Source organism: Bradyrhizobium sp. CCBAU 45389 (assembly GCF_028128625.1).
Lineage (GTDB): Bacteria > Pseudomonadota > Alphaproteobacteria > Rhizobiales > Xanthobacteraceae > Bradyrhizobium > Bradyrhizobium liaoningense_B.
In genome coordinates this window covers 52,292-141,390 of sequence record NZ_LBIY01000005.1, presented here as the reverse complement: position 1 = coordinate 141,390, position 89,099 = coordinate 52,292, and the positions used below count along the sequence as shown (strand labels likewise).

75 protein-coding genes and 1 pseudogene are annotated in these 89,099 nt (G+C 64.9%); 39 read left to right on the top strand and 37 right to left on the bottom strand.

Annotated features, from left to right (window positions below; all coding sequences use genetic code 11):
- The 6 genes from XH79_RS04675 to XH79_RS04650 form a co-directional block, all read left to right on the top strand.
- Positions 1-1,436: ATP-binding response regulator (locus XH79_RS04675; RefSeq protein WP_271580870.1), on the top strand; the 1,436-nt coding region annotated here is incomplete at its 5' end.
- A gap of 27 nt (positions 1,437-1,463) precedes the next feature.
- The gene (locus tag XH79_RS04670; protein ID WP_271580869.1) at positions 1,464-1,937 is read left to right on the top strand and encodes a chemotaxis protein CheW; all 474 of its coding nucleotides are present in this window, start codon (positions 1,464-1,466) and stop codon (positions 1,935-1,937) included.
- Between the two features lie 32 nt (positions 1,938-1,969).
- Entirely contained in the window at positions 1,970-2,356 is a 387-nt protein-coding gene (locus XH79_RS04665) for a response regulator (RefSeq protein ID WP_018321619.1), read from the top strand.
- Positions 2,357-2,418: 62 nt separating this feature from the next.
- A complete protein-coding gene (locus tag XH79_RS04660) occupies positions 2,419-3,297 on the top strand; it encodes a CheR family methyltransferase (protein ID WP_212347118.1) in 879 nt (292 codons plus the stop codon).
- A gap of 2 nt (positions 3,298-3,299) precedes the next feature.
- Positions 3,300-3,617: a PilZ domain-containing protein gene (locus tag XH79_RS04655; protein WP_212347121.1), complete on the top strand. Its 318-nt coding sequence runs from the start codon at positions 3,300-3,302 to the stop codon at positions 3,615-3,617.
- Positions 3,618-3,758: 141 nt separating this feature from the next.
- Positions 3,759-4,262: a response regulator gene (locus XH79_RS04650; RefSeq protein WP_271580868.1), complete on the top strand. Its 504-nt coding sequence runs from the start codon at positions 3,759-3,761 to the stop codon at positions 4,260-4,262.
- 152 nt (positions 4,263-4,414) lie between these two features.
- Here XH79_RS04650 and XH79_RS04645 read toward each other — a convergent pair whose 3' ends face one another.
- On the bottom strand, positions 4,415-4,720 hold the full coding sequence (locus tag XH79_RS04645; RefSeq protein ID WP_271580867.1) for a hypothetical protein: 306 nt from the start codon (positions 4,718-4,720) through the stop codon (positions 4,415-4,417).
- Positions 4,721-4,870: 150 nt separating this feature from the next.
- Between XH79_RS04645 and XH79_RS04640 the strand changes: the two genes are divergently transcribed.
- Positions 4,871-5,506 carry a response regulator transcription factor gene (locus XH79_RS04640; protein ID WP_020608024.1) on the top strand — a complete coding sequence of 212 codons (636 nt, stop codon included), beginning with the start codon at positions 4,871-4,873 and terminating at the stop codon, positions 5,504-5,506.
- 151 nt (positions 5,507-5,657) lie between these two features.
- Here XH79_RS04640 and XH79_RS04635 read toward each other — a convergent pair whose 3' ends face one another.
- Together XH79_RS04635 and XH79_RS04630 are read right to left on the bottom strand one after the other, a co-directional pair.
- On the bottom strand, positions 5,658-9,158 hold the full coding sequence (locus tag XH79_RS04635; protein WP_271580866.1) for a PAS domain S-box protein: 3,501 nt from the start codon (positions 9,156-9,158) through the stop codon (positions 5,658-5,660).
- A gap of 67 nt (positions 9,159-9,225) precedes the next feature.
- The gene (locus XH79_RS04630) at positions 9,226-9,654 is read right to left on the bottom strand and encodes a response regulator (protein ID WP_212347130.1); all 429 of its coding nucleotides are present in this window, start codon (positions 9,652-9,654) and stop codon (positions 9,226-9,228) included.
- 394 nt (positions 9,655-10,048) lie between these two features.
- On the opposite strand from XH79_RS04630, the gene XH79_RS04625 reads away from it, so the two are divergent.
- The gene (locus tag XH79_RS04625; protein WP_271580865.1) at positions 10,049-12,229 is read left to right on the top strand and encodes a HAMP domain-containing methyl-accepting chemotaxis protein; all 2,181 of its coding nucleotides are present in this window, start codon (positions 10,049-10,051) and stop codon (positions 12,227-12,229) included.
- On the opposite strand, the gene XH79_RS04620 is transcribed toward XH79_RS04625, so the two are convergent.
- Complete coding sequence (locus XH79_RS04620) at positions 12,230-12,943, bottom strand: GntR family transcriptional regulator (protein ID WP_271580864.1); 714 nt, start codon at positions 12,941-12,943, stop codon at positions 12,230-12,232.
- A gap of 96 nt (positions 12,944-13,039) precedes the next feature.
- Between XH79_RS04620 and XH79_RS04615 the strand changes: the two genes are divergently transcribed.
- From XH79_RS04615 to XH79_RS04590, 6 genes are all read left to right on the top strand, one after another.
- On the top strand, positions 13,040-14,056 hold the full coding sequence (locus XH79_RS04615) for an ABC transporter substrate-binding protein (protein WP_271580863.1): 1,017 nt from the start codon (positions 13,040-13,042) through the stop codon (positions 14,054-14,056).
- The gene (locus XH79_RS04610) at positions 14,056-14,817 is read left to right on the top strand and encodes an ABC transporter ATP-binding protein (protein ID WP_271580862.1); all 762 of its coding nucleotides are present in this window, start codon (positions 14,056-14,058) and stop codon (positions 14,815-14,817) included. Before XH79_RS04615 ends, XH79_RS04610 begins: the two co-directional genes overlap by 1 nt.
- Before the next feature lie 11 nt (positions 14,818-14,828).
- Positions 14,829-15,692: an ABC transporter permease gene (locus XH79_RS04605; RefSeq protein ID WP_212347145.1), complete on the top strand. Its 864-nt coding sequence runs from the start codon at positions 14,829-14,831 to the stop codon at positions 15,690-15,692.
- On the top strand, positions 15,689-17,428 hold the full coding sequence (gene araD / locus XH79_RS04600) for an L-arabinonate dehydratase (protein ID WP_271580861.1): 1,740 nt from the start codon (positions 15,689-15,691) through the stop codon (positions 17,426-17,428). Before XH79_RS04605 ends, araD begins: the two co-directional genes overlap by 4 nt.
- Before the next feature lie 104 nt (positions 17,429-17,532).
- Positions 17,533-18,252: a ribonuclease activity regulator RraA gene (locus XH79_RS04595; RefSeq protein ID WP_212031075.1), complete on the top strand. Its 720-nt coding sequence runs from the start codon at positions 17,533-17,535 to the stop codon at positions 18,250-18,252.
- A gap of 75 nt (positions 18,253-18,327) precedes the next feature.
- Positions 18,328-19,419 (top strand): SMP-30/gluconolactonase/LRE family protein, encoded by a 1,092-nt coding sequence (locus XH79_RS04590; protein WP_212347151.1) that lies wholly within the window; start codon positions 18,328-18,330, stop codon positions 19,417-19,419.
- A gap of 225 nt (positions 19,420-19,644) precedes the next feature.
- Here the strand turns inward: XH79_RS04590 and XH79_RS04585 are convergent, their stop codons facing one another.
- Positions 19,645-21,750 (bottom strand): S9 family peptidase, encoded by a 2,106-nt coding sequence (locus tag XH79_RS04585; protein ID WP_271580860.1) that lies wholly within the window; start codon positions 21,748-21,750, stop codon positions 19,645-19,647.
- A gap of 343 nt (positions 21,751-22,093) precedes the next feature.
- Here XH79_RS04585 and XH79_RS04580 point away from each other — a divergent pair, with 343 nt between their 5' ends.
- On the top strand, positions 22,094-23,530 hold the full coding sequence (locus tag XH79_RS04580) for an MBOAT family O-acyltransferase (RefSeq protein ID WP_271580859.1): 1,437 nt from the start codon (positions 22,094-22,096) through the stop codon (positions 23,528-23,530).
- Positions 23,530-24,636 carry a hypothetical protein gene (locus XH79_RS04575; RefSeq protein ID WP_271580858.1) on the top strand — a complete coding sequence of 369 codons (1,107 nt, stop codon included), beginning with the start codon at positions 23,530-23,532 and terminating at the stop codon, positions 24,634-24,636. Before XH79_RS04580 ends, XH79_RS04575 begins: the two co-directional genes overlap by 1 nt.
- Positions 24,637-24,811: 175 nt before the next feature.
- Here the strand turns inward: XH79_RS04575 and XH79_RS04570 are convergent, their stop codons facing one another.
- The 3 genes from XH79_RS04570 to XH79_RS04560 all read right to left on the bottom strand — a co-directional run bounded on the left by XH79_RS04570 (position 24,812) and on the right by XH79_RS04560 (position 28,778).
- Positions 24,812-25,999: a pyridoxal-phosphate-dependent aminotransferase family protein gene (locus tag XH79_RS04570; RefSeq protein WP_271580857.1), complete on the bottom strand. Its 1,188-nt coding sequence runs from the start codon at positions 25,997-25,999 to the stop codon at positions 24,812-24,814.
- Between the two features lie 106 nt (positions 26,000-26,105).
- Positions 26,106-26,828, bottom strand: a complete 723-nt coding sequence (locus XH79_RS04565) for a thermonuclease family protein (RefSeq protein WP_271580856.1) — start codon at positions 26,826-26,828, stop codon at positions 26,106-26,108.
- A gap of 219 nt (positions 26,829-27,047) precedes the next feature.
- Positions 27,048-28,778 (bottom strand): hypothetical protein, encoded by a 1,731-nt coding sequence (locus XH79_RS04560; protein ID WP_271580855.1) that lies wholly within the window; start codon positions 28,776-28,778, stop codon positions 27,048-27,050.
- Between the two features lie 422 nt (positions 28,779-29,200).
- On the opposite strand from XH79_RS04560, the gene XH79_RS04555 reads away from it, so the two are divergent.
- Positions 29,201-30,052 (top strand): caspase family protein, encoded by an 852-nt coding sequence (locus XH79_RS04555; RefSeq protein WP_271580854.1) that lies wholly within the window; start codon positions 29,201-29,203, stop codon positions 30,050-30,052.
- Between the two features lie 133 nt (positions 30,053-30,185).
- Here XH79_RS04555 and XH79_RS04550 read toward each other — a convergent pair whose 3' ends face one another.
- The 4 genes from XH79_RS04550 to XH79_RS04535 form a co-directional block, all read right to left on the bottom strand.
- Positions 30,186-31,079 carry an efflux RND transporter periplasmic adaptor subunit gene (locus XH79_RS04550; RefSeq protein WP_271580853.1) on the bottom strand — a complete coding sequence of 298 codons (894 nt, stop codon included), beginning with the start codon at positions 31,077-31,079 and terminating at the stop codon, positions 30,186-30,188.
- A gap of 177 nt (positions 31,080-31,256) precedes the next feature.
- Positions 31,257-31,436, bottom strand: a complete 180-nt coding sequence (locus XH79_RS04545) for a hypothetical protein (protein ID WP_271580874.1) — start codon at positions 31,434-31,436, stop codon at positions 31,257-31,259.
- 59 nt (positions 31,437-31,495) lie between these two features.
- Positions 31,496-32,620 carry a lactonase family protein gene (locus tag XH79_RS04540; RefSeq protein ID WP_271580852.1) on the bottom strand — a complete coding sequence of 375 codons (1,125 nt, stop codon included), beginning with the start codon at positions 32,618-32,620 and terminating at the stop codon, positions 31,496-31,498.
- A 126-nt stretch (positions 32,621-32,746) separates the two neighbouring features.
- On the bottom strand, positions 32,747-32,884 hold the full coding sequence (locus XH79_RS04535; protein ID WP_212347184.1) for a hypothetical protein: 138 nt from the start codon (positions 32,882-32,884) through the stop codon (positions 32,747-32,749).
- A 90-nt stretch (positions 32,885-32,974) separates the two neighbouring features.
- Here XH79_RS04535 and XH79_RS04530 point away from each other — a divergent pair, with 90 nt between their 5' ends.
- The 3 genes from XH79_RS04530 (at position 32,975) to XH79_RS04520 (ending at position 35,663) form a co-directional block, all read left to right on the top strand.
- Positions 32,975-33,208: a hypothetical protein gene (locus tag XH79_RS04530; protein ID WP_271580851.1), complete on the top strand. Its 234-nt coding sequence runs from the start codon at positions 32,975-32,977 to the stop codon at positions 33,206-33,208.
- Between the two features lie 96 nt (positions 33,209-33,304).
- Positions 33,305-33,427, top strand: coding sequence for a hypothetical protein (locus tag XH79_RS04525; RefSeq protein WP_271580850.1), 123 nt, complete (start codon positions 33,305-33,307; stop codon positions 33,425-33,427).
- 136 nt (positions 33,428-33,563) lie between these two features.
- Positions 33,564-35,663: a methyl-accepting chemotaxis protein gene (locus XH79_RS04520; RefSeq protein WP_271580849.1), complete on the top strand. Its 2,100-nt coding sequence runs from the start codon at positions 33,564-33,566 to the stop codon at positions 35,661-35,663.
- Between the two features lie 164 nt (positions 35,664-35,827).
- Here XH79_RS04520 and XH79_RS04515 read toward each other — a convergent pair whose 3' ends face one another.
- Together XH79_RS04515 and XH79_RS04510 are read right to left on the bottom strand one after the other, a co-directional pair.
- Entirely contained in the window at positions 35,828-37,525 is a 1,698-nt protein-coding gene (locus XH79_RS04515; protein WP_271580848.1) for a GMC family oxidoreductase, read from the bottom strand.
- 123 nt (positions 37,526-37,648) lie between these two features.
- Entirely contained in the window at positions 37,649-38,008 is a 360-nt protein-coding gene (locus tag XH79_RS04510) for a hypothetical protein (protein ID WP_212347192.1), read from the bottom strand.
- Positions 38,009-38,352: 344 nt separating this feature from the next.
- On the opposite strand from XH79_RS04510, the gene XH79_RS04505 reads away from it, so the two are divergent.
- Positions 38,353-38,871, top strand: coding sequence for a Spy/CpxP family protein refolding chaperone (locus tag XH79_RS04505; RefSeq protein ID WP_271580847.1), 519 nt, complete (start codon positions 38,353-38,355; stop codon positions 38,869-38,871).
- 272 nt (positions 38,872-39,143) lie between these two features.
- On the opposite strand, the gene XH79_RS04500 is transcribed toward XH79_RS04505, so the two are convergent.
- The 4 genes from XH79_RS04500 to XH79_RS04485 all read right to left on the bottom strand — a co-directional run bounded on the left by XH79_RS04500 (position 39,144) and on the right by XH79_RS04485 (position 44,597).
- Positions 39,144-39,314, bottom strand: a complete 171-nt coding sequence (locus XH79_RS04500; RefSeq protein WP_271580846.1) for a hypothetical protein — start codon at positions 39,312-39,314, stop codon at positions 39,144-39,146.
- 1,014 nt (positions 39,315-40,328) lie between these two features.
- Positions 40,329-40,721, bottom strand: coding sequence for a hypothetical protein (locus XH79_RS04495; protein WP_271580845.1), 393 nt, complete (start codon positions 40,719-40,721; stop codon positions 40,329-40,331).
- Between the two features lie 282 nt (positions 40,722-41,003).
- Entirely contained in the window at positions 41,004-43,667 is a 2,664-nt protein-coding gene (locus XH79_RS04490) for a bifunctional diguanylate cyclase/phosphodiesterase (RefSeq protein ID WP_271580844.1), read from the bottom strand.
- A 234-nt stretch (positions 43,668-43,901) separates the two neighbouring features.
- Positions 43,902-44,597, bottom strand: a complete 696-nt coding sequence (locus XH79_RS04485; RefSeq protein WP_271580843.1) for a hypothetical protein — start codon at positions 44,595-44,597, stop codon at positions 43,902-43,904.
- Positions 44,598-44,780: 183 nt separating this feature from the next.
- Between XH79_RS04485 and XH79_RS04480 the strand changes: the two genes are divergently transcribed.
- Complete coding sequence (locus XH79_RS04480; RefSeq protein ID WP_271580842.1) at positions 44,781-45,812, top strand: LysM peptidoglycan-binding domain-containing protein; 1,032 nt, start codon at positions 44,781-44,783, stop codon at positions 45,810-45,812.
- Between the two features lie 130 nt (positions 45,813-45,942).
- Positions 45,943-47,211: a Spy/CpxP family protein refolding chaperone gene (locus tag XH79_RS04475; protein ID WP_271580873.1), complete on the top strand. Its 1,269-nt coding sequence runs from the start codon at positions 45,943-45,945 to the stop codon at positions 47,209-47,211.
- Here XH79_RS04475 and XH79_RS04470 read toward each other — a convergent pair whose 3' ends face one another.
- The 3 genes from XH79_RS04470 to XH79_RS04460 form a co-directional block, all read right to left on the bottom strand.
- On the bottom strand, positions 47,212-48,078 hold the full coding sequence (locus XH79_RS04470; RefSeq protein ID WP_333938789.1) for a hypothetical protein: 867 nt from the start codon (positions 48,076-48,078) through the stop codon (positions 47,212-47,214).
- A 261-nt stretch (positions 48,079-48,339) separates the two neighbouring features.
- On the bottom strand, positions 48,340-50,790 hold the full coding sequence (locus tag XH79_RS04465) for an adenylate/guanylate cyclase domain-containing protein (protein WP_271580840.1): 2,451 nt from the start codon (positions 50,788-50,790) through the stop codon (positions 48,340-48,342).
- A gap of 210 nt (positions 50,791-51,000) precedes the next feature.
- Positions 51,001-53,064 (bottom strand): AsmA family protein, encoded by a 2,064-nt coding sequence (locus XH79_RS04460; protein WP_271580839.1) that lies wholly within the window; start codon positions 53,062-53,064, stop codon positions 51,001-51,003.
- Positions 53,065-53,299: 235 nt separating this feature from the next.
- Here XH79_RS04460 and XH79_RS04455 point away from each other — a divergent pair, with 235 nt between their 5' ends.
- Positions 53,300-53,974, top strand: a complete 675-nt coding sequence (locus tag XH79_RS04455) for a Crp/Fnr family transcriptional regulator (protein ID WP_212347221.1) — start codon at positions 53,300-53,302, stop codon at positions 53,972-53,974.
- 86 nt (positions 53,975-54,060) lie between these two features.
- Here XH79_RS04455 and XH79_RS04450 read toward each other — a convergent pair whose 3' ends face one another.
- From XH79_RS04450 to XH79_RS04435, 4 genes are all read right to left on the bottom strand, one after another.
- The gene (locus XH79_RS04450) at positions 54,061-57,204 is read right to left on the bottom strand and encodes an efflux RND transporter permease subunit (protein WP_212347224.1); all 3,144 of its coding nucleotides are present in this window, start codon (positions 57,202-57,204) and stop codon (positions 54,061-54,063) included.
- Positions 57,204-58,133: an efflux RND transporter periplasmic adaptor subunit gene (locus XH79_RS04445; protein ID WP_212347227.1), complete on the bottom strand. Its 930-nt coding sequence runs from the start codon at positions 58,131-58,133 to the stop codon at positions 57,204-57,206. The genes XH79_RS04450 and XH79_RS04445 overlap by 1 nt, the downstream gene beginning before the upstream one ends.
- Before the next feature lie 158 nt (positions 58,134-58,291).
- Complete coding sequence (locus XH79_RS04440) at positions 58,292-58,963, bottom strand: OmpA family protein (RefSeq protein ID WP_212347230.1); 672 nt, start codon at positions 58,961-58,963, stop codon at positions 58,292-58,294.
- Between the two features lie 147 nt (positions 58,964-59,110).
- Positions 59,111-60,649 (bottom strand): caspase family protein, encoded by a 1,539-nt coding sequence (locus tag XH79_RS04435; protein WP_271580838.1) that lies wholly within the window; start codon positions 60,647-60,649, stop codon positions 59,111-59,113.
- Positions 60,650-61,023: 374 nt separating this feature from the next.
- Between XH79_RS04435 and XH79_RS04430 the strand changes: the two genes are divergently transcribed.
- The 3 genes from XH79_RS04430 to XH79_RS04420 all read left to right on the top strand — a co-directional run bounded on the left by XH79_RS04430 (position 61,024) and on the right by XH79_RS04420 (position 62,926).
- Positions 61,024-61,830 carry an N-acyl homoserine lactonase family protein gene (locus tag XH79_RS04430; protein ID WP_271580837.1) on the top strand — a complete coding sequence of 269 codons (807 nt, stop codon included), beginning with the start codon at positions 61,024-61,026 and terminating at the stop codon, positions 61,828-61,830.
- Between the two features lie 184 nt (positions 61,831-62,014).
- Entirely contained in the window at positions 62,015-62,359 is a 345-nt protein-coding gene (locus XH79_RS04425) for a YciI family protein (RefSeq protein ID WP_271580836.1), read from the top strand.
- A gap of 294 nt (positions 62,360-62,653) precedes the next feature.
- A complete protein-coding gene (locus XH79_RS04420; protein ID WP_212347241.1) occupies positions 62,654-62,926 on the top strand; it encodes a hypothetical protein in 273 nt (90 codons plus the stop codon).
- A gap of 172 nt (positions 62,927-63,098) precedes the next feature.
- On the opposite strand, the gene XH79_RS04415 is transcribed toward XH79_RS04420, so the two are convergent.
- The 4 genes and pseudogenes from XH79_RS04415 to XH79_RS04400 form a co-directional block, all read right to left on the bottom strand.
- Positions 63,099-63,356 (bottom strand): hypothetical protein, encoded by a 258-nt coding sequence (locus tag XH79_RS04415; protein WP_145832006.1) that lies wholly within the window; start codon positions 63,354-63,356, stop codon positions 63,099-63,101.
- Between the two features lie 115 nt (positions 63,357-63,471).
- Positions 63,472-63,702: pseudogene (locus tag XH79_RS43075) on the bottom strand (hypothetical protein); the annotation flags it as partial.
- Positions 63,703-63,731: 29 nt separating this feature from the next.
- Positions 63,732-64,451 (bottom strand): class I SAM-dependent methyltransferase, encoded by a 720-nt coding sequence (locus tag XH79_RS04405; RefSeq protein ID WP_442869908.1) that lies wholly within the window; start codon positions 64,449-64,451, stop codon positions 63,732-63,734.
- A gap of 85 nt (positions 64,452-64,536) precedes the next feature.
- Complete coding sequence (locus XH79_RS04400) at positions 64,537-65,079, bottom strand: MarR family winged helix-turn-helix transcriptional regulator (protein WP_271580833.1); 543 nt, start codon at positions 65,077-65,079, stop codon at positions 64,537-64,539.
- A 110-nt stretch (positions 65,080-65,189) separates the two neighbouring features.
- Here XH79_RS04400 and XH79_RS04395 point away from each other — a divergent pair, with 110 nt between their 5' ends.
- The 5 genes from XH79_RS04395 to fahA all read left to right on the top strand — a co-directional run bounded on the left by XH79_RS04395 (position 65,190) and on the right by fahA (position 70,845).
- Positions 65,190-66,806 (top strand): FAD-dependent oxidoreductase, encoded by a 1,617-nt coding sequence (locus XH79_RS04395; protein WP_271580832.1) that lies wholly within the window; start codon positions 65,190-65,192, stop codon positions 66,804-66,806.
- 8 nt (positions 66,807-66,814) lie between these two features.
- Positions 66,815-67,039: a DUF2783 domain-containing protein gene (locus XH79_RS04390; protein WP_271580831.1), complete on the top strand. Its 225-nt coding sequence runs from the start codon at positions 66,815-66,817 to the stop codon at positions 67,037-67,039.
- Between the two features lie 18 nt (positions 67,040-67,057).
- Positions 67,058-68,014 (top strand): MBL fold metallo-hydrolase, encoded by a 957-nt coding sequence (locus XH79_RS04385; RefSeq protein ID WP_271580830.1) that lies wholly within the window; start codon positions 67,058-67,060, stop codon positions 68,012-68,014.
- Positions 68,015-68,016: 2 nt separating this feature from the next.
- Positions 68,017-69,363 (top strand): homogentisate 1,2-dioxygenase, encoded by a 1,347-nt coding sequence (gene hmgA, locus XH79_RS04380; protein ID WP_271580829.1) that lies wholly within the window; start codon positions 68,017-68,019, stop codon positions 69,361-69,363.
- Positions 69,364-69,573: 210 nt separating this feature from the next.
- Positions 69,574-70,845 (top strand): fumarylacetoacetase, encoded by a 1,272-nt coding sequence (gene fahA, locus XH79_RS04375; protein WP_271580828.1) that lies wholly within the window; start codon positions 69,574-69,576, stop codon positions 70,843-70,845.
- Between the two features lie 191 nt (positions 70,846-71,036).
- On the opposite strand, the gene XH79_RS04370 is transcribed toward fahA, so the two are convergent.
- Together XH79_RS04370 and XH79_RS04365 are read right to left on the bottom strand one after the other, a co-directional pair.
- Positions 71,037-71,348, bottom strand: a complete 312-nt coding sequence (locus XH79_RS04370) for a DUF1272 domain-containing protein (RefSeq protein ID WP_271580827.1) — start codon at positions 71,346-71,348, stop codon at positions 71,037-71,039.
- A 74-nt stretch (positions 71,349-71,422) separates the two neighbouring features.
- Entirely contained in the window at positions 71,423-71,902 is a 480-nt protein-coding gene (locus XH79_RS04365) for an Lrp/AsnC family transcriptional regulator (RefSeq protein ID WP_212347265.1), read from the bottom strand.
- A 122-nt stretch (positions 71,903-72,024) separates the two neighbouring features.
- Between XH79_RS04365 and hppD the strand changes: the two genes are divergently transcribed.
- On the top strand, positions 72,025-73,143 hold the full coding sequence (hppD, locus tag XH79_RS04360) for a 4-hydroxyphenylpyruvate dioxygenase (RefSeq protein WP_271580826.1): 1,119 nt from the start codon (positions 72,025-72,027) through the stop codon (positions 73,141-73,143).
- A gap of 137 nt (positions 73,144-73,280) precedes the next feature.
- On the opposite strand, the gene XH79_RS04355 is transcribed toward hppD, so the two are convergent.
- From XH79_RS04355 to XH79_RS04340, 4 genes are all read right to left on the bottom strand, one after another.
- Positions 73,281-74,387 carry a CaiB/BaiF CoA transferase family protein gene (locus XH79_RS04355; RefSeq protein WP_271580825.1) on the bottom strand — a complete coding sequence of 369 codons (1,107 nt, stop codon included), beginning with the start codon at positions 74,385-74,387 and terminating at the stop codon, positions 73,281-73,283.
- A 206-nt stretch (positions 74,388-74,593) separates the two neighbouring features.
- Entirely contained in the window at positions 74,594-75,394 is an 801-nt protein-coding gene (locus tag XH79_RS04350) for an FAD binding domain-containing protein (protein WP_271580824.1), read from the bottom strand.
- A 15-nt stretch (positions 75,395-75,409) separates the two neighbouring features.
- Positions 75,410-77,752 (bottom strand): xanthine dehydrogenase family protein molybdopterin-binding subunit, encoded by a 2,343-nt coding sequence (locus XH79_RS04345; protein ID WP_271580823.1) that lies wholly within the window; start codon positions 77,750-77,752, stop codon positions 75,410-75,412.
- A gap of 84 nt (positions 77,753-77,836) precedes the next feature.
- Positions 77,837-78,322, bottom strand: a complete 486-nt coding sequence (locus tag XH79_RS04340) for a (2Fe-2S)-binding protein (protein ID WP_209969521.1) — start codon at positions 78,320-78,322, stop codon at positions 77,837-77,839.
- 714 nt (positions 78,323-79,036) lie between these two features.
- On the opposite strand from XH79_RS04340, the gene XH79_RS04335 reads away from it, so the two are divergent.
- The 5 genes from XH79_RS04335 to XH79_RS04315 all read left to right on the top strand — a co-directional run bounded on the left by XH79_RS04335 (position 79,037) and on the right by XH79_RS04315 (position 84,586).
- Positions 79,037-79,486, top strand: coding sequence for an SRPBCC family protein (locus XH79_RS04335; RefSeq protein WP_211414326.1), 450 nt, complete (start codon positions 79,037-79,039; stop codon positions 79,484-79,486).
- 406 nt (positions 79,487-79,892) lie between these two features.
- Positions 79,893-81,608: a PQQ-dependent methanol/ethanol family dehydrogenase gene (locus tag XH79_RS04330; RefSeq protein ID WP_271580822.1), complete on the top strand. Its 1,716-nt coding sequence runs from the start codon at positions 79,893-79,895 to the stop codon at positions 81,606-81,608.
- 139 nt (positions 81,609-81,747) lie between these two features.
- Positions 81,748-82,926, top strand: a complete 1,179-nt coding sequence (locus tag XH79_RS04325) for a c-type cytochrome (RefSeq protein ID WP_271580821.1) — start codon at positions 81,748-81,750, stop codon at positions 82,924-82,926.
- A 153-nt stretch (positions 82,927-83,079) separates the two neighbouring features.
- Positions 83,080-83,769: a response regulator gene (locus tag XH79_RS04320; protein ID WP_271580872.1), complete on the top strand. Its 690-nt coding sequence runs from the start codon at positions 83,080-83,082 to the stop codon at positions 83,767-83,769.
- Between the two features lie 127 nt (positions 83,770-83,896).
- Positions 83,897-84,586, top strand: a complete 690-nt coding sequence (locus XH79_RS04315; protein WP_271580820.1) for a response regulator — start codon at positions 83,897-83,899, stop codon at positions 84,584-84,586.
- A gap of 144 nt (positions 84,587-84,730) precedes the next feature.
- On the opposite strand, the gene XH79_RS04310 is transcribed toward XH79_RS04315, so the two are convergent.
- Positions 84,731-86,086, bottom strand: coding sequence for a hybrid sensor histidine kinase/response regulator (locus tag XH79_RS04310; protein ID WP_271580871.1), 1,356 nt, complete (start codon positions 86,084-86,086; stop codon positions 84,731-84,733).
- A gap of 5 nt (positions 86,087-86,091) precedes the next feature.
- Positions 86,092-87,258, bottom strand: a complete 1,167-nt coding sequence (locus XH79_RS04305; RefSeq protein WP_212347286.1) for an FIST N-terminal domain-containing protein — start codon at positions 87,256-87,258, stop codon at positions 86,092-86,094.
- Positions 87,259-87,520: 262 nt separating this feature from the next.
- Here XH79_RS04305 and XH79_RS04300 point away from each other — a divergent pair.
- On the top strand, positions 87,521-89,099 hold a 1,579-nt coding region (locus XH79_RS04300; RefSeq protein ID WP_271580819.1), incomplete at its 3' end, for a HAMP domain-containing protein.

Here is an 89,099-nt window from a genome sequence, read left to right as displayed (position 1 = left end):
CGGTCTCGGGCCGCGGCGTCGGCATGGACGTGGTGCGCACCAATATCGACCAGATCGGCGGCACCATCGACATCAAGTCAGTGGCGGGTGAAGGCTCTTCCGTCACCATCAAGATCCCGCTGACGCTCGCCATCGTCTCCGCCCTGATCGTCGAGGCCGCCGGCGACCGCTTCGCGATCCCGCAGCTCTCGGTGGTCGAGCTGGTCCGCGCCCGCGCCAACAGCGAGCACCGCATCGAGCGCATCAAGGACACGGCTGTTCTGCGCCTGCGCAACAAGCTGCTGCCGCTGATCCACCTGAAGAAGCTCCTGAAGATCGACGATGGCGCCGCCTCCGATCCCGAGAACGGCTTCATCGTGGTGACCCAGGTCGGCAGCCAGACCTTTGGCATCGTCGTCGACGGCGTCTTCCATACGGAAGAGATCGTCGTGAAGCCGATGTCCACAAAACTGCGTCACATCGACATGTTCTCCGGCAACACCATTTTGGGCGATGGCGCCGTGATCATGATCATCGACCCCAACGGCATTGCCAAAGCGCTCGGCGCCGCCGGCTCCTCGGCCCATGACATGGGTGACGAGAACGGCGCGCACCACATCGGCTCGGGCGAGCAGACCACCTCGCTGCTCGTCTTCCGCGCCGGCTCGTCGCAGCCCAAGGCGGTTCCGCTCGGCCTCGTCACGCGCCTCGAAGAGCTGCCCGCCGACAAGATCGAGTTCTCGAACGGCCGCTACATGGTGCAGTACCGTGAGCAGCTGATGCCGCTGGTGGCCATGGAAGGCGTCACCATTGCCAGCCAGGGCGCCCAGCCGATCCTGGTGTTCGCCGATGACGGCCGCTCCATGGGCCTCGTCGTCGACGAGATCATCGACATCGTCGAGGAACGCCTCAACATCGAGGTCGGCGGCTCCAGCCAGGGCATCCTGGGCTCGGCCGTGATCAAGGGCCAGGCCACCGAGGTGATCGACGTCGGCCACTTCCTCCCGATGGCGTTCGCCGACTGGTTCACCCGCAAGGAGATGAAGCCGTCGATGCACTCGCAGTCGGTGCTGCTGGTCGACGACAGCGCGTTCTTCCGCAACATGCTGGCGCCGGTGCTGAAGGCGGCCGGCTACCGCGTCCGCACCGCGCCGACCGCGCAGGAGGGCCTGGCTGCGCTGCGCGCCCAGAGCTTCGACGTGATCCTGACCGACATCGAGATGCCCGACATGAACGGCTTCGAGTTCGCCGAGACCATTCGCTCCGACAACAACCTCGCCGCGACGCCGATCATCGGCCTCTCGGCGCTGGTGTCGCCGGCGGCGATCGAGCGCGGCCGTCAGGCCGGCTTCCACGACTATGTTGCCAAGTTCGACCGTCCCGGTCTGATCGCGGCGCTGAAGGAGCAGACCGCGGGCGCCGCCGGCGCCTCCGAGCTGAGCCGGGCGGCGGCGTAAGCAGGACAGGGATCAGGAGATACGCTTATGACCAAGAAGACCCAGTCCAGCGAAGGCGCCATGGTCGAGTACGTCACCGCGATGATCGGCGGCCAGCTGTTCGGCCTGCCGATCTCCCGCGTCCAGGACGTGTTCATGCCCGAGCGCGTCACCCGCGTGCCCTTGTCCTCGCGCGAGATCGCGGGCGTCTTGAACCTGCGCGGCCGCATCGTCACCGTGGTCGACATGCGCGCCCGTCTCGGCCTGCCCAGGGCCGAGGACGGCAAGACCCCGATGGCGGTCGGCGTCGATTTGCGCGGTGAATCCTATGGCCTGCTGATCGACCAGATCGGCGAGGTGCTGCGCCTGCCCGAGGCCGGCATGGAAGAGAACCCCGTCAACCTCGATCCCCGCATGGCCAAGCTCGCCGGCGGCGTTCACCGTCTCGACGGCCGGCTCATGGTCGTGCTCGACGTCGATCGCGTCCTCGATCTCGAAACCAAAGTGCAGATGGCAGCGTAAGCCAACGAAAACATCGAAGCCGGAGAACCAAAATGAAAACGTGTTTGGTGGTCGATGATTCCAGCGTCGTACGCAAGATCGCGCGCCGGATCCTGGAAGGCCTCGAGTTCGAGGTCACCGAGGCCGAGGACGGCTCGAAGGCGCTGGAGATCTGCCAGCGGCAGCTGCCCGATGCGGTGCTGCTCGACTGGAACATGCCGGTCATGGACGGCTTCGAGTTCATGGGCCACATGCGCCGCCTGCCCGGCGGCGACCAGCCGAAGGTGGTGTTCTGCACCACCGAGAACAACGTGGCTCATATCGCTCAGGCGCTCAGCGGCGGCGCCAACGAGTACATCATGAAGCCCTTCGACAAAGACATTATCGCCGACAAGTTCGCTGAAGTTGGTTTGATCCCGGTCGGACAAGCCATGGTCTGAGTGTGTCTGGCCTAAAGTGTTTGGGCCAGAGTGTTCCAGTACAGCTTTCTGAGAGGCCATCCGTGACCCCGACCGAGTACGAGTATCTGCGTAAGTTTCTGAAGGATAATTCCGGTCTCGATCTGTCCGCAGACAAGCAATATCTGATCGAAAGCCGCCTGCTGCCGCTCGCCCGCAAGGCCGGGCTCTCCGGCATCGCCGAGCTCGTGCAGAAGCTGCAGGCCGGCTCGCGCCAGCTGATCACCGACGTGGTCGAAGCCATGACCACCAACGAGACCTTCTTCTTCCGCGACAAGGTCCCGTTCGATCATTTCCGCGACCACATCATGCCGGAGATCATCAAGGCCCGCGCCGGCAAGCGCAGCGTGCGGATCTGGTGCGCCGCGGGCTCGACCGGGCAGGAGCCCTATTCGCTGGCGATGTGCCTGAAGGAGATGGGTGCGGCCCTCACCGGCTGGCGCGTCGAGATCATCGCGACCGATCTGTCGCAGGAGGTGCTGGAGAAGGCCAAGGCCGGCATCTACAGCCAGTTCGAGGTGCAGCGCGGCCTGCCGATCCAGATGCTGGTGAAGTATTTCAAGCAGACCGGCGAGACCTGGCAGATCAATCCCGAATTGCGGGCGATGATCCAGCACCGGCAGCTCAACCTGCTGCACGATTTTGCTCAGCTCGGGACGTTCGACGTCATCTTCTGTCGCAACGTGCTGATCTATTTTGACCAGGACACCAAGATCAACATCTTCAACCGCTTGGCGCGCCAGATCGAGCCCGACGGCTTCCTGGTGCTTGGCGCGGCGGAAACCGTGGTCGGATTGACCGATACGTTCCGGCCGATTCCGGACCGGCGCGGCCTCTACAAGCCGAACGATCCGCGTGCGGCGGCTGCCAAGCCGGCTCTCGCCGGCGCGGCGCCGCGCATCGCGGTGATGGCAGGACGATAGGCATGGCCGAGGATGGCAAGGGCGCCGAACGCGTGACGTTCAGCCGCGGCTATGATGTCTGCATCATGGCCATCGACGGCACTTGGCGTCGCGACTGCAAGCTCAACGCCATTTCCGACACCGATGCCATCCTGACGGTCGAAGGCTCGATCCAGGGGTTGAACCTGAAGGAGTTCTTCCTGCTGCTGTCGTCGACCGGCCTTGCCTACCGCCGCTGCGAGCTGGTGCGGGTCAACGGCGCCGAAATGGACATCCAGTTCCTGCGCGGCAAGAACCGCAAGAAGCGCGGCGCATCCGGCGGTCACGACGCGGCAGCCTGACCGGCACGCGGCGCGGCCCGGCGCTTTCCGCCACGTTGCTTTATATTTGCTGAAACATCCGAACGAATTTGCCGCAGCGGCTTTACGTCACCTAAGCGCGCGCCGTGTATCCATTGCCTGTCTCAATCTCAGGATCCGGCAATGCCCAGAAGTTCCCTCTCCCCCGTCACATCGAACCTGCCCGACGTCGCCGAGCGGCGTGCGCTTCAGCTCCTGGTCGTCGATGACGACGCCACGCAGCGCAGCCTGATCACCGTCGCCGCCAAGCAGGCCGGCCACGAGGTCACCGTGGCGCCGTCGGTGGCGGAGGCAATCGAAAAGCTCCGCGCCGCGCGCTTCGACTGCGTGACGCTGGATCTCGTGCTGGAGGATGGCGACGGCATCGACGTGCTGCGCGAGATGGCCGAGGCGAAGTTCGCCGGTGCGGTGATCGTCATCAGCGGCATGGACGGCAAGCGCCGCAGCGCCGCCCGCAGCATCGCCCGTTCGGTCGGGATCGAGCTCCAGAGCCTGCCGAAGCCGCTCGACCTCGCAGCCCTGCGCATCAGCCTCGCCAATCTCGGCAAGACCGCGATGGGCCTGCCGGCGATCCATACCTGGGGTGGTGTCGCGACCGACGCGATCGTGGAGCGGCATCGCGCCTGAAGCATGACCCGGAAAAGTGCGACGCGGTTTTCCGGAAAGATCATGCGTAAACAACAACCTAAAGCGCGACGACGATCCATCCAAATCTCACCGCGCTTTAGGCTGCGGAGCTGTCATGCAGAGGGTCGCGGCAGGCAGCGCGCGGTTGCGGCTTACGCGGGATTGTCCGATTCCGACAGTTGCTGCAGGGCGTGATCGAGCTCGGCCCGGCAGGCGTTGAGGGCGGCGCCTGCCGTGGCAAAACGCGGCGTGACGTCGTCGAGCACGAAGATCCTGTTGGAACCCGCGGTAGCGCTGTCGTCCTCCGGCTCCATGTCGTCCGCGGTCATGGCCGCGTCGATGAGACGCATACTGAGGTCGATGCGCGCGATCAGAGAGCGAAGTTCAGCTGCGATCAACTGACGGCTGTCGGCGTCAGCCATCGCGGCGAGCGGGGGTGTGCCTGCGTAATTTAGCATGGATATTCTCCGTCTCCCGCAATAAGGCACCTCCCCGCTACTTGTGCGTTAAGTCCATGTCCCGTACAAATACGGGTGGGCCGAATCCGCGCCGAACGCCATAACGGGAGGGCGCGGACGCGAGTCCTTCATGCCAACTGGATGTGGCACATGGCCGAACAAAGCTCTCGCGGTGAAATCTTCGTAGTCGACGACGACCCTGCCGTTCGCGACACCTTGTCGATGGTGCTCAAGGCGGCGGGCTATGAGGTGATCTGTTTTGCGGACGGTGCAGCGCTGCTGTCCGTTGCGCGAAACCGCACACCGGCTGCGATCCTGCTCGACGTGCACATTCCCGGAAAGTCGGGTCTCGACATTCTGAAGGAGCTGCACGGCGAGGATTATCCTGCGCCGATCTTCATGATCTCCGGGCAGGGCGACATCACGATGGCGGTGAGCGCCATCAAGAACGGCGCGCTCGACTTCATCGAGAAGCCGTTCCGCGGCAGCGAGATCGTCGGCCGGCTCGACGAGGCGATCGGCGCCTATGCGCGCCGGCAGGCAGAGAACGCGTCGCCGAAATTCGGCTCGCTGCATTTCCCCGGCCGCGAGCCGTTGACGCGCAGGGAGCGCGAGGTGCTCGAGCAGTTCGCCTCCGGTGCCTCCAACAAGGAGGCCGGCCGCACTCTCGGCATCAGCCCGCGCACCATCGAGGACCACCGCGCCAACATCATGAAGAAGCTCGGTGCGCGCAATGCCGCCGACCTGATCCGCATCGTGATGACTGCGGCCCAGCGCGCGTCGTAAAATGGTCTCGTGCCCCGGACGCGGTGCATCATGAAATGATGCGCCGCTGAGTCGGGGCCCATCCTCCAACTCCACGGCTGACAGCTCTGGGTCCCGGCTCTGCGTCGCAGCGTTTACACGCTGCGCCTTGTTCGGGACACGAGATCGCGGCTCACCCGTTCAGCGCCTTGCGGATGATCCGCGCCAGATCCGACTTGCGATAGGGCTTTGCCAGCAGCAGGACGCCGTAATCCAGCCGGCCGTGATGGATGATCGCGTTCTCGGTATAGCCTGACGTGTAGACCACCTTGAGATCGGGGCGGGTCTTCATCAGCTCGTCGGCGAGCTGCCGCCCGTTCATCTTGCCGGGCATGATGACGTCGGTGAACAGCAGGTCGAACGGCTTTCCGGCGGCGACGATTGCGAGCGCCTCCGCGGCGTTCGCAGCCTGCAGGGTGACGTAGCCCAGCGAATGCAGTTGCGCGAGCACGTAGTCGCGCACCAGCCGATCGTCCTCGACCACCAGGATCGTCTCGTGTCCACCCTCGATCGTCGCGGGCGTCACGCCGTCGCCGACCGCCGTCGCGGTCTTGCCCGGCGGCAGATACATCTTGATCGTGGTGCCGTGGCCTTCCTCGCTGTAGATCTTGATGTGGCCGGCGGACTGCTTGATGAAGCCGTAGACCATGGACAGCCCGAGCCCGGTGCCCTTGCCCGGTCCCTTCGAGGTGAAGAAGGGGTCGAACACCCGCGCCAGCATGTGGGATGGAATGCCGGTGCCGGTATCGCTCACGGCGATCAGCACGTAGTGGCCGGGCCTGATATCGTTGACGCTGGCATAGACCTCGTCGAGATAGGCGGTGCCCGTCTCGACGATCAGCTTGCCGCCGCCGGGCATGGCATCGCGGGCATTGAGCGCGAGGTTGAGGATCGCGGTGGTGAGCTGGTTGGGATCGACGATCGCGACGCAGCTCTCGTCCTCGAACACCGATTCGATCTGGATCTGCTCGCCCAGCGTCGGCCGCAGCAGCTTTGCAGTGTCGATGATCAGCGAGTTGATGTCGATCTCGCGTGGCTGCAGCGGCTGCTTGCGCGCAAACGCGAGCAGGTGCTGGGTCAGCTCGGCGCCGCGTCCGGCCGCCTCGTCGATCATCCGGGTGATCGCTGCGAGCTCGGGTTCCTTGGCCACGGCGTCGCCGAGGATTTCGATCGTCCCGGTGATCACGGTGAGGATGTTGTTGAAGTCGTGCGCCACGCCGCCGGTGAGCTGGCCGACGGCCTCCATCTTCTCGGCGTGGCGGATGCGCTCCTCGGAGGCGATCTTGTCGGTGAGGTCGCGGTAGAAGACGTTGAACAGGATGCCTTCGCGACGCTTCAGCGCCGTGACGCTCAGCTCGGCCCTGAAGTCCTTGCCGTCGCGGCGGCAGCACATCAGCTCGCGGCGGCGGTTGAGTATCTGGCCGTCCCTGGAATCGAGGAAGCGCGCGAGGCCTTCCCTGACCCTGTCACGCTCACCGGGCGCGACGATGAGGTCGATTGAACTGCGGCCCAGCGCTTCGTCGCGGCGCCAGCCGAACAGCTCTTCGGCCCGCGAGCTCCAGTTCAGGATGATGCTGCGCTCGTCGGTCTGGACGAAGGCGTCGAGCGCAGTCTCGACAATGTTGCGCGCGAGCTGCTCGCTGTCGCGCAGGGATTCTTCCGCGAGCCTCGCCTCGGTCATGTCGCGCCCGACGAAGAAGAAGCGCTTGGCCTGGTCGGACCAGTTGCCGAGCCAGGACAGCCAGACCTCACGCCTGTCCTTGTGGAAGCAGCGGGTGTCGGCGAGCTTCGGGTGCTCGCCGCGCCTGAGCGCGCGCATGTCCTCGCGGGATCGTTCGAGATGCGAGGGATGGACGAAATCCGCGCCGCTGCGACCGATCATCTCGTCGGGCCGGTAGCCGAGAATGGCCTCGCAGCTCGGGCTGATCTGCACGATATGGCCCCGCGAGTTCATGATCATGATCAGGTCCTGCGAGGCGTCGAAAAGCTGTCGCCGCTCCTCGAGCTGCTGCTGCAGCGCCCGCTCGGTTCGTCGCGCGTCAGTGAGGCGGCGCGCCGAGCCGGAGGCGCCGATGATCTCGCCCGACGGCCCCCTGATCGGCGAAAGGCTCACCGAGATCTCCACCGGCGTGCCGTCCTTGCGCAGGCGCACGGTCTCGAAATGCTCGATCCGCTCGCCCCGTGCGATCCGCCGCAGATAGTCCTTGCCCTCCTCGCGACGATCAGGCGGCAACAGGATCGAGGTCGGCTGTCCGACCGCTTCCCCGGCCGAATAGCCGTAGAGGCGTTCGGCCGCAGCGTTCCAGCCGATGATGTTGCCTTCGAGCGTCTGCATGACGATCGAATCGTCGGAGGATTGCACCGCCGCGCTGAACAGGCGCTCGCGCACGGCGAGGTCGTCGCGGGCAGCCTCGGTGCGCCGCCGCTCCTCGATCTCATGTTCCAGCGCCGATGTCTTTGCCTTCGTCTCCTCGACCATGCGGGCAAAGGCGCGCGCCAGCATTCCCGTCTCGCCCGACGCGTCGATCGGAATCTCCGCAGGCTTGCCGTGCCCGATCGCCTCGACCGCGGCGGTGAGCCGCCCGATCGGCCGGGTCAGGGATCGGGCCAGCAGCACGGCCAGCACGGCGGCGACCAGCACCGCGACGAGGCCGATCGTGAGGGTTGTCTGTCCGATGGCGACGGCCGGCGCCATGAACGAGGCGTTGGGGACGACGCGGATGATGCCGACCCACTGGTCCTCGGCCAGGATCGCGGGCGCGATCGCCGAGCCGCCCGGCTTGCCATCGCTGCCCGGCACGACCTGGCTGGCGCTCTGCGTCGATCCGGTAAGCTTCGCGAAATAGGGGAAGTCATTCTGCCAACGGGTCGGCGTCCCCAATTGCGAGCCGAACTCGCGGGTGCGATCCGGATTCACGAGATAGTCGCCGTTGCGGCCGACGACATAGACCTGCTCGCCCGGCCGGATCGATATGCGAATGCGGTCGAACACCTGACGCATATCGACATTGATGATGGCGATCCCGAACAGGCGCTGACCGGGCCCGAACAGCGGCGCCGCGACGCGCAATGTCGGAACATGGGGCATCTGGATGGCGCCATCGTCCATGTTCAGGTCGACCGGCGAGACGTAGACTTGGCCTTCGGACAGCTTGATCGCTTCCTGGAAGAAGAAGCGCTCCTCCTTGTGTTGCAATTGATCGTCGGGAACGGCCAGCACCGATCCGTTCGGGCCGGAACGGTCGACGCGCAGATACTCGGCGCCGTCGGTGCCGATGATGCGGTATTTCGCGTAGGCCGGGTTGGCGCCGACATCGGCGACGAGGCGCGTCAGCAGGCGGTCGCGCCAAGTCTTTTCGGAGAGGTGATCGACCGGATCGACCCCGCCGTTGAAATGGGCATCGATCATGCCCCGCGCCGCGGCGCGGGAGCGGAACGTCGCGACGTCGGCGCGCGCGCCGTTCGCATGGGCCTCGAGCTGGGAGACGAGCAGCCGCGAATGGCTTTCAATGCGGTCGAGCACGCGCGGCAGCAGGGCCCGTTCCAGGCTGTAATGGCTCAGCCAGCCGACCGCGGCGACCGCAGCCGCGACCAGCAGAATCATTGCGATGGCCAGCCGGGTCGCGAGGGTCATGTCGGCCTTCGTGCCGCGTCGCGCACGGTCCCCAATGTCCTGTGACTGCGCCCCATGGATGGCTCTGTCATCGGCGGCCGGAGCCGGTACCGGATTGCTGCGTGGATGATGACGGCGCCGGTTTCAGGCAACCGTCGACCGCGGCGAGGAGCGCATCGGGTCGGAACGGCTTCTGAAGGCTCGCCACCGCGCCGAGCTTGGTCGCCATTTTCAGGAAATCCGGCTCCGCATAGGCCTCCGGCGTGATCGAGCGCCCGGAAATGACGATGATCGGGATGGCCGGGGCCAGCGCCCGGATGTGGCGCATGGTCTCCAGCCCGTCCATGCCGGGCATGAAGATGTCGAGAAACAGCAGGTCGAATGGGCTGGCCTCGAACAGTGCAAGTCCCTTGTGGCCATCGCCGGCGACGGTGACGTGATGGCCGGCTCTTTCCAGAAGCAGCCGGATCGTGATCTGCACGGCCGGGTCGTCATCCACGATCAGGATGTTGGCCACGTCTGAAATCCTCCTGATCGCATGGGACGTTCCAGCGACCTCAAATCAAAGCAACAAATGCGAAATTGTTGCGCGGATTCTGTCCGGGCCGCAAGCGCCTCGCGTTTGCCGGGATTGCCTTTCCTGGCGCGCCAGGAGGCAATGCCTTTGCACATCATACGCACTCTTGCGTGCATATGAGTTAGAACTTTGGTTCCGAATGCCGTAACCCGTTTCAGCAACAGGAGATATTGTTCCCGCCGTAGTTGTACGGGGCCGGGCCCTTCATTATGGATTAAAGGCCGTGAGCTACAATCTCCGATAGTTTTCGTATCCGTATTTCGCGCATTTCATTTTCGCATTCTGGCAACCGACGAAGCCGTCCCCCCCAACCGGCATCAACACGAGACCTCTCATGTTCAAATCGATCGCGAACACCGGAATTCGCACCCGGCTGCTCGGCGGCTTTGCATTGATCTGCATTCTGCTCGCGGCGACCGTGATCTACACCGTTGCCGCCGTCTCCGACATTTCGTCGCGGATCAGGGCGGTCGTGGACCAGCGGGCGCCGGTCGCGATCGCGAGCACGGAGCTCGTCGGCAATCTCTATTCCACGCTTTCGACGTTGCGCGGCTATCTGCTGACAGGCGATGCGCAGGGCAAGCGCGACCGGGCCGCAGTCTGGGCCGAGCTGGACCGCACGGCCGCCGCAGTCGACCGCATGGCGGAGGGCTTTTCCAATCCGCAGAACAAGTCCAATTGGAGTGAAGCCAAAGCGCTGATGGCGGAATTCCGCCAGGCCCAGGACAAGGCCGAGCTCGCCGCCTTCACCCCGTCGGCCTATCCGGCGAGCGAGCTGCTGGCGAAAGAGGCCGCGCCGCTGATCGCGACCATGTTCGCCGAGATCACCGCGATGATCGACGAGGAGGAGACGCTGGAGGCGACGCCGCAGCGCAAGCGCCTGCTCAAGACCTTTGCCGACGTACGCGGCAATCTTGCTGCCGCGGGATCGCAATTGCGCCTGTACGTGGCCTCGGGCGAGGCCGCCGATCGAGACAAGTTCGAAAAGCCGTTGGCGACCTTCAGGGCCGCGCTCGCATCGGTCGGCACCCAGGCGGATCTGCTCACCGAACGGCAGGCGACCGCCTACCGGGCCATCGCCAAGGCGAATGAAGCCTTCACGCCGCTGCCGCAGAAGATCTTCGCGATCCGCCAGACGCCGCAATGGAACATGCCGGTCTTCATCCTGTCCACCGAGGCCGCACCGCGCGCGGCCCGCATCCTCGATCTGCTCGACGGTCGCAAGGACGCCGAAGGCAAGCGCTCCGGCGGTCTCAAGAGCGACCAGCAGTCGAAGCTCGCCGACGACGCGCGCAGCGTCGCCGACGCGGTCGAGAGATTGCTGCTGCTGCAATGGATCCTGCTCGCCGCGGGTCTCGCGCTCGGGACGGTGATTGCGATTCTGGTCGCGCGCTCCATCACGCGCCCGATCGTCGAGCTGGTGGGCGATTCCGCGCGCCTGTCCGGCGGCGACACCAGTGTCGAATTCAGGACCGCCGAACGCGGCGACGAGATCGGCGTGGTCTCGCAGGCGGTGGCCAGATTCCGCGACAACGTGATCGCCCAGCAGCAGGCGGCGGCGTCTCTCGCGCGCGAAGCGGAAGCGCGCGAAGCGGCCAACCGCAACATGGAGGACGCGGTCGAGGACTTTCGCGCGACCTCGCGCGACCTGCTCGCGCTGGTCGGCGAGAATGCGGGCACCATGCGGCAGACCGCGGAGAGCCTCGGCGGCATCGCCAACCACGCGACGAGCCAGGCTGCGTCCGCGGCGACCGCCTCCGAACAGACCGCGGTCAACGTCCAGACCGTCGCCGCGGCGGCGGAGCAGCTCGCGAGCTCCATCGTCGAGATCGGCCGGCAGATCGAACTGTCCAACAAGACCGTGCGCTCCGCGGGCGAGGTGACCGCGCGCTCGGAGAGCGAAATCGAGGGTCTCGCGCAAGCCGCACAGAGCATCAGCTCGGTGGTCGATTTGATCCAGGCGATCGCGGCTCAGACCAACCTGCTGGCGCTCAACGCCACCATCGAGGCGGCGCGCGCCGGCGAGGCCGGCCGCGGCTTTGCCGTGGTCGCGTCCGAGGTCAAGGCGCTGGCCGACCAGACCCGCAATGCGACGCAGGAGATCGCCCAGCACATTGCCGCGATCCAGAATTCGACCGGCAGCGCGGTCGCCTCCGTCAAGGAGGTCGCAACCGCCATGCGCCGGATCGACGAGGTGACCGCGGCGATCGCCAGCGCGGTGGAAGAGCAGGGCGCGGCGACGCGGGAGATCTCGCAGAACGTCCAGATGGCGGCGTCGGGAACGCAGACGCTGGCGAGCAGCATCGGAACCGTCTCCGGCGCCATCGCGGAAACCAACCGCTCGGCCGATGACGTCTTGGGGGCCGCGAACCACGTTTCGGGCGCGGCCGAACGCCTCGCCACCGAGGTCCAGGCCTTCTTCGTCAGGCTGCGCACTGGTCCGATGGACCGCAGTGACAGCGACGATGCCGATTATCGCGAGCCGGAACGGCGAAGCGTCCGCGACGTGGCCTGATCAATCCGTCAGGTACTCCGGATGGTGGCTCCGTATCTTGTCGAGCTCGCTGAGCGTGCCCGACAGATGCTTGCGCAGATGCTGTTGCGCGGCATCGGGATCGGTCGCCTCGATCGCGCGCGTGATCAGCCTGTGGTGGCGCACGATGTTCTGGGCCTTGCCGGGTGAGGGCAGATGCAGCCGGCGCAGCCGGTCGATATGGCCGCTGCGGCTGCGCACCAGCGCCCACAGATCCTGCTTGCCGGCCGCCGCATAGAGCTGGGCATGGAAGTCGTTGTCGGCGGCCATGAAGGCCTCGAACTCGCCGGCTTTTGCGAATTGCTGCTGGAGTGCGATGGCGTGGTCGAGGCGGATGATCAGGGCGTCGTCATGCGTCTCCGCGAGCAGCCGGACGATCTCCAGTTCCAGTGCCTGGCGCAGGAAATGCGCCTGCTGGGCGCGGCTGATGTCGATCCGGCTGACCACGGTCGCGTGCTGCGGAAACACGTCGACCAGGCCCTCTTCCTCGAGCCGCATCAGGGCATCGCGCACCGGGGTCGAGCTGATTCCGAACTGGCTGGCGAGCTCGGCGCGCGACAGCGGCGCGCCCGGCGGCAGTTCCAGGGCAATGATCGCATTGCGCAGCCGCTCGAACACCTGCGGCGCGGCCTGACGGGCGCGGTCGAGCCGGGCGGGTCGTGACGCCGCGCGCGGCGCGGTATGGGCTGCTTCCATGTCGGGTCCCAGCGGGCTTGCCTTTGATGCACTAATATATTAGTGCATCAGCAGGGTCAACGCAGCGCGACGCGCACCCGGAGGAAACACACAACAATGATCAAGCATCTTCGCAGCAAGCTTGCGGCCGCCGTCCTGGCCGCCAGCGCCCTTTCTGCGCCCGCGGCGCATGCGCAGCAGAAATCCGAGGTCGCGCTGTCGCGCCAGCCCGGCATTTTCTACATGCCCAGCCACATCATGGAGAAGCTGAAGCTGATCGAAAAGCACGCGGCCTCTCTCGGCGTAGCGGGCGTCACCACCAAATGGATCACCTTCTCCGGTGGCGGCGCGCAGACCGACGCGCTGCTCGCGGGCGGCGTCGACATCCTCAACACCGGCACCGGCAATCTTCTCCTGCTGTGGGATCGCACCCGCGGCGGCGTGAAGGGCATCGTCGCCACGTCGGCCCAGCCGATGACGCTGATCAGCCGCGACGCCAACATCAAGTCGATCAAGGATTTCGGTCCGAGCGACAAGATCGCGGTGCCGACCGTCAAGGTCTCCACGCAGGCGATCGTGCTGCAGATCGCGGCCGCCGAAGCCTTCGGCGCCGATCAATGGTCGAAGCTCGATGCCAACACGGTGCAGCTCGGCCATCCCGACGCCTATGCGGCGCTCGCCAATCCCAAGCACGAGGTACACAACCACTTCTCGATCCCGCCCTTCACCTTCCTGGAGCTGAAGAACGTGCCGGGCGCGCATGTCGTGCTGAACTCGCCTGACGTGATGGGCGGTCCGCTCAGCCAGGCGCAGTTCTTCACCACGACCAAATTCGCCGACGCCAATCCGAAGATTATCCAGGCCGTGCGCGATGCCACCAAGGAGGCGCAGGATCTGATCCGCAGCGACACGAAGCAGGCCGTCGAGATCTACAAGGAGATCACCGGCGACAAGACCTCGGTGGAGGAGCTGCTCGATCTCCTCAAGGAGCCCGGCATGATGGAGTGGAATCTCGAGCCGCAGGGCACGATGAAATTCGCCGCCCATCTCTACAAGACCGGCACGCTGAAGAACCAGCCCAAGGCCTGGACCGACTATTATCTCCCTGTCGCGCACGACCTGAAGGGCAACTGATGGCACTGCTCGACGTCAGCGGGGTGACGCTGCGCTACAAGACCTCCAGCGCCGTCGTCACCGCCACGGAAAGAGTCTCCTTCACCGTCGACAAGTCCGACCGCTTCGTGCTGCTCGGACCGTCCGGCTGTGGCAAGTCCACTTTGCTCAAGGCCGTCGGCGGCTATATGAGCCCGAGCGAGGGGCGCATGACCATCGGCGATCGCGAGATCCACGGTCCGGGCGCGGATCGCATGATGATCTTCCAGGAGTTCGACCAGCTCCTGCCCTGGAAGAGCGTACTCGCCAACGTCATGTTCCCGCTGCTCACCGCGCGAAAACTGTCGCGCAGGGACGCCGAGGCGAAGGCGCGGGCCTATATCGAGAAGGTCGGTCTCACCCGCGTGGTCGACGCCTATCCGCACACGCTGTCCGGCGGCATGAAGCAGCGCGTCGCGATCGCGCGCGGCATGGCGATGGAGCCGGACATTTTGCTGATGGACGAGCCGTTCGCCGCGCTCGACGCGCTGACGCGCCGGACCTGCCAGGACGAGCTGCTCCAGCTCTGGAGCGAGACCAAATTCACCGTGCTGTTCGTGACCCATTCGATTGCGGAAGCGATCCGCATCGGCAACCGCATCCTGCTGCTGTCGCCGCATCCCGGCCGGGTCAAGGCCGAGGTGGTCGATGTCGACAAGGTCTCGAACGACGACGGCAGCGCCGGCCGGCTGGAGAAGGAGATCCACGATCTCCTGTTCGCCGGCGAAGCCACCGCGCATTGAGGGAGCCGGTCATGGGCGAAGCGAGAATATTGCTGCGTGACGCGCCGGTCGCCGCCGCCACCGGTGCGAGCGAGGTCGAGCGCAAGCTCAGCGTGGCCGAGCTGCTCTGGAACGACGGCTTTGTCCGCAAGACCGTCATCATCCTGTTCCTTGCGGCGGTATGGGAAGCCTACGGCGTCACGCTCGACAATCCGCTGCTGTTTCCGACGCTGCACGACACGATCGCCACGCTCTACGATCGCACCAGGGACGGCACCATTCCGATGCGGGCCTGGACCTCGTTGAAGGTTCTGTTCATGGGCTATTCGGCCGGCATCGTGCTGGCCGCGATCTTCACGATCCTCGCGATCTCGACGCGGATCGGCACCGACTTCCTGGAGACAGTCACGGCGATGTTCAACCCGCTGCCGGCGATTGCGCTGTTGCCGCTGGCGTTGATCTGGTTCGGCCTCGGCAATGGCAGCCTCGTCTTCGTGCTGATCCATTCGGTGCTGTGGCCGGTCGCGCTCAACACCCATTCCGGCTTCAAGAGCGTGTCCAACACGCTGCGCATGGTCGGGCGCAATTACGGCCTGCGCGGGCTGCCCTACGTGGCCAAGATCCTGATTCCCGCCGCCTTCGGCTCGATCCTCACCGGCCTCAAGATCGGCTGGGCCTTCGCCTGGCGCACGCTGATCGCGGCCGAGCTGGTGTTCGGCGTGTCCTCGGGCCAGGGCGGGCTCGGCTGGTTCATCTTCGAGAACCGCAACCTCCTCGACATACCCGCAGTGTTCGCGGGCCTCTTGACGGTGATCATCATCGGGCTCTTTGTCGAGAACCTGATCTTCCGCGCCATCGAGCGGAATACCGTCCAGAAATGGGGCACCCAATCATGACCAAGAAGAAGAAAGCACCCGATCAGCTCCGCAGCGCGCGCTGGTTCGCGCCCGACGATCTCCGCTCGTTCGGCCATCGCTCCCGCACCATGCAGATGGGCTACGCCCCGGAGGAGTGGAAGGACCGGCCGATCATCGCGATCCTCAACACCTGGTCGGACGCGCAGCCCTGCCACATGCACTTCAAGTCGCGCGTCGACGACGTCAAGCGCGGCATCCTGATGGCCGGCGGCCTGCCGCTGGAATTGCCGGCGCTGTCGCTGTCGGAATCGCTGCTGAAGCCGACGACAATGCTCTATCGCAACCTGCTGGCGATGGACGCCGAGGAGCTGCTGCGCAGCCATCCTGTCGACGGCGTGGTGCTGATGGGCGGCTGCGACAAGACCACGCCCGCGCTGCTGCTGGGCGCGACGTCGATGAACATCCCGGCGATCTATCTGCCGGCAGGTCCCATGCTGCGCGGCAACTGGAAGGGCAAGACGCTCGGCTCCGGCTCCGACGGGTGGAAATACTGGGACGAACGCCGCGCCGGAAAGATCTCCGAAAAGGACTGGCTCGACATCGAAGCCGGTATCGCCCGCAGCTATGGCACCTGCATGACCATGGGCACGGCCTCGACCATGACCGCGATCGCGGAGGCCATCGGCATGACGCTGCCCGGCGCCTCCTCAATCCCCGCGGCCGACGCCAACCACATCCGCATGGCCTCTGAGTGCGGCCGCCGCATCGTCGAGATGGTGTGGGAGGATCTGACGCCGAAGGTGATCCAGAGCCGCAAGGCGTTCGAGAACGCCATTGCTGTGGCGATGGCAATGGGCTGCTCCACGAATGCGATCATCCATCTGATCGCGCAGGCCCGCCGCGCCGGCCAGGACATCGGCCTCGACGATTTCGAGATCGCCAGCCGCAAGGTGCCCGTGATCGCCAACGTCCGGCCGAGCGGCGATGCCTATCTCATGGAAGACTTCTTCTATGCCGGCGGCCTGCCGGCGCTGATGGGCCAGATCAAGCCGCATCTGCATCTCGATTGCATCACCGTCACCGGAAAGACGCTCGGCGAGAACATCGAGGGCGCCGAGGTTCACAACGACGACGTGATCCGCGGCATCGACAATCCCATCTACAAGGAAGGCGCCCTCGCGGTGCTCAAGGGCAACCTCGCGCCCGACGGCTGCGTCATCAAGCCCTCCGCCTGCGCGCCGCGCTTCCTCAAGCACACCGGGCCGGCGCTGGTGTTCGACGATTATCCCTCGATGAAGACGGCGGTCGACGATCCCAATCTCGATGTCACCGAAGATCACATCCTGATCCTGCGCAATGCCGGGCCGCAAGGCGGTCCGGGCATGCCGGAATGGGGTATGCTGCCGATCCCCACAAAACTCGTGAAGCAGGGCGTGCGCGACATGGTGCGCATCTCGGACGCGCGCATGAGCGGCACCAGCTACGGCGCCTGCATCCTGCACGTCTCGCCGGAATCCTACATCGGCGGCCCGCTGGCGCTGGTGCAGAACGGCGACCGCATCACGCTCGACGTCGCCGCGCGCACCATCAATCTTGACGTTCCCGAAGCCGAGCTCGCCAAGCGCCGCGCCGCCTGGAAGCAGCCCGAGCGCCGCTTCGAGCGCGGCTATGGCTGGATGTTCACAAAACACATCAAGCAGGCCAATGACGGCTGCGACTTCGACTTCCTCGAGACCGATTTCGGCGCGCCGATCGGCGAGCCGTCCATCTACTAAATTCACCGTCGTTCCGGGGCGCGAAGCGAACCCGGAACCTCGAGATTCCGGGTTCACTCGCTAGCGCGAGTGCCCCGGAATGACGAACGAGAGAGAAAGCGCCAATGACAAAACTCAGCGAAGCCACCCGCAACAAGCTCAAATCCGTCTCCACCGCCACGGTCGCCACCGCCTTGTTCAAGCGCGGCCTGCGCATCCAGATGATCCAGGATGTGCATCCGCTTGGCGCAGACCAGCCGACAATGGTCGGCGAGGCCTTCACACTGCGCTACATGCCGGCGCGTGAGGACCTCAACACCATCGACGTCTTCAAGGACCGCTCCCATCCGCAGCGCAAGGCGGTCGAGGATTGCCCGCCGGGCGCCGTGCTGGTGATGGACAGCCGCAAGGATGCGCGCGCGGCCTCGGCCGGTGCGATCCTGGTGACGCGTCTGATGAAGCGCGGCGTTGCCGGCGTCGTCACCGACGGCGGCTTTCGCGATTCGGCCGAGATCGCAAAGCTCGGCATTCCCGCCTATCACCACCGTCCGAGTGCTCCAACCAATCTCACGCTGCATCAGGCCATCGAGATCAACGTCCCCATCGGCTGCGGCGACGCGCCGGTGTTTCCCGGAGACGTCATCCTCGGCGATGCCGACGGAGTCATCGTGATCCCCGCGCATCTCGCAGACGAGATCGCCAGCGAAACTTTTGAGATGACCGCGTTCGAAGACTTCGTCACCGAGGAAGTCGGCAAGGGCCGCGGCATTTTTGGTCTCTATCCCGCGACCGATCCGCAAACGCTCACCGATTTTGCGGCATGGCGGAAGAAGAACGGCCGCTAGGTCAAGTCTGCATCACGTCAAGAAACAGGCCGGCCGCATCAAGCGCCGGCCTTTTATCAAGCAGGGAGGACTTTTATGAATTTCACGCGACGTAACCTCATGGCCGGCGCCGGCGCGGCGGCGGCTTCGACGCTTCTTGCCCGCGCCGCCGGCGCCCAGTCGTTCGCGTTCACGCCCAACCAGCGCTACCCGGATCCGGCCGTCCAGATCCTCGATCCGAGCTTTGGAAAATACCGGCTCTATTCGTCGACGGTCGAGCAGGTCGCGACCGGCATGCGCTGGGCCGAAGGCCCCGCCTATTTCCCCGAAGGCGGCTATCTCCTGTTCTCGGACATTCCCAACAACAGGATCATGAAGTTCGACGAGAAGACCGGACAGACCAGCGTGTTCCGCGCCAATGCCAATTATGCCAACGGCAATGCGCGCGATCGCCAGGGCCGCCTCGTCACATGCGAGCACTCCGTCACCCGCCGCATCACCCGCACCGAGAAGGACGGCAAGATCACCGTGCTCGCCGACAAGTTCGAGGGCAAGCGGCTGAACGCGCCGAACGACATCGTGGTGAAGTCGGACGACAGCATCTGGTTCACCGATCCCTTGTTCGGCATCAACGGCGAGTGGGAAGGCAAGAAGGAAAAGGCGGAGCAGGCCACCACCAACGTCTATCGCATCGCCAAGGACGGCAAGATCAGTGCGGTGCTCACCGACCTCGTCAATCCGAACGGCCTCGCCTTCTCGCCCGACGAGAAGAAGCTCTACATCGTCGAGTGGAAGGGCACGCCCAACCGCAGCATCTGGAGCTACAATGTCGGCGACGACGGTGCCCTAAGCGGCAAGACCAAGCTGATCGACGCAGCCGACCAGGGCTCGCTCGACGGCTTTCGCGTCGACCGCGACGGCAATCTCTGGTGCGGCTGGGGCTCCAACGGCGCATTGCAAGCCGAGCCGACTGATGTCGGCGGCCGCCGGGTGTTTACGCTCAGGGGCAAGTCGGAGGACCTCGACGGCGTGATGGTCTTCAATCCCGAAGGCAAGCCGCTCGCCTTCATCAAGCTGCCCGAACGCTGCGCCAATCTCTGCTTCGGTGGGCCGAAGAATAATCGGCTCTATATGGCGAGCAGCCATTCGGTCTACGCGCTGTATGTCGAGGCGCACGGGGCGGTGTGAGGCGAGTAGTCCTAGGAGTGTTTGGCGAAATCTCGCCGAACACTCAGCTGCCGTAGGGTGGGCAAAGCGAAGCGTGCCCACCGCTCTCGTCACATCGTTGAAGGATGGTGGGCACGGCGCGATGCGCCTTTGCCCACCCTACAGGGCTTGCTTGTGGGGCGATAACTCGCCCTACAACCCCACTGTCGTCCCGGCCTTCGCCGGGACGACGGCGGTGGGTGTCGCTTACACCCCGGCCTCCGCCATTCCCGCCGCCCACAGCGCGAACGCGTAGACGATCGCGACTTCATCGAGACGGTCGAATCGCCCCGACGCGCCGCCATGGCCGGCGCCCATGTTGGTGCGCAGGAGAACCGGGCCGCCGCCGCGCATGGTGGCGCGCAGGCGTGCGATCCATTTGGCGGGCTCCCAATAGGTGACGCGCGGGTCGGTCAGGCCGCCCATCGCCAGGATCGCCGGATACTCCTTCGCGGCGACATTGTCGTAGGGCGAGTACGACAGGATGGTGCGAAAATCCTTCTCGCTCTCGATCGGATTGCCCCATTCCGGCCATTCCGGCGGCGTCAGCGGCAGCGTGTCGTCGAGCATGGTGTTGAGCACGTCGACGAACGGCACTTCCGCGACGATGCCGGCGAGCAATTCGCCGGCGCGGTTGGCGACCGCGCCCATCAGCATGCCGCCGGCCGAGCCGCCATGGCCGACGATGCGCTTTGCGCTCGTATATTTCGCATCGATCAGCGCGCGGGCGCTGGCTGAGAAGTCGTCGAACGAGTTCGTCTTCTTCTCGCGCTTGCCGTCGAGATACCAGCCCCAGCCCTTGTCGGCGCCGCCGCGGATATGGGCGATGGCGTAGACGAAGCCGCGGTCGACCAGCGACAGGCGGTTGGCGTTGAACGAGGCCGGCATCGCCATGCCATAGGAACCGTAGCCGTAGAGCAGCAGCGGCGCCGCTCCGTCGAGCTTCAGCCCGCGGCGATAGAGGATCGAGACCGGCACCTCGGCGCCGTCATGTGCCTTCGCCATGATGCGCGTGGTGACGTAGTCGGCAACGTTATGGCCTGACGGAATCTCCTGCCGCTTGCGCAGGGTGCGCGTGCGCTTGACCATGTCGTAGTCGTAGACTTCCGACGGCGTCGTCATCGACGAATAGGCAAAGCGCAAATTCGTCGTGTCGAATTCGTAGGAGCCCATCGTGTCCAGCGAATAGGCGGCCTCGTCGAAAGCGATGGCGTGCTCGCCCCCGCCAGCGAGATCGCGGATCACGGTCGACGGCAGCGCGTTGGCGCGCTCCAGCCGCACCAGGTGGCCGGCATAGAGATCGAGGTCGATGATGTAGATGCCCGGCCGATACGGGATCAGATCGCGCCAGTTCTTGCGCTCGGGCGAGCCAAGCGGCGCGGTGACGATCTTGAAGTCGATGGCATCATCGGCATTGGTGAGGATAAACAGCTCGTCGCCGCGGTCGGCCAGCGAATATTGCACGCCTTCCTCGCGCGCCGCGACCAGGCGCGGCGGCGCCTCGGGGTTGGCGAGATCGATCAGCCGCTGCTCGCTTGTCTCGTGATCGCCGCCCGCGATCACGCAGAAGCGGCCGCTGGTGCTCTCATGCAGATGGGTGAACCAGCCGGAATCCTGCTCCTCATAGACCAGCGCGTCATCGGCCTGCTTGGTGCCGAGCCTGTGCCGCCACACCTGCATCGGGCGGTGATTGTCGTCGAGCTTCACATAGAAGAAGCTTCTGCAATCCGCACTCCAGACCACGCCGCCGTCGGTCTCCTCGACGAGATCGTCGAGATCCTTGCCGCTTCCCCAGTCGCGGACGCGGATGGAAAAATATTCCGAGCCTTTGGTATCCGCGCTCCAGGCCTGCAGCTTGTGATCATAGGAGTGCCGGCTGCCGCCGAACTTGAAGTACTTGTGGTCCTTGGCGAGTGCGTCGCCGTCGAGCACGATGTGTTCGTTGCCGCCATCGCGCGGCATGCGGCCGAACAGCTCGTGCTGGCCGCCCTCGCGAAACCGGCGGAAATAGGCGAACGGACCATCCGGCGACGGCACGCTGGAATCGTCCTCCTTGATCCGTCCGCGCATCTCGCCGACCAGAGTCTTCTGCAGCGACGCGGTATGGCCGAGCAGGCTCTCGGTGTAGACGTTCTCCTCGTCCAGATATTTGCGGATGTCAGGGTCGAGCACTTTGGGGTCGCGCAGCACCTCCTGCCATTTCTCGTCCTTCAGCCAGGCATAGTCGTCGGTCACGGTGATGCCGTGCCGGGTGAATGAATGCGGCTGGCGCGGGGCGACGGGGGGCTTCGAAGGCGTCTTGGCTTGTGTCACTCGGGTCCTCGTTCAACTACGTGTCGCGGCGTCGCTGCTCTTCACCTCTCCCCGCTTGCGGGGAGAGGCCGGAATTTGCGTGAGCCAATTCCGGGTGAGGGGGACTCTCCGCGAAGCCAACTCTCACCGTCCTTGCGGAGACTCCCCCTCACCCCGACCCTCTCAGGGCGAGCGTAGCTCGTCCCAACCCCGCAAGCGGGGCGAGGGGGAAGGAAGGGGTTCGCCGCGTTCCCTTATATCGTCCTGATTCCGCGAATTGCCAGCGTGCCTGCGCCAAGTCGCCGGGTTGTTGACCGGCCCCTTGTATGCTTTAGGCTCCATATCCCGCCGCCGGTCCAGCCTGATGCTGTTCAATTCCTACCCGTTCATCCTGCTGTTCCTGCCGGTCGCACTAGCCGGCTATTTCTGGCTTGGGCGGCGCAGCAATCTCACGCCCGTGATCTGGCTGGCGCTGGCTTCGATCACCTTCTATGCGATCGGCAGCTGGCAGTTCGTCGCCCTGCTGCTGATCTCGATCGCCTTCAACTACGGCGTCGGTCACCTCCTCATCGTGGCGAAGCTCGGCCCAATGCCACGAAAGGCCGTGCTTGCTCTCGGTGTCGCCGGCGATCTCCTCGTTCTCGGCATCTTCAAATATGCGGGCTTTGCGACCGAGAACATCAATGCGCTGCTCGGCACGCATCTTGCAGTCCATATCCTGCTGCCGGTCGGCATCTCCTTCTACACCTTCACGCAGATCGCGTTCCTCGTGGATGCGTATCGCGGCCGGGTCGCGGCCTATGCGTTGCCGCATTACGCGCTGTTCGTGACCTACTTCCCGCATCTGATCGCAGGGCCGATCCTCCATCACAAGGACATGATCCCGCAATTCGAGCGGGAGGAGTCCAAGCATCCGCATGCGCATCTGATCCTGTGCGGCATCATCATCTTCGCGATCGGCCTGTTCAAGAAGACCTGCCTTGCCGACGGCATCCAGCCCCTGGTCGCACTCGCCTTCGAGGCGCGCTCGCCGAGCTTCGATCAGGCCTGGCTTGGTGCGCTCGCCTACACGTTCCAGCTCTATTTCGACTTCTCCGGCTATTCCGACATGGCGATCGGCATATCGCTGATGTTTGGCATCTTCCTGCCCGTCAACTTCAACTCGCCCTACAAGGCTTTCAGCATCGTCGAGTTCTGGCGGCGCTGGCACATGACGCTGTCGCAATTCCTGCGCGACTATCTCTACATCCCGCTCGGCGGCAACCGCAGGGGCCGCGTGCTGCGCTACGTCAATCTGATGATCACGATGCTGCTCGGCGGGCTCTGGCACGGCGCGGCCTGGACTTTTGTCGCGTGGGGCGCGCTGCACGGCGCCTATCTCTGCGTCAACCACGCCTTCAACGCGCTGGTGCCGAATGTTCCGGCGTTGCTTGCGCGCCCGGTCCGTATCGCCGGCGCCGTGCTGACGTTTCTCGCCGTCGTCATCGCCTGGGTGTTCTTCCGCGCCGAGAGCGTCGCCTGGGCGCTGCGGGTTCTGCATGCGATGGCTGATCCCGCAAATATCGTCTGCGGCCGCGAGGAGATTGCGGCTCTGGTGCAGGTCATGGTCTATGCCGCGCTGGTGTGGCTGGCGCCGAACACCCAAGACATCATGGGATACGATCACGGCAATCGCCGGGTCGGCGAAGCCTTGCTGGCAGGGCGCATGCGGCCACTGGCTCTCTATGCGGCGTCGCTGGTGCTCGCGTTCGGGGTCCTGGGCATCCAGAGCCACAGCGAATTCATCTATTTCCGGTTCTGATGCGCGCATCCTTCACCAGCCTGAAGCGTCTTCTTCTCGCCAGCGCGGTGTGCCTGCTGGGCGCAGCAGTGCTCACCTACGTCGTCGATCCCCTGCAGCTGTTTCGTCCCTCGCGTCTCATGGCGGCGTTCTACTCCGATGACACGCGCGTGCAGAATGCCGGGCTGATCCGCAGCCAGTCCTTCGACACCGCCTTCATGGGCACCTCGCTCGCGATCCATTTCCGCCAGAGCGACATCGACCGCGCGCTCGGCGTCCGCTCGCTGAAGCTGGCGATGACCGGCTCCAATTCGCGCCAGCAGGCCTTCGTGCTGGAGCAGGCGATCGACCGCGGTGCTAGAGGCGTGATCTGGGCGATGGACGATTTCAGCTTCGTCGATGCGGCCGATATCGAGGCCGATCCCTATCTGTCCGTCGATCTCTATCGCGGAACGGCCAGGGGGATTGCGTCCTATGTCTTCAGCGCAGCGATGGCCAAGGAATCGCTGTTCACGGTGATGCGGTCTGTCCCGCCGCTGCGGGAGCCGCTGACCCGAGCGGCGCCTTATCTTCCCGTCAAGTTCGCGCTGGATGATGTCGACGACATCTACGCGCTGCCGCGGAATTTCGACATTGCGCGAGACTACAATGCAACGAAGACACTCGCCGCCTTCGCCTATATCACCGCTCCCGCGCGCAGCCGTTTCCTCGGCGAGGGCTACGGCTATGAGGCCATGGTCCGGCATTTCGAGCACGACGCCTTCGGCCTGATCACGCGTCATCCGGACGTGACGTTCGACGTCTACTTGCCGCCCTATTCGATCCTGCAATTCGTCGCCATGCGCGATGCCTCACCGGAGACGCTGAAGATCGTCACCGATCTCACGGCGCACATCGCGCAGCGATTGACGCAGCTTCCGAACGTGCGCCTGCACGATTTCCGCGCGATCAAGGCGGTGACCCACGATCTCGATAATTACAGCGACGTCATCCACCATTCGCCGGTGGTGGACGCCATGGTGCTGAAGTGGCTGGCAAGCGGGGAATATCGCGTCGATCCGAAGACGCCGCTAGCGTCGCTGAATGAGCTGAAGAAGCAGGTGGAAGCGTATCGTGTCGGGGATTGATCTCCCCCTCTCCCCTTGTGGGAGAGGGTGGCTCTTTCCGCTAGCTCGGAATCGTAGGGTGGGCAAAGGCGCGTTTAGCGCCGTGCCCACCATCGATCCAACACTCCGACAGAAGCGGTGGGCACGCTTCGCTTTGCCCACCCTACGATACTGCCTTCGCAGGGACAGCGGCGCCTTACGCCGCCACTTCCTCACCCAGATACGACACCGCCGCTTCCAGCCCGCCCTTGCCGTGCGGGATCTTCAGCGCGTTCAGCGCGATCTCGACAACTCCCAGCGTGCCGAGCAGCATCGGCGCATTGACGTGACCCATATGGGCGATGCGGAAGGCTTGTCCCGAGAGATCGCCGATGCCGGTGCCGAGCACGACGCCGCACTTGTCCTTGCAATAGCGTTGCAGCACCGCGGGATCATGGCCGTTGTTCATGGTCACCGTGGTCACGGTGTTGGAGCGCTCGCTGGCTTCGGCGACGTTGAAGCCGAGCACCTGGCCTTCCGACCATGCGGAGACCGCGCGGCGCGCGGCTTCGCCGAGCAGGCTGTGGCGGCGGAAGGCGTTTTCAAGCCCTTCCTCGTGCAGCATGTCGATTGCCTTACGCAGCGCGAACAACAGATGCACCGGCGCGGTGCCGGCATATTTGCGATAATTCTCGGTGCCCTCGCGCTCGCTCCAGCTCCAATAGGGCGTCGACATGTTCGCCTTCTTGTGCACCTCGAGCGCGCGCGCGTTGGCGGAGACGAAGCCGAGGCCGGGCGGCGTCATCAGGCCCTTCTGCGAGCCGGACATCGCGACGTCCACGCTCCATTTGTCCATCTCGAACGGCATGCAGCCGAGCGAGGCCACGGTGTCGACCATGTAGAGCGCGGGATGGCCGCTCGCCTTGATCGCCTTGCCGATCGCCTCGATGTCGTTCTGCACGCCCGAGGCCGTATCGACCTGGACGACGACGACGGCCTTGATCTTGTGCTCCTTGTCGCGGCGCAGGCGTTCCTCGACCTCGTGCGGCCGCACGGCGCGGCGCCAGTCGCCCTTCAGCACCTCGACCTCGGCGCCCATCAGGGCGGCCGCATTGCCCCAGCCGATCGCGAAGCGGCCGCTCTCCAGCACCAGCACCTTGTCGCCGCGCGACAGCACGTTGCTCAGTGCGGCCTCCCAGGCGCCGTGACCGTTGGCGATGTAGATGTAGGACTTGCCCTTGGTCGCGAACAGTTTCGAGATGTCGCTGAGCAGGCTCTCGGTCAGGTCGAGCATCTCCTTGGAGTAGATGTCGATCGCCGGACGGTGCATCGCCCGCAGCACCTCGTCGGGCATCGTGGTGGGCCCGGGGATGGCCAGAAATTCCCGGCCCGCGCGAACGGTCATTGCATTGGTCCTTGTTGCTTGAGAACAGGATGGTGGGTTGCTGAGTCTCACTTTTACGCGGCGCTGGGATGCAAGAAAAGCGTCTAAAACGCAGGCCTGACGGCCCCTATCGTTTGGTCTCGCGGCAACCGGCGGCTTCGGCCTCCTCGACCGAACAGAACCAGCGGGTGCCCTTGCTGATCTTCATCTTGATCTGGGTGTACCAGCGGCTGGTCGGCTGGTGATAGATGCACTCGCCGGCGGTGTTGACGTTGCCCTTGATGGTGCAGTCGGGCGAGGGCGCGACCGGCCCTGAGGCCGAGGCTAGCAGCACGGCATGCGCGCCCTCCGGCGGCTTGGTGGCACCCAGGATGGCGGTTTTCTTGTTGCGCACGCGCCAGTCCCAGGGCGCGATGAAGGCGCCCTGCCACATGCCGGCCTTGGCCTCGCGCGCGGCGGCTTCATCGGGTTCATAGTCCTTGGAGACGCGGGTGTAGGCCAGCGCCCAGCCGTTGCGCACCAGCCATTTCTGGATGTCCTCGCCGCCGACCTCGCAGCGCGCCACGGTGCGGCCGCGCCGGTCGATCGCGCGGGTGTGGCAGACCCAGGTCTTTCCTTCCGTGTATTTGGCGAGTTCCTCGCGCGCGGCCACGCCGCAGGTCCAGCGCTCGCTCTTGGTGTTGAGACAGAGCTGGTCGGACGATGGCGCGTCGATGCCACCGAGCCGGATCCGCGTGTTGCCGATCACGACGGAATCGCCGTCGCGGACCTTTGCCGTGCCGGTGATGTCGGCGGCCTGGGCAAGCGACGGGGCGAGCAAGGCCAGCGCAATCAGGAATTTTCGCAACATGCCGGTCCGGGTGTTCAGGACAATCTCGATAAGCCGCGCAATTGTGGTCGGCTTTTGGCCTCCGGGCCAGCATATGCCTAACGGATGGGCTTTCAACTTCCTGTCATCTTGCGATGGCCCCGTAGGGTGGGCAAAGCGAAGTGTGCCCACGATGTCCAGCGTGGTGACGGGCGGTGGGCACGTCGCGCGAAGAGCGCGCCTTTGCCCACCCTACGAGACCTACCCCCGCCCCGCGATCGCCCGCTTCGCCACCGCCAGGCCCATCAGCACGAAGGCCGAGGTCACCTCGGGGCCGCCGACCAGGATCCGCGTCGGCGTCTTCATCTTGTTCCATTCGTAGGCGCGGAACGGGCCACGGCGGCCGCCTTCGCCGAGGCTTGCGATGATGACGTTCAGCGCCGGTGCAAAGGCACGCGGGTCGGCGCCGAGATGGCCGAGTGCGATCAGCGCCAGCGCGGCGTCGAACACGTTCATCTCCGCGGCCATCAGCTCACCCTTGACGTAGGAGAGCACGCGATGGCGGATGAAATCGAAATCGCCGTCGGGATCGATCGCCGCCTGCGCCGCCAGCGGCAGCGCGAGGAACGCTGCATAGCAGCGGCCGAAATACGCGCTGTAGAGCTCCGGCAGATAATAGATGTGCGAGCGCGGATTGGCGAAGGCGCCGCTGGCTGCCAGCCGTTTCTGGAAACCGATGATCCGGTGCACGGTGGCGAGCCGCGCCGGCGTCTCCAGGATCTTCCAGCGCGCAAGGTTTCGGAAGCTCACCTCGAGAATGTCGAGATTGAGCGTCGGATCGAGATCGTTGCCATAGGGGCGCTCGCCCTTGAGATTGTCGATCCAGGTCGCGACGCCGCCTTCATAGTCGATATTGTCGTTCAGCGGCACGGTGACGCGCGGCGCGTTGACACCGGCACGCACCTGATAGCCGGCGTAGAAGTCCAGCAGCGGCTGGTCGATGATCTCATCGATGCAGCCGGCCTGTGTTGCCGCCGAGATCGAGCAGGCCGTGGTGTCGCAATCCGGCACATAGACGCCGAAGCCGAGGTCCTGCTTGATCTGGGCGAAGAAGCGGGAAAAGCGCGGATGCGGCGCCGGCGCCAGCGCCGTGATGACGTTGAAGCGCGCGCCGTCCGTGCCCTCGACTTCCTCGCGGCTGATGTTGACGCAGAAATTCACCATGTCGCCGATCGCGCGCTCTGCCGCGATCTTGTCGGCCGGCGAGGCGAGCCCGGTCTCGACATAGCCGAGCAGCGCCTCGATGAAGAACGCATCGTAATAGGCCGAGCGGTGACGGATCTGCACCGGCTCCCACATCGGCTCGGCGATGCCTTTCCAGGGCGGATTGACCACGGCGCGCGCGGGCGAGCGTGCGATGAAGACGCGCGCGAGGTTGAACAGCAGCGAGGAGTTCTTGTAGCCGCGCGCGTTCAGGCCCGTCAGCGCCATGATCAGCTCGCGGCCGCGGCAATCGGGATCGCCGATCAGGTTGAAGGCGGCATAGGTCGGCAGGAAGCCGTTTCGGCGGTACGAGCCGAGCAGGTGCTGCGCGCAGTCGCGGATCACGCCGTCGATCTCAGCGGTCTGCGGCATGGTGCCGGTGAACATCGCCGGCGGCGGCTTGGGATGATCGAGCGTGATGCTGTCGACGAGATCGGCCACGGGCTGGCCGACCGCCGCCCAATCCGGCTCGGCATCATCGCGGGCGCGCGTGAGCACCTCGCGCAGCCGGGTCAGCTTCGCCTCGTCGCGCAGCTCGGGCAGCCCGGCGCGCCGCAGCAGCATCCGCAATGCGGGATTGCCGAGCGCGGTCTTGTAGAACTTTGCCAGATGGGGGTCGCCGCTGGCGCTGGCCGCCAGCACGGGATCGCAGACCTCATAAAGAGAGGGGCCGTCCTTCCGCGCCGTCAGCGCCCGGCAGGCGGCGCCGGCAAAATAATGAAAGCTCATGAAATACCTGGTCGCGGGGCCTTGCCCGGGAGTGGCGAGCGCGCACCGTCCGCCCGCCACCCCCTGCAAGTCCTTGAAAAGCTACCCGGATTCGCGGGAAAAACAAATGTGATGGTGGTCACGGAAATATCCGGCACGAGCCCTGCATGATCAGCCCCCGGAAGGCTACGGGGGATGCCATAAATCGAGAAAATCGGCTTGGAGAATTAACCAATAGCTTCAGTGACTTAGCTCAAATTTTGGGCAATCTATTGCCGGCGGGGCGATATCCGGTTAAGGGTTTGTTTGGTGCGGCGCCGCAAATTGCGCGCAATTCGGGGGCACTCCCCGGGCCAATCCCTCAAACCTAAAGACGCTATCGCGCTACTCAAACAGTGTGCGCGCGCTTGGCTGGTCTTTGGCACTGACAGGAATGAACCGAGATGAATGTAAGGCAGCTCGACATTTCCCGACGCACCATCGCGCTGGCCGCAGCCCTCATCGGCACGGTGTCGCTGGTGATCGGCGCGCATGCTGCCCTCAACATGCGTGCGCTCGATGCCGCCAAGGCCGTTACGACCGACCAGATCACCGGCTCGATCGGCCAGACCTCGCGCCTCGCCCTCGTCATCGGCAATGGACATTATCCCGACGCCAGCGCGCCGCTGACGCAGTCGATCAACGACGCCCGCGCGCTGTCCTCGTCGCTGCGCAAGAACGGCTTTGACGTCGACATGGTGGAAGACGCGACCAAGGACGACATGGTCCGCGCCGTCAATCGCCTGAAGTCCCGGATCAAGCGCGACACCGTCGTCATGCTGTTCTTCGGCGGCTTCGGCGTGCAGGCGGGACGCGAGAGCTACATGCTGCCGGTCGATGCCGTGATCTGGAAGGAAAGCGACGTCCGCCGCCACGGCGTCTCCATCGAGGGCGTGCTCGAGATGATGAAGGAGCAGGGCGCCAAGGCCAAGCTCGTCGTCGTCGACGCCTCCCGCCGTAACCCCTACGAGCGCCGCTTCCGTTCCTACAGCCACGGCCTCGCGCCGATCAGTGCGCCCGACAATGCGCTGATCCTCTCCTCGGCCTCGCCCGGCAAGGTCGTCGACGACGGCAAGGGCGAGCACAGCGTGCTGGTCGGCGAGCTGCTCGGCAATCTCAATGCGCAGAGCGGCAGCGCAGAAGGCGTCTTCAACAAGACCCGCGTCGCCATCTCCCGCGCCTCCGAGGGCGTCCAGGTCCCGACCGTGTCGTCCTCGCTGCTCGAAGACGTCCATTTCGGCGAAGCCGGCGGCTAGTTTCTCGCGGCAATCACAGCGGCCCTTGTAGGGTGGATTAGCCGAAGGCGTAATCCACCACTTCTCTCTCGCCTGCTTGGAAAGCAAAGAGATGGGTTACGCCTTCGGCTAACCCACCCTACGAAGTCATGCGCTACTTCGCCGCTTCCGCGCTGGCCATCGCCGGGCGCACGGGGTCGCCTTCGCGGAGCAGCGCGCCGGCGCGGGCGACGACGACGTCGCCTTCGTTGAGGCCGTCGCGGACCTCGATATTGCCGCCCGACATCAATCCGATCTCGACGCGCTTGGTCTCGACGCGGTTGCGGCGGATCACCTGCACCACGGTGCCGGCGGACGAATATTGCACGGCGGTGAGGGGGACTGCGACGTTGCAGCTCTGGCCGGTCTTGATCAGCGCGCGCCCGCTCGCGTTCAGCAGCAGCCGCTTCTGCGAGGAGATGCCGATATAGACCATGCCCTGCTGGATGTTCGGCTCGACGGTCGGCCCGATGCGGCGCACCTTGCCCTCGAGGTCGCCGGCGCCGGCGATACGCACCGTCGCCGGCTGACCGACGGCGAGCTTGCGCACATCGGTGGTCGCGACCAGGCCGACGAGATCGTATTCGCCGCGCGCCACGATGGTGAACAGCGCCTCGCCCTTGGCCGAGGCGAGATTGCCGATCTGGGCGGTGGAGGTCGCGATCACGCCCGCCACGGGCGCGGTGACCTGAAGCGTGCCGCCTTCGGGCAGCGCGAGGCGCGCCAGCACCTGGCCGGCCGTGGTGGTGTCGCCGGCTTCCGCCAGAACCTCCGTCACCTTCAAGCCCGGACGCTCGGGCCGCACCGAGGTTTCCTCGCGCGCGATGATAGTGCCGGTGGCCTCGACGATGTCGGAGAAGCAGGATTTTGCGACCTTGAGCACCGTGACCGCCGGCCCCTTGGGCGCATCGTCATCGGCGGCTCCGGCCGGATATTGACCGAGGACGAGCACTCCGGCGACGGCTGCGGGATACAGGCTTCGAACAACGGCACGGGACAAGGGGCGCATCGGAAATTCCACGGGGGCTATGCCTCCAATCGATAGCAGATGGCGGCAGCCCGGACTACGGCAGCGTTGTCCCAGAGCGGGATGCCATGCCGTCCGGGCTGACGCGGCAAGTCCTTGATTAGTCGCGGGATTGGACAACAGGTTCGCTGCCGGCCAGGCCGGCCCCGAGGGGACGGCTCAGCTCCGGCGATCGCCGAGCAGCCTGCCGGTGGAACGGTCGATCAGGTGCAGCCGCGTGCAGGCTGGGCACGCCACGGATACGTGCGTGCGATCGGCCGGCGCGTCGTCGAGCCGATGCTGCACGTTCATGCCGGTCTGCGGGCATTTGAAGAGGATATGGCGGTCCATGACCGCCATATGATGGCAACGCCAGGTCCGGCGAAATTACGGATGATTACGTAGGCGGTCGTGCCCCCTCACGGCAGGCTCAGGAATTCCACCCAGTTCGGCTTCTTGCCGGTGGGGTAGGATTTCAGCTTGGCCAGCGCGCCGCTACCTTGGTCGATCGCATAGACCGTCATGCCGTCGGAGAGCTCGCCGACCGCAGCGAGGTAGCGCCCGCTGGGATCGATGTTGAAGCCACGCGGCTGCTTCTCGGTCGGCACGCTGCCGATCGTGGTCAGCTTGCCGCTGACCGCGTCGACCTTGTAGGCGGCGATCGTGTTGGTGGTGCGCTCGGAGGCATAGAGGAAGCGTCCGTCCGGCGTGATGTGGATGTCGGCGGCCCAGGGTTTTCCGGAAAACCCTTCAGGCAGCGCGGTGGTGCGCTGGATCTCGTCCCATGCGCCGCTCCTGGCCTCGTAGGTGAACGCGGCGACATCGCCGTTCAGCTCGTGGAGCAGATAGACGAACTTGCCATTGGGATGGAATACGAAGTGTCGCGGCCCCGATTTTTCCGGCAACTTGTAGGTCGGCGGATCGCTCGGCGTGAGCGCACCGGTGGTGGGCTCGAACGCAAAGCTCAGCACCTGGTCGGAGCCGAGATTGGTCGCGAACACGAAGCGGTTGTCGGGCGAGGGCAGGAAGGCGTGCGCGTTCAGCCCGGTCGGGATCACCTGCGTCGGCGCGCCCACCACGCCGTTCGCTCCAAGCGGATTCACCGCGACCTTGTTGCCGCCATAGGAGGCGCTGAACAGCACCTTGCCGCCGCGGTCGGTGGCGATGTTCGCCATGCTGTCGGCGAGCGGTCCGTTGCCGATATGGCTGAGCTGGCCGGTCTTGGGGTCGATCGAAAAGCTCACCGCCTGGAACGGCTGCGAGCGCACGCCGGCAATCAGCACGCGGTGATCGGGCGTGATCGCGAGCGGCGTCGAGGACCCCGGTTTCTCCACGCCGGTAAAGGCGGCGGTCTGCACCGGTGTCATCTCGCCGTTCTCGGCCAGCTTGAACACGCTGATGTCGTTGCTGTCGGCGTTGCCGACATAGGCGAAGGTCTCGGCCATGCCGGCACGGGCTCCCAAAGTGAGGGCAAGAAAGGTGAGAGTGGTGGCGATCGCAGCGCGGGGCGCTTTGGATACGATGCAGCGGGTCGGACTCGACATGAGCGTTCTCCTCGGGGCAGTGCGGCGTTGTCGTTTTGCCGGAGAGGATAGCGGGCGGCACGTTGCCGCACCAAATTCCAATTGAGATCGATCGATGCCGAAATTGTATCGGTCTCGCTGGTGCGGCTATCGCACCGCAGCCGTCAAATTGCGGGAGGGCAGATGCGGTCCGGCCGGGCGGTTCGGCGGCCCGAGCACGGTCCACACCGCAACCGCGAGCAGGGCGCAGGTCAAGATGGTCGAGGCGACCAGTCGTTTTCGCATCAGCCCAAATCCTGTCTGTGCAAGTCCCGTTCGTCAAAGGCATGCGGCGACGCACGCTGATCATCGTGCACCGCAACCCGCAACGCTTCTATGAACTCGTTCACAGGCGAAAACAGGGCAATGCCAGCGAACCAATGCCGCGCGCAGGCATTGAACGGTATGCCCCGCGAAAACGATCTCGAAGGCAAGCCCGACATGGGCGGCAAGCATGGCGGTCAGGCCGGCCAGCCCAAGCTGCCGCCGCGCCCGCGCGACGAGGATGTCGTGGCAAAGCGCCACACCGGTGAAACCGATCGCGCATCGCCGCCGACCAAATCCAAATAGCGCCTCGCTTGCGCCGCGCTCACGTCAGGAACGGCAGCCTCGCCTTGCCGTTACCCTGATCCCGCAGGCGGAGGACGCCAGAACGGAGGGTGGCACGTGTTTTGGATTTATTGGGACACCGCCTGGTCGATCATCATCAGCGGCATCATGTTCACCACAATCGTCACGCATCCCGACGCCGAGTTCGTCGAGATCCAGGCGGCCAAGCAGGTGAAATGAGCCTGTCACGCCTTTAGATCTTCATCTCCATACCTCACTGGCCCTGCCCACGCGCCGCGGGCGGGTTTGGTGAACGGATTCTTAGGGGCCGACCGGTATTTTTCTGCATCTTTTCCGCAGAGGTCCGGCGCTCCCAATGGCATTGTTCGGCAATCCCTCCATTCGTTCCGTTCTCGGCGCCATCATCGGCGTCCTCGGCCTGTTTCTGGTCGGGCAGCTCGCGACCGGTCTGTTGGGGGCGATTGAACGCAACGGCGCCGCGCAGAAGGTCGAACGTTTCGCCAGCACCGACCAGCAGCTGTTTGCGACGCTGCTCGGCTTCCGGCTCGAGCGCGGCACCTTCCTGTCGGCGCTGGTCGCGGATGCGCCGGCCAATGCCAATGCCGATAACCGCATCGCCACCAACCGGCAGTTGTCCGAAGCCGCCTACAAAAGCGTGCTCGAGCGTCTCGACGGCGTAGCCGATCCGCGCCTCGCCGCTGCGCTCGGCAAGCTCGTCGCGATCCATGACGCGCTCGTGCCGCTGCGGCCCAAGGCGGAAGCCGCCATTCACCAGACCAAGGCGGAGCGTGATCCGAAGGTCGGCGACGAGTTTCGCAAGGCCGCGCAGGATTATCTCGATGCGATCCTGGCCCTGACCGCCGCGCTCGAGAACGCACTCAAGCTCACCGATCCCGTGGTCGATCATCTGCTCGCCGTGAAGCAGTCGGCCTGGGCCGCGCGAAATTTCGGCGGCCTCGTCGCCATTCGCCTGGAAACTGCGGCCGCGAGCGGCAAGCCCTGGAGTGCCGCCGACATGGTCGGCGCCGCCGAGGACACCGGCCGCGCCAAGCAGGCCTGGAGCCAGGTGCTCGACGCGGCCGCTCGCCCCGATGCGCCGGCAAGCCTCACCGACGTCATCGCGCGCTCGAAGCAGGGCGAGGCCGCCGCCATGACCGAACGCCAGCAGGGCTTCATCAAGGCGCTGAGCAACAACCAGACCATCGACATCAAGATCGAGGACCTCTCCAAGCTCAACACGGCGATCCTCAATTCCAGCGTCGAGGCGGGCCAGGCCGCGCTCGCCGAAATGGTCGCTCGCGCCGGACAGCAGATGATTTCGGCGAAATGGAGCCTCGCGCTGAATGGCGGGATGATGCTGGTTGCGCTCGCCATCACATTGTTCGGCTTCATCCTGGTGAACCGCCGCGTCAGCACGCCGATCCGCAAGATGACGCAGGCGATGCGTCGCCTCGCCGAACGCGACTATGCGATCGAGCTCGCCGGCATCGAGCGCGGCGACGAGATCGGCGAAATGTCGCGCGCGGTCGCCGTGTTCAGGGAGAACATGATCACCGGCGATCGTCTTGCCGAGGAGCAGGCCGCCGAGCAGGCAAAGAAGGAGCGGCGCCAGCTTGCCGTCGAACGACTGATCGAACAGTTCGAGAAGACCGTCACGGAATCGCTGCACACGCTCGCCTCCGCCTCGGGCGAGCTGAACGCCACCGCGCAGTCGATGTCGTCGACCGCCGAGCAGGGCTCGTCCAAGGCCGCTTCGGTCGCAAGCCTCTCGGGCGATGCTTCCTCCAACGTGCAGACGGTTGCCGCGGCCACGGAGCAGCTTTCGGCCTCGATCAGCGAGATCAGCCGTCAGGTCGCCGAATCCTCCAGCATTGCCGGCTCCGCCTCCGCCGAGGCCGATCGTACCAATGCCGAGGTGCAGGCGCTGGCCGATGCCGCGCAGCGCATCGGCGACGTCGTCGCGCTGATCACCGGCATTGCCGAGCAGACCAATCTGCTCGCGCTCAACGCCACCATCGAGGCCGCGCGCGCCGGCGAAGCCGGCCGCGGCTTTGCGGTGGTCGCATCGGAAGTGAAGAACCTCGCCACGCAGACCGCGAAGGCGACCGAGGAGATCACCGGCCAGGTCGCCGCGATTCAGGGCGCGACCCAATCCTCGGTGACCGCGATCCAGTCGATCGGCACCACCATCCAGCGGGTCAACGAGATTGCGGCCGCGATCGCGGCGGCCGTCGAGCAGCAGGGCGCTGCGACGCGCGAGATCGCACGCAACGTGCAGCAGGCCTCGCAGGGCACCAATGAGGTCTCGCGCCACATCTCCGGCGTGTCGCAGGCCGCCGGCCAGACCGGTGCCGCCGCCGGCGAGGTGCTGGATTCCGCAAAAATGCTGGCGCGCCTGTCGGATGATCTGAAGCGCGACGTCGACCGCTTCGTCGGCGATCTCAGGGCGGCGTAGTCCGAGTCTGTAGGGTGGGTTAGCCCTGCAGATGCGCGAAGCGCATCTGCTCGGCGTAACCCACCATGCTTCAGCGATTGCGGAACGAAGTTGGTGGGTTACGCCGAGTGATTGCGCTTCGCGCAATCACAGGGCTAACCCACCCTACAAAACCGTCGTCGCAATCACTGCACCATCGCCGCAGCGATCTTCTCCGCCGTCATCAGCACCGGAAAGTTGGTGTTGGCGCACGGCACCACCGGAAAGATCGAGGCGTCGACGACGCGCAGGCCCTGGATGCCCTTGACGCGGCCCTGGTTGTCGACCACCGCCATCGGATCGTCGGCCCGGCCCATGCGGCATGAGCAGGAGGCGTGCCAGACGCCGATGGTCGCCTTGCGCACGAAGGCCTCCAGCGCCTCGTCGTCGTTCATCACCTGGTTGAAGGTGAAGCCCTCGACCACGAAATTGTCGATCAGATAGTGACGTAGCGCCGCCGGACCGTCCATCAGGGTTGCCGCGATCCTGGTCAGGATCTTGTTCCTGGTATTGACCACGCCGATCTTGCGGACCTTGTCGGTATAGGCAGCCGGGAACGGCTTGTCCGTTACCTTCCTGACGATGTCGCTCATCTGCACCGCCGCCATCTTGCGGAAGCCGCTCATCAGGCGCTCGAGGTCGCGCCGGTCCGACAGCAGATTGAACTCGACGATCGGCTCGGCCGCGGGATCGCGCGAGGCGAGCTTGACCTGTCCGGTCTCGGAATAGGTCTTGTTGACGAAGGTCAGCAGCGAGCCGATCTGCGCGCCGACCGCGTGCCAGGCCGATTTGCTGAGAACGACGACGAACATGTCGCCCTTCGGCACGCCGGCGAGGCCCGAGGAATAGCGCAGGCCGAGCTGCATGTGGCGCCTGGTGTGCTCGTTCATGCGCGCGCCGCGGCGGACGAAGGACGACAGCGAGATCGAGGGATGATCCATCAGGCGCTGGCCGACACCCGGCAAGCCCATCAGCACGGGAATCCCCAAGTCCTTGAGGTGCCCGACCGGGCCGATGCCGGCGCGGAGCAGATGCGCCGGCGAATGGATCGCGCCGCTGGAGAGAATGATCTCGCGTCCGCGGAATTCCTGCTCGCGCCCGTCGACCACGGCCTTCACGCCGACGCATTGCGTGCCCTCGAACAGCAGCTGGCGCACTTGCGTGTTGGTGGAGATGGTGAGGTTGGCGCGCTGGCGGGTGGTGCGATCGAGATAGCCCATCGCGGCCGAGACGCGCTGCTCGGCCTGGTTGGAATGCGTCACCGGGAAATAGCCGTCGACGAACTCGCCGTTCTGGTCGGCCACGAATGGGTGCCCGGCCTGCTGGAAGGCCTGCGCGAACGCCTCCGAATGCCGCGTCCAGTGCTCCCTGGGAATTCTGCGCACCGGAATGCGGCCGTCCTTGCCGTGATAGGGCCCGTCGAAATCGAGGTCGCGCTCGACCTTCCTGAAGAAGGGCAGCACGTCTTTCCACGTCCAGCCCTCGGCGCCGCGCGCATCCCACTCGTCGTAATCGGTCGGCGCGCCGCGATTGGCCATCTGGCCGTTGATCGACGAGCCGCCGCCGAGCACGCGCGCCTGCTCGTATTTGCGCAAGGGCGGACGCGCTTCGTTCGGATTGTTGTGGCTGACGACCTGCGTCGTGACCTTGAGCTCCGTCCAGTGGAAGCGCGGATCGAAATAGGCGGTGCCCGGATAGCTGTCCCTGATCTCGGCCGGCTCGTTGCCGGGTGGTGTGTCCTGTCCGGCCTCGCAGAGCAGGACCTTGCTGGCACTCTTCGCGGAGAGCCGGTGGGCCAGCACGGACCCCGCCGAGCCGCCGCCCACGATGATGTAGTCGTACACGATTGGCGCTTCCTCTTGTTCTTGCACGAGGAGGCTAGCGTGGATTTATCGTGAGGTCACCTCACCGCAATCGTCGGTGCACCATGAACGCCACGAATGGCCCGCGGCTCGCGCGTCCGGATCTCACGTCATGCTGCCCGGGATGAAACAGCGGATCATGGCGCGGCCGTTGACGTAATAGGGCCAGACGAAGGTGCGGCCGGCGCGGTTCGGCTCCTTGATCACGGCGTCATCCGGCACGGTGATCCACTCGCCAAGAAGGCGCACACGGTAGTGTCCATCCTGCGTGTCCCAGTCGACGTCATCCAGTGCGGTGCCGTCGGCGTCGGCGCAGCACGGACCTCCAGCCTTGCTGTGCAGGCTTTCGAACCAGCCCTTGAGCGGCGAGTTCGCGTAGCGACCGTCGTCGCGGGCCTGTGCGGACAGGCCGATCATGGCGACAGCCGCCAGAAGAGGAATCATCCTGAAGGTCACGATCGCCATCTCGCCTCGCTCGATCCGCGCACGCGCGCAAGAACGCAGGCGCCAATCGCCTGCGTTGCGTGTGACGTGATGCTGGCTGACGCTCGCCGGTCACGGTTCCGGCCAGCTCGGCGGAGCGATAACTACGATCCGCAGCGTTTGATCCTATTTTGCGGAAAGGAGCCGGTCGTCGTCGCGCAATTACAGGTGGAGAATGGCGGCGCAAGAATGGACATGCCGCACGTCTTGCTCAGCCCGCGCGCCACAATTCCTTCTCCAAGTCCTTTGATTTGAATCAATATGACATCGCCCTGCCGACCATTGTTAGCGTGGTGCCTGGGGGCTGCTCACCTAGGAGGTTGCCGATGATGAAAATAGTAGTGATCGGAACAGCTGCACTCCTTCTTGCCGCGCCGTCGATCGCCAGCGCGCAAGCTCCGTCCTCCCCTGCGACGCCGGAACGGCTCAACGCGGTGGACCGGAATACACTGGTGGACATGCGGATCGATTTGACCAAGGCCGCATTGCAGCTGACACCTGACCAGGAAAAGCTCTGGCCGCCCGTCGAGAGCGCCATTCGTGCCAGAGCGGAAGATCGGAGGGCCCGTGTTGCAAAAATCTCGGAAACAGTGGGTAGACGGGCCGACCAAAATGCCGTCGAAACGATGCGAAATCGTGACCCCATCGCCTTCCTGCAACGACGCTCGGAGGCATTGGCTCAACGCTCAGCCGATTTGGATAAGCTCGCCGAGGCGTGGCAGCCACTCTACAAGACCCTCAATCCCGAACAGAGGCAGCGCATGGGGGCCCTCGCGGTCCTTGTGCTCCACGACATGAGCGATGTCGTGGAACGACGTCGTGCGCAGGCAGAGGACGAGGACTGAAACGGGATGTTGATTCATACAAGCCGCGTGATGGTCTGAACCTGCGCGGCTAATCAACTTTAAGCCTGGGGATGTCTCCTTTGCCAAGGTCGACATCCCCAGGCCGCATTCAAAGTGCTGTAGCCGACCAACGTGGCGGCAACGCGAGGCAGCGTCAGTGTTCACATCGTCAGTCTCGCCGGAAGCGCATAGCCAAAGGCGCGAGAGGCCGCGTTCGAGGCGAGCGGTTGAACAGACGAAAGCAGCTTTCGTTTATTGCACGTGCGAGTGCATCAGCGTCGTTGCTGCGTGATGAGGTCGTCCGACTGAATCGGCGCGAGTGGCATTGCCTGCGTCGATGTCGCGATGGCCAGCGCAAAACCGGCAACAGCAAATAACCTGATCATCGTCACGCTCCTCTTGAAATCATGCCGAGCAAGGTTGGCGCCCTTCGAAGGCAGCATCAGTCCGCATGCAGGAGCAGAAAGAGTTTGATCTGGAGGCGGCCGTGTGGACCGCCTCCTGGTCGCTGCGTGTTTCGTTGCCCTTGATCAGCATGCCGGGCGTGCAACCAATTCCGTTGCTTTGCGCATAATCACTTGTTTGCGCGACCCCTTAGATCAGAGTGTCATAACGTCGCTGATCCCCTGCGGGCCGAAGTCCATGTCCGCTGTACCCAATTTCGTCTGTGTCTTACGGGCAGCGGAACGGCATGCCGTTGGCGCCTGTGATCAAAGCCCCCGATGTGCAGGCCATGCCGGTGGGCGTTATGTACCAGCCAGTACTGTCGCTGGCTGTGGGATAGTAGGCATTAGCTCCCAAGCCTCCACCATAGTAGGCATTGGCTGCCAAGCCTCCACCATAGGAGGAAGGCCCACCTCTGTAGGGACTGACGCCCGTAACTCCATAGTTGCCGGCGCCTGTGTAAGGGCCGGTTCCCCATCCCCAGTTGGGGGATGTGGCCGCCACGGCAGCAGCCGTGCCCACGGCGGCCGCGCCGGCGACGCCAGCGCCGACGACTCCGGCTCGATACCCGTACGCAGCTCGGCGGTCTTGCCGGCGAGCAACACCTGCGACGCTCATTGGGGTCAGCGGCCGGCCGACCCGTGCTTGGGCACTCTCCACTGACAAAGAGATGCCGCGTTGTTCAGACCAGCTGAACGAGAACAGCGCCGCGCATGCGACAGTTGAGCTCGCGATTGCAAGTTTTGTCAGATGCAATTGTCTCATGAACTTGCTCCATGACTGGCTTGCCCCATGCTGAAAAGATGCTGCCTCCCCGCCGGGGTAGGATTGCGCTAGATCAAAGATGGACGAGGGGGCTTGCGGGCTCGGATAAGGCAGAGACTTTGACGCTACCAACGAGTTTTATTCGACGGTGCGGATCGAGCCAACCGAGCCCGTGAGGCCGAGAATGGACGGCGCTTTCAAAATGAAAGAGGCGGCGATTGCGCCGCCTCTCCTTGTGGTTCGCGCGCTTACTGGCAGACGTACATGATTCCGTCACCGCCCTTGATCAATGTGCCGGGCGTGCAGCCAATACCGTTGAGCTTCGCATAGCTATCCCAACCGTCGTAGCAGGTATAGGAAGCGCGTCCAAAGACCCCAACGGCCGTGCCGTACCCGGTCCTGCCGCCGACGCCACACCAGGGGCCGCCAGCGTAGTAGGCCCGCACTGCGTACCAGGGGAGACCGGTCTGATCGGGTATGTATTGATTATAGGGATACGGGCTGACATAGAGTCGCCTCGCCTGGGCACTCTCAACTGAGAGCGAAAGCCCGCGCTGCTCAGACCAGTCGACGGTGAACAGTGCAGCAAAAGCGATAGTCGAAGTTGCAATTGCAAAATTTCTGAAAGCTGTCTGCTTCATCGTTCTCCTCCTATGCTTGTCGTCCCCCTTTGCATAAGAAGGCCCGCCGGTTGAGGCCGACATTGACCAAGATCAAGGGCCTTGACCTGTCTCGTGACTTCGAGTTGTGGCTCTCGAGGAGCTTTGCATGTAACAGTGCGCAAGGGGGTAACCGAGGAATGCTGACGCGCCGCGCTCTCCGGTGTGTTTGCTCGGTGCCATGTCGGGCCGGGGCTGGCCGATCGCTTCAGGCGCTACAGGATTTTATTCGAGATCTTGTAGTGCCCGAACGACATGGCTGATCTAGGCTGCGGCCGCCTGCGCCGACAGCAGCTGCTTCAGCTTCGCCGCCGGCACCGCCGGGCTGAACAGCCAGCCCTGCATCTGGCTGCATCCGAGCTGCCGCAGCACCTCGCGCTGGGCCTCGGTTTCGACGCCTTCCGCCGTCGTCGCCATGTGGCGGGCGGCGGCCATGTGCACCACGGCCTGCACGATCGGAGACGAATCTTCCGACTGGCCGATGTCGCTGATGAAGCTGCGGTCGATCTTGATCTTGTCGAACGGGAAGCGGTGCAGATAGCTCAGCGACGAATAGCCGGTGCCGAAATCGTCGAGCGCGATGCGCACGCCGAGCTCGCGCAGTTGCTGCAGGATCGTCAGCGCCTCCTCGTCGTCGCGGATCAGCACGGTCTCCGTGATCTCGAGCTCGAGCCGGCCGGGCGCCAGCCCTGATTCCGCAAGCGCAGCGGCGACCTTGAGTGCCAGTGACCGCGACCGGAACTGCACCGGCGAGACGTTGACCGCGATGTGGATATTGCCGGGCCAGCTTGCGGCCTCGAGGCAGGCCTGCTTCAGCACCCATTCGCCGATCTCGCCGATCTGGCCGGTGTCCTCCGCGACCGGGATGAAATCCGCAGGCGAGACCATGCCGCGCTCGGGATGGCGCCAGCGCAAAAGCGCCTCGCAGCCGGTGACGACGTTGGCGGCGAGATCGACCAGCGGCTGATAGTGCACCTCGAACTCGCCGCGCGCGAGCGCCTGGCGTAGATCGAGCTCGAGCTGGCGGCGCTGCCGCGCCTTGGCGTCGTATTCGCTCACGAAGACGCGGAAGGTGCCGCGGCCTTCCGACTTCGCGGCGTACATCGCGAGATCGGCGCGCTTGAGCAGGTCTTCGAGATTGTCGCCGTGGTCCGGCGCGATCGCGATGCCGATGCTGGCATCGGTCGGAATCTCCTGGCCCTTGCAGTTCACCGGCACACGCAGCGTCTTGAGGATCGTATCCGCCAGCGCGGTCAGCTCGGCTTGATCACAGGTGCCGGCCTTGACGATGGCGAATTCGTCGCCGCCGAGCCGCGCGACGAGGTCGTTGCCGCTGACGCAGGCGCGCAGGCGGTTCGCGACCTGGCGCAGCAGCTCGTCGCCGACCTCGTGTCCCAGCGAATCGTTGACGCCCTTGAACTCGTCGACGTCGATATAGAGGATCGCGAACGGCTTGCCTTGGGCAAGCTCGGCGACGCGGCGTTCCAGATGGCTGCGCATCAGCACGCGGTTGGGCAAGTCGGTCAGCGCGTCGTAATGCGCCATATGCGCGATGCGTTCGGCGGCGCGGATGCGCTCGGTGACGTCGTCATGGGTGGCGAGCCAGCCGCCGGCGGCACCGGGCTGGTTCTTGATCTCGATCAGGCGGCCGTCACCCGTCTCCACGATCGCACTGTGCGTCTGCTCGACGCTGGCCAGGATACCGTCGCAATAGGCATCGACGTCGCCGTCGAAGGAGCCGGTGTCGTGGCGATGCTGGATCACGTCGCGGAAATAGGCGCCGGGCTTCACGACGTCGGCGGACAGGCGGTACATCTCGATGTAGCGCCGGTTACATACGATCAGACGCTGGTCCTGATCGAACATCAAGAGGCCCTGCGTCATTGTGTTCATCGCGGTGTCGAGCCGCTGCTTCTCGAGCGAGAGCCGGCGCGTCATCTGGCGGAAGATCAGGAACAGCGTCAGCACCAGCAGGCCGATCGACAGCACGGCGACGGCGACGAAGAATTTCGTTTGCGTGCGCCAGGTGACGAGCGTCGCGTCCAGCGATCTGGTCGCGACCACGACCAGCGGTTCGCCGGTCAGGAGGCGCGAGGCGACGATGCGGTCCTTGCCGTCGATCGGGCTCGCGAGCTGGGTCGTGACGAAGGTGCGCTCGAACACCGCCATCTGCTCCGGCGTGCCCTGGCGAAAATTCTGCCCGATCATGGCATCGGCGTGCGGGATGCGCGCGAGCAGCTGGCCGTTCTGGTGATGCATCGCGATCGAGGAATCTTCGCCGAGCCCCGCAGAGGCGAAGAAGGATTCGATCTGCCCCGGTGCGATCGCACGCGAGACGATGCCGAGGAACTCGCCGTGTGGCCCGGAGACACGTCGGGCGAACACGATGGCGGGGCCGTTGCCGAGTCGGCCGGGAACGACCTCGATCTCTTCCTGCGCAATCGGATCGTTCTTGAGCCGCTTGAAATAGCCGCGGTCGGCGACCGAGACGTCGGCGACAGGCCAGCGCCGCGACGAATTGATCAGCAGGCCCTCGGAATCGAACACATTGGCGCCGGCGACGTCGGACCAGCCGCTCGCCTTTGCGCGCAGCGCCTCGTGCATGGCGAGCGTGCTCATCTGGCTGCGGAACAGGTCGGCGGACTCGATGCCATGGCTTTCGAGCTCGGCGATGACGCTTTTCTGGAACACCGCGAAATCCGCGAACTCGCGGTCGTAATGCCGGGTGAGCAGCCGTACTGCGCTTTCAAGGCTGTCGCGGCCGCTCTCGATCGCGTTCTGCCGGAAGCGGTCGACGGTGAGCGCGGTGCCGATGGCGGTCGCAAGCATCAGCACGAAGCCGCCGGCGATCAGCCATGTCAGCGGCGCGCCGCGCCAGCGGCGCAGCAGCGCGCGCATCCGCGCGGTCCATCGAATCGATGTGCCCATCCAGCCCTCCCGTGGGATGCAAGATGCAGCAAAACCGACAAGACCCCGTTACCACAAAGGGTTAGGAAAATATGAATCGGAGTGGAATCAGTGGGTTGGTTCCATCGCGCAGTCCGTGGGGTGGATTAGCGGAGCGTAATCCACCACTTCCGTTTCCGCGGACGCGAACAGTGGTGGCTTACGCCAGCGGACTGAGCTTTGCGCAGCCGCCAGCTAACCCACCCTACAAACGCCTCACCGCCTGATCTCCCACTCCAGCGCTTCCGCGTTCTGCTTGGCGAACATCTTGGGCACGTCGAAGGTTCCGGTCTTGAGGTCGTAGCGGCAGCGCCAGTTGGCCAGTCCCTTCACCGCGACGTTCTTCGGATGCTTGTCCATCTCGCCCGACAGCGAGATCAGCAGGTAGCGGTTGTTGGGCCAGTCGACGCCGAGCCAGCGATAGCCGCCTTCCGTGCCTTTCACGAGATTGGCCGAGATGTGGTAGTCGAGCTTCATCCTCTTCGTGTCGGGCCGGCTGTGGAAATAGGCCCAGGCGAGATCGCTGAGCGATTTCTTCGTCGCATTGACGAAGGCGCCGTGCTCGAAATGGTAGAGAAAAAGATCCTGCGAGCCCGAGCCGGTCTTCTGCATCCGCACCAGCCATTGCGAGTCGCTGGTGAAGCGGAAGCCGGCGCCATAGCCCTGCTCGGGCTTGAGCTCCGTCATCTGATCGCCGCGCCGCGCCCAGACCTGCCATTTGACCTCGAAAAGGTCTTCGCTGTCCTTCATGTACTGCTCGAGCCTGGTGGCGCCGTCGGGCGAGGTGAAGGCGAGATCGGCATTGTCGGTGAGGATGTAGCCCGGCGGCGGGCCGGAGGCGGCGAGCGCGGGGGCGGCGGAAAGCGTCAAGGCGAGCGCCAGCCATCGGGCCGGGCGGATGAATGCGGTCACGGGAAAATCCTTAAAAAATAGCCGCGGTGCGGCCTCGCTGATTTGACTCGGTAAGGGCCGCGCCGGTTCATCCGCGGCGGCTGGAAACGATGGTCGATCATCCCTTCGAGCGACTTGCTGCCGTAACCAAATCGGCGCAGGCTACGGTCATCGGCTGATTTGCCAACAAGGGTTCGACTTCCGATGATGACCGCAACCAAGGCCCTCATTGCGTTCTGCCTGCTCGCGGTGGTTGGCACCGTTCTCGTGATCGGTTCCGCCGAGCTGCGCCGCCTGTTGCCGGGCGGAGCGGGCACCGAGATCGCTGTCGTCGCCAAGCCCGACGCCAAGCCCGACACCAAGGCTGAGTCCAAGCCTGAGCCCAAGGTCGAGCCCAAAGCTGCAACCAAGGCAGAGCCGAAATCCGAAGAGCCGAAGCTCGCCGCCGCACAGCCGGCGCCGGCCGCCGCGCCGAAGCCGGTCGCCGAGGCCCAGAAGCAGGTCACGGCCGCGCTCGCCGATCTCGCGCCGGTCAAGCCGCCGGCGGCCGCGACCGACGCCGGGCCGAGGTTCGACGTCGCCCGCGTCGACGATCACGGCGAGGCGGCGGTGATCGCGGGCCAGGCCGCACCGGGATCAAAGGTCGAGCTGCTGCGCGACGGCCAGCCGCTCCATTCGGTCACGGCCGATGCGTCGGGCCAGTTCGTGATGACGCCGCCGCAGCTGCCCGCCGGCAGCTACGAGCTGACGCTGCGCGCCAGGGCGCCCGATGGCACCGTCACGCAGTCCAGCCGGACCATGCCGGTGACGATCGCGGAAATCGCGCCGCCGCCCGCGCGTCCCGTGCCGGTTGCGAAGCAGGCCCAGAAGGTGGACGACAAGTCGGATGTCGTGGCGTCGCTGCCGTCGGCCGCACCGCGCCTGGCGTCAACGCCTGACGGGCCCGCGGTTCGGCCCAGAATGATGGCGGCACCGAAACCGAGGAGCATGGCACGCGTGCCGGCGGGCACGACGGTCGCATCGGCCTCGCCGGCCGACGCCCTCAGCGCCGCACCGACTGAAGCGGGCGGCAGCCGGGTGATCTCCCGCGGCGACAGCCTGTGGGCGCTCAGCCGGCGCGCCTATGGCGACGGCTCCCGCTATGCGGTGATCTTCAACGCCAACCGCGACAAGATCCACAATCCGAACCTGATCTACCCCGGCCAGACATTCGTGTTGCCGAAGAACACGCAGTGACGCGGCGCTTTGCCCTGTTCACCTCCGGAACATTTGGTTCCCCTGCGCGTCATTGTGGGTGAGACGCAATGCGCGCGTCGTGCGGGAGGAGGGCCAGGCGGTGGCCAAGTCGGCGGTCGGGTCGGGACGCATGGGACTGGCGCTTGCCGGCGCGATTCTCGTCATTGCGGGAGTGCTACTGCCGAATAGCGCGCAGGCACAGTTCGGATTGCGCGGCGGCCCGCTCGGTGTCGCCCGTTTCGCCGTCGGTCACGTGATCGGCCTGTCGCGATTGCGCCACGCCCGCATGGCGGTGCGGGGCGGCCGCTACCGCTCCGCCGCGTTGAGGTCGCAAGATCCTCGTTACGATCCGCGCGGCGCCGAGCGTGGCCAGCCGGCCAATCCTTACATCATCCGCGCGGCACTCACGGCGCAAGCCGCGCTGTCGGGCTGGCACGGTGGGCGCAGCCCGCAGGGCTGGTGGCGCCACCCCGACGGCAGCTATGGCTGGGCCGGCCCGGTGTTCTGGCCGTTCGCATATGACGATCTCGCCAATGCGGTCATCTTCGCCGATACCACCAGCATCTCGCTCTACGGCTATGGCGACATCTATGCCGCGCTGTTCTCGCCCTATGCGGCAGGCGAGCTTGCCGCCTACACCGTGCCGCAGGGCAGGCGCGCGCGAAAGGTCCCCTCGGTCGAGAGCATTTGCGACGCCAGCGACACCGCCGGCCTGCCCGTCGATCGCATCGCCGCGACTGTGGCACCCAACGAGTTGCAGCGCGCGGCGCTCGACGAGCTCACTGCTGCCTGGAATGCAGCGCGCGACACCATCCGCGCCGCCTGTCCGGCGCAGGCGCCCGCGACCGCATCGGAGCGTCTCGGCCTGATGCGCGAGCGCGTCGCGGCCATGATCAAGGCGACGGATGCGATCGAAGCGCCGCTCGCGAAGTTTGCAGGTCTCCTCAGCGACGACCAGAAAGCCAGGCTCAATGCTCTCGCCAATGATCGTCGCGCTGCGCTGGCGTCTCGCCAGCCCAAGGACGCGCAGGCCACTGCTGCTTGCCAGCCGGACTACGATCCCCGCTACGACGAAAAGGCGCAGCGCCAGTATGAGCAGCTCGTGCAGCAGCAATGGCCTGCGGACGACATTGCGTCCACGCTCCGCCTCGACGACACCGCCCGCGCCCGCTTCGAGGTGCTCCAGGACACCACGCTGCGCACCATGGAGACGCTGAGCGCCTGCCCTGCGGAGGCCGCCGCGACCCCGCTGGCCCGCCTTGCGGCCGTGAAGGCACGGCTGGCGACGATGCTGCAGGCGGTGAACGGCGTCACCGACGCGCTCGACGATTTCGAGGCGGACTTAAGCGAAGAGCAGAAGGCCGGCTTCGAGGCGATCGGGCCGAAGCGGGGGGCGTGATCAGCCGCACGCCCAGTCGAACTTCATGTCCTTGAAGTCGAGCTGCGCGTTGCCGCCGCCGAAATTGTAGCCGCCGAAATATTCCTCGAACTCGATGTAGAACGGGCTCATCTCCGGCACCGCCTGGCACGGCCGCATGGTGCCGCCGAGATGATTGTGGGCGTGGTCCTTGCTCCAGTCGTGCAGGCGGAAATTGTCGCGGCTCGGCACGCCGCCGACATAGTAGTAATAGGGCTGATAGCCGGTCGGCGGGTTTTCGCGCGTGTACTCGTCCTGCGGACCCTTGCCGGCATTGGGATCGCTCGCGCGCGGCGTCAACCCGATCGCGCGGGTCTCGGTGAGATCGGCGCGCGGTGCGCCGGCGAACATCTTCTTCGCGTAGGGCGCGGCAGCCTCGAAGAAGGCGCTGGCCCCGCCGACATCCAACCAGCGCGGCCGGTCGGCTGTCGCCAGCGCAAGCGGCGCCGGCGGCGTCGCGAACGCGCCGTCGTATTCGGTTTTGGTCAGCAGCAGCGCGGCATATTCGTAGTCGAGAATGTCGGTCATGCGCGACAGCCGCGGATGCGAGGGCCGGGCCATCACGGCCTCGCGGATCTCGGGATCATCAGGCGCGCCGCCGTCATTATGATCGGGCGCGGTGGCGAAGAACGAGACAGCGACGATGTCCTCGCCATGCACGCGATAATCCTCCGGCAGCAGAAGCGTGAAGCCGTGCATCAGCGGATAGCCGGTGACGGGATCGAGCGGCCATTGCTCGCTCGAGATGCCCGGCGGCAGGCCATAAACCCAGCCCTGGTCGCGCGCACGGTCCGCGGGCCGGTCCAGCATCTGCAAATCATACGCGCGCGAAGGCAAGGCAAACGCCACAGGTCTCTCCCACGAAATCCGCCTCGCCGTTGAGGCGATGGTTAGTCGCGGGGAGCGGAGATGTGGTTCGTTGGGCGTCGCCGATGAATCGTAGAAGCTGCGCTGCACTCTGAGGTGTCATCGCCCGATTTAATCGGGCGATCCAGTATTCCAGAGACTGCAGTGATTGATCGATAGGCTGCGGCGTACTGGATGCCCCGGTCAAGCCGGGGCATGACGGTGGAGTGTGAGGCGCGTGTCTATGGCGTTAGCCACTTGCGCTCACATCCTCCGCCGTGCCGCCGCAGCAGCATCCACCACATTCTCCACTTCCTCGCGCCAGCTCAAAATCTCCATCGCCAGCACCGGGTGATTGAATCCCTTGAGCTGGAGATCGTCGAGCGCGCGGGCCTCGACCCAGGGCTCGACCATGCCGTAGACGCGGCGACTGGCCACGATCTGATTGGGTTTGGCCTCGCTGCAGAGGCGGGAGGCGAGGTTGGTGACGCTGCCGATCGCGGCATATTCCAGCCGCTGCTCGAAGCCGACCTGGCCGAGCGTGGCATAGCCGAGCGCGATGCCGATGCCGAACCCCAGGCTATGCCCGCGGTTGCGCCAGCGCTCGGTCAGCGGGCCGATGGTGTCGCGCATCTCCACCGCCATCTTCACCGCGCGCTGGGTGTGGTCCTCGAACTGGATCGGCGCGTTGAACAGGATCATCACGCCGTCGCCGGCATATTTGTCGAGCGTGCCCTCATATTTGAAGATCAGCTTGCCGAGCGCGGCGTGGTACTCGCGCAGCACGTTCATCGCCTCTTCCGGCTCGGTCGCTTCCGTGAACGCGGTGAAGCCGCGCAGGTCGCAGAACACGACCGTGACCTCGCGGCGCTGGCTGGTGAGCAGCCCCTCGGGGCTGTCGGAGGAGGCGATCAGCTGCGCCACCTGCGGCGCCAGGAAGCGCTCGAGCTTGCGGATGCGCTCGATCTCGCCGAGTTGGGTCCTGACGCGCTCCTCCAGCGACTTGTTCCAGTCCTTGAGCTGCTCGGTCTGCACACGCAGCTTGTCGGCCTGGGCGCGCACGGTCTCGTTCGCCGTCTCCAGCGCGTGGCTCTTGTGATCGACCTCGGTGAACAGCTGCGCGTTGCGCATCGCCAGCACCGCCTGGTTGGCGAAGGTGCGCATCAGGCCGATGAGGCTGCCGGCGAACTCGCCACCGGCGCGTCGCAGCACCACCAGCGCGCCGAGCGTGCCCTGCTGGTCGACCAGCGGCACCACCAGCACCGAGCGGAAGCCGGCCGCGATCGCGGCGTCGCGCAGCGGCTGCCCGGCCGCATGCTCGAGATCGGCAAGCGCGATCGGCTCGCCGCTTCTGGCGGCATCGCTCAGGATGTTCTCGCCCTCGTCGATGGTGACATGGGCGCCCTCGGCCGATCTGTCGATGCCGCCCGCCTCGACCAGGTTGAAGCGGCGCGCCTCGGCGTCATAGCCGTAGATCAGCACTGCATCGGCATGGGTGATCTCGATCGCGCGCGCGGCGATCGTCGGCAGCACGGCGTTGAGATCGAGCGAGGAGGAGACCGCACGGCCGACCTCTTCCAGCACCTTGAGCTCGTTGTTCGACTGCGCGAGATCGCGGGTGCGCTCCTCGACCTTGGTCTCCAGGTTCGAATAGGTCTCCTGGAGCTGCGTGGCCATGCGATTGAACTGGCCGGCGAGGTCTTCCAGCTCGTCGGAGGTGTGCACGTCGATGCGGTGGCTGAAATCGCCTTCGCCGAGCTTGTGCGCGCCGTCGCGCAATGCGGTGATCGGGATGATCATGCGGCGTGCCAGCAGCGTGCCGGCGAGGATCGCGACCATCAGGCCCATGCCGATCAGAAGCGCGACGCGCACCAGCTGGTCGCGGATCGGCGTCAGGGCCTGCGTGGTCGGCTGCTCGAACATCACGTTCCAGCCGAGCTTCGGCACGGTGCTCGCAGCTGTCAGCACCGCATGACCGTTGAAGTCGGTGCCTGACGTCTCGGGCGCGCCGCCGGGCGAAATCGCGGCCGCCACCTGCGGCAGCTTCGACAAATCCTTGCCGACATCGGGACCTCTGGCGGACGCCGCCAGCACGCGGCCGCGCGGGTCGACCACATAGGCGAAGGCGGCCTTGCCGACCTGGGCGTCGGAGAGGAAGTCGGAGAGGAAGCTGAGGTCGATCTCGGCGACGGTGACGCCGGCGTTGAAGCCGGAATGCGCCACCGAGATCGACATGAACGGCGTCCGGTCGGAGAACCAGGCCGGCGCGTAGCTGACGCCGCGCGCGACGGTGTCGGTGAAGCGCATGTCGCGGGAGAGGTCGGCATTGCCGCCGGTCGTGGTCGACTGCCGCGAGACGCGCAGCACCTCGCGGCCCTCGCCGTTGAGCTGGAACAGCTGGTTGACGACCGAGACCTGGTGCAGGAGCGATGCGTAGTCGGCGCGGCGCTTCTCGAGCGTGTCCTGGCTCGCCCGCGTCACCCAGCTGATCTGGCGCTCCAGCTCGGAGATCGACTGTTCGATCCGCCGGGCGGCGCCCTGCGCCTTGTCCTCCAGCCCGCCGGTCAGCTGCGTCTTGGTGGCGCGATAGGAGATCCAGGTCTCCATCGCGCCGTTGACGGCCAGCACGAACACGACGAGGCCGACGAGGGAGACGACGTATTTGGCGAACAGGCCCTCGCGCAGAAACCGTGTCTTGTCGTTCGCCCCAGCCATCCGGATCCTCTCGCGCCATCGACGCTGGCGCTACGGGCCGTGCAGCCCATGGCCTTTCTAGCACAATTTGGGCCGGCGGACGGGTGGACCGCCGGTGTGGTTACCCGTTGTGGACGCGGGGACGGGCCGAAGGGTGGTGAATTGTCGCAGACTGATCCGTTCGGAGGAAGCAGCGGACGGGGAAGGCGATGTAAGCGGATTGGCGTGACATCATCGATTGAAGAGCTGCCGCAGAACGTCGTTCATCGGCTGGCTGTCCTGCTGCGCCACCGGCGGCTCCTCCTGGGCGGGGGGCGTGGGCGAGGCCTGCGGTGCCGGCGTCGATGGCGTTGCCGGCAGGCTGCGACTGCGCCCGGTGCCCGTCGCGGCGCTAGTGCCTGTTCCGGCGCCACTGGAAAGCCCCTGCTGGATCAGATTGCCGATCGCCTCGCCCAAGGGGCCGCCGAGCAGATTGTTCTGCCCCGGTTGCTGCGCTTGCGGATTGGTATTGCCGGTTGCATTGCCGCCCGGCGCGGTGGCGCCGCCGAGACCCAGGCTTCCCAAAATATTGCCGAGCCCGGCGCCATCAGGTCCGAACAGGCCCTTGCCCATCTCGCGCAGCTTGGCATAGGCGGCCTCGGGATTGTCGAGCATGCCGGCCATGTCGGGGTAGATCTTCGGCTGCGACCAGCTGCCCTGGATCATCACGGGGATGCCGAAGCCGACCGGGTCGGAGGTGCGGCCCTGGCCTTCGGTCGTCATCACCAGCTTGGGTTCGACGCGAAAGCCCATCATCTTGGTGTCGAGCGCGATGGTGCCGGCGCCGGTGACGCGCACCAGCGGCCCGATCAGATTGAGATCGGTCGTCACCGCCTGCCCCTTGTCGATGCGGAAGGAGGCCGAGAGCTGCGACAGATCCGTGCTCTGCTCCTGGCTGGGGTCCTGGTTTCCTTGCCAGCCGGACAGCGTGCCCGTCGTCAGCGAGCGGATCATCTGCGCGACATTGATGCCGCGGATGGCGCCGTCCTGGAAATTGACGAAGGCCGTGCCCTGCATGTTGGCCATCAGCGCGCGCTGGCTGGTGCCGGCGCTGCGCAGGGCGAGCTTGGCCTGCAGCTTGCCGTCGATCCGGTCGAATTCGGCGAGCCCCTGGAGCAGCGGCAGCGCGCGCACGCCGACGAGGTCGGAATGCATGGCAAAGCTCGGCGCGCCGGTGGTCGCATCCAGGATCACCTCGCCCGAGACTTGGCCGCCATAGGCACCGAGATTGGCGGTGCCGGCCTTCAGCACGCCTCCGGCGAGCTTTGCGTCGAGCGCCAGCGGCGCGATGCGCGCATCGCCGATCACGGCCTCGCTCGCGGAGATCCTCACTTGCGCATCGACGTAATTGAGCCCGGACACGTCGATCGGCGCATTGCTCCAGGGCTGTCCCGACGCACCGTCAGGCGTTTTTGCCAGCGGGATCGCGAGGCGCTGGAAATCGAGATCGACCTTGACCAGCGGCTTGCTTGCGATGTCGACCGAGGCCCAGCCGTTGAAGGCGCCGTCGCCGAGCTTGCCGCTCACGCCGTTGATCATCACGACGTCGCCGTTGAGCCGCATCTCGGCGTGGCCGGTGAGCTGGGACTTCAGCACGTCAGGCATGTCGATGGCGAAATCCACCGGAATGGTCGGCCGCTCGGCCGGCGGCGTCGGCGCCGTCGCCTTGATGTCGAACTTGGTCGGGTGATCGCCGACCCGCGCGGTGCCGGTGATGTCGACCTTGCGGTCGCGGCCGACGACGGCGTCGGCGTTGATGGCACTGATGCGGCCCTCGACGCGGTCGCGCACGCGCGCGAATGCGACCTCGCCGTCCGTGACCTTGATGCGGTTGATGGTCGCCCCGGCGGTGTCGAGCGCGATCGGCTTCGACGCGGCGCCGGCGTTCGGCAGGCGCTCACGCAGCAGCGGCTGATAGAGTACGGGATGGGTGACGACGAGCTCTCTGATCTCAGGGGTTCCCGACCACACGCTGGAGAGCGACATGTCGGCCTGCACGCTGTCCACCGTCAGACGCGTGATGCCGCTGCGGTCCTTGGGGTCCTGGAGCGTGAGGTCGTTCAGCGTGACGTTCAGCGTCGGCCACAGGCTGATCTTCGTGGTGCCGTCGATCGACAGGCGGTAGCCGGTCGCGCTCTCGACCCGCGAGGCAATCGTCGAGGTCAGGAAGCCCGAGGGGATTCCGACCACGAGCAGAAGCGCGATCACGATGATGATAGCGGCGACCGCGGCGCCGGCGAATTTCACTGCTCTCATGTCGACTTTCCAACGACGGACCAACGGCGCCGAATCCGGCCGCTCACCCGTCCCTTGCGCGTGAGTTTATCCCCGGACGGGAAGCGGCTCCAAGCGGTCAAAAATAGTCAGGGGGTGCTGCAAAGTTATGTGACTTATGACACACTTCTCCGGCGCGGTTTTACGCGATCCTGAAGACGATGGTTCCAAGCGATTTGCCGGTGAAATTGACACGCAAATTCACAAGGACGTTGAAATGAGCAAACAGGCCGAATTTGCGGTCATCCTGAAGATGAACCCGATGTTCGCCGATCTCGGCGCGGACGAGCTCCAGCGGCTGTCCAATCTCTGCCACACCCAGCATCTGGCGAATGGCGAGGTGCTGTTCCAGAAGGGCGATCCCGGGGACGCGCTGTTCGGGGTGCGCCGCGGCCAGGTCCGCATCGAGACCGGCGCCTCCGACGGCAGCCGGCTGACGCTGAATTTCATGGGGCCGGGCGACCTGTTCGGTGAGGTCGCGGTGCTGGACGGCCAGAACCGTACCGCGGATGCGACCGCGGGCGAGGTCAGCGAATTGTTCGTACTGCGGCGCGAAGACTTTCTCGGCTTCCTCGAGCGCGAGCCCAAGGTCGCGATCAAGATCATCGCGCTGCTGTGCCAGCGCATCCGCTGGCAAAGCGAGCGCATGGAAGAGTCCATGCTGCAGCCGCTGCCGGTGCGCCTCGCGCGGCGGCTCTGCGCGCTCGCCGCCGATTTCGGCTCCGAGGTGCACATCTCGCAGGAGCAGCTCGGCGTCTTCGTCGGCGCCGCCCGCGAGAGCGTCAACCGCCAGCTCCAGGCCTGGCGCAAGGACGCGATCCTCGATCTCCAGCGCGGCCGGATCCTGCTGCGGAACATGACCAAGCTGACCGCGATCGCGCGGAACGAGTAGGGCGGCCAGGCTGCTTCGCACGTAATGCAACGTCAGTAACTCAGACCGCGGGCACGGGCGGCACATGGCCGCCCATCGTGCGAAGCCTACTCCGCCGCTGGGTGCACGATGTTCTTCGGCGCCGGTCCCGCAGGCGCAGCTCCGTGATGGTCGCCGGTCTCCGCATCCTCGCTGTGCACGATCAGCCGCTTGCCAAAGCGCCAGATCAGGGCGCCGAGGTCGTCCATCACCATGAACATCGCGGGCACGAACACCAGCGACAGGATAGTCGAGAAGATCAGGCCGCCGATCACGGCGAGCGCCATCGGCGAGCGGAACTCGCCGCCGGCACCGACCGCGAGCGCGCTCGGCATCATGCCGGCGGCCATGGCGATCGTGGTCATCACGATCGGGCGGGCGCGCTTCATGCCGGCATCGATCATCGCTTCCTCGCGCGGCTTGCCGTCGCGGATCGCTTCGATCGCGAACTCCACCAGCATGATCGCGTTCTTGGTGACGATGCCCATCAGCATCAGGATGCCGATCCACACCGGTGTCGTAAGCTGCTTGCCGGTGATCAGCAGGGCCGCGATCGCGCCGCCGATCGAGAGCGGCAGCGAGAACAGGATGGTGATCGGCTGCAGGAAGGTGCCGAACAGCAGCACCAGCACCGCATAGACCATCATCAGGCCCGCCGTGATCGCGGTGGCGAAGCCGTCGGACAGCTCGTTCAGGCTTTCGGCGTCGCCCGAGGGTGAGACCTTCACGCTCTTGGGCAAGGTCTTCATCACGGGCAGGTCGTAGATCTTCTTGGTGGCGTCGCCGAGCGCGGCGGAGCCGACGAGATCGGCCGCGACGGTCGCCTGCCGCTCGCGGTCGTAGCGGTTGATGCTGGTCGGGCCCTGGTCGAGCTTGACGTCGGCGATCACCGAGAGCGGCACGCCGCCCTTCTCGCCGCGCTCGCCGAGCGGCACGCGCAATTGCTCGAGCGTCTTCAGATTGCCGCGCGCGGCGTCCTCGAGTTGCACGCGGATCGGCACCAGGCGGTCGCCGACGTCGAACTTCGCGAGCGCCGGCCCGACGTCGCCGATGGTGGCGACGCGGATGGTCTGCGACAGGCTTTCGGTGGAGACGCCGAGGCGCGCGGCGAGATCGGCGCGCGGCTCGATGCGCAGCTCGGGCCGCTCCAGCGTGGTCTCCGAGATCACGTTGGAGATGGTCGGAATCCGCTTCATCTGCGTCGCGAGCTCGCTGGCGACGTTGTTGACGATGTTGGCGTCGACGCCGGTCACGACCAGCGAGATCGCGCGCAGGCCGTTCTCGTCGAGGAACCAGAAACGGATGTCCGGAATGTTCTCCAGCTCCTGGCTGATCGAGAATTCCAGCTCGCGCTGGGTGATGTCGCGATCGGCCTTGGGCGTGTAGTTGATGATCAGGGCGGCGCGCCGGACTTCCTGGGTGCCGGGCGGAACGCGGCCGCCGTCGACGAAGATGCTCTTCACCTCCGGCCGCTTGCGCAGCCGCGCGACGATGTCCTCGGTGACCTTCTCGGTGTAGGCGAGCTGGGTGCCGGGCGGCAGCTCGAGCGCCAGCAGCGAGCGCGCGCTGTCCTGTGCGGGCAGGAAGCCCTGCGGCAGCAGCGTGATGCTCCAGATCGAGGCGGCGAAGATGCCGAAGCCGATCAGCACCGTGATGAAATAGTGCTTCACCGACCAGGCGACGATCCGATGATAGGATCGCAAGATGCGGCCGGGCGGCGGCTCCTCGTGATGGCCATGCTTGAGGAAGTAGGCGGCCAGCACCGGCGTGACGAAGCGCGCGGCGAGCAGCGAGAAGAACACCTGCACCGAGACGGTGATGCCGAACTGCTTGAAGAACTGTCCGGCGATACCCGACATGAAGCTCGCCGGCGCGAAGATCGCGATGATGGTGAGCGAGATCGCGATCACCGCGAGGCCGATCTCGTCGGCGGCTTCCAGCGCGGCACGGTAGGGCGATTTGCCCATGTTCATGTGCCGGACGATGTTCTCGATCTCGACGATGGCGTCGTCGACGAGAATGCCCGTCGACAGCGTGATGGCGAGGAAGCTGACGAGGTTCAGCGAGAAGCCGAGCAGGTCCATCGCCCAGAACGCTGGGAAGATCGACAGCGGCAGCGAGATCGCGGCGATGATGGTGGCGCGCAGATCGCGCAGGAACAGCAGCACGATGACGACGGCGAGGATGGCACCCTCGAACAGGGTCGAGATCGCCGCTTCGTAATTGCCGTTGGTGTATTCGACCGAGGTGTCGATCAGCTTGAGGTCGACGTCGGGATAGGCCGCCTTGAGCGCGTCGATGCGCTTCTGCACGGCGGCGGCGACCTTCACGTCGCTGGCACCCTTGGAGCGCTTGATGCCGAGCGCGACCACCGGCTCGCCATTGAAGCGGGCGAAGGTGCGGCGGTCGGCGATGGTGTCGGTGACGGTGCCGAGATCGTCCAGCCGCACCTCGCCGCCGCCGAACAGTGGAACCATGGTGCCGGCGAGATCGCTCAGCGTCTTGGCGCCGGCGAGCGTGCGGATCGCCTGGTCGTTCTTGCCGATTTCGGCGCGGCCGCCGGCGACGTCGACATTGGTGCCGCGCAGGCTCTGGCTGACATTGACCGCGGTCAGCCCCATCGCCTGCAGGCGGTCGGGATCGAGCGAGACCAGGATCTCGCGCTCGACACCGCCGATGCGCTCGACCTGGGCGACGCCGCGCACGCCCTGCAGCGCGCGCTTGACCACGTCGTCGACGAAATAGGACAGCTGCTCCGGCGTCTTGCCGGGCGAGATCGCGGCATAGGTGACGATCGGCAGGCCGATCACGTCGACGCGCTGGATCAGCGGCTCGGTGACGTTCTGCGGCAGGTTCGAGCGCACGCGCGTCACCGCGTCCTTGACGTCGTTGAGCGCGCGGTCGGTGTTGGTCTCCAGCGCGAACTGGATGGTGGTCAGCGACAGGCCGTCGGTGATCTGCGAGGTGATGTGCCTGACGCCTTCGACGCCGGACACGGCGTCTTCAATGGTCTTGGTGACCTGGGATTCAAGCTCGGCGGGCGCCGCGCCGAACTGCGACACCGCGACCGAGATCACGGGAATGTCGGCCGAGGGCAGCCGCGTCACCGCGAGCTTCACGAAGGAGGTCCAGCCGAGCACCAGAAGGATGATCGAAAAGACGACCGACGGCAGCGGATGACGGATAGACCATGCCGAAATATTGAGAGCCATCAGCGTACCCGCGTGCGATCGAGTTCATCGGCGAACATGGTCTTGATCTGGTCGCCGTCATGGAGCGAAGAGCCGGCGTCGGCCACGACGATTTCGCCGACCTCGAGCCCTTCCAGGATTTCCGTCGCGGTGTCGGACGACAGCCCGACCCGCACCTTGCGCGTCTCGACCGTGTTGCCCTTGACGACCTGCACGGTGAGATGGTCGATCGCGGTCTTGGGGACCGCGACGCCGCAGCTTCGCTTGGCGTCGATCGAGGCGCGGGCGAACACGCCGACCTTCAGCGAGGGATTGTTGGTGACGCTGATGCGGACGCGGCCGAGCTGCGTGGTGCGGTCGATCTCGGGCGCGACCAGCCGCACCCGTCCGATCAGATCGGGCGCGTCGTCGCGGCTGATGCGCACGGTCGCGCCGGGGCTGAGCTTGGTCATGTGGACCGCCGGAACCTGAGCGTCGAGCTCGATCTCGTTGTTGACGGCGATGCGGAACATCGGCCCGGCCTGCGGGGACGCGGGCGCGCCGACGATGGTGCGCACCTCGGTGACGAGACCCGGCGCAGGCGCCTTCAGCGAAATGGGGCCTTGCGGTCCCGGACGCTGCGGCTGGCCCGGAATCTGCGGCGGCGCGGTCAGGCGCGCGAGTTCCTGGTTGTCGGTGACCAGAGTACCTTCAGTGACGAAGACGTCGGTGACCCTGGAGCCTTCCTGGTCGGCAACGACCACCGCCTCGCGGCGCGGCACGAAGAAGCCGGTCACCCGGACGAGATCGGAGAAGCAGGCATTGGTCGACTTCGTCACGATGACGAGCGCCGTGCTCGGCGTCTCCTTCGCCTCGGGGCGGCGGCGATGCTCGAACAGATAATAGCCGACGCCGAGGGCCACCACGAAGGCCACGGTTCCGGCTGGCTTGAGGTATTCGGAGAGGTTCATCGCCGGATCATCCTGGCCTGGCTCACGGCCGTCCGCACGAGGCCCATGAAGAGCATTTCCCTGAAATAAAGCAGCGTCCCGCAAGGCTGCGGGACGCGCTTTGGACGCGAGACTTTACACCACATCACGACGGGTCACTGCAAAGGATTACGTCGCGCCTACTTCGAGGCCGTGGTCTTGTTTTCCATGTTGACCACCTGCACGCGGCGGTTGACCTCGGCCATGGGCTGGCTCGGATCCTTCAGCTTGCTCTTGCCATAGCCGACGGTGACGAGGTCGGTCGCCGAGATGCTGTACTTCTCGACCAGGTAGCGCTTGATCGAATCCGCGCGGCGCTCCGACAGGTCCTGGTTGTAGGCCTCGCCGCCGGCGGCGTCGGTGTGGCCGGCGACCACGAAGGTCGAGCCTTTCAGGTCGGGGCTGGTCAGCGCGCGGCCGAGCGCCTGCACCGAGGGCATCGACTTGGCGCTGATATTGGCCGAGTTGTAGTCGAAGGTGATCTCGAGATCGATGTTCGGCTTGTCCTTGGCGACTGAGGCGATCTCCTCGCGCTCGGTCGACGACAGCGAGCGCGTGGAGCGGCCGCGCACGGACTGGATCAGCTTGGTCTCCGCCGCGTTCGGCGCGGGATCGGCCTGCGGGGCCATCGACAGGCCGCGGGTCAGCGGCTTCTTCGCCGGCGGCGCCAGCGCGCGAAGGATCTCGTCCTCGGTGACGTTCTTGCTGTTGCCGTCATCGGCGGAGAAGGCGGGGGCGGCCGGCAGCGACAGTGTCGCGCCGATGGCCAAGATGGACAGGATTGCGGTCAGTCCCTTTGCAGCCAATCTCATAGCTAGTCCCTCCTGCGCAGCGTGCCCGCGCGGTTCCAAAATTCCTGCAATGGGGCCCCCCGGGAAAGGCCGCCTGCGGCATCCGACCGTTAGTCTTCCGTGGGCCGCCAAGGTTCGAGGCATCTGCTGCCTGAACTCAAAAAAATACTAGCGTACTCCGTAGCTTGCGAATTCCTGAACGATGTTCGGATCCATCGCCTTGGCATTGGCAATATCAAGCGCGCCTTCCTGGGCGGAGCCGTTGCGCTGCTTGGCGAGGCCGCGGCCGTAGAGCGAGGAGGTCAGGCGCGGGTTGATCTTCAGGGCCGCATCGAAATCGGCGATCGCGTTCTTGACCGCGCCCGACTTCAGATTGACCAGCCCGCGGCTGTCCAGCGCATCGACGAAGTTCGGCCGCAGCCGCAACGCCTCGTTGCAATCCTTCAGCGCGCCCTGGAGATCGCCGACCACGGTGCGGGTCCAGCACCGGTTGTTCAGCGCCTCGACATCCTTCGAGTTGATCCGGAGCGTGTCGTCGAAATCCTTGATGGCGAGGCTGTAGGCCCCCTTGCTGGCATAGACCTGGCCGCGCCGGTACAGCGCGTTCACATCGTCAGGATTGGCCGCGATCTTGGCCGTCAGGCCCTTGATGGTGGGATCCTCGGCCAAGGCGGCCGCGCTCGGCCCGCTATCCGCGTTCGGCGCGGGCGCGGGGTCGGCCGGTTTCGCCGGCGGTGGTGGCGGGGGCAGGGCCGCCTCGACCTGCGGCTTCGGTGACGGAGCCGGTGCGGGCGGCGGTGGCGGAGGAGGGGCAGGCGCGGCAGCCGTGTCAGCCGGCTTCGCGGGCGCCGGCGGTGACGGCGGGGCGGGTGGTGCCGGCGGCGGGTTGTTGGCGACGACCGGCGGCGCAGGCGGCGGGGTCGTTGTCGTCGTTGTTGTCGGGCGCGACCCGGCGGCGCCCGGAATGAAGGAGAAATCCTCGGCCAGCGAGGAGGAGATCCACGGTACCTGCTCGCCGCGCGAGGCGCGGGTGACGCCCATCTTGGTGCGGTTCAGCGTCTCCTCGGCCATCAGGTCGGGGACGCGGATTTCCTTGAGCAGTTCCTGCACGAACAGGCTGTGGTCGCCGCCGGCGTCCGAGACCACCGAGGCCAGCGCTGCCGAATACATCACCAGCGTGCCGTTCGGCGCGATGACGGGCGTAAGACCCGCCGAGAAGCTGCGGAACCGGCGCTCGAACGGGTTGCGCCTGGAGGCATCGATCAGCGCGATCTTGACGCCGGCGCCGCGCGTGTTGAGCTCGCCGAGCACGGTCTCCAGGCTGAAGCCGTCGCGGCGCACGTCGGATTCGGTCCAGATCTGTGCATCGACCGGCAGCATGTAGCTCTGGCGCGCCGACTGGATGCCGAAGCCGCTGAAGAATACCAGCGCCACCGAGCCCGGCTTGATCTTGCCATAGAGCTTGTCGAAGGCGCGGCGCATGCCGTCGCCGGTCAGGTTCTCGCCGATCTCGACCGAGAAGCCGTCGCGCTTGAGCTCGTCGGCCATGTCGCGCGCATCGTTGAGCGGTTCCTTCAGCGGAGCATCCGCATCCGGATATTTGGCGTTGCCGATGACCAGCGCAAAGCGGTCGCCGGCCGCCAGCGATGGCGCAGTCGGGACGAGCGAAACCAGCAAAGGGAGAAGGAAAAGGAAGCGAATTTTCATAATCAGCGCGGTCCAGCCAAAAAGGCGCCGTTCCAGCTTGCGCCGCGGCGACCTTAACTTACGCTCCAGGCATTATCAAACCGGGGGGAGGGGGCGTCAACCTCTTGGAGATTCGGCATTATCGCGACGATTGAGCGCAACGCAGACGCATGCCGGTAGTGGAATGAACGGGCTGTCATGTTTGGGTTCGACCCGACCTGGTTGGGCATGGCAAGCGGCCATGTTGCAGCAGTCATGTTAGGGGGACTCATGGCGACGAAAATGTGATTGGTCTCACATTGCAGCAAGCCCCGGCTGTTTGACCTTTGCGGCGGACGATGGCTTGGTGCGTCCGCACGTTCAGCTCCCCTCACAAAAAAGCAAAGCCAAGAGCCATGGGAAACGTCTACGAAATCTACGCGCTGCGCTATGCGACGATGTCGCCACGCACCCCCAGCATGAACTTCCTGGCGCCCGATCCGCATGACAGCGCGGCGCAGGATCTCGACTATTTCGTCTGGCTGATCCGAGGGCACGGCCGCGACATCCTGGTCGATACCGGCTTCAATGCCGAGGAGGCGAGCGCGCGGGCGCGCAAGCTGACGCTCAATCCGCTCGATGCGCTGGAGCGCTTTGGCGTCGCGGCTTCGAGCATTCGCGACGTCATCGTGACGCATCTGCATTACGACCATGCCGGCAATCTCGACCGCTTCCCGAATGCGCGCTTCCATCTGCAGGAGCGCGAGATGGCTTACGCGACGGGGCGCTGCATGTGCAACGGACTGCTGCGACATCCGTTCTCGGTCGAGCACGTCACGCAGATGGTGCGCCATGTCTATGGCGAGCGCGTCACCTTCTATTCGGGCGACGGCGAGGTCGCGCCCGGCGTCACCGTGCACCGTGTCGGCGGCCATTCCGACGGCTTGCAGGTGGTGAAGGTCGAGACCGCGCGCGGGCCCGTGGTGCTCGCATCCGATGCCGCGCATTACTACGCCAATCTCCAGCGACGCAGCCCATTCCCGATCGTCTACAATGTCGGCGACATGGCGCAGGGCTGGGAGACGATCGAGCGCCTCGCCGGCCACCCTGACAGGTTCATTCCCGGCCACGATCCGATCGTGACCGAGATCTATCCGCGCGCCAGCGACAAGGTCGACGCGTGGGCGCTCCATCTGCCGCCGACGCGATCGTTTGCGAAGTGACGGAATCCGGGCCGTGTACTTGTAAGTCCTAAGCGCGGCTCAGATCAGCCAGGCCTGATATGCGCTGTGCTCCTGAAGGCAGCGCGCAAACGAGCATCGCCGGAGGTCCGAGCCGGGCCAGAAGCTGAACATGCGAAATACCGATGATAGCGTGTTCTTCGGGCCGCAGATAACAGGAGATCACATGACGCACTACATTATCTACTTCAACCAGCAATGGGTCGGTGATCACTCCGAAGAGTGGTTTCAGTCCCGCGGGCGGTTGGTCAGGGCAGTCGTAGCGGAGATGAAGGAGGCGGGCGTGCTCATCTTCGCCGCGGGAGTAGATGAAGACCTGAGCAAGGCTTTCAGTGCCGACGAGACCAGCGGCGAACTGCACTTCGGCGAAGGTCGGTATTCCAATGTCCCCGAGTATCTCGGTGGCTTCACCGTCGTGAATGTCTCCAATCAGGAGTCCGCAAAGTTTTGGGCCGGCAAGATCGCAACGGCTTGCGGCTGGCCACAAGAGGTCCGACCACTCCATGTATGACGATTGCAGGACATGGGGCCGAACCCGAGCTCGCCTGGCTGCTCGTCGCCCATCTGAGGCTCCTAACTCGCCGCTTGGCCAGGACCTGAAAGGGTCTACGCTTTTTGAGTCAGGCTCTGAGGAGCGCGCTCTTGCGCGCGTCTCGAAGGATGAAGGCCGAGATGCGCCTTTCGACAATGGCGATTGGAACTAGGAAACCTCGGGATGTTCGCGCGTTTAAGGGGCGGGAGCAAGCCGTGGAGGAGAAGCATGCGAACAGCAGTTCTCGCGTTGATCGTAGTTGCCGGAAGCGCAATGACCTACCAAGCAGCGGCCCAGCAGCAAAAGGCCGCCCCCAGTGAGCAAACCAAGGAGGAGATGCGCCGTGATGTAGACCAAGGGCTCAAGGATGGCGAGCCCAACGAGCAGATGCAGCGTGATGCTGACAAAGGGATCAAGACCCGCAACTCCGGAGAGTCCGGATACGTGGCCGATCAAGGCAAGCCAGGCGCTTCTGCGCATCCTCCCGGCCGACCGGGAAGTGAGCAGACCACCGGTTCGGGTGGCCAGACCAGCACTCCGAAATAGAACCCTTAATAGAGCCCTTGGCGATGCGCTCCAAAGCATGATCCGGAAAGAGTGCGAAGCGGTTTTCCGGAAAGATCATGCGTAAATAGCAACCCCAAGCGCGATGACGATTCATCCCAATCTCACCGCGCTTCAGGTCGGTGGTGAGTTGCGTGGCGTCCAGAAGTTAGACTTACTTGCGTGGCTCGGTCACCACCTTGGTTGATCCGTCCGGCGCTGCCTGCATTCCCGGTGGGCTTTGACCTTGCGGGCTTTCCGGCGGCGCGCCACCCGATTTCGTGTCCAGCGGTCCGGTCCAACCTTGTGGCTGCAATTGACCTTTTTCTTCCGGTGCCGAGCGTCCAGTTGTCATGTCCTTGGGATCGGTCTGTGCTGTCGCAAATCCGCACGACAACGCCCAGCCAACCGCCGTTATCAGAATGATCCGCATTGTGAGACTCCGCTTGGCTGATCGAACCAACAGGCTGGTCCCGCTTCGGTTCCGAATCAAACTCCCCGCAAACGATGTCCGCTTCCGGTCAAAACCCGCAATGCTCCGATAAAGCCTAAGACTCCTGCTCAACCCCCAAGCAGCCGACATCGGGACCTTGCGAGCCCACGCCATAATGCTTCGCGTCGGCCTCTTCGCTGGTCTGGATCAGGTCGAGGCTTGCTTCGATCTTGGCGAGCAGGGTCGAGAGCTGCTTGCGCTCCTGCGCGGAGAGGCAGGCGAGGATCTCGTCCTCACGCCGCAGTTATTGCGGGAACAGCTCCTCGTACAGCGCGCGGCGCTTCTTCGCCTCTGAGACGGGCGGCTGGCGTGGTGTCAACGAGCGCCGGCAGGATTCCTGCAAGCAATGATATCGCGGGGAGATTTTCGAGCCACTAACTCCGGCGGAGAGAATACCGCCAAATATCCTCCGTCACCTGCGAGCTTATATGTGGCGATCTCGCGATAGCCGACGGCGGTCAATTCGCAGCGCAAGAGCTCAATCGGCGTGCCATGCTTCGACGTCGGAAGCTCGAGGTCGACAATTCCGACCCGCGCACCCTGCTTCAAGGCGGGCGCAAGGTTGTAGAGGAAGGCATAGGGTTGGGCTATCTCGTGATACATGTGCACGAGGATTGCGGCATCCAGCGAGGAAGCGGGCAGACGCGGATCGTGTGGTTCGCCGAGCGCGAATTGCACGTTCGTCAACTTCAGAAGCTCTGTTCGCCTGGCGAGTTCGATGAGGTAGTCCCGCGTGACGTCCTCGGCAACGACAGAGCCGGCGGGTCCGACGAGGCGGGAGAGCCTGACCGTGTGGTAGCCATCGCCTGCTCCAATGTCGCCGACTGTCATGCCTGGTTTCAGCTCAAGAATACGTGCGATTTGACCGGCCTCATTGAGGGCGTCGCGGAGCTCTTCGGCGGCGCGGCGTGGGCTGACGATCCGTGCAACAGGGCGCTTCGGTGAGGGAAACTCGTTTGCAGCGACTCCGGGGGGAGCCAGATAACCTATGTCAGCGGCGTATGCGCGAGTTGCGGCAAACGCCACAAGGAGCATCGCGATATAAGCCAGCGCCGTCACGGGCCTACCAAGCTCTCTCAACCGGACTCCCAAACGCCGACGTTCGCGCCTCTATGAGTCCCTAATACGCCTGCTTCGCGTCGGCCTCTTCGCTGGTCTGGATCAAATCGAGGCTCGCTTCGATCTTGCCGAGCAGGGCCGCAAGCTGCTTGCGCTCCTGTGCGGAGAGGCACGCCAAAATCTCGTCCTCACGCCGCAGCAATTGCGGGAACAGCTCTTCGTACAGCGCGCGGCCCTTCTTCGTCAGCTGCAGGCGGAATTCGCGGCGGTCGGCTTCGTTCTCGACGCGCTCGATCAGTTGCTCATTGAGCAGCGTGGTGACCGCGCGGCTGATGGTGGATTTGTGCGTGCGGGTGCATTGCGAGATGTACTGCGCGCTGCAGGCATCATTGCGGAAGCCGAGTGTGGCGATGACGCGCCAGGCCGGAATGTCGAGGCCGTGGCGCTCCTGATATTCGACCGACAGCGCGGCGCTGACTTCCGCCGCCAGCCGGTTGAGACGGAACGGCACGAACTTGAACAGATCGAGCCGTGCCTTCGGCCGCGGCGAGGCCTCGCCGGGGTCGCGTGTCTTCAGCGCGATGTCGCTGGATGTCCTCGCCAAGGAGAGCGCTCCGATTTCCAGTTGACGGCCGGCCGGCTCCGGTCCAAAATAGTTGCACGTGAGACTATCTAGCAGATCAGTCCTGTTCTGACCAGAGCCGAGGTTAGTGTATGGCGCCGGCCAATACGCATCAGGCCAAAACCCAGTTCGGCTATCGCCGCCACCCCGATCAGGACCGCCCCGGGCCAAGCCCCGCGGAGCATCCGGTCGTGATCGTCGGCGCCGGCCCGGTCGGGCTGTCGCTGGCGATCGATCTCGCCCAGCGCGGCCAGCGCGTCGTCCTGCTGGATGATGCCGACCGCATCGGCGAAGGCTCGCGCGCGATCTGCTTCTCGAAACGCTCGCTGGAATATTGGGACCGGCTCGGCGTCGGCGACCGCATGGTCGACAAGGGCGTGGTGTGGAGCGTCGGCCGGATCTTTCACGGCGAATCCCAGCTCTACCAGTTCAATCTGCTGCCGGAAGACGGCCACAAGCGGCCGGCCTTCATCAATCTCCAGCAATATTACGCCGAGGCCTATCTGGTCGATCGCATCAGCGATCTGCCCGAGATCGACCTGCGCTGGCGCAACAAGGTGACGGCGCTCGAGCAGCGTAACGATTCCGCGCTGCTGACGATCGAAACGCCCGAGGGCGCCTATCGCCTCAATGCGCAATATGTCATTGCCTGCGATGGGGCGCGGTCCTCGTTGCGGCAGATGGTCGGTGCGGAATTCGCCGGCCAGGTGTTCGAGGACCAGTTCCTGATCGCCGACGTCAAGATGACCGCGGAATTTCCGACCGAGCGCTGGTTCTGGTTCGATCCGCCGTTCCATGCCGGGCGTTCGGCGCTGCTGCACCGGCAGCCCGACGATGTCTGGCGCATCGATCTCCAGCTCAACCGCTATGCCGATCCCGTTCTCGAGAAGAAGCCGGAAAACGTGCGGCCGCGGATCGCGCGCATGCTTGGCCACGACAAGTTCGAGTTCGAGTGGATCTCGCTGTACAAATTCCAGTGCCGGCGGATGGACCGCTTCCTCCATGGCCGCGTGATCTTCGCCGGCGACTCCGCGCATCAGGTCTCGCCCTTCGGTGCGCGCGGGGCGAACTCGGGACTCGAAGACGCCGAAAATCTCTCCTGGAAGCTTGATCGCGTGCTGCGGGGCAAATCGCCCGCGAGCCTGCTGGAGAGCTACCACGTCGAACGCAGCATGGCGGCGGACGAGAACATCCGCGAATCGACGCGCTCGACCGATTTCATGGCGCCGAACTCGCATCAGGAGGCGCGATTGCGCAAGGCGGTGCTGTCGCTGGCCAAGGAGACAGAGTTCGGCAAGCGCATGGTCAATGGCGGCCGGCTCTCGGTGCCGTGCAGCTATGATACACCGCTGTCGTCACCCGACGCCGATGCATGGGCAGGTGGTCCTCGTCCCGGCTGTTCCATGCTCGACGCCCCCATTGCCGAGCGCAGCTATCTAACGGATGCCTTCCGCAAAGGTGGAACGGACTTCACCTTGCTGTCGTTCAGCAATGGCGCGGCGCTCGATGCGCCCGACGGCGTCAAAAATATCCGCGTCGGCGGAGAGGGCGGACTTGGCGACCCCTCGGGTCTCGTCGCAAAGCGCTACGACGCAGAGCCGGGCGCTGCCTATCTGCTCAGGCCCGATGGCTATGTTGCGGCGCGCTTCCGGCATCCGACGCGCGAAGCGATTGCGGCAGCGCTGTCGCGTGCCGCAGGCTTGAATTGAGGTTTCGCATGCCGCTTTCCACCAGCTCGAACTTCGCTCGCCCGGACGACGCCTTCCGCGCCATCGTCGAGGCGCATCGCGGCCTCACCGAGGAGCAGAGCGCCGATTTCGACGCGGCGCTGGTGCTGATCCTCGCCAACCATATCGGCGACATCGACGTGCTGCGCGAGGCGATCGGGCTCGCCAGGCGCCGCATGGTCGACGGTCAGCAGCAACAACAGCAACAACAATAAACTCGTAAGGATGAATTGATGGCGAAGAACTTCGCATCCACCGGCGATCTCTCCGAGAAGACAATCACCTTCTCCGAGATCGGCACCGATCTCTACGCCTTCACTGCCGAGGGCGATCCCAACACGGCCGTGATCGTCGGCGACGACGGCTGCCTCGTGTTCGACGCGCAGGCAACGCCCGCGATGGCGAACAAGGTGATCGAGCGCGTGCGCGCGGTCACCGACAAGCCGATCAAATATGTCGTGCTGTCGCACTATCACGCCGTCCGCGTGCTCGGCGCCTCCGCCTACAAGGCGCAAGGCATCGTCGCCTCGCAGGAGACCTATCGTCTCATCGAGGAGCGCGGCAAGCAGGATTGGGATTCCGAATACGGCCGCTTCCCGCGCCTGTTCCAGGATGCCCAAAGCATTCCCGGACTGACCTGGCCGACGCTCACCTTCGAAGGCGAGATGTCGATCTATCTGGGAAAACGCGAGGTGCGGCTGATGCAGCTTGGCGCGGGCCACACCTCGGGCGATATCGTCGCCTGGGTGCCGGATGCCGAGGTGATGTTCTCCGGCGACCTCATCGAATATCACTCGGCCTGCTATTGCGGCGATGCGCATTTGCGCGAATGGCCGCTGACGCTGAACGAGATCCGTAACTTCAATCCCAAGGCGATCGCGCCGGGTCGCGGCGATGCGCTGAAGGGCACGGCCACCGTGCGCGAGGCCATCGCGATGACGCGCGACTTCGTCACCTCGCTCTATGGCGCCGCCGAAATCTCGGTCGCGAAGGGGCGCACGCTGAAGGAATCGATGGCGGCGACACGTGAGGTGATGGATCCGAAATTCCACAGCTTCGCCATCTACGAGCACTGCCTGCCGTTCAACGTGTCGCGCGCCTATGACGAAGCGTCCGGAATCGATGACCCCGTGATCTGGACCGACAAGCGCGACCAGGAAATGTGGGCCGCCTTGCAAGGAGGAGGATAGTCATGAACATCAATACCTCGCCTGACCAGATCGTCCGCAGCTCGGCCCAGGTGACGCCGGGCTACATGTCCGGCTTCGGCAACAGTTTTGAGACCGAGGCGCTGCCGGGCGCGCTGCCGATCGGGCGCAACTCGCCGCAGCGCTGCGCCTATGGCCTCTATGCCGAGCAATTGTCCGGCTCGCCCTTCACCGCGCCGCGCGGCACCAATGAGCGCTCCTGGCTCTATCGCATCCGGCCCTCGGTGAAGCACTCCGGCCGGTTCGAGAAGGTCGACGCCGGGCTGTGGCGCTCGGCGCCGTGCCACGAATATGATTTGCCGATCGCGCAGCTGCGCTGGGACCCGACGCCGCTGCCGAAGGAGGACGTGACCTTCGTCCAGGGCGTGCAGACCATGACGACCGCGGGTGACGTCAGCACGCAGGCCGGCATGGCTGCGCATGTCTACCTCGTCACCAAGTCGATGGTGGACCAGCACTTCTACAATGCCGACGGCGAGCTGATGTTCGTGCTCCAGCAGGGCAATCTTCGCCTCGTCACCGAGTTCGGCCGCATCGATGCCGAGCCCGGCGAGATCGTGGTGATCCCGCGCGGCGTCAAGTTCCGGGTCGAGATTCCGAACGGTCCCGCGCGCGGCTATCTCTGCGAAAATTACGGCGGCGCTTTCACGTTGCCGGAGCGGGGCCCGATCGGCGCCAATTGCCTCGCCAATGCGCGCGACTTCCTAACGCCGGTCGCGAACTACGAGGACAAGGATACGCCGACCGAGCTGTTCGTGAAATGGGGTGGCTCGCTGTTCAAGACGACCTTGCCGCATTCGCCGATCGACGTCGTCGCCTGGCACGGCAATTACGCGCCCTACAAATACGATCTGCGCACCTTCTCACCCGTCGGCGCGATCGGCTTCGATCATCCCGATCCCTCGATCTTCACCGTGCTAACCTCGCCGTCGGAGACCGCAGGCACCGCGAATATCGACTTCGTCATCTTCCCCGAGCGCTGGATGGTCGCCGACAATACCTTTCGTCCGCCGTGGTACCACATGAACATCATGAGCGAGTTCATGGGCCTGATCTACGGCGTCTACGACGCCAAGCCGCAAGGCTTCGTGCCTGGTGGCATCTCCTTGCACAATTGCATGCTGCCGCACGGCCCGGACCGCGACGCCTTCGAGCACGCCAGCAACGGCGAGCTGAAGCCGGTGAAGCTGACCGGCACCATGGCCTTCATGTTCGAAACCCGCTACCCGCAGCGCGTCACCGCGCACGCCGCGAAGTCCTCGACGCTGCAGGACGATTACGCCGATTGCTGGAAGGGCCTCGAGAAGCGCTTCGATCCGAGCAAGCCGTAGTCTTGCTTACCCTCCCCTGGAGGGGGAGGGTCGCTACGCATGCAGCGAAGCGGAATGCGTAGCGGGGTGGGATGACGGTCTCTCCGCAAGGAACACTGCCCGTGTTGAGAGATCACCCCACCCCGTCTCATATTTCGCTGCGCTCGATATGAGCCGACCCTCCCCCTCCAGGGGAGGGTGACACCGTCACCGCTGCGCCACGGGAAACCAATGCCCCACCCCAACGACCCCAGCCTCCGCTCCTTCATCGAAGTCGATCCCGCCTCCGGCTTCCCGATCCAGAACCTGCCTTACGGCGTGTTCTCGACCGCGGCCAATCCGACGCAGCGCGTCGGTGTCGCGATCGGCAATTACGTGCTCGATCTCTGGGAGCTGGAGCAGGATTCCCGGCTCGATGTCGGTCCGCTCGGCGTGTTCTCTGGACCGTCGCTCAACCCCTTCATGTCGCTGGGACCAAAAGTCTGGACGAAGACGCGGGCGCGGATCAGCGAGCTCTTGCGGCACGATCATCCGGAGCTGCGCGACAATGAGGAGCTGCGCAGACAGGCGCTGGTGCCGATGCGCGATGCAAAACTGCATCTGCCGTTCGCGGTTTCCGGCTATACCGATTTCTATTCCTCGAAGGAGCACGCCACCAATGTCGGCGTGATGTTCCGCGGCAAGGACAACGCGCTGCAGCCGAACTGGCTGCACATGCCGATCGCCTATAACGGCCGCGCCTCCACCGTCGTGGTCTCCGGCACCAAAGTGAAGCGGCCGCGCGGGCAGCTGAAGCCGCCGAATGTGGAGCTGCCGAGCTTTGGTCCGTGCAAGCGGCTCGATTTCGAGCTGGAGATGGGCGCCGTCATCGGCCAGCCCTCAGCCATGGGCGGCATGCTCACCGAGAGCCAGGCCGAGGAGATGATCTTCGGCTTCGTGCTGCTCAACGACTGGAGCGCGCGCGACATCCAGCAATGGGAATATGTGCCGCTCGGCCCGTTCCTGGCAAAAGCGTTCGCGACCTCGATCAGCCCGTGGGTGGTGACGCGCGAGGCGCTGGAGCCGTTCCGCCTGAAGGGGCCGGAGCAGCAGCCGGTGCCGCTCGATTATCTCAAGCAGGGCAAGCCGCAGAACTACGATGTCGAGCTCGACGTGTCCTTGCGCGCTGCGGGTGCCAATGCGCCCGCCGGCATCAGCCGCACCAATTTCAAATACATGTACTGGTCCTCGGTGCAGCAATTGATGCACCACGCCTCGAGCGGCTGCGCCATGAATGTCGGCGATCTCTTAGGGAGCGGCACCATCTCGGGCCCCGAGAAGAACCAGCGCGGCAGCCTGCTCGAGATCAGCTGGAACGGCACCGAGCCGGTCGAACTGCCCGGCGGCGCCAGGCGCTCGTTCCTGGAAGACGGCGACAGCCTCGTCATGCGCGGCTGGTGCCAGGCCAACGGCTATCGCATCGGATTCGGCGAGGTCGAGGGGACGATATTGGCGGCGGAGTGATCGCCTGCCGGCTATAGGTCGAGGCCAGCCTTGTCGAGCTCAGTTCTCATTCGAGCTGAAAAATCGATTATTTGCTGCTTATCGAAATTGCAGTACGTCGGGAGAGACTTGTCGGGGACATGCTGCATCAGCGCTGCGCCGACACGGATGATGTACCTAAGTTCTTCCGGCGTTACTTCAATCTGCATTTGCTAGCGCTGCCCCGGCGGTACGTCGCGTATTCTCGCGCAATGCGCAGCGACATCGTCCAGACTGTACTTCAGATGTACCCGCTTGTCAGATGGCACCTGCCTGGTCGTGCACACGCCCGGCCGCCATTCCTGCGTCGGTCTGATCGGACGCGGGGCAAAGCCGCCGCCGCAGTTCGGGCAGACGTTGAAGAGCTTCGTCTCGACGCAGTCCGCACAGAACGTGCATTCGTACGAACAGATCCGCGCATTCGTCGCGTCAGGCGGCAGATCGCAATCGCAATATTCGCAGTTCGGTCGCAGCTGGAGGGCCATGACAAGAGTCTCCCGGATTGGCCTGGATCATCGCAGACGGCGCGTGCAGCGCGAAGGCCGTAGTTCCCTCGATTTCAGCCAGCCTTCAAATCCCTGAGCGGCAGCTTCGCGCTTTCCTTGAGACGGTCGAGCACGATCGAGGAGCGCACATGCGCCACGCTCTGGTGCGGCATCAGCACGTCGTTGACGAGGTTGGAGAGGCCCTTGAGATCGCGCAGCACGGCTTTGAGCACGTAGTCGGCATCGCCCGTCAGCGAATAGGCCTCCTGGATCTCGTCGATCCGGTTCACCAGTGCACGAAAACGCTTGGAATTGTCCGGCGAGTGCGTCGCAAGTCCCACCTGGATGAAGGCGATCACGCCGAAGCCGAGTGCCTCGCTGGAAAGGTCGGCGTGATAGCCGGATATCACCTTCTCCTCCTCCAGCCGCATCCGACGCCGCGAGCATTGCGAGGCCGAGAGTCCTGCGAGATCGGCCAGCTCCTGGTTGGTGAGCCGGCCGTCGTCCTGCAGCGCGGTCAGGATCTTGAGGTCGAAAGCGTCCACGGAGATCATGCGTGTTTTGTCCATTTTATGCACGGATCATGCATACAATAGCCAAATCGCGTCCCGATTGCACGCTCCTTGCGCGTCCGATGAAGGATAGTTCCTCTCTAGCAGCCATTTGGGAGAGCAGCATGGGTCCGTTTCCGCACGATGCACCGCCGGCCACGATCAGCGCCGACAATCCGATGGGCACCGACGGCTTCGAGTTCGTCGAATATGCGCATCCCAATCCGGGCGAGCTGCACGCGCTGTTCAAGCTGATGGGCTATGCGCCCGTCGCGCGCCACAAGACCAAGAAGATCACGGTCTACCGCCAGGGCGACATCAACTATCTCGTCAACGAGGAGCCCGGCACCCACGGTTTCGAGTTCGTCGCCGCGCACGGCCCCTGCGCGCCGTCGATGGCATTCCGCGTCGTCGATGCGAAGGCGGCCTATGACCGCGCGATTTCGCTCGGCGCCGAGCCCGCCGATGTATCATCGGCGCAGAAGACGCTCGACGTGCCCGCGATCAAGGGCATCGGCGGCAGCCTGCTGTATCTCGTCGATCGCTACGGCGCCAAGGGCTCGGCCTATGATGCCGAGTTCGAATGGTTAGGGGCGCGCGATCCGCGCCCCGCGGGTGCCGGCCTGTTCTATCTCGACCATCTCACCCACAACGTCCATCGCGGCCGCATGGACGTCTGGGCCGGCTTCTACGAAAAGCTGTTCAACTTCCGCCAGATCCGCTTCTTCGACATCGAAGGCCGCGCCTCCGGCCTGTTCTCGCGCGCGCTGACCAGTCCGGACGGCAAGATCCGGATTCCGATCAACGAGGACGCTGGCGATTCCGGCCAGATCGAGGAATATCTGAAGACCTACCGCGGCGAGGGCATCCAGCATATCGCCTGCGGCTGCCGCGAGATCCACGGCACGATCGAAGGCCTGCGCGAGGCCGGCCTGCCTTTCATGCCGTCACCGCCGGAGACCTATTTCGAGAAGATCGATGCGCGGCTGCCCAAGCATGGTGAAGACGTTGCGCGGCTCCAGAAGAACGGCATCCTGATCGACGGCGAAGGCGTGGTCGACGGCGGCCAGACCAAGGTGCTGCTGCAGATCTTCTCGGCCAACGCGATCGGCCCGATCTTCTTCGAGTTCATCCAGCGCAAGGGCGACGACGGCTTTGGCGAGGGCAATTTCAAGGCCCTGTTCGAATCGATCGAGGAAGACCAGATCCGGCGCGGGGTGCTGAAGGTGGGGAACGCGGCGTAAGGTCTTAGCCTCACGCACACTGCCGTAGGGTGGGCAAAGCGAAGCGTGCCCACGACTTCTTTGTCTCTCACGGAGAGATGGTGGGCACGGCGCTTCGCGCCTTTGCCCACCCTACGAGATCTTTGCCGGGGCTGGATTTATCGCTTCCATGCCTTCGTCACCGCGGCGATCTCCGCCGCCTCCGGCTCGCGCACCGCGGACGGCGTGCGTGAGAATCGCGGCGCCGGTGCCGGCTGTTTCACGCCGTGGCGCTCGACGAAGACGTTGCGAGCGACCATGTGCGGATGCTCCGTCGCTTCCGACATGGTCAGCACCGGCGCGAAGCAGATGTCGGTGCCTTCCATGATCTTGCACCAGTCCTCGCGCGTCCTGCTCTTGAACACGGCCTTCAGCTTTTCCTTCAGCGCCGGCCAGGCGTTGCGGTCCATCTGCGCGTCAAAATCCGCATCGGAGAGGCCCGCATGCTCGCGCAGCAGCGCGTAGAACTGCGGCTCGATCGAGCCGATCGAGACGAAATGGCCGCAGGCACATTCATAGACGCCGTAGAAATGCGCGCCGCCGTCGAGGAAGTTCTGGTTGCGACCCTCGGTCCAGCGGCCGAGCGTGGTCATGTCGAAGAAGAACGACATCAGCGAGGCCGCGCCGTCGCACATTGCTGCATCGACCACCTGCCCCTTGCCGGACCTCGAGGCTTCCAGCAGCGCTGCGAGCACGCCGACGACGAGATAGAGCGCGCCGCCGCCGAAATCGCCGACCAGGTTGAGCGGCGGCACCGGTGCTTCCTTCGTGCCGATCGCGGCGAGCGCGCCGGTGATGGAGATGTAGTTGATGTCGTGACCGGCGGCGTTGGCGAGCGGGCCTTCCTGGCCCCAGCCGGTCATGCGGCCGTAGACGAGCTTTGGATTGCGTGCGAGCACGACGTCCGGCCCGAGCCCGAGCCGCTCCATCACGCCGGGGCGAAAACCCTCGACCAGCGCGTCGGCGCTGGCGAGCAGATCGAGCACCTCTGCGATCGCTGTCTTGTCCTTGAGATCGAGCTCGATCACCTTGCGGCCGCGGCCCGCCACCGACTTCATGCTCTTCTTCGCGCCGACGCGGTCGAGCGTGACGACGTCGGCGCCCATGTCGGCCAGCATCATGCAGGCGAACGGGCCGGGGCCGATGCCGGCGAATTCGACGACGCGGAAGCCCGAGAGCGGGCCGGCGGTGCGGATGGAGGAGTTTTGGGAGGGTTTATCGAGCACGTTGTTGTTTCCTCGGGTCGCGGGCAGTGCCGGTGATCCGGCAAACGCCTCACGTTGCTCTTGGGGGCGAGTTAATCGGCTGATTAACTTTTCTCGCCTTCCCGCCAGCGAGGCAAGCGGTTTTCATGCCGCATGGGCAAAATAAAACGGCGCGCACCGAAGTGCGCGCCGCGGAAAATTTGCGTCGAGGCGCTGGCGCGGGATCGTCAGCCCGCAGCAGCCACCGCGCGCTGCGCCATCACCTTGACGAGGTTGGCGCGGTACTCGGCGGTGCCGTGGATGTCCGCCAGCAATCCGCTCGCGGGAATGCTGATGCTATCGAGTGCCGACGGTGACCAGTTTGCCTTCAGCGCGGCTTCTATCACACCAACCCGCATCACCCCGCTCTGCGACGCCCCGGTCGCGGCGACGCGGATCTCGCCGGATTTCGTCTGCGCGACGAACACCGCGGTGAGCGCGAAGCGCGAAGCGGGATGCCGCATCTTGGCATAGCCCGCCTTCGCCGGAACCGGGAACGAGACGGCAGTGATGATCTCACCGTCTTCGAGCGCCGTGGTGAACAGGCCCTTGAAGAAATCGCCGGCCGCGATCGACCGCTTGTTGGTCTTCACGGTGGCGTCGAGCGCGAACAGCGCGGCCGGATAGTCCGCGGCGGGATCGTTGTTGGCGATCGAGCCGCCGATCGTGCCGCGATAGCGCACGGCGGGATCGCCGATCAGCGACGCCAGATAGGCGAGCGCGGGAATCGCCTTCTTCGCGGCATCGCTGGTCGCCACATCGTAATGCGGTGTGGCGGCCTTGATCGTCAGCGTGTCGCCGGACGCCTCGACGCCGATCATGTCCTTGATCTTGCCAAGGTCGATGACGTCAGAGGGACCCGCGAGGCGCTGCTTCATCACCGGAAGCAGCGTCTGACCGCCGGCAAGGAATTTGGCCTCGCTGCTCTTGCCGAACAGGCTGGCGGCCTCGTCCACGGAGGAGGCGCGATGATATGTGGTCTGGTACATGTTCGTTCCTCCCTCTCAAGCCGCGTTGATCGTACGCCACACCCGATCCGGGGTTGCGGGCATTTCCAGATTGTTCTTGCCGATCGCATCCGTGATCGCGTTGATCACGGCCGCCGAGGCGCCGATCGCGCCGGCCTCACCGCAACCCTTGATGCCGAGCGGATTGCCCGGGCACAGCGTCGTGGTGTGGGAGAGGTTGAACGAGGGCACATCGTCGGCGCGCGGCATGGCGTAGTCCATGAACGAGGCCGTGACCGGTTGGCCGTTGGCATCGTAGATGGCGTGCTCGAGCAGCGCCTGCCCGATGCCTTGAACCAGGCCGCCATGGACCTGGCCCTCGACGATCATCGGGTTGATCAGCCGGCCGAAATCGTCGGCCGCAACGAAGTTGACGAAGGAGGTCTTGCCCGTCCCAGCGTCGACCTCGAGCTCGCAGATATAGGTGCCGGCCGGGAAGGTGAAGTTGGTCGGATCGTAGAAGGCGCTTTCCTTCAGGCCCGGCTCCATCCCGTCAGGCAGATTGTGCGCGGTGTAGGCCGCGAGTGCGACCATCGGGAAAGCGATGGCCTTGTCGGTGCCGGTCACCTTGAACTCGCCGTTCTCTATGACGATGTCGGCTTCCGATGCCTCCAGCGCATGCGCGGCGATCTTCCTGGCCTTGGATTCGACCTTCTCCATCGCCTTGAGGATCGCGGTGAGGCCGACGGCCGCCGAGCGCGAGCCGTAGGTGCCCATGCCGAACTGCACCTTGTCGGTGTCGCCATGGACGATCGAGACTTGGCTGATGGGAACGCCGAGGCGGTCGGCGACGAGCTGACAGAACGTCGTCTCGTGGCCCTGGCCGTGGCTGTGCGATCCGGTGAGGATCTCGATGGTTCCGACCGGGTTGACCCGCACTTCCGCGGACTCCCACAGGCCGACGCCGGCACCTAAGCTGCCGACGGCCTTCGACGGCGCGATGCCGCAGGCCTCGATGTAGCAGGAGACGCCGATGCCGCGCAGCTTGCCTTGCGACTTCGCTTGCGCCTTGCGTCCGGCGAAGCCGGCATAGTCGATCGCCTTCATCGCCGCGTCGAGCGAGGCGTTAAAGTCGCCGGTGTCATAGGCCATGATCACGGGCGTCTGGTGCGGGAACTGGGTGATGAAGTTGGTCCGGCGCAGCGCCGCCGGATCGACCTTCAACTGCCGCGCCGCCGTCTCCATCAACCGCTCAATCAGATAGCTCGCCTCGGGACGGCCCGCGCCACGATAGGCGTCGACCGGCGTGGTGTTGGTGTAGACGCCGATCACCTCGGCATGGATCGCCGGGATATTGTACTGGCCCGACAGCAGCGTCGCGTAGAGATAGGTCGGCACCGAGGACGAGAACAGCGACATGTAGGCGCCGAAATTGGCGTAGGTCTTCACCTTCAGGCCGATGATCTTGTTGCTGGCGTCGAACGCCATCTCGGCATGGGTGACATGGTCGCGGCCATGCGCGTCGGTGAGGAACGCTTCGGTGCGGTCGCCGGTCCATTTCACGGGACGGCCGACCTTCTTCGAGGCCCACAACGCCACCATTTCTTCGGGGTAGATGAAGATCTTCGAGCCGAAGCCGCCGCCGACGTCGGGCGCGATCACGCGCAGCTTGTGCTCGGGCGCGATGTTGTAGAACGCCGACAGCACGAGCCGGGCGACGTGCGGGTTCTGCGACGTCGTGTAGAGCGTGAAATGCTCTTCCGCCGCGTCGTAGTCGGCGATCGCCGCGCGCGGCTCCATCGCGTTGGGGGCGAGGCGGTTGTTGGTGACGTCGAGCTTCACGACGTTGGCTGCCTTCGAGAAGGCGGCGCTCACCGCGCCCTCGTCGCCGATCACCCAGTCATAGACCTGGTTGCCGGGTGCTTCGGGATGAAGCTGCGGCGCGCCGGCCTTGATCGCGGCGTGCATGTCGGCGACGGCCGGGAGCTCCTCATAATCCACGACCACGGCTTCGGCCGCGTCACGCGCCAGATTCTTGCTGTCGGCGATCACGACAGCGACGGCCTGACCGACGAAGCGCACCGTCTCCGGCGCCATCGCCGGCCATGCGCCCATCTTCATCGGGCTGCCGTCCTTGGAGGTGATGGCCCAGCCGCAGATCAGGTTGCCGACCTTATCGTCGACGAGCTGCTGGCCCGTGAGCACCGCGACCACGCCCGGCATCTTCAGTGCCGCGGAGGAGTCGATCCCCTTCACCTTGGCATGTGCATGCGGGCTGCGGATGAAATGGGCATGGGTCATGCCCAGCAATTTGATGTCGTCCACATACCGGCCCTTGCCGGTGATGAAACGCTTGTCTTCCTTGCGCACGACGCGCGCACCGATGCCTTCAACACCCATGTCTGGTCCTCCCGACCGGAAATTGTTTTGACCGCGCTGTCCATCGACAGCTGCGGCGGTGGTTCTGCTTTCGAGGCGTGCCGCTTACTCGGCCGCCTGCGAGACCTTCATGCGGCCGGCTGCATCCAGCACGGCTTTGACGATGTTGTGGTAGCCGGTACAGCGGCAGATATTGCCCTCGAGCTCTTGGCGGACGGTGGCCTCGTCGAGCTGTCCACCATGGCGCTGCACGATGTCGATCGCCGACATGATCATGCCCGGGGTGCAATAGCCGCACTGCAGGCCGTGATTGTCGCGGAAGGCGGCCTGCATCGGGTGCAGCTCGTCGCCCTTGGCGATGCCCTCGATGGTGGTGACGTTGGCGCCGTCGGCCTGGCCCGCCAGCATGGTGCAGGATTTCACCGCGCGGCCGTCCATGTGCACGACGCAGGCGCCGCACTGGCTGGTGTCGCAGCCGACATGGGTGCCGGTCAGGTTGAGGTGATCGCGCAGAACATGGACCAGCAGCGTGCGGTCCTCGACATCGACAGCAACGGCCTTGCCGTTGACCGTCAGTTTGACTGTAGACACGGCGTACTCCTCCCGAATGTTTGTAGTTATTCTAATTAGAGACAGCGCGAACGGAACTTTGCAACTGGGATTTTGGTGACCGCGCGTCATGGAAAGGTCATCGTGGCTGCTCTCGCAGATGTGCGATTCGGCCACGACATGTCGTGCCGCCACCAGCGCATGGCGCGACCTTGCAATGAGCCCAGCGAAAACGGTGTCCACGTCGTCAGATGCGGCCTGCGCTCAACCGCGATCGCGCGAAGCGCTGGCCTTGAGCTCTGGCCTTGGACGTCGCGCTCCTCGCGCGTCGCTTCTCCCTTTGATGCCTTGTTCCTTGTCACGAATAGGAGCACGTGCTCACGCCCTTGTAATCGCGATCTTGGTAGTAGGCGGAAGTAGCCTAAGTCATTGATTTTGCTTACGGCGATGCAGCAAATCGTTGCCGACGGGCCGCGCCGGCCGAGCGTTGCGACTCCAACAATCCACGCCGTCATTCCGGGGGCCCGAGCGGAGCGAGGGAGCCCGGAATCCATCGAGCGTAAGAGTAGGTGGATGGATGGATTCCGGGTTCGCGACCATCGGGCCGCGCTTCGCGCGGACCTGTTGGTCGCGCCCCGGAATGACATCGAATGAATGAAACGCGGGAAAGCAGGCCTAGTACTTCCTGGCGATTGATCGCAGCCGGACGTCCCCCTAGTCGAACCGTACAAGCAACGGTCAAAAGGGATGGAAGCGATGCAGATGAACGACAGTCAGCGGATCCCGGCGTCGAAGGCCACGGTGTGGGCTGCGCTCAACGATCCCGATATTCTCAGGCGCTGCATTCCCGGCTGCCAATCGCTCGAGATGGCATCGCCGACGGAGATGACGGCGACCGTGGTGCTGAAGGTCGGTCCGGTGAAGGCGACGTTCAGCGGCAAGGTGACGCTGACCGACATCGATGCGCCCAACGGCTATCGCATCGTCGGTGAGGGCGCCGGCGGCGTCGCCGGCTTTGCCAAGGGCGGCGCGAAGGTCAGGCTGGAAGAAGAATCGCCTGACGTCACCATCCTGCATTACGAGGCCGACGCGCAGATCGGCGGCAAGCTCGCGCAGCTCGGCTCGCGCCTGATCGACTCGACGTCGCGCAAACTCGCCGCGAATTTCTTTGAAAGTTTTGCCGCGGTGGTAGCGCCATCATCCTGATCAGCACGTCGTCCTCGGCGCCCCGACGCGAACTTGTAGGGTGGGCAAAGGCGCTCTTGCGCCGTGCCCACGACTTACTAATCCACGATTGCGAGAGAAGAGGTGGGCACGCTTCGCTTTGCCCACCCTACTGCGCTGAGTGGCCGGACGAATCGGATTGCGGCATGACTTTGCCGGAATCTGATGACGCATTTCGAGCTGAAAAATACGGGCAAGACGCAAGCCAGGACAACGAGATGAGCAGCGAAAGCCGCCGATGATCTGCTCTACTACCTTCCGCCTATACTAAGCGCGAAAAGGCGATGCTGTAATTTCGAACGATGGCTCGCAGACGAACTGCGCATCACGAGCGCAGCGCGCTCAGGCGCCCAACGAGGCGTTCACAACAACATCGCGGAGGGAATACATGACCTTTGGAACGAAGGGCTTCTTGGCCGGCATCTCCATGATTGCGATGCTCGCCGCCGCTACATCCGGCACTCGCGCCAACGAGACCGTGCTCAAGGCGCAATCCGATTCGAACCAGTGGGCCGTCGCCGGCCACGACTACGGCAACACGCGCTTCAGCCCGCTGAAGCAGATCAACACCGAGAACGCCGGCAAGCTGACGCTCGCCTACTCGTTCTCGCTGGCGTCGCTGCGTTCGAACGAATCCTCGCCGATCGTCATCGGCAACACGCTCTACGTTTCGAGCTCCTGGGGCCCGAAATACGTCTATGCGCTCGATGCGGCCACCGGCGCGCGCAAATGGACCTGGGAGCCCGACATTCCCGAGGACGTGCTGCAATATGCCTGCTGCGACGTGAACAATCGCGGCGTCACCTATGCCGACGGCAAGATCTTCGTCGGCCGTCTCGACGGCAAGCTGACGGCGCTCGATGCCGCAACCGGCAAGGCGCTGTGGACGACGAAGGTGGTCGACTACAAGCAAGGCTCGGTCATCACCTCGCCGCCGCTCGTCGTGCGCGACAAGGTCATCACCGGTTTCGGCGGCGGCGAATACGGCGTGCGCGGCTCGCTGCAGGCCTTCGATATCAACACCGGCAAGCAGGTGTGGCAGACCTTCACCGTTCCTTCGCCGGATGAGCCCGGTGGCGACACCTGGAAAGGCGACTCCGCCCAGCATGGCGGCGGTGCGGCCTGGCTGGTCGGCTCCTACGATCCGAAGAGCGACACGGTCTATTGGGGCACCAGCAATCCCGGCCCGTGGAACACGGCGGTGCGCTCGACCGGCGACGGCAATTTCGGCAAGCTGACCAACCTCTACACCGCCTCGACGGTGGCGTTCGATCCCAACACCGGCAAGATCAAGTGGCACATCCAGACCACGCCGGCCGATGCCTGGGACTATGACGGCGTCAACGAAGCCGTGCTCGCGGATCTGAAGATCGGCGGCAGCACCGTTCCGGCGCTGATGAAGGCGGATCGCAACGGCTACTTCTTCATCGCCAACCGTGAGACCGGCAAGGTGTTGTCGGCGGAGAAGTACGTGTTCTCCAACTGGGCCAAGAAGTGGGACGTCGCCACGATGCGCGCGGTCGAGGATCCCGACAAGCGCCCCGGACCGAACCATCCTGCCAAGGACATCTGCCCGAACCTGATCGGCGGCAAGAACTGGCAGCCGATGTCGTTCAACCCGCAGACCGGCCTCGTCTACATCCCGTCCAACAATGTCTGCATGGACTGGTCGGTCAGTGACGTCGCCTACAAGCGCGGCGTGTTCTATCTCGGCGCCGAATTCCCGACCAAGGAAGGCCCCGGCGGTTTCCTCGGCGAGCTCGTGGCCTGGGATCCGGTCGCGCAGAAGAAGGTCTGGTCGATCAAGGAAGACCTGCCGTTCAACGGCGGCACGCTGACCACCGGCGGTGGCCTCGTGTTTGCCGGCAACATCCATGGCGACTTCCGCGCCATCGATGCGAAGTCCGGCAAGGTGCTGTGGAGCAAGAATCTCGGTTCCGGCATCGGCGCAGGTCCGGTGACCTATCAGGTCGACGGCAAGCAATATGTCGCCATCGTCGTCGGCCGCACGGCTGCGCTGCCTGCGTTCCTGGGCGAGGTAGGAAAGAAGATGACGGCCGCAGCTCCCGAGGGCGGTTCGCTCTTCGTGTTCTCCGTCCAGTGACCACTCGCGCGCGTATCCTCTCGAGGTGACGGGATACGCGCGCGCTTTTTCCAGACATGAGCTGCGGCATCGGCCGATGCCTGGTGCCGCTGCGCCTGGCTCAACGAACTCCGGCCCAACAACGCTACGGGAGACGAGGATGCGTGCCAATCATTCTGCCATCGGTGCGAGCCGACATCGCTCCATCTCAGCCTTGCTCGCATGTGCCGCCGCGGCGCTGATCGTTCCGGCCTTGCCGCTGCATGCCGACGAAGCGCAGCCGTTCCGTCTCTGCGCCGATCCGACCAATCTTCCATTCTCGAGCGATAGTGCGGCGCAGCCGGGCTTCTATGTCGAGATCGGGCAGGCCCTGGCGCAGGCGCTCGGCCGGCCGATCGCCTACGATTGGTACAAATCCTATTTCGGCAAGCGCACCGTGCGCGTCACGCTGCTCGGCAAGCAATGCGACGCCATGATCGGGCTGCCGCGCTCCGAGGATTTCATGGGGCCGGCCGTGATCTTCTCCAACAGCTTCGCGAAGGAGGGCTATGCGCTCGTCGCCGCCAAGGGCCAGGCACCCGGCGGCATCGACGGCCTCAAGGGCAAGCGCGTTGCCGTGCAGTTCGCCAGCACGCCGCAAAACCTGCTCGCAAGCCGCGACGACATCCAGAAGGTGACGGTGCTGTCGCCCGAGGAAGGCATGCAGGCGCTCGACCAGGGCAGGGCCGACGTTGCCTTCATCTGGGGGCCGGTCGCCGGCTGGCTGAACAAGACCACCTATCATGGCCGCTATCAGATCGAGCTCACCGAAGGCGAAGGCCTGTCATGGGACGCCGCTATCGGCTTTGCCAAGACCTCGACCGAGCTGCGCGATCGCGTCGATGCCGTGTTGCCGCAGCTTCAGACGACGATCGGCGAGCTCGCGGTGAAATACGGTTTGCCGACCAGCGCGCCGGTTCGCTTCGGCACAGTGCCGGCGGCCACCACGACGGGGACGGGAACCGGAGCCGTCGTGACGCAGATCGCCAATGTCGTGGCGACCGAGACCAAGGGCGACGCGGCCGCGCCCGGCGCCGAAGCGGTCGGCGCCGGCAAGGAGATCTTCAACGGAACCTGTGCGCACTGCCATGGTCCCGACGCGATCCAGAGCGAGCGGAAGATCGATCTGCGGCTGCTGCGTCACCGCTACGGCGACGAGATGCGCGAGAAGTTCTGGACGACCGTGCATGAGGGACGGCCGACCAAGGGCATGCCGGCTTGGAAGGACGTCTATACCGACGACCAGTTCGACAACATCTATTCCTTCCTGCTGACGGTCCAGTCCGAATCGAACGACTGAACGATCTTGACCGAACCCGATCGGGAGGATGTGCTAGCGTCCACCCGGCACCATCCCGGTGCCGGACGGGTGCCGCACGGTTCTGCCTCTTCCGCTACGGCGGCGGATGCCTGTACGGTGCAGCATTCAGCGGTGCAGTCCTGCGAAGGCGCCATGACCAGCTTCCTGATCATCGACGATCATCCGCTGTTTCGCGAGGCGCTCGGCAATGCGGTGCGCCTGGCCTTGCCGGAGGCGCGGATCTTCGAGGCGATGTCGATCGAGGATGCCCTTCATATCCTGACGGCCGAGCAGGGCGAGGGCATCGACCTCGCGCTGCTCGATCTCTTGCTGCCGGATTCGACCGGCTTCTCCGGCTTTCTGCGCTTGCGCGAGGCCTATCCGCGCCTGCCGGTCGCCATCGTGTCGAGCGACGAGGACCAGCGCGTCGTCCGCGAGGCGCTGGAGCTGGGAGCCGCCGGTTATCTGCCGAAGTCGATGTCGAAGCGCGAGCTGGCGCAATCGATCGAGGGCGTGCTGAAGGGATCGGTGTCGGTGCCGAAGGATTTCGTGGCGACGCCGCGGCGGCGGGCCGAGGCCAGCAAGGCGCTCGAGGTCAAGCTGCGCGAGCTCACGCCGCAGCAGCTTCGCGTGCTCGATCTCTTGCGGCGCGGCTATCCGAACCGGCAGATTGCCCAGGAGCTTCAGCTCGCCGAATCCACGGTGAAGGCGCACATCACCGAGATTCTGCGCAAGCTCGGCCTGTTCAGCCGCAACAAGGCGATCATCGAGATCGGCAAGATGGACTTGCCCGATCCCAAGGTCCGACCCTATGCACGGGCCGACCGCGGGCGGCCGCAATGACGCGCGATGTCGTGCTTGACGTCGTACTTGACCTGGATCAACCCGCTCTGATTGGGTTGAGACATTCTCGTTTCGATTTCGAATCCGGCAGTAGCCTAGGCAATAATCAGGGAATGGCTCACACGTGATGCGATTTCTGATTGTCGAAGATCATCCGCTGTTTCGCGAGGCGCTCGAGGGCGCGCTCCAGATGGTGGCGCCCGCGGCCGAGATCCTTCAGGCGACGTCGATCGACGGTGCGCTCGAGCAGGTCGCGGCGACCACCGGGCTCGACCTCATCCTGCTCGACCTGTCGATGCCGGGCACAACAGGTCTTTCGGGCATCATCCGCATCCGCAAGGCGTTTCCCAGGATTCCCGTCGTCATCGTCTCCGGGCATCAGGATCCACAGATCATGTCCGGCGCCTTGTCGCTCGGCGTCTCCGGTTACATTCTCAAATCGTCGTCCAAGCAGGATCTCGCGCAGTCGATCGGCGAGGTGCTGCGCGGCTCGGTCTGTGTCCCCGCCGCCTATCGCGGACTTGTCCGCCCGCAACGCGTCGCCGGACCCGCGCAGGATCTGCTGAAGCGCCTGCACGATCTGACGCCGCAGCAATTGCGCGTGCTCGAAATGCTCAAGCGCGGCCTGCAGAACAAGCAGATCGCCTACGAGCTGAAGATTTCCGAGACCACCGTGAAGGTCCACGTCTCCGACATCCTGCGCAAGCTCAACGTGCTGAGCCGCACCAAGGCCATCGTCGAAATGTCCCGGATCGATTTCGCGACGCTGGCGGCCGAGGGCACCAGGCGCGAGCGGGCACATCCGGACCAGCAGTGACGCGATTGTCTGCTGTCTTGCCTCGCAGACCGAGCACACGCGACCGATGATCTTGGATTCAAATCATCAGCTTGGTGAGCGGTAAGATATTACCGGTACTGTGCATGGGGTTGTTTTCGACCTTTTTTATTTGGGGGCCCCACGCTAGCTCAGCAGGAACGACAGCAGCGCCCGCATCTCGGCCGGCTTGATCGGCTTCTTCAGCACTTCGAGGCCGTAGAGGCTCGCCTCCTTCGCCGCCTTCTCCGAATAGTCGGCGGTGATGATCATGGCCGGCGTGTCGAGCTTCAACTGCTCCCTGACGGCGGCGATGGCCGACAGGCCACTCTCGCCGTGATCGAGATGGAGGTCGGCAATCACGGCATCGGGCGCGCCGCCGAGCTCGCTGAGGCGCACCAGCGCGTCGGCGCCCGATCGCGTGGTCGCGACGTCGCAGCCCCATCCCTCCAGCAGCGCGGCCATCGCCTCCGAGCCGTTCGGATCGTTTTCGATCAGCAGGATCTTGGCGCCTTCGAGGCCGCTATAATTGTAGTGCCGCTCGGCGAGCTTGACCTCATGCACCTCGTCGCCGACTTCAGCGAGGTCGGCCGGCTCCAGCTCCAGGGTGAAGGTCGATCCCCTGCCGAGCTGCGACGACAGCCGCACCTCGTGCCCGAGCACGGTTGCGAAGCGGCGGACGATGGAGAGGCCGAGCCCGAAGCCGGCCTGGTCGGTCGCAATGGCCTCGCCGCGCTGGAATTCGCGGAAGATCGCCTCCTGCTGCGCCTGCGCAATTCCAGGTCCGGTGTCGGAGACCTGGACGCAGATCTGGTCGCCCCGCGGCCGGCATCCCATGACGACGCCGCCGCTGCGGGTGTAGCGGATGGCATTGGCGAGCAGGTTCTGCAGGATCCGCCGCAGCATCATCGCATCCGACGTCACCGCCAGCGGTGAGCTGCGGATACGCAAGGACAGGCCTTGCCGCGCGGCGATCGGCTCGAACTCGTTGCGGAGCTGCTCGAACAAGGGCGCCAGCGCGATCGCGCGCACGTCGGGCTTGAGTGCGCCGGCGTCGAGCTTGGCGATCTCCAGCAGCGACCGCAGCAGGTCCTCCAGCATCACCAGCGAGCGGTTGGCCTGGTCGATCAGCAGGCCGGCCTCCTGCGACTCCATCATCTCGGTCAGCGCCGACAGGGTCAGGCGCGCCGCGTTGAGCGGCTGCAGCAGATCGTGGGTGACCGAGATCAGCACCGAGGATTTCAGCGAGCTTGCCGCCTCCGCCTGCTGCTTGGCGCGGTAGAGACCCTCATTGGCGCGCTCGACCGAATGCAGCGCCTCGCGCAACTGGTGCGTCCGGTCGCGAACCTTGTGGTCGAGCGCAATGGCGGTTTCGAACAGCGAGAAGGCGTTGAGCTGCTGGTCCATCGAGCGCTCGACGCGCGACATCAGCGCGGCATTGATCTTCCTCAGCTTGGCGGCCTCGCGCCGCAGCTGGTCGACGGCATCGGGGCCCTGCCACATGTCCGTCACGACGGACGCCTTCCGATCGCAACGCCCGTGAAGGTCTGGTTCACATGCATGGAGCCGAACTGCTCGCCATAGGTATGAAAACCGACGACCCGATTCTGCCGGTACAAGTCGGACATGTCGCGGGTGAGCTGATGCTGCTCGGCGTCGAGCCGGCGGAGCAGGCACTCGAAGCCGATATAGAGCGAGACCTCTCCGATCTGGTCGCGGATATCGGCAAACGTCTCGCGGGTCGCGCCGACCAGGCTTCGCGACGTCGCCGCCGTCAACACCATGCCCTCGTCGATGGCGCAGAAGAAATGCAGCGAGCCGTCCGGTTCGACGCGCTGGATCGAGCGCGCGTAATAGGAGCCGCCGACGCGCACCAGCACCGGATGCGATGCAAAGGAGAACGGATCGAGCTTGGCGTCCATGATGCCGACCACACGCGAATATTCCAGCGCGGCAGGCTCCGCGTTCAGCTCCCTGACCATTCGATTTTCGATGTCGGCCTCGGTCACGACCATCTTCTGCGCCCGCGGCTCGAAATTGTCGCACTTGAAGACGCGGAACGGCAACGATGTGTTCAACAGGATCAGCAGGGCGGCATTGCTGTGCGCCTTGCCGCCAAAGAACACAAAGGTCTTCTCGAAGCGCATCCCGTCGCCTGCGGACCCACCGACGACCGGAATGTCGTCCAGCGATGCATAGAGCGCGGACATCACCGCTTCCTCGCGGCGGCACAGGCCGTCGATCAGGACGAGGCCGAAGGCACTTCCGCGGTCGACCTGCGGAGTGGCCCGCAACAGCTCGTGCCGGAGCTCGCCGCCGATCCTGCGGCCGTCCTCGACGCGGAAGCTGTCGAGGTTGAAAATGGGCCGCACCGCCGCGGAGAAATCAGCGCGGCTGAACGCCAGAGCCACGACGCTGTTTTCGTCCCAGCCATCGGGGGCAAGCTCGCCCGCGGTGGTGCAACCGCAAACCTGGGTCTCGTCGAAGTGCCGGGTGATCTCGGCGATGAAGTGATGGGGATCGTAGCTGGGGGAGAGGAACACCAGGATCAGCGCCAGCTCGTCGGAGGGGAGCTGGGCCGCCAGTTCGGCCACGGCTTCATCGACGCTCGCAGCCTTCGATTTGGCCACGGCAACGCCAGACGCACCGCCAAACCGAAAATCGGTTTGCCCCACTCCGTTTCTCCCCTCGAGGACCAGCTCGGTCTAATGCCAAGTGCCTGATAAGTATTCGAGAGTAGGGCGTTTTCCGGTGAGCCGCAACACGGCGCCCGGTCCCGCAAGGCCGGACAAGTCCTGCGGAAGGAACTCTCTAATCAGGATGCAAACCGGACGGATTTACCACCCCTTGACGATTCTGCCTTAATTTTCCGCACGGTTCGGGAAGGGCTGCTTCCGCGCCGCTAGTCGTTGCAAGAACATAAGTTGGGGGTTGGGAATGTCCGGGCGTGTCGCGTCGCCGTCGAAGCGTGCAATTTTTCCGACCCTCAGGTTCCGCGCAAAAATCATTCTCGGCTTTGCTGCCGTGCTGGTGATCTCGGCCGGCAGCATGGCTTTCGCCTATTTCGGCTTCGAGCGGGTGTCGTCCGGGGTCGGGTCCTACCGCACCAGCGTGTCCGAAGCCGACCTCGCCCGCAACATCGACCGCGAGCTGCTCGCCTATCGTTCGGCCGTCAGATATTTCGTCGTCACCGGCAAGGAAGACGACGCCAAGGCGGCGCTCGATGCCGAGGCCAGCCTGAAGAGCGCCATCGATCAGGCCATCAAGGGTGCCAAGAAGCCGGCGCGGCAGGAGAGCCTCAACAAGCTCGCCAAGGAGTTCTCCAACTTCTCCGCGACCTTCGCAAAAGTGCTGCAGGCCAAGCGTGACAGCGCGCTGCTGGTGCAGAACCAGCTCACGCGCCAGGCCAACCTGCTGAAATACAAGCTCGACGATGTCGGCAACAATGCCTCCGATTCCGAGGCGCAGGCGATCGAGTTCGGCACCAAGCAGGTCAACGCCCAGTTCCAGACCGCGAGTGCGGCGGCGACCAACTTCGTGCTGACGTCCGACCAGGCGATCGCCACCAGCGCGCTGGCGCGGCTGAAATTCGTCGAGAACTCGCTCGGCGCGGTCTATTCCATGGACGACAAGATCGTCGCCGGCCTGAAGGACGCCAAGACCATCCTGGTGGCCTATCGCGAAGCGCTGGAGAAGCTGATCGCCAACGCCAAGATGGTGGATGAGCTCGTCACCGAAATGAGCGGCTCGGCCGGTGCGATCCTGCAAGGCGCGACCGCCATGAAGGCGGACCTCGTCGCCGAGCAGCAGCGGCTGGATTCGGAGTCGGAAGCGACCATCGGGCAGACCGAGCAGCTGGTGCTGATGCTGGCCGTCGGCGGCACGCTGCTGGGGGCGGTTCTCGCCTTCCTGCTCGGCACCGGCATCTCGCGTCCGATGATCGCGATGTGCAAGGCGATGCGCGAGCTCGCCTCGGGCAATTTCGACGTGGTGCTGCCCGGCTTGGGGCGCAAGGACGAGATCGGCGAGATGGCCGGCGCGGTGGAAGAATTCAAGGTTCAGGCCGTCGCCAAGGCCGAGCGCGATGCTGCCGCCAGCGAAGTCCAGAACCGGGAGCAGGCGGCCGGCCGCCGCGCCGAGCTGATCCGCTTTGCCGACGATTTCGAGAGCGCGGTCGGCGCCATCGTCTCCAACGTTTCGTCCTCGGCCGTGCAGCTGGAATCGGCGGCCTCGACCCTGACCCGCACCGCCGAAACCACGCAGACCCTCTCGAGCCAGGTCGCCGGCGTCTCCGAGCAGGCCTCCTCCAACATGCAGTCGGTTGCGACCGCGACCGAAGAGCTCTCGGCCTCGGTCGAGGAGATCGGCCGCCAGGTCCGCGATTCCAGCCGGATCGCGGAAGCCGCCGTGGTGCAGGCGAAGGAGACCGACGGCCGCATCGGCAAACTGTCGCATGCCGCCCAGCAGATCGGCGAAGTGGTCAAGCTGATTACGGCGATCGCCGAGCAGACCAATC

What these genes read in the sequence shown, in the direction of transcription:
- XH79_RS04505 (WP_271580847.1), top strand. Translation starts at nt 38,353, where the DNA reads ATGATGAAAATAGTAGTGATCGGAACAGCTGCACTCCTTCTTGCCGCG.
- XH79_RS04625 (WP_271580865.1), top strand. Translation starts at nt 10,049, where the DNA reads ATGTTCAAATCGATCGCGAACACCGGAATTCGCACCCGGCTGCTCGGC.
- XH79_RS04445 (WP_212347227.1), bottom strand. Translation starts at nt 58,133, where the DNA reads ATGAACCTCTCCGAATACCTCAAGCCAGCCGGAACCGTGGCCTTCGTG.
- XH79_RS04565 (WP_271580856.1), bottom strand. Translation starts at nt 26,828, where the DNA reads ATGTTGCGAAAATTCCTGATTGCGCTGGCCTTGCTCGCCCCGTCGCTT.
- XH79_RS04415 (WP_145832006.1), bottom strand. Translation starts at nt 63,356, where the DNA reads ATGCGGATCATTCTGATAACGGCGGTTGGCTGGGCGTTGTCGTGCGGA.
- XH79_RS04635 (WP_271580866.1), bottom strand. Translation starts at nt 9,158, where the DNA reads ATGACCCTCGCGACCCGGCTGGCCATCGCAATGATTCTGCTGGTCGCG.
- XH79_RS04520 (WP_271580849.1), top strand. Translation starts at nt 33,564, where the DNA reads ATGGCATTGTTCGGCAATCCCTCCATTCGTTCCGTTCTCGGCGCCATC.
- XH79_RS04500 (WP_271580846.1), bottom strand. Translation starts at nt 39,314, where the DNA reads ATGCTGCCTTCGAAGGGCGCCAACCTTGCTCGGCATGATTTCAAGAGG.
- XH79_RS04350 (WP_271580824.1), bottom strand. Translation starts at nt 75,394, where the DNA reads ATGTACCAGACCACATATCATCGCGCCTCCTCCGTGGACGAGGCCGCC.
- hmgA (WP_271580829.1), top strand. Translation starts at nt 68,017, where the DNA reads ATGAACATCAATACCTCGCCTGACCAGATCGTCCGCAGCTCGGCCCAG.
- XH79_RS04405 (WP_442869908.1), bottom strand. Translation starts at nt 64,451, where the DNA reads ATGCTCCTTGTGGCGTTTGCCGCAACTCGCGCATACGCCGCTGACATA.
- XH79_RS04460 (WP_271580839.1), bottom strand. Translation starts at nt 53,064, where the DNA reads ATGAGAGCAGTGAAATTCGCCGGCGCCGCGGTCGCCGCTATCATCATC.
- XH79_RS04475 (WP_271580873.1), top strand. Translation starts at nt 45,943, where the DNA reads ATGGGACTGGCGCTTGCCGGCGCGATTCTCGTCATTGCGGGAGTGCTA.
- XH79_RS04325 (WP_271580821.1), top strand. Translation starts at nt 81,748, where the DNA reads ATGCGTGCCAATCATTCTGCCATCGGTGCGAGCCGACATCGCTCCATC.
- XH79_RS04615 (WP_271580863.1), top strand. Translation starts at nt 13,040, where the DNA reads ATGATCAAGCATCTTCGCAGCAAGCTTGCGGCCGCCGTCCTGGCCGCC.
- XH79_RS04610 (WP_271580862.1), top strand. Translation starts at nt 14,056, where the DNA reads ATGGCACTGCTCGACGTCAGCGGGGTGACGCTGCGCTACAAGACCTCC.
- XH79_RS04315 (WP_271580820.1), top strand. Translation starts at nt 83,897, where the DNA reads ATGCGATTTCTGATTGTCGAAGATCATCCGCTGTTTCGCGAGGCGCTC.
- XH79_RS04490 (WP_271580844.1), bottom strand. Translation starts at nt 43,667, where the DNA reads ATGGGCACATCGATTCGATGGACCGCGCGGATGCGCGCGCTGCTGCGC.
- XH79_RS04395 (WP_271580832.1), top strand. Translation starts at nt 65,190, where the DNA reads ATGGCGCCGGCCAATACGCATCAGGCCAAAACCCAGTTCGGCTATCGC.
- XH79_RS04425 (WP_271580836.1), top strand. Translation starts at nt 62,015, where the DNA reads ATGACGCACTACATTATCTACTTCAACCAGCAATGGGTCGGTGATCAC.
- XH79_RS04595 (WP_212031075.1), top strand. Translation starts at nt 17,533, where the DNA reads ATGACAAAACTCAGCGAAGCCACCCGCAACAAGCTCAAATCCGTCTCC.
- XH79_RS04330 (WP_271580822.1), top strand. Translation starts at nt 79,893, where the DNA reads ATGACCTTTGGAACGAAGGGCTTCTTGGCCGGCATCTCCATGATTGCG.
- XH79_RS04640 (WP_020608024.1), top strand. Translation starts at nt 4,871, where the DNA reads ATGGCCGAACAAAGCTCTCGCGGTGAAATCTTCGTAGTCGACGACGAC.
- fahA (WP_271580828.1), top strand. Translation starts at nt 69,574, where the DNA reads ATGCCCCACCCCAACGACCCCAGCCTCCGCTCCTTCATCGAAGTCGAT.
- XH79_RS04335 (WP_211414326.1), top strand. Translation starts at nt 79,037, where the DNA reads ATGCAGATGAACGACAGTCAGCGGATCCCGGCGTCGAAGGCCACGGTG.
- XH79_RS04465 (WP_271580840.1), bottom strand. Translation starts at nt 50,790, where the DNA reads ATGGCTGGGGCGAACGACAAGACACGGTTTCTGCGCGAGGGCCTGTTC.
- XH79_RS04495 (WP_271580845.1), bottom strand. Translation starts at nt 40,721, where the DNA reads ATGAAGCAGACAGCTTTCAGAAATTTTGCAATTGCAACTTCGACTATC.
- XH79_RS04420 (WP_212347241.1), top strand. Translation starts at nt 62,654, where the DNA reads ATGACCTACCAAGCAGCGGCCCAGCAGCAAAAGGCCGCCCCCAGTGAG.
- XH79_RS04650 (WP_271580868.1), top strand. Translation starts at nt 3,759, where the DNA reads ATGCCCAGAAGTTCCCTCTCCCCCGTCACATCGAACCTGCCCGACGTC.
- XH79_RS04365 (WP_212347265.1), bottom strand. Translation starts at nt 71,902, where the DNA reads ATGATCTCCGTGGACGCTTTCGACCTCAAGATCCTGACCGCGCTGCAG.
- XH79_RS04310 (WP_271580871.1), bottom strand. Translation starts at nt 86,086, where the DNA reads ATGTGGCAGGGCCCCGATGCCGTCGACCAGCTGCGGCGCGAGGCCGCC.
- XH79_RS04385 (WP_271580830.1), top strand. Translation starts at nt 67,058, where the DNA reads ATGGCGAAGAACTTCGCATCCACCGGCGATCTCTCCGAGAAGACAATC.
- XH79_RS04655 (WP_212347121.1), top strand. Translation starts at nt 3,300, where the DNA reads ATGGCCGAGGATGGCAAGGGCGCCGAACGCGTGACGTTCAGCCGCGGC.
- XH79_RS04670 (WP_271580869.1), top strand. Translation starts at nt 1,464, where the DNA reads ATGACCAAGAAGACCCAGTCCAGCGAAGGCGCCATGGTCGAGTACGTC.
- XH79_RS04370 (WP_271580827.1), bottom strand. Translation starts at nt 71,348, where the DNA reads ATGGCCCTCCAGCTGCGACCGAACTGCGAATATTGCGATTGCGATCTG.
- hppD (WP_271580826.1), top strand. Translation starts at nt 72,025, where the DNA reads ATGGGTCCGTTTCCGCACGATGCACCGCCGGCCACGATCAGCGCCGAC.
- XH79_RS04580 (WP_271580859.1), top strand. Translation starts at nt 22,094, where the DNA reads ATGCTGTTCAATTCCTACCCGTTCATCCTGCTGTTCCTGCCGGTCGCA.
- XH79_RS04555 (WP_271580854.1), top strand. Translation starts at nt 29,201, where the DNA reads ATGAATGTAAGGCAGCTCGACATTTCCCGACGCACCATCGCGCTGGCC.
- XH79_RS04540 (WP_271580852.1), bottom strand. Translation starts at nt 32,620, where the DNA reads ATGTCGAGTCCGACCCGCTGCATCGTATCCAAAGCGCCCCGCGCTGCG.
- XH79_RS04605 (WP_212347145.1), top strand. Translation starts at nt 14,829, where the DNA reads ATGGGCGAAGCGAGAATATTGCTGCGTGACGCGCCGGTCGCCGCCGCC.
- XH79_RS04550 (WP_271580853.1), bottom strand. Translation starts at nt 31,079, where the DNA reads ATGCGCCCCTTGTCCCGTGCCGTTGTTCGAAGCCTGTATCCCGCAGCC.
- XH79_RS04435 (WP_271580838.1), bottom strand. Translation starts at nt 60,649, where the DNA reads ATGAAAATTCGCTTCCTTTTCCTTCTCCCTTTGCTGGTTTCGCTCGTC.
- XH79_RS04430 (WP_271580837.1), top strand. Translation starts at nt 61,024, where the DNA reads ATGGGAAACGTCTACGAAATCTACGCGCTGCGCTATGCGACGATGTCG.
- XH79_RS04560 (WP_271580855.1), bottom strand. Translation starts at nt 28,778, where the DNA reads ATGAGCTTTCATTATTTTGCCGGCGCCGCCTGCCGGGCGCTGACGGCG.
- XH79_RS04620 (WP_271580864.1), bottom strand. Translation starts at nt 12,943, where the DNA reads ATGGAAGCAGCCCATACCGCGCCGCGCGCGGCGTCACGACCCGCCCGG.
- XH79_RS04450 (WP_212347224.1), bottom strand. Translation starts at nt 57,204, where the DNA reads ATGGCTCTCAATATTTCGGCATGGTCTATCCGTCATCCGCTGCCGTCG.
- araD (WP_271580861.1), top strand. Translation starts at nt 15,689, where the DNA reads ATGACCAAGAAGAAGAAAGCACCCGATCAGCTCCGCAGCGCGCGCTGG.
- XH79_RS04590 (WP_212347151.1), top strand. Translation starts at nt 18,328, where the DNA reads ATGAATTTCACGCGACGTAACCTCATGGCCGGCGCCGGCGCGGCGGCG.
- XH79_RS04320 (WP_271580872.1), top strand. Translation starts at nt 83,080, where the DNA reads ATGACCAGCTTCCTGATCATCGACGATCATCCGCTGTTTCGCGAGGCG.
- XH79_RS04480 (WP_271580842.1), top strand. Translation starts at nt 44,781, where the DNA reads ATGATGACCGCAACCAAGGCCCTCATTGCGTTCTGCCTGCTCGCGGTG.
- XH79_RS04535 (WP_212347184.1), bottom strand. Translation starts at nt 32,884, where the DNA reads ATGCGAAAACGACTGGTCGCCTCGACCATCTTGACCTGCGCCCTGCTC.
- XH79_RS04455 (WP_212347221.1), top strand. Translation starts at nt 53,300, where the DNA reads ATGAGCAAACAGGCCGAATTTGCGGTCATCCTGAAGATGAACCCGATG.
- XH79_RS04390 (WP_271580831.1), top strand. Translation starts at nt 66,815, where the DNA reads ATGCCGCTTTCCACCAGCTCGAACTTCGCTCGCCCGGACGACGCCTTC.
- XH79_RS04510 (WP_212347192.1), bottom strand. Translation starts at nt 38,008, where the DNA reads ATGGCGATCGTGACCTTCAGGATGATTCCTCTTCTGGCGGCTGTCGCC.
- XH79_RS04530 (WP_271580851.1), top strand. Translation starts at nt 32,975, where the DNA reads ATGAACTCGTTCACAGGCGAAAACAGGGCAATGCCAGCGAACCAATGC.
- XH79_RS04545 (WP_271580874.1), bottom strand. Translation starts at nt 31,436, where the DNA reads ATGGCGGTCATGGACCGCCATATCCTCTTCAAATGCCCGCAGACCGGC.
- XH79_RS04440 (WP_212347230.1), bottom strand. Translation starts at nt 58,963, where the DNA reads ATGAGATTGGCTGCAAAGGGACTGACCGCAATCCTGTCCATCTTGGCC.
- XH79_RS04645 (WP_271580867.1), bottom strand. Translation starts at nt 4,720, where the DNA reads ATGCTAAATTACGCAGGCACACCCCCGCTCGCCGCGATGGCTGACGCC.
- XH79_RS04570 (WP_271580857.1), bottom strand. Translation starts at nt 25,999, where the DNA reads ATGACCGTTCGCGCGGGCCGGGAATTTCTGGCCATCCCCGGGCCCACC.
- XH79_RS04575 (WP_271580858.1), top strand. Translation starts at nt 23,530, where the DNA reads ATGCGCGCATCCTTCACCAGCCTGAAGCGTCTTCTTCTCGCCAGCGCG.
- XH79_RS04665 (WP_018321619.1), top strand. Translation starts at nt 1,970, where the DNA reads ATGAAAACGTGTTTGGTGGTCGATGATTCCAGCGTCGTACGCAAGATC.
- XH79_RS04345 (WP_271580823.1), bottom strand. Translation starts at nt 77,752, where the DNA reads ATGGGTGTTGAAGGCATCGGTGCGCGCGTCGTGCGCAAGGAAGACAAG.